We start from the raw sequence: 115,343 nt of genomic DNA, 5'->3' as shown, positions 1-115,343 counted from the left end.
GATCTGTTCCGTCAGCTCAGGGCCGAGCTGACGGATCCATCGGCGCACGAGCCATTCCGGATGGGAATGGCTCAGTGCGATGCGCTTCACGTCGCCGAGCGCAGCCGGCAGCGTGAGCTCGTCCTTGCTGCGGATGATCGCGCGCAGCACGCCGTTGACCATGCCCGAGATGCCTTGATGGCCTCGGCGCTTCGCAATATTGACCGCTTCGCTCACGACCGCATGGTCAGGGATGCGGTCCAAATAGTGCAGCTGATAGAAGCTCAGCCGCAGAAGGCACCTCACCCAAGGCTCAAGCTTCGCAAGACCCTTGCTGACGAAACGCTCCAAGAAGAAGTCAATCGTATTCTGGCGCCCAATCGTACCGTACACAAGCTCCGTCGCCAGTCCAGCATCTGCACGCTCAAGGGCATGCTTCTGCAGCACTTGGTTCAACAGCAGATTGCTATAGGACTGATTCTCTTCAACTCGAATAAGTACATCCAGTGCCGCATCACGGGCAGAACGCTTAACAGCGCTGCTCTTCGCAGCGCCCGAGGATGATTTTGGCGCAGAGGGCTTACCCGATCTCTGCGAATTCGTATGTCCATGTTGCGGACGAGTTGGTTTAGTCGTAGACAAAATCAAATACCTCATTTTTTTCGTGGCATTGTAAATATAGAAAATCAGTCTTACATAAGCACTATTTCGAATTATCCTTACGCGTTCCCCAATACCGTACCCGCCGGAATTTGCACACCGCGAATGAATTCAGATACCGGCATCGCCTTTTTGCCAGCAGGTTGAATCTCCGTTAGCCACAATGTACCTGCTCCCGTCATGACTTCAATCCCTTGCTCGCTGCAGCTAAGCACAGTTCCTGGCACTATGCCAGACCGTTCCTGACCTGCTTGCTGCGGCTTCAAGCTCGCCCAAACCTTCAGTACATCGCCATTCCAGAACGTGTAAGCGCCAGGATATGCGTTTAACCCTCGAATGTGATTCCACAGCTCCGTTGCAGTGAGCGACCAGTCCAAAAGTTCATCTTCCCTGCGAATATTAGGCGAATAGATCGCATCAGCGTCATTCTGAGGAACAGCTTCGATCCGACCCGCCAATAGATCAGGCAGCGTCCGCTTCAGCAAATCAGCCCCAGCAACACTCAGCTTGTCAAACAACATCCCTGTCGTATCCGTATCCTCAATCGGAAGTGCAACACGCGAGATCATATCTCCCGTATCCAATCCAACCGCCATATACATAATGGTTACGCCAGTTTCAGCCTCACCTCGCATGACAGCATGATGAATCGGCGCTCCCCCCCGATATTTCGGAAGCAGCGATGCGTGAATATTAATGCAGCCATACTTAGGCAAATCTAACACCGATTTCGGTAAAATTTGGCCATAAGCCGCTGTTACAATTAAATCTGGTGCAAGCTGGCGAATCTGCTCTACGGAATCTGCTTCACGCAACTTTACTGGTTGAAGCACTGGAATGCCATGCTTCTCGGCCTCTACCTTCACTGGCGTCGGTGTAAGGACGCGTTTGCGTCCCTTCGGCCGATCTGGCTGCGTGACAACCGTTGTCACGTTATAGCCTTCCTCCAAGAGTGCTTGCAAGGAGGGTACTGCAAATTCTGGTGTACCCATGAAAATGATATTCACGCTTCTTCTTCCTCTTCTTCATCGGCTGTATACGTTTTGACCGCAAGATCCGTAAACAATACGCCATTTAAATGATCGATCTCATGGAAAATACAACGAGCAAGCAACTCCGTGCCTGTCACTTCAATCGGATTCCCATTGCGATCTTGCCCTTTCGCCGTTACGTTCAACGCACGAAGTACATCACCGCGAAGCCCAGGAATACTCAAACAGCCTTCAGGACCCATTTGTTCCCCGCTGGAAACAACAATCTCAGGATTCACCATTTCGATTAACCCGCCATGCTCCTCGCCGCAATCCATCACGATTACACGCTTCAGAATACCGATTTGTGGAGCAGCAAGACCTACGCCTTCCGCTTCATACATCGTATCTGCCATATCATCAAGCAATTTATGCAGATTGGAATTAAATTTCGTAACTGTGATCGCTTTCTCGCGCAGCACAGGATCTGGATCTTTAACAATAATACGAATAGCCATGAATGTGCACCTACCTTTAAGTCGTCTCGATTAGGGGTTATTACATCAAATATTGCGGGTCAACATCCACGCTTATTAGCAGCTTTTCTTTGGCTGAGCGTTCCTCAAACCAAGCTACTGTCTTCCCAACGATCTCTGCAGCTCTATCTTCCCCACGATATTTTACCACGCATTGGAATCGATATCTATCTTTGATTCGGGAAATAGGCGATGCAACAGGTCCTAACACGTCAAAATGAAAGGATGAATCCAGCGATACGGCTTCCGAAAACAAATCTACCTGCTGCCTCGTATAAGGGAGAGCGATCTCTTTTAACCGTGTAACAAAGGCTTCCGCCATACGCACCAAGAGCGGTACTTGTTCGTGTGAGAATGTAATTAAAATCAATCTTTGATAAGGCGGATAACCTAAATTAGCACGAATATCCATCTCATGGTTGGCAAACGCAATATAATCATGATGACTCGCATATTGCACGCTGTAATGGTCAGGTGTGTACGTTTGTACAAATACTTCCCCTTGCTTCTCATGCCGTCCCGCTCGGCCTGCCACTTGTGTTAAGAGTTGGAACGTCCGCTCCGCAGAGCGAAAATCAGGTATATTCAGCACGGTATCCGCCGCGATGACCCCAACTAAGGTAACATCAGGGAAATCCAACCCTTTGGCCACCATCTGCGTCCCCAGAAGAACATCCGCCTGTTTCTCGCGAAACATCGTCAACCATTTCTCATGCGAGCCCTTTTCAGTCGTGGTATCCACATCCATACGGATGACCCTAATGCCAGGAAATATCTTACTGAGCTCTTCCTCAACCCGCTGTGTCCCGGTGCCAAAATGACGAATATGCTCTGACTGACAGCTCGGACACTCCTTCACCTCACGCTCCGCATAACCACAATAATGACAGCGCAGCGCATGTGAGCTTTGGTGATACGTCAATGAAATATCGCAATGCGGACACTGTGAAACGAAACCGCAAGTCCGGCACATCACGAACGTCGCATACCCACGTCGATTCAGCAGCAATACTGTCTGTTCTTTCTTGTGTAACCGTTCTTCGATCGCTTTATACAAAGATCTGCTAAACATCGACCGATTGCCGGTTTTCAGCTCCTCACGCATATCCACAATCGTCACAGGCGGCATCGGTCTGCTCGCAACGCGCTCCTTCATCGTCAGCAATGTAAAAGGAGGTTTAGGTCGATCTCTCCTGCGTCTCGTTTTCTCCATACTCTCCAGGGATGGCGTAGCGGAACCCAGCACAACAACGGCATCTTGCTGCTTCGCCCTTTGAACAGCCACATCTCGCGTATGGTATTTCGGACTCTCTTCTTGTTTATACGAGGATTCATGCTCTTCATCTATAATGATCAAGCCAATGTTCGTAAAAGGGGCAAAAATCGCCGAACGTGCGCCGATTACGACCTTTACCTGCTTGCGTGTAATTTTACGCCACTCGTCATATCGCTCACCGTTGGACAATCGGCTATGCAGAACAGCAACAAGGTCGCCGAATCTCCCTTTAAAACGCTCCACCATCTGCGGCGTCAATGAAATTTCCGGCACAAGAACAATGGCTTCTTTATCCATATCCAAGCATTGCTGGATGGATTGTAGGTATACCTCTGTCTTGCCGCTTCCCGTAACGCCATGCAGCAGAAACACCTCATGTCGATCTTCAGCCACCGCATCGCGAATAGGGGCGAACACGCCGCTCTGCTCCTCCGTCAGCGTAAGCGGCTTCGTCCGTTCAAATGCACGGCCCATATACGGGTCGCGCATCACTTCCACCTCACGCAGCTCAATCCAGCCGCGATCCGCCAAGCTTTTGACCGTACTGGCTCCGACTTCAATGGTTTCCATCAGCTCCGTCAATCGAACAGCGTGCGGATGCAAGGTCAAATATCGCAGGACATCCTTCTGCTTGTTCGCTCTGGCCGGGAGCTCGGCAAGCGCCTCTTCCAAGCCACGACCACCCGCAGGTGGAAATACGGTTAGCGCCTTTTTGGTATTCATGCGGTCCTTCACTAGCTGCACTTCCGCCAGTCTACCCGACGACAACAACTCTTTGATCAAAGCGCCTTCCTTAGAAAAACGCTCCAACAATACGTCCATGGAAACCGATTCCTTACTCTTCACAAAGCTAATAATAGCTTCAATATCCGGCATATCGAGAAAGGTTTGATCCTCAGATTCATCCCCTACGATAATGACACGCTCATATTTCGCTTTCAATGCCGCAGGAAGCATCGCTTGTAGAGCCGTTACTTCATGACACATATACATACGACTGATCCAGCGTCCAAGACCGACAAGCTCACTCGTCAAAGGTGGGACCAAATCCAACACAGTTTGAATCGGCTTGATGCGTTTCGCATCTACTTGTGTTTCCTCTTGCAGTTCAACCACAAAGCCTTGCAGAACACGTGGTCCAAAAGGTACACCTACTCGGCTGCCGACTTCGACCCACTTACTCAAAGATGACGGCACTTCATAGTCGAACGCCCGATTGGTTTGCTTGGCTGGGACATCGACAATGACTTTGGCGTACATCAGGATTCCCCCGCCGCGACAGCCATTCGCTCTGCAGCGAGTTCAAGCAGTTTGCGCGCAACGTCCCATTTACTTTGGATAGGCAGCGCTTGTACAAGTCCATTCTGATCATAGAAGCGAACGACATTCGTATCCCCGCCAAAGCCAGCGCCCTCTTGTGACACATCGTTCCCCACGATGAGATCACAGTTTTTGCGCTTCAGCTTGTCCATCGCATGTTCATCCAACGCTTCCGTCTCCGCTGCAAACCCGATGACGAACTGTTCCTTCGTCTTCAACGTTCCGATCTCCTGCAAAATATCGGGATTCTTAATGAGCTCAAGCGTCAGCGAGTCCGCTTTCTTTTTGATTTTCTGCTCGGCAACCACAGCAGGACGATAGTCGGCCACAGCAGCCGCTTTAATGATGAGCTGGCTTTCTCCGAGCCTGCTTAACACCGCTTCGCGCATATCCAGCGCAGACTGCACAGGAACAAGCTGAACGCCTTCAGGTACGGATAGAGCCGATGGTCCTGACACCAACGTTACCTTCGCCCCCATCCGCACAGCTTCTTCCGCGATCGCATAACCCATTTTGCCCGACGAATCATTGGTCAAATAACGAACGGGATCCAGACGTTCTACCGTGCCTCCGGCCGTCACTAACACACGTTTACCTGCCAAGCGCCCAGGCTCCCTTTGAAAATGCCGCTCAACCGCGGCAAAAATTTCCTCCGGCTCAGCGAGACGCCCCTTGCCCACATAGCCGCAGGCCAGTTGCCCTTCGCCTGGTTCAATGAAACGAACGCCGCGACGAAGCAACGTCTCCATGTTGGTTTGTACTGCAGGATTCGCGTACATATGCACATTCATCGCAGGTGCCACCCAGATCGGGGCCATGGTTGCAAGCAGTGTGGTACTCAGCATATCATCGCCAAGCCCTAATGCCAGCTTGCCGATCATATTGGCCGTAGCTGGGGCAATCAGCACGAGATCCGCGCTGTCCGCCAAATTGATATGAGACACAACTGCGGGATCCTTCTCATCGAAGGTATCAACAAAAACATGATGCCGCGACAAGGTTTGAAACGTTAACGGAGCAACAAATTGTACTGCGGAGCGCGTCATAATCACCCGTACAACAGCTCCAGCTTGTGTTAATTTACTCGTTAACGCTGCAGCCTTATAAGCCGCAATGCCTCCACAGACACCGAGCACAATCGTTTTGCCTTGCAATACACCCATGGAAATCCCCTTTCGAAATACCAAATGGAATAAACGGCTACTCCTTCCTTCAAGGACGGGAGCGTTTATCTAAAAATAGAGCCGATTAATTATGTGAAACATAGAATGTCTATATTTTGAGAAAAAAATAACAACCACGAGGGTTGTTGGGGAAGGCAGTTTATTTCTTCGCGTATTTCTCGCTCTCGTTTGTGTTAATTTTCTCATAACCGATGTAATTGCCGTATAATTCTTCTAAGGCAACACCAACATGTTTATGCGCTTTCTGGCCTTTCAAATCCGATTTCGCACCATCACGAAGGGATCTCGCTCTTTTGGAAGCTGCAACAACCAGGGAGTACTTGCTGTCTACGATATCGAGCAGTTTATCAATTGAAGGGTATAGCATTCAATTCACCTCATCCATCCATTGTACGATTTTTGGAAACATACGATCTTTTTTGCAATGCTCAGCGGCTAGTATCGCTTGTATTTTCGCGCATGCGGTATCTACATGATCATTTACGATCGCATAATCATAGTGTTCCATCAAACGAATTTCATCGATGGCCACTGACATGCGACTGCGGATGACCTCATCCGTTTCCGTGCCACGTGTAACAATACGATTCTCAAGCTCATCTAGAGATGGCGGCAACAAGAAAATAAATACACCTTCGTCAAATTTCTGCTTGACCTGCAGTGCACCTTGCACCTCGATTTCCAAGATCACATCGTGGCCTGAACGTAGCGTATCCTCTACGAAACGTCTTGGTGTGCCATAGAAGTTGCCCACATATTCGGCCCATTCCAGCACTTCATCGGTTTCAATCAACTGCTGAAATTGCTCGCGGGTTTTGAAAAAATAATTCACACCGTCTACTTCGCCTTGTCTAGGAGAACGCGTTGTCGCTGATACCGAGTAGACAATATCAGGGGCAACCTTGCGCAGCGCCGCACAAACCGTTCCTTTGCCAACTCCAGACGGTCCGGATAAAACAATCAGAATACCTCTCTCACGCTCAAGAGTGTTCGTATTACTCGTCATGATCATCGTCCTTATTCGAAAGTCTATGCGCTACCGTCTCTGGTTGTACTGCCGACAAAATCACATGATCGCTGTCCGTGATAATAACGGCACGGGTTCTTCTACCATATGTAGCGTCAATCAGCATGTGACGATCACGCGCTTCTTGAATGATTCTCTTGATCGGAGCGGATTCTGGACTCACGATCGAGATAATGCGGTTCGCCGATACGATGTTGCCGAACCCGATATTGATTAATTTGATAGCCATCTAGGACTTCCTCCTCGCGAAGCACATGCAAGCTTCACTCGATATTCTGTATTTGTTCCCGCATTTTCTCAAGCTCTGCTTTCATCGCAATCACTCTAGCCGTAGGCTCCGAATGATTCGACTTCGATCCGATCGTGTTCACTTCCCGATTCATTTCTTGAATTAAGAAGTCCAGCTTCCGGCCAACAGGCTCTTTGTCTAAAAGCAATGCCTCACATTGCCCAAAATGACTCTTCAGACGCGTTAATTCCTCGTCTACATTAGAACGATCTGCGAAGAGAGCAATCTCAGTCGCTAGGCGCTGCTCATCCACAGGTATCCCATCGAGAACGAGGGACTGAATGCGAATCGTCATCTTCGTCGCATACTCCTGAACGACTTGAGGAGCAAGCGCTTCTAACTCGATATGAATTCGCTTCATCTCGGCTAGCCGTTCGCGGATATCCTGCTCTAAGAATTCACCTTCGCGGTGTCTCATCGCGGATAGCTGAGCGACAGCCTCCTGTAAGCAGGCGCATAGCTCCTGTTCAATCTCTTCATCAGGCTCTTGACGTACGTCTTTCATCTGAATCAGCTCAGGAAGTTTCAGTAAATCGTTGAGATCTACCTGACCCGTGATCCCATACCGCTGCTTCAACTGCTCTGCAGCTTCCAGATAAGCATCTGCCAAAGCATAGTTAACCGTTACGTTCTTCGGGGAAGCTGCTTCACGTTCAGCCGTGATGAAGACATCTACTCGTCCTCGCTTCACAGCATGCAATACCGTTTTCTTCAAAGCGTCTTCAAAAGCCGCCCATTCCTTAGGCAACCGAATCGACACTTCACTATACCTATGATTGACCGATTTCACATCGATAAACACGTTGTATCCCGCAAAAGAACGATTCGCTTGTCCGAACCCGGTCATACTGCAAATCATTCTAATCACATCCATTACCCTATTTTAATTCATTTTGAAAGTGGGTACAAGTGGAAATCATGCCTTTTCGACTTTTCCCACACATAGTTCGTCAGATCTACGCACATTTCGTACGCCAGAAATGGCGTCATCAGATAAATACCATTAAAGTATTGCATCGCGGTATCCAGCAATTCTTTGGCAATTTCCACACCCATGGCGCGACCTTCTGGACCTTTCAAGCCATCCATTCGTGCTCTAACTTCATCCGATAAACGAATACCTGGAACCTCATTGTGCAGGTATTCGGCATTGCCTCCACTAGCCAGCGGGGCAATCCCGATGAAAATAGGAATTTGCAAATGCTTGGTCGCTTCATAAATATCTTCAATGAGCTTCGCATCGTACACGGGCTGCGTCATGATATAATCTGCGCCTGCCTCGATCTTGCGCTCCAAGCGTTGAACGGCTTTATCTAAATGCTTCACATTCGGATTGAATGCCGCACCAACAACGAAATTAGCCTTCTGCTTCAAGGGTTTACCGGAGAAGGCGATGCCTTCGTTGAGCTGTTTGATCATCCGAATAATTTCGAATGAGGTAAGGTCATACACAGAGCTGGACCCCGGGAGATCGCCGAACTTGGCGGGATCGCCGGTCACGGCCAGCACGTGGTCTATCCCCAGCGCGTGCAAGCCCATGAGATGGGACTGCGTCCCAATCATGTTGCGGTCACGACACGCGATGTGGATGAGCGGACGCGCGCCCAAACGCTCTTGCACGAGGTAGCCGAGGGCCAGGTTGCTCATGCGCGTCACAGCAAGGGAATTGTCGGCCATCGTAATGGCGTCGACATGCGCCTCTTGCAGGGCTTTCGACCCCTGCATGAACTTCTCGATGTCGAGATCCTTCGGAGGATCCAGCTCGACAATGACGGTTTTGCGCTGCTTCACGATGTCCAGCAGCGAAGGTATGCCCGCCGGCGGCGCAGGCTTCGCCGGTGCCGGCTCAAGCACGATCGCAGCGGCTCCCGCAGGAGCAGTGCCTGGTGCAGCCGGCACGTAGCCCTGCAGCGCCTTCGCCACAGCGGCGATGTGCTCCGGCGTCGTGCCGCAGCAGCCGCCGATGATGCGCGCGCCAAGATCGGCGAAGCGCAGCGCGCTTTCGGCGAAGTACTTCGGCGTCGCCGCATACGTATAGTGCCCGTCTACGTAGTCGGGCAAACCTGCGTTCGGAAACGCCGAGAATGGAATGCCAGGAATCGGCGTGATCTTCTCCATCGAACGCAGAATCCCGTTCGGGCCGACTCGGCAGTTGAAGCCGATCACATCAGCGCCTTCATCACGTAGCCGCAGGAACGCTTCTTGCAGCGGAACACCGTCCTGCGTGCTGCCCGTGCCCTCATTGGCAAACTGGCAGATCACAGGAAGCCCACTCATACTGCGAATAATTCGTAAAGCAAGCTGCAGCTCTTCCAAATCGTAGAAGGTCTCGAGTAGCAGCCCGTCCACTGGTGAGTCAAGCAGAATACCAATCTGTTCCTGTAAAGATTGCTCGACCTCAGAGGTTCTCACATTCTTTCGCTTGCCTGCGCGAATGGATCCGATTGCTCCAACGACATAAGCATCGTCGCCAACAGCATTCCTAGCCAGCTCAACACCCGCACGGTTAATGGCTTCAACGTCGCCTTCCAGCCCGTACTTCGAAAGCTTCTCCCGATTCGCCGAAAACGTATTCGTTTCAATAAGACGCGCACCTGCCTCGAAATAACGGCGGTGCACGTCAGCGACCGTTTCTGGTCTAAGCAAATTCAATTCTTCATATGAAATGCCGACGGGAAATCCCATCTGATATAAGTATGTCCCCATAGCGCCGTCACCGGTCAAAATCTCCTGTTTCAGCGCTGCACGAAGATCCAATTTCATGCATCATTTCCCCTATCTATAGTTTGCCTGTAAACACTTCTTCTGCAGGCCCCGTCATATAGACGTGATTGTCTTCTTCCAGCCACTCGATGAACAAATCTCCACCTTTGAGTGAAACGGTCGCTTCACGATCAGATAAACCATTCAGCACGGAAGATACCAGCGTAGCACAAGCGCCCGTTCCGCAAGCAAGCGTTGGCCCAGCGCCACGTTCCCAAACACGCATATCCGTATAAGCGCGATCTCGAACGGTTGCAAATTCGACATTTATTTTACGCGGAAACATAGGATGTGCCTCAAGCTTAGGCCCCCATGTGGCCAGGTCAAAATTCACAGCATCCTCTACATAAATGACACAATGCGGATTCCCCATGGACACCGCCGTGAAACGAAACGATGTGCCATCTACCTCGATTGGATAATCGATTACTTCATCGGCATCAACTGTCGTTGGTACCTGAAGTCCTTGTAGAATGGGCTCTCCCATGTCCACACGAGCAGTCACAACTCGGCCATCTTGCACATGTACTTGAACCTTCTGTACACCAGCACCAATGGTTTCGATGGTAATTTCAGCAGCATCAATCAACTTATGGTCGTACACATATTTGGAAACACAGCGGATCGCGTTGCCGCATTGCTCGGCCTCAGATCCATCCGAGTTGATAATGCGCATTTGAAAATCAGCTTTCTCTGAAGGAAGAATAAAGACAACACCGTCAGCACCGATGCTAAAAAATCGATTACACAACTGAATGGCCAACTGGTCCGCCCCGGCAGGCAGCTCTTTCTCTCCGGCTACGACAATAAAATCATTGCCAAGACCGTGCATTTTCGTAAAATTCATGTCAAGCACCCCTATGTGCGGTTTAGCCATTATCATAGCGTAAAATCGTCAGTATGCATAGCCCTGCGCCCTCGCAGTACGTCATAGTCGCTAAATCGCCATAGTTGTAAACCTGACAGTGACTTTTGGATTTGGTGCAGTTGGTGGGAGTTTGCTATGGAGATCAGATAGGGTAAGTGAGTAAGCGTGTGTTGGTGGGATGAGTTGCGGTAGGTGAATAATATGATTTGGCAAGTTGCGTTAGGTGAATAGTGTGAGTTGGAGGTGCTGAATAAATTACTGGAAAACCTACATCTATTTCAAGTGAATATGATCTAAATTTGAGTTTAAATGGAAAATATGTAGTTAATCCCTTCCGTTCTATTCAAATCCAAAGAAACCCCCGAAAATAACTGGAGAAAATCCATTTATTCGGAGATTTAAGAGAAATTCCAGTAAATTAACTGTATAAAATCCATCTACTCGTAGGCAGAGCGGGAGTATGGCGGGGCGGGGCAGTGCTGTGTCGAGATGAAGCTGGGGCCCTAAACAGGAAAAAGCTGCCTCACGGCAGCTCTTCCCATCTTTCTATCTTTCCATCTCTCCATGTCCCTTATCGGAAACTTGGTTTAGATGATTTCGTATACACAGAGGCGCTTGAACCTCTCGAACCTCTGGAACCTTTGTTGCGTTTTGGCGACAACACGCTGCCTAGCCCCATAAAGAAAGTTGGAATGCCAGCTGCAATTAAAACGAGAATCCAATCTTTCCAGCCAAGCGGAACGGTTTTGAAGATCGGTTGTAGGGCTTCGATGTACATAACTCCGAGCATAAGAATGAGCGATGATAGCACAGCCAGAACGAGGTACTTATTTTGCAAAGGATTCCGGTGGAAAATGGAACGTGAACTGCGACAATCAAACACGTGGATGAGCTGCGCCATAACCAAGGTCGCAAACGCGACACTTTGCGCTTTCAACAAGGTCTCTGCGTCCGTTGGATTCACGCGTAAGATGAGCCAGAAGGCACCCAATGTGCATACCCCGATGAGGATACCACGGGAAATAATTTTCCAGCCTAAGCGTCTTGCAAAAATACTTTCCTTGGCCGAGCGCGGCTTATGCTGCATGAGATCTTTCTCTGCCTGATCCACACCTAGTGCCATCGCTGGCAGACCATCTGTCACTAAATTCACCCATAGAATTTGAATAGGCACAAGCGGAAGCGGAAGCCCCGCCATCATGGCGATGAACATCGTCATAATCTCGCCAACGTTAGAAGCGAGCAAATAGCGAATGAACTTGCGGATATTTTCATAGATGCTGCGCCCCTCTTCAATCGCTGCAACGATCGTCGAGAAATTATCATCGCTAAGAATTAAGGAGGATGCCTCTTTGGATACATCGGTTCCCGTAATCCCCATGGCAATACCAATATCAGCTGCCTTAATGGCTGGTGCATCGTTAACGCCATCACCCGTCATGGCAACTACGTGTCCATTGCGCTGCAACGATTTCACAATCCGCAGTTTATGCTCAGGGGACACCCTCGCATAGACGTAGGTATCATTGACTTTGGCATCGAGCTCATCATCGGAGAGCTGTCCGATTTGTTGACCGCTCATGCTGACACCATTGGCTGGAATCATCCCGAGCTGCTTCGCAATGGCTTCCGCCGTCGTTTGGTGATCCCCTGTGATCATAACCGTCTTGATGCCAGCTTTGCGGCATTTGGAGATCGCTTCACGCACTTCTTTGCGCGGAGGATCGATCATACCGGTTAACCCTACGAAGACTAAGCCATTCTCAACATCCTCATGATCATCATATCGATCACTCGCTTTAAGTTCCTTATAGGCAATACCCAACACCCGCAGCGCTGATTTAGCCATGCCTTCATTCGCTGAGATGACCTTTTGTTTCAATGTAGATGTAAAGGGAATGACTTTGCCATCCCACAAAATATAACTGCAATGCTGTAGCAGCACATCCGGCGCCCCTTTGGTGCAAGCCATGCGGCCATTCTCGGAGGACACGAGTACGGACATCCGTTTGCGATCCGAATCGAAAGGGAACTCGGCGATCCGTTTATATTTTTCACTCAGCGAAACTTGCGTAATCCCACTCTTGGCACTTAGAACAACTAAGGCTCCTTCTGTTGGATCCCCTTTAATGTTCCAAATCGAAGATGGTCCCCCAGCGCCCTCTTTCCCTTTCTTACGCTTCGTTTCTTGTTTTTCTTCAACTAACGTTGCGTTATTACAAAGGGCTGACACGTGGAGAAGCTTCGAAAGAGTTGGATGCTTGTGCGCGTCCGTATGTTGACCACTCTGCAGAATATGACCGACCGGCGCATAACCATCTCCTGTAACCTCAAGCACATCACCGCCGACCCACAAATGGGTCACTGTCATCTTATTCTGCGTGAGCGTCCCCGTTTTATCTGAACAAATAACGGAGGCACAACCTAACGTCTCCACCGAAGGCAACTTGCGGACGATCGCTTTCCGCTTAATCATTCGCTGAACGCCGAGCGCTAGTGCAATGGTTACAATCGCTGGAAGCCCCTCTGGGATAGCAGCAACAGCTAAGCTGACACCTGCCAAGAACATCGCATACGGTGGTTGTCCATGCATGATACCAGCTACAACAACAAGAATCGTTAACGCGATAGCGACGATAATTAAGATTTTACCTAGCTGCTCCAATCGGTGCTGAAGCGGTGTTTCCATGGATTCCGTATTTTGAATCAGGTCAGCGATTTTGCCCATTTCCGTGCCCATCCCGATTCGAACGACAACTGCTTTCGCCGTACCACGAGAAACCATCGTCCCCATGAAGCCCAAGTTGCGCTGATCACCAAGAGGCACTTCGTCATGTGGAATAGGGGCAATCGATTTACTGACGGCAATGGACTCCCCGGTTAAGGCTGACTCTTCGATATAGACGCCATTCGTCTCCAGAAACCGAACATCCGCTGGGACTCGATCTCCGCTCTCCAGGAACACAATATCACCTGGCACCAGATCACGCGCTGGAATTTGATGAATAGCTCCTTCTCTCCACACATTGGCATTCGGCGCAGATAGCTCTTTCAGTGCACGTAGTGAGCGTTCCGCTCGAAACTCCTGTGTAAAACCCAAAATCCCATTCATCACAATAATGACGACGATGGTGATCGCATCTAAATATTCACCTAGCAAGCCGGATATCAGAGTCGCCCCCAATAGCACCAGCACCATGAAATCTTTAAATTGATTCAACAGCAACGTGATTGGCGATACACGCTGCCCCTCTGAGAGCTCGTTTCGCCCTACCTCAGCCTGCCGTTTCCAAGCTTCCTCCCAGGGCAATCCTTGCTGCATATTCACCTGCTGTAACTGCAAGACATCCTCCGAGTTCAACTGGTACCACTTATTCTGACTCATCCGCCCTTCTCCCTCCCACATCCACTTGATCTTGTCTCACACTTAGAAGTTGTTCAAAAAGCCCGATTTTGATCACGAAGTATACCAGGAAGTGTATTCGACATCGAATCTTGCATTCAGCCGGAACTTCCGGTGCTCACGTAGTTTCCACTACGCTCCGCTCCTCATTTCCTAGCTTCTTGCAACCTTCTCGGTGCTGAAAATCGTACTTTTTGAACTCACGCTTATACGTATTTGTATTCAGACAAGCAGGAAAATATCCCTGAAATCATCTTTCCTGTCCAGAGCCCCTTAAGTTTTTGTGAAAAGTATGGCATCATAGAGATTAGCAAAGTTGTCAACCTCGGAATGAAGAGGTAACCACACTGACAAATGACAACTAGCCTCAAAGAATGGAGTTGTATGCATCATGGCTTTAGACGGACTCGTCCTTCATGCAATTGTTCACGAGCTTCAAATGTATGTAGGAGGCCGCATTAATAAAATTCACCAACCGAGCGAAAATGACGTCGTGCTTCAAATTCGCACCCAAAGGCAGAACGTGAAGCTGCTCCTTTCCGCCAACCCTACGTATCCACGCGTCCAAACGACAGAACAAGTTACCATGAATCCGATGGATGCGCCTATGTTCTGTATGCTGCTTCGCAAATATTGTGAAGGCGGCGTCATTGAGGTCGTGGAACAAATCGGCATGGAACGTGTCATTCGTTTGCAGATTCGTCACCGTGACGAATTAGGAGATATATCCCTTAAGCATATTATTGTGGAAATCATGGGCCGCCACAGCAATATTATCTTGCTCGATCCCGTGACAGGAACAATTCTAGACGGCATCCATCATGTGACGCCAGCCATCAGTTCTTACCGGGTTGTTATGCCAGGGAGTACATATGTAACACCGCCTGAACAGGATAAACAAAACCCGCTTGAGGTTGATAGCGCAGCATTCATTCAAGCCTTAGAGCGGACATCGTCATCTGATGAGGTTTCCGTATCTCCATCGCCAATTAAACCTGAGCAACAGTTGGTTGCTGCATTCAGCGGACTAAGTCCACTGATCGCCAAGGAAATTGTATATCGCAGTATGCAAGGAAAAACGGAAGTCGATACCGCATCGCTTTGGCAGGCGTTCAGCGAAGTCATGACCGCTATGCGCGAGGATCGCTATGAACCGGTCATTGTAGAGCAAGAACCGACAGGCAAGCTGTTCTTCGCGATGACACCACTTACGCATATCAAGGGCACGTCGAAATCATACCCAACGCCAAGCTTGTGTTTGGAGCAATTCTATGGTGACAAAGCGGAAAGAGATACGGTTAAACAGCGTGTATCGGATTTGTTGAAATTTTTACAAAATGAAGTCAATAAAAATGTTAAAAAACTGGAAAAACTTCAGGATACGATCGAAGACTCCAAGGACGCTGATAAGTATCGCATTCTCGGAGAGCTGTTAACCGCCTCGCTCCATACAATCAAGAAAGGCGACAAAGAAGTCCAAGCCATTAATTACTACGATGAAGATCAGGCGATGATCACCATCACATTGGATCCGCTTCTTGGCCCGGCGGAAAATGCACAGCGCTATTTTAAGAAATATAGTAAATTGAAAAATAGTACGGTGATCGTCGAGGAGCAAATTGCCCAAACGCACCAAGAGATTACCTATCTCACAACGCTGCTGCAGCAGTTGAGTGTTGCCTCCTTGCCGGATATTGAAGAGATTCGTGATGAGCTTATGGAGCAAGGTTATGTGCGCGATCGCAACAAAAAGCAGCGTAAGAAAAAGAAAAAAGATAAGCCCGCTCTAGCCTGCTACGAATCCAGCGAGGGGGTTCCTATCTATGTTGGAAAAAATAATACACAAAACGAATATCTGACGAATCGCCTTGCTTCTTCGATGGATACATGGCTGCATACCAAGGATATTCCTGGCTCCCACGTCGTCATTCGCGGTGAGTTCAGCGACACCACTTTGCTTGAAGCCGCGCAGCTAGCTGCTTACTTCAGTCAAGCCAAAAACTCCAGTCAAGTTCCTGTGGATTACACAACGATCAAGCATGTCCATAAGCCAAACGGCTCGAAGCCCGGCTTTGTCATTTACGTGAATCAGAAGACAGTTTATGTGACACCAGAGGAAGAAGAAATCAAGCAATTGAAGGTGACCATTAAATAAACATGCCAAAAAACCTATCAGAGATTAATTCTCGATAGGTTTTTTCCATATAAATAACCATTGCTACAAATCCCATTGCTTAATTAATGAAAGTAAATAAGCCTTTACTTGCACTTGCAAATCCGGACGCTGTAAGGCAAGTTCAATGGTCGCTTCAATATACCCCAGCTTGTCCCCAACGTCGTAGCGCTTAGCTTGCATCAAGTAAGCCGCCATCTGCTGTTCCTTATTCAGCACGCGCAAGGCATCCGTTAATTGAATCTCACCACCGCGGCCAGGCTCTTGACGCTCCAAAATGCGGAAAATTTCCGGCATAATGATGTAACGGCCAATTACCGCTAAATTCGAAGGCGCTTGATCTCGATCAGGCTTCTCGACCAGATCCTCAATCAATCGATAGTTCGCGTAGCTCGTCGCTGGAGAAACGATACCATATTTGCTAACATCAGCCCAAGGCACCTCTTGAACCGCAATGACGGAGGTTTCCGTCTGCTCATAAATATCCATCATCTGTTTAAGCCCAGGTGGAGTAGATTGGAGAATATCATCCCCAAGTAAAACGGCAAATGGCTCATCTCCAATAAATTTGCGCGCGCAGAGAATAGCGTGACCCAGGCCAAGCGGCTGCTTCTGACGAATATAATGAACATCCGCTAGATTAGACACCGATTTCACAATCTCCAGCAGCTGTGTGCTCCCTTTTTCTTCAAGCATCATCTCAAGCTCTACGGATTTATCAAAATGATCCTCAATCGCACGTTTGTTACGTCCTGTAACGATGATAATATCCTCAATGCCGGACTCAATCGCTTCTTCTACTATGTACTGAATAGCTGGTTTGTCAACGATGGGCAGCATTTCCTTGGGCTGCGCTTTGGTTGCGGGCAAGAAACGGGTGCCTAGTCCCGCCGCGGGAATAATGGCTTTTCGAATTTTTTTCATGAGCGATCCTCCTTCGATAACTGTAAAAGTTCCACGACATCCATGCCGATGCGTTTCGAGCCGATAGCCCCGTGGAAAGCAACTCCATCACGTACGCCATGGAAATCAGAGCCTGCCGTGATCAGCAGCCCTTTACGCTCTGCAAGAAGTCTATATCTTTCTTCATCTTCGAGCGAATGATCAGCATGATACACTTCAATCCCATCTAATCCCTGTGAAGTAATGACCTCTACTAGCGCATCATCGTGATAAATACCAGGGTGTGCAAGCACCGCTTTGCCGCCAGCTTCATGAATCCATGTAATCGCCGTTGCCGGCTCAATACGAGGTGGATTGGCGTAAGCAGCAGCTCCCGTAGCCAAATAGCGATCGAAAGCTTCCGTAATCGTACTCACATAGCCTTTATTCATGAGCACAGCAGCAATATGCGGCCGCCCAACTGTATCACCTTTGCGCTTCACATTGGCGACTTCTTTGAGAACTTCCTCCATCGTAATGTCGATGCCAAGCTGCTGCAGTCGTGCAATAATCATCTCATTACGGGTATCCCTTGTATCACGTAAAGACGACAAGCGTTGTAGGAATTGTTCATCGGCAATGTTCATGTAATAACCCAGAATATGAATGTCCTGGCCATTCGCAACCGTTGAAATTTCAACGCCGGGAACAACGACAATGCCCAATTCCGTGCCTGCCGCAAGTGCCTCCGCTACCCCCGAAATGGTATCATGATCCGTAATCGCAATTGCACCTAATCCTGCGTCTAAAGCCATCTGGACATTCGCTCTCGGCGACTGCGTCCCGTCTGAAGCTGTTGTATGTGAATGTAAGTCTGCTTCCATTCAATCCCCCGTCCTTCTTATAGAAAACGACTTAAATCTTCTTGTCTCAAGAACGTCATGAAGCTTACGGCCGATATAGGCAGCAAGGTCGAGTTTAAATAAATCGCATAAAAGCTGCGCTCAAACACGATATTCTCGATTTTTTTCACTTTAAAAAGGCCTAGCGTTACCTCATGCTTCACGGACGATTGCGAAAGAATAGAAATCCCTAATCCCGCTTCAACAGCCGATTTGATGGCTCCTGTGCTTCCTAGCTCCATCACGATCTTCATGGAGGAACAATCCATGTTGCAGCGAGCGAATTCTTCCTCCATGACTCTCCTAGTACCTGAGCCCTGTTCACGTAGAACAAACGGATACTTTAACAACTCTTCCAATGTAACAACCGGGGCATCCGCTAGCGGATGATCCGAAGGAACAATGAGTCGCAGCTCGTCACTAAGGATCGGTTCGGTATGAACGTCTGGATGATGAATAGGCGCTTCAACAAGACCGAAATTGAGTTGATGACTAAGTACCTCATCCAAGATTTGGGCAGTGTTCATTACTTTCATCGATACGGAGATGTTCGGGTAATCCTTGCTGAAAGGACCCAGAAGCCGAGGTAAAATGTACTCCCCCATCGTTAAGCTGGCACCTAGCTGCAGACGCCCTTCGATCATCATAGTAAATTTCGACATCGCGACATCGGTGTCGCGAATAAGCTCAATGCTATTTTTGGCAAATGGCAGCAAAGCTCGTCCTGCTTCGGACAGTTCGATCTTCTTGGTGCTGCGATGAAAGAGCTTCACACCAAAGTAATCCTCAAGTGACTGTACCTGCATCGTCACGGCAGGCTGTGTCATATGTAACGCACCGGCTGCATGTGAGAAACTGCCTTTTTCCGCTACGGTATAGAAAATGTGTAATTGATGAAAATTAAGTGCCATGATATACCGCCTCTCTTTGCTCCATTATATGAAATCGAACCCGTACAGTCCATCAAGACGACAAAAAAGAGTATGTCTGCCCTAGCTCCAGACATACTCTGCTCAATGACATGATTAGCGCCGCTTGCGACTATTCTTGATTAAGGTCATACGACGAGAGTGTCTCAACCAGGAATAGTACGATTTCAAATCGCGCAGCTCCATGGTCTCTGACATTTTGCCAAGAAAGGTAACGATGATCATTTTGTGCAGAGGATTGCCTACAAGATCCGTCTCATGCTCCAAATGGGAGAATTCAGCCACTACCACCAAATCATCATCAATCAGGTAGACGTCTTCTTCGTTCCGATAATAAGGGACCATGCTATCATTTTTAAGCTTCTCCCAGAGAAACGCGCAGATTTCCTCAAGTGAATTGTTATCGCTAGAAATACGATCGCTCCATCTCAGCTTAGCATGATTCGTGATCACGATATCCGCCACTTTCTTATCACCTAGCTGTACGAAGAATGGTTCGTAAGTACTCCATCTCCCCATAACCTTATCTTTCATGATCACATCCCCTTTCCTATTTAAATGGGACCGAATACCTACTCCCTGAAGTTCTGTAAGTTATATTTTACTGTATTATAACTTTTTTTCCCATGGAAGAATATATAAAATTATTAATAAGTATTTATGAAGACAACAAACTATGCCTAATTTTCGGAAAATTGAGAAAACTTCTAACAAAGTCATTCAAACGAGATCGACCAAGGTCCCTATAAGGAGAAAAAAAAGAAAAAAGCTTCTCACGAAGCTTTCATTTTGCACTGTAGCCTCAAAGCGTGTAAAATCTAGTTTTGTCAGGAACGTCACTACTATACTCTGTCTTAATTTCATTACGATATGATTTCTCTACCTTCTTGACGTAAGGCAACTTGAGCAGACTGCGTGTGGTCTCTTCCAATTTGCTGGCATGTATATAAAGAACGGCATAATTCATTTTCTTGGATATGTAATGAAGGGAACCGAACCGCTCCAAATTTCTGGCCGCTTTAATATCGTTTACCCAAATGATTAATCCGCTTCGCTCAATCATCATGATTGCAACCTCTTTTCAATAATCCTAGTATGGAGTGATCTCACAACATGAAGCCATCAGACACTATTGTCCGCGTGTCTCGCGGACATATCACAGAAAGCATACATCGCATCCACCTTGCTGTTGTCGATAACCAAGGAACGCTCCTGCACGGTGCAGGCGATCCGCACCTGCTCACCTTCGCCCGTTCGACGGCGAAGCTGATTCAAGCCTTGCCGGTCATTGAATCCGGCGCGGCTGATCATTTCGGCCTGACTGAGGCCGAAATTGCCTTATGCTGCGCTTCCCACAATGGGGAAGCTGAGCATGTGAGCACGGCCCGCGGCATCCTGGGCAAGCTTGGGTATCATGCGAAGCATCTGCAATGCGGTGCGCATGAGCCGTACCATGCGCCAACTGCACAGGCGATGCGTGAACGGGGAGAGTCCCCGTCAACTTTGCACAACAATTGCTCGGGCAAACATTCGGGTATGCTATCCTTAAGCAGCCATCTTGGCGCTTCACCAGATTCCTACATGAGCCCTGAGCATCCTGTTCAAGTCTTAATGTTAGATGCTGTTAGCGCCATGTCAGATGTGCCTAAGGAGCAGATGGAGCTCGGAATTGACGGCTGTGGTGTCCCAGTGTTTGGGATGCCGATCAACCATCTCGCGCTCGCTTTTGCCCGATTGGGCAGCCCCGAAGGGCTATCTGCAGAGCGTGCAAACGCTTGCCAGAGAATTGTCAATGCTGTGCGAAAATATCCTCAATTCCTCGCAGGAAGCGACCGCTTCGATACGCGATTAATCGAGGTTACAAAAGGCCGAATCATAGGCAAAATGGGTGCTGAAGGCATCTTCGCCCTCTCCATACCCGATCAAGCCATTGGCTTCGTCTTAAAAGTAGAAGATGGAAACATTCGTGCTTTGTATCCCGCAGTCACTGAGGCGTTAAAGCAGCTAGGCTATCTGTCGGAAACCGAGGTTAGTGAGCTCAAGGAATTCCATACACCTGCCGTTCACAACTGGCAAGGAACCGAGGTCGGACGCATCCGCCCCGATTTCTGCCTGTGAGGCCGCTTTTGATCACGAAGTAATCCTTACGTCCCTACATTAACCGCAATTCCCACTGCAGCTTCCACCGGAGCTGCAGCCTTTGCCGGTTGGCAAGGGGTTATTGCTTGGCACTTTAATCGAATCTGATACCGCGTGAGCAATCGTCGTTGAAACGGTGAACAACAAGTCATCCAAGCGATCCTCAGCTTCTTTGTACTTGCGAACAGCCTCAACAGCTAGGAGCTTCTCTTGCACATCATTCACAGCTGCTAAAGCATCGTGATAGCTCGGGTGGTAATGCCCAAAACGCTCGCACTCCTCAAAAGCATCTTTCTTCCTAGCAAAAACAGCTTGTAAATCTTTCACTTCTCTGCTGTTCGCGACCTCGGTCTTCCAATATAAATAATCTGCAACTTCCGCAGAAGAATTAATCATATCACCCATATCGTAAGCTTGCATAAGGATAGCCGACATATCCAGTGTTTCTGTTTCCATTGTTTGTAACATTACGACAACCTCATCCTTCCTCGCGAAAAAGTCTATAACACTTCTATCATATCACAGTTCGCCAAGAGTTTCTTCCTTTTCTCTTACAGACCCATCGTTGATTCCTGGTAATATGAGCTTCATCTCTTTCCAATCCTCACTGGTCCAAGCGACCTCCTCATATTCTTCCCACCCCTCCAGAATCCAACCTGTTCGATCTTCGCGCAGCATGCGCGGGATAATGAAGCAGTCGCGTCCTTCTTTTCTCAACTGAAGCACACTTTTCCATTCGATAGCTTTACGAATCATATCCTTCCGCGTAGAGGCATGATAGTCGCGTAACTCTTTGATCCAACTCATAGGAATTTGCTTCATATCTGGATATAAGTCCTCCCGCCGCGGCAAATATGGATCAATTTCATATAATTGAATTGTATCTTTAGAGTAACAGAGGCCTAATTGAGGCTCATTCCATAATGGAATCTCCGGCTCTTCATCACTCAAAAAATTCGGAATTGCACTTTGATTGGGGTGGAAACCCATCGCTTCCAAGCATTTCGTCAAATGTTTAATATGCGCGCGTGAAATAATAAAATTGGTTTCTCCCATACGCTCCCCGAGCAGATTGCGGCACTTCTCATTCCGAAGCAAAGCTTCCGCAACCTCATTCGTTTGACAGCGAAGCAGTGTTACATCCGTTAGGTAGAGCTTGTCCTTCTGCTCCTCCCACTGCTGCAAGGTGATGATCACTTGTTCGGGAATTTCATAATAAGCATGATCACGCAGAACTTGAATTACGTCTGAGCTTCTCAGACCATGATCTAACGCGCGCTGGAAGCTTTCCTTAGTCAAACGATAGGTACGTACGAGATCGGTGTTCTGCAGGTCAGCAAATGCCGCAACTCCCCACTCTAAGCGCAGAGAAGCATTAGGTGGTAAAAGCACTTCGAAATCAGGCTGAACGTATAGAGATGGATCGGTTCGGACAGCCAGCTCGTTGAGAGAGTCTGAAAGCTCACCTGAACGCAACATAGGAGTGATCAGCCATCTGAACCAAAGTTGCCCCTCTTGATTTTCCGCTAACTCAACAAATCGAAATGTGGACAAAGGCCTAATCCAGGCTGTCATTAGCTCCTGACGAAGAGTCTCCTCGTCCATCGGTTTATGGCCAATCGAATAGCATGAGCGAACGGCTTGCAACAGCTCCGATAAACTATACCACTGCAAGACAGTCGCCCTTTCCATGAATGCGATCCCATGCTCCAGCCAAACCGGAGCGGGGATCAAAGCCTGCCGCCAAATACGATACAATTGCGCTTGTTGGTGTTCATAGGAGCTTTGAATCCAACGCTTAAAATGACGATGATGGAATAGGAACCTGTTGCCTGCTTCATTTTTATAGAGGAATCCCATTCGCATGCCTAATTCAAGCATCAACGCGGCAGGCTCATCATACACGTCCGTGAATGCGTATGTAAGTCCTGACTGTGTTACTATTCTTGCGGGTAAACTCACATGTTCCGTAATCTTCTGCAACTGCTTTTTATGTAAAGTTCCTTTACTCGTAAGGGAAAGTTCGGATTGTCGCGAACAGTTGACCATACAATGAAACAATTGCTGCGCGAGTCCTCGTGGATTCGAAGGGACACCTTCATCCATATCTGCCATGTGATCGCTGAGATCGCTTAACACGTCTACATTGCTTTGCTCGGTAAGCCTTACGGCAGGAAACACTAGGCTCTGCCAACCTGCGAATGCATCCTCAGGCAGCGTGTACAACTGTTCTCCCCATGATTTACGGAAAGCAACAATGACACCATAACGACGAAGTCCCCATAACCCCAAACTGACTTGAGCACCAGACATTTGGAGCACTGCTTCTTTTTCCAACCTCTCGCCAGTAAAAGGCAGACAGCCGAACGTTGACAACACCAGGCGTAACGTTCGCTTCTCATCGGAAGAGAGATGAAGATAGAGTTCAGCTAAATGAGTAGGAAGCGTAAGAATCTCTTCTAATGATTCCCCTGACGTACGGAGTGCAGAGCACCACGGTTGTCTTACAATGGACTCCTTTAACGAAATCGGCATTTTCCTTTCCACATGCTCGTACTTCATTTTCCAAGCCTACCTCCTCATCTTATTGCTTCATTCCAGCTTGTAATCTCGTATTGATATCCTTGTTCTACAAGAAAGAGCTGCCTCTTCATGGCAAAATCCTGTTCTTTCGTGTCCGCGCTAACGAGTGAATAGAAGACGGCCGTGTTCTCACCATTTCGCTTCGGCCGAAGAATACGCCCCAATCGTTGTGCCTCTTCTTGCCTCGAGCCATAACTTCCCGATACCTGAATGGCGATTGCCGCATCTGGGAGATCGACAGCGAAATTCGCTACTTTGGAAACGATGAGCAGTGGGAGCTGCCCCTTTTTGAATTGTTCATATAGCTCTTCTCGACGTTCATGAAGGGTACTGCCGCATATCATGGGAGCACCTGTATGAATTGCAATTTCTTCAAGCTGATCAATATATTGACCGATAATTAACGTCGGTTCATCCGGATGGAGCTTCAACAAATAATCAATGACCGCAAGCTTCGCTGTATTCTCTCCGGCAATCCGGAACTGGTGCCTAGATTCTGAGGCATGATAACGATCTCGGTCCATAATTGACAGGGGTACCCGCACTTCTTGGCAAGTCACCTTAGCCAGCCACCCCATCGTTTCGAGCTGCTTCCACGCCATGTCATACTTCTTGGGCCCGACTAATGAGAACACGTCACCCTCTAAGCCATCTTCTCTAATTAGCGTTGCCGTTAAACCGAGCCTGCGTGTGGCTTGTATCTCCGCAGTCGCACGAAAAACGGGGGCAGGCAGAAGGTGAACCTCATCATAAATGATGAGGCCCCACTCCCTCTCGCTAAATAACCGCAAATGCGAGAATTCAGCCTCCTTGCTCCCGCGGTGCGTTAGTATTTGGTAGGTGGCAATGGTGATGGGTCTTATCTCCTTCGTGGTGCCATTATACTCACCCACCTGATCGCTAGTTAGTCCGGTCTTACTTAAAATTTCACGTTTCCACTGCTTCACTGACGTTACATTCGAGGTAAGGATCAGTGTTGCACAGCTTGCTTTCGCCATTGCGGCGATCCCCACTACCGTCTTACCTGCTCCGCAAGGGAGCACCAGAACACCGCTTCCACCATGGCCAACCTGCTGAAAAGCGTCTACGGCTTGCTTTTGATAATCGCGCAGTTGGAAAGGCTCATCCATCTGATCTTCGTCACGCCAAGGAATCTCCAGAAATTCTCCGCTGCGGTAGGAAGCTAGATCCTCCACGGGATAACCGAGCTTCATTAACTCTTGCTTCAAAATCCCCCGATGGCTCGGTGATATGGCAATAGCCCGTTCACCACGGGCATCCTTGAGATAGTTTTGCAAAGACTCATAGGCACAAATTTCTTTGAAAACGACGGTATCCTCGCTGACCAAGAAGAGTTCCTTCCCCACATGCAGCATGCGTAGAATCCCATAGCGCTTCGTATATTTCCGAATCGTGCTAAGCACAGCAGAGGGTACACCAAATTTGGCATGCTGCTGCAAGCAGGATGTCATCTCTTCCAACCCCATGCCTGCTGCAGCTGCGTTCCACAAAGACAATGGAGTAACACGATAGGTGTGAAGATGTTCTGGACTTTTCACTAGATCTGCAAAGCGAGCCAGCTTACCCTGAAGCTTGTCAAATTCCGGATGATTCGTTTCGAGGAGGATAGATAAATCGCTCTGAACAATCAGAGGCTTTGAAGGATCCATAGTCAATCGCATATTCCCTCCTTTTTCCTTTAGTATGAAGGGAAAGTACTTGATTTAAACATGGTCTCCATGCTAACGTATCTCAAAAGAGTTCATACACGGCGATAATCCCGACAATCATGATGGCAAATAAAGACACCCAACTTGCAACTACGCCAGGGCGCACACCAACTTTCTCCTCTTTCGTGTACCAATGTGCTTTCCTCGCGCGCGCTTCAACATCTTTCACATGAGCCTCAAATTTTTTCTCTATCTCGTATAAGTTCCACATGGTAATTCCCCCCATCCTTTGGTTGGAATTGATTTTAACATGGCAAGAAGTACCAGAGTTATCTATAATAAATGATCGTTTCGATCGAAAATAGTGATGGTTGAGGAGTGCATACAGATGGATCTTACCTTATATAAAACACTGCTCGAAGTAGCGAAATGGCAAAACTTTACGAAGGCTTCCGAAAAATTGGGATACGCTCAGTCTAGTGTGACCTCCCAAATCCAAAAGCTAGAGATCGAATACGGGGTTGAAATCTTCGAGCGGATCGATAAAAAGATGAGACCTACGCCTGCGGGGGACATTTTACTGCGATATGCAGCGAAAATGTTGAAGTTATATGAGGAGTCCAAAATCAATGTAGCTGGTCAAACGACAGGAAGCTTTATGATTGGCACACACGAAACAACGCTCTTCTCTTATATGCTGCCTCCGTTCCTCGGCGCTTTCAAAAAGTGCTTTCCAAACATTACGATCACCATCAATGAATTATTGGAAAATGATACATCCCGTGCGCTGAAGGCAGGCGAATGCGATTTAGGGTTCATCGTCGACAAGGAACTCAGCGATCCTGATTTAATCTATAGGACGATACAAGAAGAGGAGTTTGTCATTGTGGCAGCACCTGACCACCCCTTAGCCGCGAAATCGGCTATTATACCGGAGGATCTCAATGGCGCTGAAATTCTGATGTCCATCTCAGGAGGACGTTGTCGGAAATTATTCGAAACGATGCTGCGTAAACATAATGTGCAGTATACACTCACCTATGAGATTAATAACTATGAAACGATCAAAAAATGCGCTATGCACGGACTCGGCCTTTGCTTACTGCCAAGAACGACCGTAACAACGGAAACACAAAACGGGCAGTTAGCGATATTACCGCTGAACTACCCGAATTTTAAATTAAATGTGCAATTATGCTATCATGCCAAAAGACAATTATCTGTACCCTTGACAAACTTCATCCAGCTAATGTGTGAAACTACTCCACACGAACGGCTTTCTGTTGAGCAATCAAGCACAATTCAGCCGCTTTGAACGTATGTGCTTGGGTCATCGCAGTTTCTGTACGATGAATGCAATCCAGAATCAACTGACCGAAGAAAGGAAAGCCTACTTGTCCATGCAGACTGTAGTGCTTTTCTCCTTGTTGGTTGACTAGATACAACTGATCTCCCTGCGGATCGCGAGCAATATCAATATATTTACGCAGCTCGATATAACCCTCAGTTCCAAGAATCAATGTACGCCCGTCTCCCCATGTTCCTAAGCCATTAGGCGTCAGCCAGTCTACACGGAAATAATTCGTTGCCCCATTGTCCCCAATCAGTGTCGCATCGCCGAAATCCTCTAGCTCCGGATAATCCTTCGCATGATAGTTCGCTACTTTACTGCTAACGACTGTCGCATCTTTACAGCCCGAATAGAAGAGGAACTGCTCGATTTGATGGCTGCCGATATCACATAGAATACCGCCATATTTATCCTTCTCAAAAAACCAATCCGGACGGCTTGAAGCATTCAAACGGTGAGGTCCTAAGCCAATCACTTGAACCACGCGACCAATCGCGCCTTCTTCAATCAACTGACCCGCGAAAACCGCACTTTCCACGTGAAGTCGTTCACTATAGTAAACAGCATATTTACGTCCTGTAGCTTCAACTACGGACTTCGCCGCAGCAAGCTGGTCCAGGGAAGTAAATGGTGTTTTATCTGTGAAATAGTCCTTGCCATGCTCCATCACACGAATCCCGAGAGGACCACGCTCTGAAGGTACAGCTGCGGAAGCGACAAGCTTCACTTCTGGATCATGAAGAATCTCATCTTCAGAAGCAGCAATCTGAGCTTGAGGAAACTTCGCGACAAATGCCGCTACTTTCGCTGGGTCTTGATCGTACACCCATTTGAGTTCAGCGCCAGCTTCTAGAAGTCCGTTACTCATGCCATAAATATGACCATGATCCAACGCAATTACTGCAAAGGTAAACTCCCCTTTTTGAACAACAAGGTTCGGTTTCCCTTTGGGCGCATAATTCATGCCATCATTTTTTTGCATATCGAATTTCCCCCATGATCTTAGACATCAAGTGTTTTAAAGGAGCCTGCTTCTTTACTTGATTTGGAATTTTTGATTTTCTCTTGCAAATGCTGCTCAAAAAGATCTTCGTCGATCGGCAAATCAACCCAGTTGTCTGTGAATGTTGAGAGCATGATCGCATTGGAAATCATTAAACCTTTAATGCCTTCTGCTCCTGGAGCAATCAATGGTGTGCCATGAAGAATGGCATCAACAAAGTTCTGTGTGATCCCCATGTGGCCCGTTTCTTTACCTTCAACTGGGATTTCACATTTCCAACATTCCGGTTGACCAAAGCCGCCTTTGTACGTTTCATTGAATTCTCTTTCGGAAACGCGTAAACGCCAGAACGTCAATTTGCCATCTTCAATGACAATTTTACCACGGTCGCCAGACAACTCGAAACGATTCGTCCCAGGCGCTTCACCTGTTGTCGTCACGAACAATCCTGTTGCGCCATTCTCATACTCAACGAATGCCGTTACATCATCTTCAACTTCGATATTGCGGTGCTTCCCGAAATAACAGAATGCACGAACACGCTTCGGCATCATATCAATCGTCCACTGCCATAGGTCCAGTTGATGCGGATCTTGGTTAATAAGTACACCGCCGCCTTCTCCAGCCCAAGTAGCACGCCAGCCGCCAGAATCGTAATAGCTTTGTGATCTATACCAATTGGTAATAATCCAGTTCGTTCTGCGAATCTCACCTAGTTCACCAGAAGAAACCAGATCCTTTAATTTTTTATATAGAGGATTTGTACGTTGATTGTACATCATGCTGAATACTTTACCTGAAGCTTCTGCTGCTTCATTCATTTGACGCACTTGTTTGGTATACACGCCAGCCGGCTTTTCACAAATAACGTGCATGCCTGCTTGGAAAGCGCGTACAGCTGTTTCAGGGTGATCATAGTGAGGCGTTGCGATCAAAACCCCATCAATCAAGCCAGAAGCCAGAAAATCATCCAGATTGTCAAATAGCTTGACACCTTCACCAAGATTTTCTTTTGCCCACTCTAGACGATCTGCTCTCGGTTCACAAATAGCGGTAAGAACGCCGCCCTTGACTTCATTATTCACTAAATATTTGGCATGTCCAGTTCCCATGTTACCTAGACCAACGATACCAATCCTTACTTTCTCCACTGTACGTCACCTTTTTCTTGTCAGATTCACAATTATTAAGCACGTTTTCACTTTAGCATATTTAAGAGGAGGCATCTTGTCGCAGATTGACTACCTTATTGCGAACTTTGACAGTTACACACGTATGAGACCAAGTTTACTGTGCAGATGACGGTAATTGAATACTGACCGTCGTTCCGACGCCTAGCTTACTTTGATATCGGATCACACCGTGGTGCTCTTCAATGATTGTAAAACTCACCATCATACCAAGCCCTGTCCCTTTTTCCTTTGTCGTATAAAAGGGTTCACCTATCCGCGGCAGTCTATCCTCTGAAATACCTTGGCCTTGATCAACAAACTGCAGGTTGACCCCGTTAGCTTGATTGTATGCAGTAATGGTCAAGATACCGCCAGATGGCATCGCTTCAATCGCATTTTTGATCACGTTGACAAAAACTTGCTTGATTTGATTCCGCTCACAATTGACAAATGAATGAATCGTATTGGCAATCAGTACAATTTCAACATTATTCATGATAGCTTCTGTATTTAAGAGCTGTATCACTTCTTCAAGTATCGTTACAGGATCATGCGGCATGTAAGCGACGGCTTGCGGCTTGGCAAGAATGAGCAGCTCTCCGAGAATCAACTCAATCCGATTAAACTCTTCTTGCATGATATGATAATAGCGCAATTTACTTTCTTCATTGGCGTGGCACATCAGCTTCACGAAGCCCTTTAGCGCCGTCAACGGGTTGCGAATCTCATGTGCAATACCAGCAGCCAATTGGCCAGCAACATGCAATTTCTCCGTTTTACGAAGCAGCTCCTCCGTTTGTTTCTGAACCGTAATATCCTGAACTGTGCCAAATAAACACAGCGCTCTTCCCCATTCATCATACGTAGTTTTGGCTAAGGTATGCAGAATGCGCACCTCGTCTCTAACTACGACTCTAAAAATGAGATCCATTGTCCCTTCATGTAAGGCCTTTTTTATGGCCATCCTCATTCTTACATTATCCTCAGGGTGTATACTTTCATGAAGTACCTCAATAGGCAACGTTTGGACCGCATCTTTGCAGCCAAATAACGCGTTCAATTCATCGGATACATACACCATGTTATTAATTGTATCCCACTCATAATGGCCCAGGCCTGCTATTTCTTGGGCGATTTCCAATTTAGCTTTACTTTGGATCAACTCATGCTCAACCCGTTTGTGAATGGTAATATCATGAACCAATCCACGTACGGCCATTCGCCCCCCATCTAGAACCACTCGTTCAATTTGAGAACGCAAATGGCGAATATCGCCATCTTGTCGTGTAATTTTGTATTCTATATCTGACATTCCAACCAGTATGGCTTGCTTAATCGCGAGCGCTACTTTCTCACGGTCATCTACGACAATGGGCTCAATTGCTTTACACAAATCAATTCTTACAGAAGGTTCAAACCCATGTATTCGGAACATTTCAATCGACCACGAAATCGAATCTTCATCCAAATCTTGTTCAAAACTGCCGAATTGACCTAAACGTTGTGCTTGTAGGAACCGATCTTCAACAATCTTACGTTCTGATATATCGCGCCAAATCCCTAAATTCTGAGTACGTTTACCTTGCTCGTCCGATAACCACTTGAAATTATTTTCTAACCATACATACCAACCCTTTTTATGAAGGAAACGACAGGTCACAATTCCTTGATCATTCGTAGCACACTCTTTTTCGTTGATAAAAATGTTCTTCAGCCCATCGATATCTTCCGAGTGACAAAAAGCTAATACGCTTGCACCGTACATATCCTCCAGTTCATACCCCAGAAGGTTTTTTACCGAAGGCGAAACATAGAGTAGCATGCCATCTTCTGATGTCAATGAAATGAGATCTTGAACATAGTTTGTGTACTTTTGATAAAGATCGTTTTCCATAGCATAATGATTGGCAAGCATTTCTGTTTTACGAATAACAATATGTAAGTTCTCACCAACGGGATAGGCACTAACTTGTATCCATTGATTGGATGGCTTTACATATTCTTTGAATGAAGTTTCTTTACCACTTTTGCGAGCTTGATGAAAATAACTGTAGGAAGCATGCCGAATTGCAGCTGGGAACTCTGCCCACGCCATTTTACCAAGCAGTTCTTCAGGAGATCGATTTAAAATACTTGCACCATAGTCGTTTGCGTATATAAAATGCCAGTTTGAATCTAGAATGATAAATCCCATAGAAGCGTTCTCTTCAAACGTGCTCATCTATTCTATACGGACCCCCTTCACTATTTCGTTATTATTATCACTCACATGGATACACCTCGTAAAGAGAAGATATGAAAAAAAGCAACCCTCCCTCCATTCGGGAAAGCTGCTTTCACATGAAAATCGACTTCTTTAATGACTTCCAACAAGCGTTGGTTCTTTCGAAATTTGACTTAAGGCTTCGCCAGCCTCATCTTCATAATTCCCTCTAATCGCCAAATCGCCAATCGCTACAATACCGACAAGCTTCCCATTATCAATGACGGGTAAGCGCCTAATTTGGTGCTGTGCCATGATCTTAGCGGCTTCATCAACAGTCGTATTAGAAGCCACTGTGATCATCCCCTTCGTCATGACGGTTTCTACAGCCGTTGACCCTGAATGCTTTTCTGCATAACCACGAATAACAAGATCTCGGTCCGTAACGCCGCCTATGAAGGTATCCCCGTCGAGAACCCCAACAAATCCAATGTCGTGCTGTTTCATTTTCAAAGCAATCTCGAACACATTATCCAGTAAGGTAACCGTCACACAGTCTTTACTCATGATGTCCTTCACTAATTTATCCGACAACTCATCATCCTCCTTGGTGTCATGTTAGGCAAAAAATAATTGCTACATTAGCATTCACCAAAGCACCAAGGACATTCATGCCATATAATCCAAGGCCATAGACAGGAGTAAATTTGCTGCGTTCAGCATAGATCTTTCATCTATATCGAACTTCGGGTGATGATGAGGATATACGATGCCCGCATCCACATTACCAGCACCTACGAACATAAAGCAACCTGGCTTCTCTTGCAAATAATAGGAAAAGTCTTCTCCGGCCATAATAAGAGGGGATTCATGTACAGCCTCCTCACCAAACAAAGCGGCGCCTACTTGAAAGAAACGAGCTGCTTCGTTAGCATCATTGATTACAGTCGGATAGCCTAGCTTATATTCCATCTCGTAGGTAGCTTGCGACATGTCACAAGTAGCCTGTACGGTTCTCTCCATGCGTGTTCTCACTTCTTGTCTTAATTCTGGATTGAAGGTACGTACAGTTCCGTTTAGTACACTCGTTTCTGCAATGACATTGAAGCTAGTCCCGCCATGAAACGAGCCTACACTGACCACACAAGGCTCAACAGGGTCAACTTGGCGGCTTACAATCGATTGCAAATTAACGACTAATTGTGAGGCGACGTACACGCTGTCAATCGTTTGGTGAGGCAATCCGCCATGTCCGCCTTTCCCTTGGATGCGAATCGTGAATTCATCTGGCGCGGCCATGAAAGGCCCAGATCGCGTGTAAACATGACCAACAGGGAACGGTGTCCATAAATGAACGCCGAATACAGCATCTACACCATCCAGAGCGCCGTCTTTGATCATCGAGTCAGCTCCACCTGGCGAAATTTCTTCAGCATGCTGGAATAGAAAAACCAGATTCCCTTTGATCTCCGTCCGATGCATGCTTGCCACTTTGGCGATCCCAAGCAAAGTTGATGTATGTGCATCATGTCCACAGGCATGCATAATCCCGTTCTTAGTTGATGTATAGTCACAGTTCTTCTCATCCTGAATGGGGAGAGCATCCATGTCTGCACGCAGAGCAACCGTCGGTCCTTCGCCACTGCCGCGAAGCAAACCAACAACACCATTCCCGCCTACGCCAGTACGCACTTCAATATCCCAGCTTAGCAAATGCTTCGCTACAAATTCTGCGGTCTGATATTCATGGTAGGAAAGCTCAGGATGCTGATGTAAATAACGTCTCCAGCCCACCATTTCTTCATAAATGGCTTGGAGATCTTCATGAAAATAATTCATACGTTCATCCACCTCCTAAGGCGTGATCACCTAACTATATATCTAAAATAATCTCTTGAAACCTATTCTATCAAATATCAATCACGGTTTCATCTCTAAAGTGCCATCAAATATTAGAATTTACAGATGGCAATCGACTTGCAGAACCATTAGAAACATACTATCATGAGAAAAGAATGCAAACGTACAATATGGAGGCGTTAAAATTGATTATTGAAGCAACTGGCTTAAAAGGCCTAAAAAGCGATTTGGCTCACTTAGACGAAGTAACAACTAAACTTGGTTTCGTGCGCTGGCAATGGGAATACACCCGTGCTACTTACGATTTTAAAATGGAAGATAAAGCAAGCAAAGCTGTGTACTTCTTACGTGTAAATGCACGCGTAGAAACAGGCAAGCTAGAATCTCCCTATGCCGTATTATATCTAGAAGAAGCTTACATAGGCAAAGAAACGTTCCCACATGGCTTGGACTACAATTCTCCAATTCCAGAGAACGTACTTAAGATTTCCAAACAAAAATTAGACCAACTGCAACAATTATTAGCAGACTAGGCGAGGAATCAGCATGAATCCCCCTCGAAGAGGAACGCCGGATTTTCTGCTGCTCTTATTAACCTTTGTGTTGGTCTGTTTTGGTCTAGTTATGGTGTTCAGCGCAAGTTCAATGACTAGTGCCTATCGCTGGGACGACCCTTGGTTCTTTACGAGAAAGCAAATTTTTGCTGTCGGGGTCGGCACCATTGGCATGTTATTTTGCATGAATGTCCATTACACGAAGTTAAAGAAGCTCGTTATCCCTGCTTTCTTCTTCATTGTACTTGGCTTAATCTTCGTCGTCTTTACGAGTAAAGCGAATGGGGCGAGCAGCTGGTACTCACTTGGCAGATACGGGATACAACCGACTGAGTTTGCCAAGTTAATCGTCATTCTCTACTTAGCTTCGCTGATCAGTAATAAAGAAGAGAAATTCAGAAGTTTTCGTAAGGGATTACTCCCTGCCATCTTGATCGTAGGTTTCGTGTGCAGTTTGATCCTCTTACAGCCCGATTTTGGTTCCTGTATGATACTTCTAGCGTGCTCAGCTATTGTTATCATGGTCGGCGGGTCTAACCTCAAGCATATTTTTTATCTTGGAACTATTCTTACGATTTTTCTTGGTATTGCAATCCTCTTATACTTGTTATTAGGCGATATTGACTCCAACTTTAGGCTCAATCGAATAACTTCATTTATGGATCCATTCGCTGACCCGCAAGGCTCAGGCTTACAAGTTGTGCAATCCTTATACGCATTCGGACATGGCGGACTAACTGGCGCCGGATTCGGACAAGGTATTCAGAAGCTTCACTATTTACCGGAAGCACATAACGATTTCATCTTTGCTATTATCGGCGAGGAGCTTGGATTTATTGGCAGCTCTCTCTTCCTTCTCATCTATTTAATCTTCATTTGGCGAGGTATTCTCATTGCAGTACGTTGTCCCGACATGTTCGGTATGTTATCCGGTGTAGGAATCATGGTCATGTTCGCTATACAAGCCTTTATTAATATCGGCGGCGTCACCAATACCATTCCACTTACAGGTGTAACGCTCCCCTTCATCTCAGCAGGCGGCTCTTCTATGATGGTCTCTCTCATTAGCATGGGGATTATTCTCGGGATTTCTCGTGAACAATCCTACAAAGAATTACCAGCTACACAAAAAGCACAGAAAACCCATAAAAAGAGACCCTTATCGACATAATATAACGTCGATAGGGTCTTTTTTTATGGGTCTTATTTAACTCGAAGCTGATCTTCAATTTCTTCTTCGGTAAATGCGACACCTTCTACTTTCACATTGACTTCCACAACGTTTAACCCCGTCATATTTTCAACAGCTTCCCGAACGTTCTCTTGGAGATCTCTGCAAACATCTTGGATTCGGGAACCATATTTAACGATCACACGTAAATCAATTGCTGCTTCAACTTGTCCTACCTCAACAGAAACGCCACGCTGCACATTTTTACCACTTAAACGCTTAGCTAAGCCTTCTGAAATACCACCTGACATGCCCGCGATGCCTGCTGTTTCCAAGGCGGCAAGCCCTGCAATGGTCGATACTACGTCATCAGAAATTCGAATTAAGCCAGTTTGATTGTCTTCGGACATACGGATCACTCCCTAAACTTGGTATAAATCTATTGTAATAAGAACAATAGCTTAAAGCAAGAACTGCCTGCTGGTATCCATTTTAATTTACATTGGTACGCAAAGTAGGTATATTAAAAGAAGTGTAAAAATTTCCAATATATTAGAGTCGGAGGGTTCCCATTGAAAGGAAAATTGTTCTACATAGGCTTGTTAGTTTCGTTCATAGCAGCCGGAATCGTGCATTATACGCACCAGAATACAACTCTGCAATTCGTAATCGCTTGTATCGCCATCGTTTTTGTGGCTGGTTTCTTAGGAAAAGCTACAGAAAGCGTTGCACATTATGCAGGAGACCGCATGGGTGGGTTTCTCAATGCTACCTTCGGAAATGCGGCTGAGCTCATTATTGCTTTCTTCTTAGTCAAAGATGGGTTATTCGAAGTCGTCAAAGCCAGTCTAACTGGTGCCATCATCGGGAACTTGTTACTCGTTCTTGGGCTCAGCATATTTGCAGGCGGATTAAAGTTCAAAGAACAATCCTTTAACGTTAAATTGGCTTCTCATAACTCTTCACTGATGATTCTAGGTGTTGTCGCACTCTTCATTCCCGCATTATTTTCCCGCGGTTTGACCACTGACGAAACATCCTCCATGAGTATGATTGTAGCTATTATCCTAATCGTGGCTTATCTGCTCTGGCTCCTCTTCTCTATGGTAACCCACAAAAGTGTGCTGTCTGATGAAGCTATTGAACATGGTGAGGCTCCATGGTCCAAAGGCACCTCGATTCTATTCCTCATCGTTGCGACTGCAATGGTTGCCTTTACAAGTGAATGGTTAGTAGGAACCATTGAGGAAGTTAAAGATAAATTCGGACTGTCCGACCTATTTGTCGGTGCATTCCTAATCGCTATTATCGGGAATGCAGCTGAGCATAGTGCCGCGGTCATGATGGCCATGAAGAATAAAATGGGCGCAGCCGTGGAAATTGCAGTCGGAAGCTCCTTACAAATCGCTCTATTCGTCGCGCCAGTACTAATCCTTCTCAGCTTCTTCATCAGTGGTACGCCAATGAACATTGTCTTTACCACCTATGAGATTGCTGCCATCGGCGTCGCCGTCTTCATAACCAAATCCATCACACAAGATGGATCTACGAACTGGTATGAAGGACTTCTTCTCTTGTTCGTCTATATCATCCTTGGTGTCGTGTTCTTCTTAGTCTAAATACCTATATGCAAACAAAAAAGTAACCCTTCAGGGTTACTTTTTATTGTTCAACGCTTCATACAGCTGCGCAAGATTACGTTCAAGCTTATTGAGAATTTGTTTGCCTGGCAATTCGGAGATCAGTCCCGCTCGAATGGCAAAATCAATTTCTCTCGATAGTCCGTACATTTGCGTATCTAATACCTCTTCGTAAAGTGGACATTGACGTGTCGTCAAATTTTCCATCTGAACTTCGATCAGCTTTTCGATTTTATCTGCATCTTCTTGAAGAAGATTAAGCGCCTTTTGATTCATATCCAGCAATAAATCAGATGAAGACATTCCCAACTTCCCCCTATACGCAAAGTCATCCGTCCCTATATGATCTATATTAAGCGAAATTGCCGTAATATACAAGAGAAGGTACCCTCAGAGATTCTGAGAATACCTTCTCTCTATTCAAAACTACTCTTGAACGACGTTTACGCCTAAATTATGCTTCGCAAATACTTCAGCCATAGCTGTTTTCGCTTCTTCAGCATCCGGTCCATGAACGTGCAAATCATAGTTGCTGGAGCTAAGTAGAGTCGTAAACAAGCCAAGGATACTTTTTACATCGATATACTTATTGTCGTATTGAAGAACGATAGATGATCTGAATTTATTAGCTGTTTGTGAAATCTCAACAATTGCTGCATTATTGGCACTTGGCATATTTCATTCCTCCATTATAGTCGCGTAATGAGTTGGTCGTCTTACTTCCTCTATGATAACTTGGAATAGGAAGGGAAAGCAACTACAAAATTTCCTGCATTCTCCATGTAAGCCCTTTATTTCGCCTTTGGAGCTAGTGCCCTCTTCACACTATTTCCTAGGAATACTAACAAGACCAGTATCCCGAGCAGTAGGAGCAATCTCCCCTTATACCGCTGAAAATGAAATAGATCATGCGCGATCATCGACTCCAGAAATACGATCGGGAATTTCCCCAATAGTGTGCCCCATAAGAAATGCCGAAATCTCATTCGAGTTAAACCTGCGGAGAAGTTAATGGCAGATGATGGCAATATCGGAATTAAACGTCCGATTAGTACATAGAAAAAGCCGTGCCTTTCCATCCGCTTGCTAAATTGCGTAACAATCGGAAAACGCTCTAATTTCTTTTCTACCCAAGCATGTCCATAATAACGTGCAAAATAAAAGGAAGCAACGGCTCCTAAGCACGACATCACATAGTTCACAAGAAATCCCATTTTTATTCCAAATATCGCAACGTTCGTACCCGCTACGAGAACAAACGGAATAAATGGAAAGAAGGTTTGGAAGAAAATCAGACTCATTCCAATTATTTTACCGGGCCAGCCAATGTCCCTTAAATGTCCGGACAATTGCCGCATATTACTATGAGCAAGTTTAATGCCTATAGGATTAAAGAAGAAGAAATATAGCAAGCCAACGAGCACAATAAAAATACAAATAAGCAGTCCTGTACGTTTACTTTTAAATGCCGACAAAATTCGACCATCCTCCCTTAGACCAAATCATTGTAACATGTTACAACAGGTTCAGGAAGAGCAAACAGGTGATCGTCATCTTCACTCCATGCTCACTGGGTAGAGAAATACGTTCAACTGGATACAAACGATTGTATCTCCCCTTCACCTGCCTAATTAACAAAGAAAAAAGTGCTTGTCCGAAGACAAACACCAATATGCGTCAACCGATTTGAATTTGATTACGGCCATTATGTTTGGCCTGATAAAGAGCCATATCTGCTCGGTAGAAGAGTGATTCTACACTTATCTTATCCTCTTCCCAGTTCCAGTCCGAAACACCACAGGACACCGTAACTTGAGGCTGCGTCTCTTCCATGACACGCCTCCGAATGCGCTCTGCAATCCGAATCGCCTGTTCCTTAGACACTTGAGGCAAATAGACAGCAAGCTCTTCTCCGCCCCATCTAGCCGCGATATCCATCTCTCTAATACTGGACTTGATGATCTGGCTGACATGAATAAGAATCTTATCACCAATTTGGTGACCATAAGTGTCATTTACTTTCTTGAAATTATCAATATCAACGACAATTAGAGACCCACAGAAGTCTTTCTTCTGCATTAAATTCGCTTGTTCATCCAAATAATGCCGAGCATAGAGCCCAGTTAAATTATCTGTAATCACCATTCGTTTCACTTCAGCATGCAAGGAGGCGTTCGTCATGGCTAGTCCAATATGGCTTGAGAGCACTTGCAAGAGCTTATAATTATCATAAGAGAAGAAGTTGGGCAAACGATGTACAATGAGGATTACCCCTTCTACGTTACCGTTTACAAGGATAGGCGAACCAATAAGTGAGCGAGAATTCGTTCGCTGCATCAAGCTTGAAGTCACTTTATCATTACTCCAGTAGTCGGAAATAATGATCGGTTCTTTAGATGAGTAAATCAGACCTGAGAAACCTTGATCAAGCGTAAATGTTTCATGAAACATGGCAGGTAAGTTCGTAGCTTGAACAATAAGTTGATCGTTATCTTTGGAGTTTTGAAGGATACAACTATAATCAGCACCAAAAATACTTAAAATTTCACTAGACGCTGAATTGAAAATTTCATTTAGACGTAAACTTTGATTAAGCTGCTTGGTAATTTCATTAATGAGTCGCAATTCGTTAATCATCAGATTCGATTGCTCGTACAGTTTCGCATTTTCAAAAGCTGTACCTGCAGAGTCCGCTAACAGCGAAATAAATTGTAAATCCGACGCATCAATGAGTTCATCCGTAAACTCCATGTACAGAACACCATACACGCCTTGTTTCCCTGATAATGGTGCCGCGATGTTGCCTGAGCTTGAAGCGCTCCCTCTCAGGGTTGGCTCAAAGATAACTTGACCTTCCATAAAAGCTCGCGTTCGAATATCGGACTCTGTCCGTTGGAAGTTCAAAGGCTTAACGGACAAATTCGTTGAATCATTATCTTGTGAAAGAAGTAAATCTACACGCGTGTTGGGATATACACGTCCCAAACAATCAATAACTTCTGTCAAAACAGAATGCACATCAATCTTTGCAAGGAGTTTCTTGGATGCTTCAAAAAGAATGACGTGCTTCTTAGATTCCATTTCCTTCAAATGATGAAGGTTATTTAAACGATCGTACTTTCTACGTTCTTCAACATTTTGGATGGAACTTTGGAAAGAAAGTGCAAGACTATATAGCAACTGTGCTAGATTTTCCATATTTATGCGAGATTGGGTAAAAAGACCTAAATAGAATTGAACTTTACCATGATTATCCAAAATTGGCGTAACAGCAATCAAATACGCTTTCAGTTCTCTCACGTGCCAGTCATCGCCATTCATCAATTGCAAATAACCTGCACTTTCACAGCGAGCAAGCGGATTATCTCCTTGATCAGCAACCTTCCAAGAACTACCTGATCGCAGGTAGTTGCCTATCGAAGGCGTATCGTTCGAACAAGAATCGATTACACACAATTGCTCGTTTGCGCACAACAGCGCAGTTTGAGAAGGCAGCATGTTCGGACCGAATTGCTGATTCCAGTTTTCAAATACTTGGTGTAAGTTTGGGTTTGCCTGCAAACCCTCGTAAGAAAAGTTGCCAGAAAGTATAAAGCCTTGCCGAAGAAACACATCAAAGTGTTCTGTGCGGCTATGCTTTTGTATACTGCGAAGTTCACTCATAGGCTCTCCTTCACTCTCTAACAATAGTCCTGAAGTACCAATTTAAAAACCACTTACTCCTATCATACTATTTTTTCACATCTATTGCACGATATTTTCCTCTCGTTCTTGCGATGAGAGACTTGACACTTGCTCCTGTTTTTAATAAAATTAGAAGTCGAGTAACACCATGATTTCGGTGAATGCCATTTGTGATCACCCTCACTGCTTTTGCTCCTGCCAAGACAGCGGCTGAACTACTCTTGACAGGGAATCACTTTATGATTCGTTAGCAAAATCGGGCACTTGTCTTCACCCTGACATCTAGATGCTATTTACTAAACTAATTGTCATGAGAAGGAGTTTTCCCTAAATGTCACGTTATACAGGACCTAAATTTAAATTAAGCCGCCGTGTTGGTATTTCCCTAAGTGGTAACGGTAAAGACTTGAAACGCCCATTCCCTCCAGGTCAGCATGGCCCAGGACAACGCAAAAAAATGAGCGGTTATGGTGTACAATTGAACGAGAAGCAAAAACTTCGTCACATGTACGGTTTGAACGAGAAACAATTCCGCAACTTGTTCGACAAAGCTTCCAAGCTTAAAGGTATTGCCGGTGAAAACTTCATGGTATTGCTTGAAAGCCGCCTAGACAACTTGGTTTACCGTCTTGGTCTTTCCAACTCCCGTGCAGGTGCACGTCAACTCGTTGCTCATGGTCACGTAACTGTGAACGGCAAAAAAGTTGACATCGCTTCTTACATCGTATCCACTGGTGATGTGATTTCCCTTCGTGAAAGAAGCAAAGGCCTTTCCACTGTGAAAGAAGCTCTTGCTAACCGTAACTACCTTCCAACTTACCTTGAGTTTAACGACGCAAGCGTAGAAGGTAAATACATCCGTTTACCAGAACGTTCCGAGCTTCCACAAGAAATTGACGAAAAACAAATCGTCGAGTTCTACAGCCGTTAATAAAAGCAACCCCCTTAGGGATTTCCCTAAGGGGGTTATTTTGTTGCTTAAGCTTTATTCAAATTTGACGAGGAAGTAATTCTTCTTACCACGGCGAATAATCAGATAGGAATCACCTAGTCGACCCAATTGTTTCGTCGTTGCTTCCAGATCCGTCACCTTAACGCCGTTCACTGTGACCGCTCCGCTTTCAATGTCTTGACGCGATTGGCGTTTGGATGGTGCTGCTCCCACAGAAATAAGAAGATCAATCAGCGCAACGTCATCTTGCTCTAATGTTGTAGAAGGTACATCCTTGAACGCTTCTTCAATTTCAACACGTGATAGTGACTGAATATCCCCACTGAATAAGGCAGAAGTAATATTAAGCGCACTCTCCAGCGCCTCCCCCCCATGAACAAGCTTCGTAACTTCGCGAGCCAGCACTTTCTGAGCTTCTCTCTTCCCTGGCTGTGCGACAACTTCAGCTTCAAGTCGTTCGATTTCTTCTTGGGATTCAAACGTGAAATATTTCAGGAATCGGATAACATCATTGTCCGCAGTTCCTAACCAAAATTGGTAGAACTGATACGGTGATGTTTTGCTTGCATCCAGCCAAATAGCTCCGCCTTCCGTTTTACCAAACTTCTGCCCATCGCTCTTCGTAACAAGCGGTAATGTCACACCAAAAGCGCGGCGATCCGTTGTTGATTTGCCGATAAGCTCAAGTCCAGCCGTAATATTCCCCCATTGGTCACTTCCACCAATTTGAACAGAGCAGTTCTTCGTTTCATTTAACTTCAAGAAATCATAGGATTGAAGAATCATGTAACTGAACTCTGTAAACGAAATTCCTTTCGTAATACGTGAATCTACAGAATCCTTAGCTAACATGTAGTTCACAGTAAAGTTTTTGCCAACATCGCGTAAGAATTCAATCACATTCAGAGAGCCTAACCAATCGTAATTGTTCACTAACTCCGCACTGTTTTCAATTTCAATTGAGAAATCAAGGAATCGTGAGAGCTGATTTTTAATACTTTGAGACCATGCCTCAACAACTTCAGGGCCGTTCAAGGTACGTTCATTCGCTTTACCACTCGGATCACCAATCAGCCCCGTTCCACCGCCAACCAAAGCTAAAGGAACATGTCCAGCAAGCTGGAATCTACGCAATGTTAAAATAGGAAGCAAACTGCCGATATGCAAGCTATCCGCTGTCGGATCAAAGCCGCAGTATAGGACTACGCGCTCTTCACTCAGCTTTTTATCCAAACCTTCTCTATCCGTAATTTGATGCAGCAAACCGCGAAACTCTAAATCCTTCAGAATACTCATGTACAACCATCCTTTATTATGAAATGAAAAAACAAAAAAAGCCTTCTTATCCCAAAGGGACGAGAAGACTTGACTCGCGGTACCACCCTAATTAAAACAGCATTTACGTACATCTATGAGAAAACCTCTATCGAGGCCATCCAAAGATGAGCGACCGCGTTTAGATGATGGTTTTATCGCCAAATAGAAAGACGTTTTCGGAAGCCGAAAACTTATATTTTCTATTGTGGTAACCAAAGTCGTAGGCACGGCGTGCTATTTTCACTCAAGAACCGATAACGAGGTTTAATCGGTAAATACTACTTGTGCAGGCACATTCCTGCAGGTTCCCATTTACTGCTCAAGACCGTAATTCACTAACCTGCAGGTACCGGTTCGCACCCTCCACCGGCTCTCTGAAAGCATCCACAAGCTACCTACTGCTGATCCATCAACGCATTTGTTCTTGTTATAACACAGGAATCTGATGCTTGTCAAACCTAGAACTGAACCTTTCTCCCATCAGCATTACCGCAAAAGGAGCAATTATGATATACTATTAGGGTTCATGTAAGGAGGATATTGGAACTTATGCGCAATTTTTTCGCGAAATGGAATCGCCCCTGGGTAAGAACGACATTTAAAGTAATTGGAATTTCATTAAAATGGGCCATTATTTGTGTGTTTTTGGCTGGCCTGCTAGGTGGATCCGCCGCTTTCGGATATGTAAGTGCACTTGTCAAAAAAGATCCAATCCGCAGCGAAGATTCGATTCGACAACAAATGCAAGAGAATGCCATCACAGGATTCGCCTATTTCAATGATGATGCTGTGATTGGACAATTACGAACCGAAGAAGATCGACGTCTTGCACAACTTGAAGATATCCCACAGAATTTGTTAGACGCAGTCCTCGCAATTGAGGACAAAGATTTCTACAATCACCGCGGTATCGATTTCCGTGGTCTCTACCGTGCAGTCACTCAGAAGCTTCTGAATGAAGATGTACAAACCGGTGGAAGTACAATCACGCAACAGCTAGCTAGACGTGTTTTCCTCACATTAGATCGCGATGACGGCCGTAAAGCAAGAGAGTTGTTGCTTGCACTTCGGATGGAACGCATCATGTCGAAGGATGAAATTTTACTAGCATACCTAAACAAAATCCCATACGGCAATGGGGCGACTGGCTATAATCTCTACGGCATCAAAGCCGCTGCCAAAGGTCTGTTCAATATCGACGATTTAGCCAAATTGAATATTGCACAAGCTGCGTATTTAGCCGGATTACCTCAATCTCCATCGCAATATTCGGCTTTTACAAGCAAGCCGGCTTTCGATGAGGATGGCTTCAAAAAAGCGGTAACGAGACAGCAGTTAGTATTAAAACGGATGATGGAAGAAAACAAAATCACCAATGATCAATATCAAGATGCCTTGAAATTCGATCTCAAAGCTTCCATGCCGGCCGCAGCTCAAAAAGCCTATACGACTTACCCTTATCTAATGATTGAGACCGAGCAGGAAGCATCTGAAATTTTATTGAAGCTTCAACATCCCGAGCTTGATCCGAAGACGAACCAAGCCGCTTATAATGAAGCTCTCAAAAACATACATACACAGCTATTACGCGGCGGTTATCAAATCTACACCACGATTGATAAAACAATTTATGATTCAATGCATGAGATCTCAAGCAATGAGAAGAATTTCGCACCAACGGATGAGAAAAAAGGCGGCATTGAGCAGGTAGGTGCCATTATGATCGATTCCAAAACGGGAGCCATCAAAGGAATGATTGAGGGCCGCGACTTCTTCGATGAGCAATTGAATCACGCTACACAAGCCTATAGACAGCCCGGATCTACAATGAAGCCAATTGCCGCTTATATCCCTGCACTCGAAAAAGGGGTCTTGCAGCCTGCCACCATCGTAGATGATATCCCAATCATTCTCAAAGATGGTGTCAAAGGCTTCCATTTACCTGAGAACTGGGACCATAAATTCCATGGCCTGATGACTGCCAGAAGAGCTTTAAATCAATCCTATAATATTCCAGCTATCGATATATTCCTCAATAAAGTAGGCATTACGCAAGCATGGGATTTCGCTAAGAAACTAGGTATTACGTCTCTTACCAAAGAGGATAATGTCGCACAAACGGGTGTTATAGGTGGTTTAAGTCGCGGAACCTCGGTCAAGGAATTAGCAGGTGCGTATGCATCTATTCCGAATAAAGGCGCATTTAATGCACCATTCTTAATTCGTGAAATTAAAGATTCGAACGGCAAAATCATTTATGCTCATGAACAGAAGCCTCAAACGGTGTACTCGCCGCAAACGGCTTACCTAATAACCGATATGATGAAAACCGTCATTAGCAATGCTAGCCAAGGGACAGCTACTGATCTCATGAAAAAATTCAAATCATACGGCAAAATCGAGATCTCTGGAAAAACAGGCTCCACACAGGATGATGCTGATGCTTGGTTCATGGGCTTCACCCCTGATGTAACAGTCGGTGTCTGGATCGGTTATGATCAGCCGATTAATAAACTGTCTTCCAAAACAGGTCAAACCAACCATGCAAAAGATATTTGGGCGCTCATCTTGAATAAAACGATCGAGCAAAAACCAGATCTTTTCCCGAACAAAACGTTTGCTAAACCGGATGGTATCGTTTCATCAACCGTCTCCAGCTTATCCGGCATGCTTCCAAGTGAACTGACGACAAGCTCCGAGCATCTGGTAACCGATATTTTCAACAAAAAATATTTGCCGACACAAACAGATAATGTCATGGTTAAAATGAAAATCAGCTCTCTTAATGGACTCAATTACGTCGCTCAAGAAACGACACCTGCTGATTTCGTACAAGAGAAAGTCGTTATTAAACGACAAAAATCAATCACGCAATTATTAAAAGAAATCGATGAAGCGATGCAAAAGCTTCCTGAGAAAAGCAGAAAGCCTATCGATTTCTATAAACCAACTGATTACGACGTAGATGCTCCTTCCGAAGCTGATCCAAGGGTTGACGATGGGAAAGTACCTCCACCGCCTCAGAACGTCGTGACAGTCAAATCCGGCGATACGGCGACAATTACCTTCCAACCGAACACGGATGCAGATATCGTAGGCTATCGCATTTACCGTTCAGATAATCAAGGCAAGTTCCAGCTCATGGGTGGAAAAGTCGTGATGGCAGGTGCTGAAGCGAAGTTTGTTGATCAACTTCAAACGGCAGCTATAACAGGCTACTATGTCACTGCTGTTGATGTAGCAGGTAAAGAATCCACACCAAGCCGGTCCTCTTATACGGATGGCAGCTCTCTAGATTCATTCATCATCCCTGGTGTCGATAGCAATGGCAATCCACTGAAAGATCTTATCATACCATCACCATCACCAGGACCAACGAATGGTGGAACGGGAACAGGAACGGGAACAGGAGCTGGTACTCCTACGGGCAAGCCGGTATCCAAGGATGCTCCTGCTGCACCTACGGGTATCAAGGCAAAGGCTGAAGAAGCTTCACTTGTCCTAACCTGGAAAGCGAATGATGCCAAAGACAAAGTTAAACAGTATGTCGTGTATTTTAGCGATAAAGAAAAGGGCACTTACACGAAACTAGGCACTGTTGAGAATGGAACTGAATTCCATTACTACGCGGCAGCTTTCAATGGCTATTATAAAATAACAGCCATTAATGAAGCTGGAGAGTCTAAATTCTCTGCCACCATCGCTTATAATAAATAAGCGTCATTGAAGAAGAACCTGGCTGCTGCCAGGTTCTTCTTTTTTTTGATGCACAAAAAAAAGCTTTCTCTGCACCACTAAGGGTACGGAGAAAGCTTGGGATGAACCTAATTAATCTTCAATTGTCGATAAGTCACCTGTCGGAAGGTTAAGCTCCCATGCTTTAAGCACACGGCGCATGATCTTCCCACTGCGTGTTTTGGGCAACTTGTCCTTGAATTCAATCTCACGCGGTGCCGCATGCGCAGAAAGGCCTTCCTTGACGAACTTAGAAATTTCAGCTTTCAGTTCATCAGAAGCAACAAAACCTTCACGCAACGCGATAAACGCTTTGATGATCTCGCCACGCATAGGGTCTGGCTTGCCGATAACCCCTGCTTCAGCAACAGCTGGATGCTCAACAAGCTTGCTTTCGACTTCAAATGGACCTACGCGCTCACCTGCTGTGTTGATAACATCATCCACACGGCCTTGGAACCAGAAGTAACCATCCTCATCTTGATATGCGGAATCTCCGGAAACGTACCATCCTGACAAACGGAAGTACTCTTCATACTTAGCCGGGTTGTTCCAAATTTTACGCATCATCGATGGCCAAGGCGTTTTGATCGCGAGGTTCCCCATCCGATTCGGAGGCAGAATATTACCTGCATCATCGATAATGGCAGCATCAACACCTGGAATTGGACGACCCATAGAGCCTGGTTTAATCGTCATAGAAGGATAGTTACAAATCAACTGTCCGCCTGTCTCTGTCATCCACCACGTATCATGAATACGTTGATTATAGACCTTCATACCCCATCTAACGACTTCCGGGTTCAATGGTTCTCCAACACTCAATACATGACGAAGTGCGGATAAATCATAGCTTGCAGAAACATCATCGCCTGCCCCCATCAACATACGGAAAGCAGTTGGCGCACTGTACCAAACGGTTACTTTATATTTCTGAAGTGTATTGTACCAATCCTGTGGACTGAAACGTCCTCCGCGGATTACATTCGTCGCACCATTCAACCAAGGAGCGAAGATCCCATAGGAAGTCCCTGTTACCCAACCTGGATCTGCTGTACACCAATAGATGTCATCTTCTTTCAAATCAAGGACAATTTGTCCCGTATAATAGTGCTGCAACATCGCATTTTGAACGTGGAATACGCCTTTCGGTTTGCCAGTTGACCCGGATGTATAATGAATAATTAATCCATCTTCACGTTCCAACCATTCAATCTCAAGCTCTGTAGAAGCGTTTGCCATTTCTTTATGATAATCAACTTGTCCTTCACCAAGCTCAATGTTCTCCCCTACAAGGATCACATGCTTAAGGTGTGGAAGTTCACTATACGGCACACGTGATAATTGGCTAGGCGTCGTGATAATCGCAACCGCTTCACTATCTGCCAAACGATCTCGAACCGCAGTTTCCATGAACGCTTCAAAAAGTGGTCCAACAACCGCACCTACTTTGAGCGATCCCAGTAAAGAATAATACAGTTCAGGTGTCCGCGGCATGAAAATGAAAACTCGCTCACCTTTGCCAATGCCTAGATTTCTAAGCACATTACCAAACTGGTTGGATCTTTCCTTCATTTGTCCAAAAGTAATTGCTTCATCACGTGTGCTGTCGCTGTAATATAAAGCAATTTTGTCTTTCTTTCCGCCTTCCGCATGACGGTCAATGGCCTCATAGGCCATATTCACTTTACCTGTTTCGTACCAGGAGAAGTTTTTCTCGATGTCTGCCCAATCAAATGACGCATGTGTTTGTTCGTAATTAGCCATGTTTGGATTAAGGGATACTGATTTAATGAGTTCATCTTTAATTTGATCCATAAACGTAAAACCCTCCTCACGAAATAAACCGCTTTCACTTTACTGATGAATTCGAGCAAAATGTGATCGATTTTTGACATGTTCTATTATAACATACTCAGAATATTTCGCCTATGTTTAAGTTTTGCTATGATTTCAAACAAAAGTTTGGTATAAAATTACTAGGAATCCAAAATAAATGACTACACCGTCTTTCATGTACTTCTCACAGTGTTTATGGAGAAATATAGCCAACCTAATTCTGTGAAACATATAAACGCTTATATTTTTAGTAAAGGAAACGCCCATCATGCTGTTTTTTAGAAGGAGAGCAAAAGTTATGCAGCATATCAAGATCTACCACTCACAAAGCTTGCGCACTGCTCCCGATCAACCTGAAATTATAATTGAGGGTCCCGTTTCACCAGAAAAATTGCAGGAACTCACCATGCACACGAAGCTCGACGCCTTCCGGAGGCCGAAAGAACAACTCGAAGCACTCATCGAGATCGCTGGGTTGCCTGAAGGACGAATCATCCTTGCGAGAGATGGATCCACCATCGTCGGTTACGTTACCTTCCATTACGCAGATGAAATTGAGCGATGGTCACAAGGCAATATGAAGGATTTAATTGAACTCGGCGCGATTGAGGTCGCTGATGATTACAGATCGATTGGTTTAGGCAAAAAGATGATTCAGCTTGCATTTGAAGATGATCAAATGGAAAATGTCATTTGCTTCACTACCGAATATTATTGGCATTGGGATTTGGAAACGAGTAAATTAACCGTTTGGGAATATCGTCAAATGATGGAAAAGCTCATGAAAAGCATCGATATGATCTGGTTTGCCACCGATGATCCAGAAATTTGCTCACATCCCGCCAATTGTCTGATGGTGAGGATCGGGAAGCAAGTACCTATCTCGTCCGTCGAGCAGTTTGATCGCGTGCGTTTTCAGCAGCGCTTTATGTATTAGCTCCATGAGATGCAGTTAGCAGCAGATCTTCAAACGAAATTGTTAGCCAATTCGGGGGAATTTGGAAATGGACATGAAGTTTACGGAACCTGTGTTTATCTATGATGATCAAGAGATTCAATATAAATTTAATGATACGCATCCCTTCAATCAGGATCGTCTCATCATGACCGTCGATTTACTACGTAAATCTGGCGCTCTTCCAGACAATGCGGTACTTACGTCTCGCTCAGCGACTGATGCAGAACTCTTGCGGGTGCATTCAGCTGCTTATATCGAGGCGGTGAAAGCGTTAAGTGTTCCTGTTCCTGAGGAACGCTGGGTGCGTGAAGCGGCCCGTTTCGGTCTCGACACAGACGATACACCCTACTTCCCAGGGATGCATGACATCACTGCGAAGGTCGTAGGCGGCTCTATCCTTGCCGTAGACCTCGTTATGTCCGGCCAAGCACCTCATGCCTTACATTTAGGCGGCGGCCTCCACCATGCCCTGCAGAGCAAGGGTGCGGGCTTCTGCGTCTATAATGATGCGTCTGCGGCGATCGCCTATGCCAAAGAGAAGTATGGCGCTAAGGTGCTCTACATCGACACAGACGTACACCACGGCGATGGCGTGCAGTGGAGTTTCTACGCCGACCCGCAGGTCGGCACGTTGTCCATTCATGAGACGGGGAAATATTTATTCCCCGGCACTGGGGCTGTGAACGAACGCGGAGAAGGCGACGCGTTCGGAACGAATGTAAACATCCCGGTGGAACCTTACACCGAGGATGATTCTTGGCTGGAATGTTTCAGCGAGGTGCTAACCGAGCTGATCGCCCGCTTCCAGCCGGACGTCATCATCTCGCAGCATGGGTGCGACGCCCATGCTTTCGACCCGCTCGCGCATGTACATTGCTCCATGCGCGTGTACAAGGCCATGCCCGAGCTTATCCATCGACTTGCGCACCAGTGGTGCGAAGGTCGGTGGGTCGCGCTCGGGGGCGGCGGGTACGACATCTGGCGTGTCGTACCGCGGGCTTGGAGCCTGCTCTGGCTCGTGATGAGCGAGCAGGCGATAATGAGTCAGCTGGAGGCGGAGCCTCAGCTGAGGCTGCCCCAGGCGTGGCTAGACGCCTGGCAGGGCAAGAGCCCCGTCCCACTCGTGGAGACGTGGCTCGACCCGGTTGAAGCTTGGGCGCCGATTCCAAGGCGCCAGGTGATCACCGAGAAGAATCGACAGACCAAGGAACTGGCGATGATGTATTTGAAATAATTCATTCCAAAGAAAAGCTCAGATCACCGCCAATTAGGCGATGCTCTGAGCTTTCTTCATGGACAGCAGCTGTTTTACAGGTGCTTCACCATATCTTCAACCATTTTATACGAATTCTCCGATGCTATCACCGTAAACTCCGCGAAATTCACATGTGCAGAACCATCTGCTTTGTCGGACATGGAGCGCAAGACAACATAAGGAATTCCATTCATCGCACATACTTGCGCAACGGAGGATCCTTCCATCTCCACACAAACACCGTTCAACTCTTGATACAGACTTGCTACTACTTCTCGGCTTGCAATGAATTGATCGCCTGACAGCACTCTACCCTGCTTTACTTTACCTGCAAACAATTTCTCTCCCGAAGCTACGGCTAACTCTACGAGTTTGCGATCAGCTGTGTACACTGAGTTCTCAGCGTACGGAATGACGCCGCGTGGAAATCCTAGTGCTGTCACGTCCATATCGTGTTGTACACACTCCGTGGAAATAACTAGATCGCCAATTTGCAACTCAGGATCTAAGGCCCCAGCTACACCTGTGAAGATAATTGCTTTTACACCGAACTGATCAATTAGAATTTGCGTGGTTACTGCAGCATTCACTTTCCCAACGCCTGTACGACAGACAACGACATCTTTACCGAAATAAGTACCTTCTCGAAAGGTAATGCCTGCTTTTACCGTTTCGGTTATATCTGTCATATGAGCAACGAGCAGCTCAATTTCTTCATTCATTGCTCCAATGAGTGCGATTTTGTTCCAAGTCATATTAATTTCCCTCTCTCTCTTCCTACATGAGAAAACCTCTATCGCATCTCTTCCAGGATGGAAGGACACGATTAGAGGTTTATTTTTCACTTAAGCTCGGGCTTTAACCGAATGACGATTAATGATTTCATGCGGTAAAATAACTTGCATATTTTCTGTTGATTCTTTATTCATCAGCTTCGTCAGTAGTCGCATCGATACAGCTCCGATATCATACATCGGTTGAGCGACCGTCGTTAATGTCGGTCTAACCATGGAGGCCATACGGATATTATCCACACTGATTACTGCGATATCTTCAGGAACGCGAAGCCCATTGTCTTGAATCGTATGAATAGCGCCAATCGCCATTTCATCCGTTGCCGAGAAAATGGCGGACGGTCTAGGAGAAAGCTCCAAGAAATAGTTGACTGCATCTACGCTTGACTCATAACGGTAATTTCCAATCCGTACATACTCATCACGTACAGGAATGCCAGCCGTTTCAAGCGCACGTTTGTAACCTTGATATCTAGCGAAGCCATTCGCTGGATCCTGTAGAGTTCCAGAAATCATGGCAATATCGCGATGCCCTGCTTCAATCAATACGTTCACTGCATCAAAGGCAGCTGCCTCATGATCAATATCAACGGATGCCATCGCTTGATTCTCATCCTTCGTGCCACATAGGACAACCGGAACGGAAGAAGTACGGAAAGCTTGAATATGTTCTTCCGTCACAACACCACCCATGAAGAGCAGCCCATCAACTTGTTTCTCAAGCAACGTGTTGATTACACGAATTTCTTTCTCTTTCTTCTTGTCCGCATTACACAAAATAATATTGTAATGGTACATATTCGCAATATCCTCAATTCCACGCGCTACTTCAGCAAAAATAGAATTGGATATATCGGGAATAACAACGCCTACTGTTGTCGTCTTTTTACTTGCTAATCCTCTAGCTACCGCATTTGGACGGTAACCCAATCGTTCAATCGCTTCAAAAACTTTCTTACGTGTTTGCGGCTTCACGTTCGGGTTATTATTAACGACCCGAGATACGGTTGCCATGGAAACGCCTGCTTCTCTCGCTACATCATAAATGGTTACGGTCACGGTTACTCTCTCCATTTTCACAAGTATTCTGCGAACCTAGTATATTATCGTTATGATACGACAAATTAATCCATCTTGCAATGCAAAATGAAAATGCTTTGAAAATAATTTTCATTTTATTTTCAAAAGGGTCACAAATAGAATAAATGCCAACCTCTTGTCGAGATTGGCAGCCCATTTTTAGGTTGAAATTGCGCTTTGAGTGATTTGCGATAACCGTTTACGAATTTCCTCAGCCCATGGCTCATCGCCTAGCGATTGCGCTAGCAACAAGATGTCCAACAGCTCATTGATTCGTTCCTCCACAATTTTCTCCATAGAATCATTCATACGCTCTTTTTCTGTTACTTTTAACAGCAGAAAGGCAACCTCCGAAACTTCATGGAAGAAGAATTGCTGCTTCTCTGGTTTACTACCCAGCTTACCGATCAGACCGGTGAGTTCAGGCTTTACATGAGGTACAACCTCACTTCGTCCACAGCCCTCACAGGAATAGATAGGAACATTCTCAATATCTACTTTACTTTGATAAATAACCGTGCGCAGACGAAGGTTCATCGTGCGTCCGCACTTACAATACTTTTGCATTCTAACACTCCTTCACTGACAGGCGGCATGTACATTAGTTGCTTGTACTATGTTATTCTACGATGTCATCAGATTTCCTTCTGATCAATACATAGTAGTTTTTGCCACCTATGGAAGAGAGATGTTACTTTTGCAGTTGTTTGCTAAAGGAGATAATTTCATCCACAAAACGTTTGGAAAATGCCGGAAGATCAGGTGGTCTACGCCCTGAAATGATATTGCGATCCACCACTACCTCTTCATCAAGCCAAATGGCCCCAGCATTTTCGATATCATCGCGAATGCCTGGCGTGGACGTCATCGTGTAACCTTGAACGATTTTGGCAGAAATCAAAACCCAGCCTGCATGACAAATCTGCGCGATAGGCTTCACATCCGCATGAAACTCCTGCGTAAGTCTAAGCACATCAGCATAACGACGAAGCTTGTCAGGTGCCCAACCACCAGGTACATAAAGACCGACATACTCCGAAGATTTCACTTCATCGAACGCATAATCCGTCGTGATGGGTACGCCATATTTGCCATGATAGACAGTTTTTGCTTTAGGTCCAACGATATCTACAATTGCGCCTGCTTCACGCAACCGGTAGACAGGATACCACATTTCCAAATCTTCAAATTCTTCATCAACGAAGGCTAGCACCTTCAAACCTGCTAACTCCATACTAATTACCTCCTACAATGGATTCCGTTTGTTCCGTTTGAGCAAGAAGCTCCAAAATTTCATCACTTGTTTTGCAAATTAAAATACGATCTACTAATGCCTTGCATGTCGCGGCATCACTGCTAAGCAATCTGTGCTTGACTTGCAAGAGCGTCTGAACCGATATGCTCAGCTCCTCAATGCCCAATCCAAGCCAAATTGGCAGAGCCCGAATATCTCCAGCCATTTCCCCGCATACGCCTACAGGAATGCCAACACGCTTGCCTGCATCGATCACGAGTTTAAGTAATCGGATAACGGCCGGATGATAAGGATTATATAAGTGCGCGATATTCTCGTTCATTCGATCAACTGCTAAAACATATTGAACTAGATCATTTGTGCCGATACTCATAAAATTCACTTCGCTAGCAAGCACATCAGCAATGATGGCAGCAGCAGGTACTTCAATTGTAAGTCCAACCTCAATATTAGCATTAAAAGGCACACCAAGACTACTTAGCTCCAGCTTTGCTCTTTCTAAGTGCGCTTTCGCTTGACGCACCTCCTCGATGGAGGTCACCATCGGATACATGATCTTCACATTCCCATAATGACTTGCTCTTAAGATCGCTCTTAGCTGCGTCATAAAGAGATCCGTTCGATCCAGAGAGATTCGAATGGCCCGGTAGCCTAGGAAGGGATTATCTTCTTTGGCAAGCGGCATGTAGTCAAGTTTCTTGTCGCCGCCAATATCCAGGGTTCGGATCACGATTGGACGTCCTTTGAGCTGCATGGCCGCGTGGCGATAGACCTCAAATTGCTCCTCTTCACTAGGCAATGAATCTCGATCCATATACAAATATTCGGTACGAAAAAGCCCTACACCTGATGCGCCATTCCGCAATACTTGGTCAATTTCCATAACAGAATTAATATTCGCATGCAAATTAACCAAGCTTCTATCTAATGTCAGCGGAGCCACATCGGCAATTTCTTGCAAGCTTTCCTTGAACTCCAGCCAGTTTTTCTTACGTGCTTGATAACGTTCAATTATGATCTTGTCCGGGTTAATATACAAAGTGCCTTCTTGACCATCAATAATCAAGAAATCACCATTTTGAATAGGACGCAGCAGCTTTCCTTCTAATCCAAGCACATAAGGAACAGACATCGCTCTGGCCATAATCGACACGTGCGAGTGCGTGCCACCCAGAATTGTCAACAGTCCTAACACATTCGTTGGATCCAAATGAGCAAGCTGTGAAGGAGTAAGCTCCTTCGCAACTAAAATATAAGGATGATCAATCGGCGGAACCGTCGTGCTCGTATCCCCCAATAAATGCTTCAAGAGACGATTACCGACATCTTTAATATCTAAAGCACGTTCTTTCATGTATTCATCATCAATTAAATTAAACATACCCACAAATTTATCAATGACTTCTTTCACGGCGACTTCTGCGGCTTTATATTGCAGCTCAATAATACCTTGAATCTCATTCATGAAAATGGGGTCTTCCAAAATGGCCAAATGTGCATCAAAAATATAGGCTTGTTCTTGCCCTACAACTTCTTTGATCTCTTGTTTGATTAACTCAAGCTCATCCTTGGAATGCCGAATACCATCATACAATCGCTCGAATTCATAGGCTAAATCTGTCACATCTATCATTTTCTCTGGAAAATCCCATTCCCAAGTGGGAATAACAAACGCTTGACCCATTGCAATTCCTGATGACGCACCTACACCTCTAATCATCCGTTCGTCCCCCCCTCGGATTTAGTCGGCTTAAGGACAACGGACATAACAGAGCCTTGGCCTTTCTTAACTGGCTTAAACGGAGCAAAACTCCATGACTTCACAATATCTGGATTCGTAATTATCATAGGTGTCGCTAAGGAAGAAGCGAATTTCTTAACTTTGTTGTAGTTGAACTTCACTAGCAGCTGACCTGCTTCCACACGATCGCCTTCCTTCACCAGCGCATTAAAGCACTTGCCTGGTAAGCTGGACGTGTCAATTCCGATATGCAGCAGAACTTCAAGACCTTCATCCGTTAAGATCCCCAGTGCATGCATAGTCGGGTAGATGTGCATAATGGTACCTGCAACAGGGGAAACCAACTCACCTTTTTCAGGAATAAAAGCAACACCATTCCCGACGAGTCGAGAGGCAAAGATACGATCAGGCACTTCTTCAATAGGGATCATACGTCCCTGCATTGGAGATGTAAATAAGACGACATGAATATCTTTGCGTAATACCTTCATAATTTCTTCACGTATAAGCTCTGAAAATGTTCCAAACACGACTTGAACATTGCCTCCTCCAAGACGTATGACGCCTGCTGCTCCTAAGTGTCGTAATGCCGTGATGTCCATCAGACGATCATTGACAAGCGTAAGTCGCAATCGGGTAATACAGGCTTCAATCTTCTTAATATTGTCTTTCCCACCAAGTGCCTGCAAAATTAACGGAGAACGATATGGGATGTCCCCAGCCCACTCTTCTAGCGATGAGCCTTCTTCCCTACCCGGTGTAGGAATTCGGAACTTCTGAATCGCCCATCGGAATAAGAAATAATACAGTAAACCATAGACCAGCCCAATCGGAATCAACAATAAGCCATTGTGTGATAAGTGCAGATTAATGATGTAGTCAATAGCCCCAGCTGAATAAGAGAATCCATGGTGGATATTTAACTCATAAGCGATCCACATTGCTACGCCCGAAAGGATGGCATGAATAACGAACAAATAAGGTGCTACAAAAAGGAAAGCAAATTCAATCGGCTCTGTCACACCTGTTAAAAAGGAAGCCAATGCAGCCGTTAAGAATGTAGCTTTGATCTTCGGCTTTAAATCTTCCCTCGCTTCTCCGATAATTGCAAAAGCAATAGCTGGTAATGCAAACATCATGATCGGGTATAAACCGGCCATATACATTCCTGCAGATGGATCGCCTGCAAAAAATCGCGGCAAATCGCCATAGGCGTATTGTCCCGATGGCGTCTCGTACGCCCCCACTTGAAACCAGAAAAAGTTATTCAAAATATGATGTAAGCCCGATGGTACGAGCAAGCGATGAGCAATCCCATATATGAATGCACCGAAGCCGCCTAATCCAAGTAATCCACTTGATATTTTGCCCATAAGCGTCTCCAGATAAGGACCAAGCCAGATCATGATATAAGAGACAATGAGCGTTGCGAGGCCCATGACGAGCGGCACCATCCGAGGTCCACCGAAAAATTGTATGTACTCCGGAAGCTTAATTTCCTTGCAGCGGTGATAGATGATTGCAGCCAGCAGCCCAATCAAAATCCCACCAGATACGCCTAATTGAAATTGCGTGCCCAGCCCATGCTCGATGAGTCGGGTAAACATGAAATACCCAAGCATAGCCGATAAACCAGCTATTCCGGCACTTTCTGTTAATCCCAAAGCCACACCAACAGCGAAGATAATTGGTATATAATCAAAGATTGTATTTCCAGCCAATGACAGCATTTCCCCAAAGCTTGAAGCATGTATAGCATCCCAAGGTAAATCCCCTAGACAAAGCAGCACAGCAGCAATAGGAAGCGCAATGGTAGGCAGCATTAAGGAGCGGCCAAGCTGTTGTAAGTTCCCCATCCAGTTCAAACGAATGCTAACCTCCTAAAAGTTTTCGTCAGAAAACTGACTTCGTAAGCATCATCCCTTAGCAATTTCGAAGAGTATCTTCCATAAGCATAAGATTCTCTTATCAAATCGTAAAGCTTGTTCGTGCTTTTGTCAAAAAAAATAAGCAGATCGCTTATTCCATCAGGGTTATTCTACATAGTAAACGCGAAAGTTGACTAAGTCCCCTGAAAGCTGTCATAATTCATTTGTACCCAAATTTAGAATTCAAGGAGGAAATACGCTTATGTCTTATGATGTTATTATTATTGGTGCAGGTCCTACCGGTGCGAGTGCTGCACTTTTCACTTCAAAAGCAGGCAAGAAAACGCTCGTCATCGACAATGAGCAAAGTGTTACGAAGCGTGCATGGATCGAGAATCACTATGGTGTCGAAGCGATTGGCGGGCCAGATTTGGTTGAGATCGGCAAGAAACAAGCTGCTAAATTTGGCACTGAATTCGTAACTGGCAAAGCGACTCAGCTAGTAAAGAATGAAGATGGTTTTGAGATCACCACTGAAAATGGTACATACACAGGTAAGCATGTTATTCTAGCAACTGGTTTATCCGTTGAACTTGCCGAGGCTGCTGGTATCGCGACAAAAGAAGGTACTGAACCGAGAATTAAATCTATTGTTGACTGTGATGCACAAGGAAATACAAGTGTCAAAGGTGTATGGGCAGCAGGTACGACGGCCGGTGTCAGCATGCACACGATTATCACTGCTGGTGACGGAGCCAAAGTCGCTATCAATGTAATTAGTGAGCTTAACGGTGCTCGTTATGTAGATCACGATGTGTTGAAAGCATAGTTCCTGCGTATGAGAAAACCGCTAATCGTTCCCCTGCAAAGGTGATCGACTAGCGGTTTTATTTGATTGAGGCTTCCTTATGGGACCTGCATTAATTGTTACGCGGATTCAATATCGCATCTTCCACTTTAATGCAGCGATCCATGATGACTTCTAAGCCACCCTCGCTGGCAATTCGTCCTGCTTCTTCATTCACGATATCTAGCTGCAACCAGAACACCTTCGCCCCGATCTTAACTGATTCTTCAGCCACTGGAACTACCTGATCAGCTCGACGAAACACGTTCACGATATCCACAGGCTCAGGAATGTCCGATAACGATGGATAGCATTTCTCACCTAGAATTTCATCTGCATTCGGATTAACGGGAATAATTCGGTATCCTCGGCTTTGCATGGCGGCTGATACCATATAAGATGTGCGATCTGGTTTATCAGACAAGCCTACAACAGCGATATTCCCTGCATGGGCAAGCAATTCTTTGATATGTTCCCTAGACGGATTCTCAAATGTCATGTGGATCGCTCTCCTATTTATTCAAGTAAGTTAGACCTTGTTTTCCCATCGCTTCCCAAGTTTCAACAAACTGAGCTTTACTCACTTTAACTTGCTTCTTGCCACTCAATGGGTCATTTAAGTAAACATTCGTTTCATCAAATCCAACAAGGACAACAGCATGTTCCGAATACGTTGTCTTTAGAGGACCGATTGGCGTATCCCACGTTACCCATTTGTACGGTAGATTGTAGTCTATTGTCGTCCAAACGACTACTGGGATCCCTTGCGCCACTTGCTGCTCATACAATTCAAAAGCTTCCCCTGTTATATTAATTGCTTGAGGGATATAGTCTTTCATAAGCGGAAACAATCCTGCAGAATAGATGCCAAAGCCTCTTTTCTTGCGCGTTACGTCTCCAACGAAGCCGGAGTTCGGATTGCCCCAGTAAGCGATGTTGCCATTGGCATCCAATGTTGCTGGTGTCATGTCTGTTGGCATCTCGGCGACTAATTCCATCTTTGTTTTGTTTACGCCATAGTACTTCAGCAGCATCGTGAGACTTGTGATCTCACAGCCAGCAGGCAGCTCGGGCAGTTGCTGTACGACGGGGACATCCAGCATCGCTGATTTGACTGGTGCATGCGTTGGCGATGGTGTCGGCTTCACGGTGCCCTTCACCGTAGCGGTGGGTTTATCAACTGCTAAGACTACCGGACCAGAAGCGAATAAAGCTGGTTCTTTCCCTGTAGCCTTCGCATAAAGCAATACAGCAAATACGCTGCTCGCAAATGTAAGGCCTGCTACGAGAAACAATCCAAACGTCACTTTCAATCCTTGCCAAATAATCCTCATGCTGACTCACCCATTCAATGTAATTGAGATTCTAGGACTCGCTCACTAGCTCAACCTGTGCGCCGATGGAGCGCAAGTGGTCAAAATATTGTGGATACGACTTCGCCACGTGGTGGGCATCCCGAATCGTTAAACCCTTCTCAGAGCGCAGACCAACTACAGTTAAAGCCATGATGACACGATGATCGAAATGCGCATTAATTTCTACGCCACCTTCAACCCCTTGTGGTTTACCATGAACAATAATTTCACTCTGACGCTCTTCTACATCAGCTCCAGCCTTGCGAAGCTCATTCAAATAATCTGTGATACGATCACATTCTTTATACCGTAGGTTCTCAACATTGTAGAAACGCGAAGTACCTTCTGCAAACACAGCTGCAGCAACCATCGCAAGAACAGCATCGGTGAAATGATCACCATCAAATTCACCAGCAACAAGACGTTGATTCCCACGCACATGAACTACACCGTTGTCATGAGTTAAATTAACTCCCATAGCCTTCAGAACGTCCACACAAGCCTTCTCACCTTGCTTGCTGTTCTCTTCCAGACGAAGTACACGCACATCGGAATTCGTAACCGCAGCGGCAGCTAGAATGGCTGCTGATCCTGGATAGTCGCCTTGGATCACATATTCTTTGGCTTCATAGGATTGTCCACCTGGAATACGGTAGTGCATCAAATCTTCACTTGCATGAACCACGATGCCGGCTTGCGCTAATACTTCAAGCGTTTGCCCTACAATAATTTTGGACTTCAAATCATGCAGCACTTCAATTTCACTGTCTTCTTCCAACAACGGCGTCATAAACAACAATGAACTCAGGAACTGCGAACTCACATTACCAGAAACGGTGATTTTCCCACCGCGAGGTTGTCCCCCTTTAATTGTTATCGGCAAACGACCGTTATTATGTTGTACTTCTACGCCCATTTGTTGCAAAGTATCGATTAAATCATCATGAGGACGTTTGCCCAATGATTCCGGATACGTATTCACAAACGTTACTTCCGGACAGAAAGCAGCCGTAGACATCAAAAAGCGGAGCACCGCACCAGCATTCCCAACATTCAATTCAGACACATGCTTAGGGTTCTTGCCGAAGCCTGTGATTACAATTTTCTCATCATCTTCTTCTATAATAGCGCCAAGATCACGTACACATCGTCTCATAGCATCACTATCTTCACTATGAGCTGGGTAATAGATTGTACTTGTCCCATTCGCTAATGCACCGATTAGCAAGTAGCGTGTAGTGTAGTTTTTGGAGGATAAAGCATTAATTTCCCCTTCAAGATGGGAAGTTGGTTTTACGATGGCTTTCATGTCGTTTGTTAACTCCTTCGCAAGTAGTTTATATGTATATCCAGCAAAATGAATGGCAAGAAACCAATCATCAGCGGGACGATAGAGATCCTAAGATTTATTGACAGTGTACCATACGAAATCTAACTTGGGAACCTTGCGACCTAGCAGATGCATCTAAGAAAAGCTAGATAAAGAAACACTTTGTTTGACATCACGTCGTTATATTTCTATCATACTAAGTAAGAAGTTTTCTTCTAAAAATACAAACATGGAGGCATATCATGGACACGATTCTACCATCCGAGATCAAAGCAAGACTCGCGCAAGGAGAGCAGCTAACACTTATCGACGTTCGCGAAGATGAGGAGGTAGCTGAAGGTATGATTCAAGGCGCCATACATATTCCATTAGGCCAATTGCCAGAGCGGCTTAGCGAGATCCCGCAAGTCGACGAAGTCATTTTAGTATGTCGTAGTGGAAATCGAAGCGGACGCGCACTTGGCTATCTTGAAGCCAACGGGTATAAAGGCCTTAAGAACATGACCGGCGGCATGCTGGAGTGGGAAGATTAAGCTGAAAAGCTTATCTTCTCCCTAATGACGCCGCCTGTTGAATGATGCGATCTGCAATTTCATCTTCGCTTAAGTCCGTCGTGTCAATGGACGTATGAGCGAAATCATAGGCATGCTTTCTTTGTTCCATTAATGTATGAACTCTTTCTTCCAAATTCCCCTGCAGCAAAGGCCGATTCGTATCGCTACTTACTCTTTGGATAATCGTTTCCGCCGTTGCGTTCAACGCGACAACAAAGCCATGCTGCAACATGCAAATTCGATTAGATTCTGCAAGTACCGCACCGCCGCCCGTCGCAACAACTTGGCCCTCACTGTCTAATATATGTGCCAGCGTCTCGGTTTCCAGAGCGCGAAAGCGTGCTTCTCCATAATCCCGAAATATTTCGGGTATACTTGTCTGTTGTACCTCTTCTAACACGGCGTCAGAATCACAAAAACTCCATCCTAAACGCTCTGCAAGCTTCTTGCCTACGGTTGATTTCCCTGTTCCCATGAATCCAACAAGCACAATATTTCTGACTGTCACACAAATCCCCTTTTCCCATATGCTAGTCATACAAACTTTCCCAACATCATACCATAGCCCTTTCAGCATGAATACAATCCATTAAAAAATCATATAGTAGTGTGAATAAATTCTAGCACAAACAGTTAAGATTTTAGAGAGACCACGCCGATAAGGAGAGATGGAGCTTTGAACCCAACTGTGCTGCAGCAAAACCAAACTACCGCCTTGACCAATCGTACACAACGCAAACTGGAGCAAATTTTGCACCCAAGCTATACACTATGCAAAGAGGATGTCGTCTGGATTTTGGAATTTATTAAGAAAAAAGTGGCTGAAGAAGACCCGATGATGCAGGGTCTAACTCAACCACGATTATTAAGAAATTTCCGTTATTTTGCAGAGATATCCCTCATGCTGATTCACAAACGCAACGGCTTCGATCAAGAAGCAGATCGACTGAAGTTGTGGCTGCGAGAAGCGGCATATGGTTTACAAGATGAGAAGTAACTACTCGTTACCCATCCAGTTGTAGTGGAAGGATCCTTCTTTGTCTACACGTTGGAATGTATGGGCACCGAAGTAATCACGTTGTGCTTGTAACAAGTTAGCTGGCAATCTTTCTGTACGGTAGCTGTCGTAGTATGCAAGTGCGGATGCGAAGGAAGGTACTGCAATACCGCGAGTAACCGCTTCTGCAATCACTGTTCTCCATGATCCTTGGTAGTTGTCCACTACGTCTGTGAAGTAGGAATCAAGCAACAGGTTTTTCAACTCAGGATTGCGATCATACGCATCCTTGATATTTTGAAGGAAACGAGCGCGGATGATACAACCGCCACGGAAGATCATTGCGATGCTGCCGTATTTCAAATCCCATTTGTATTCTTCGGAAGCTGCTCTCATTTGAGCGAAACCTTGTGCATACGAACAAATTTTGCTTGCGTAAAGAGCTTGACGAACAGCCTCAATAAACGCTTTGCGATCCCCTGTGAATGCTGGAGCATCAGGTCCTTTGAGTACTTTGCTTGCTGCTACGCGTTCTTCCTTCATCGCAGAGATGAAACGGGAGAATACGGATTCTGTGATGATAGAAAGCGGCACGCCAAGGTCCAGAGCACTTTGACTGGTCCATTTTCCTGTTCCCTTTTGTCCAGCGGAATCCAGAATCACGTCAACCATTGGTTTGCCTGTTTCAGCATCATATTTCGTGAAAATATCACGTGTGATTTCGATCAGGTAGCTGTCCAGCTCCCCGTTGTTCCACTCCGTGAAGATCTCATGAAGCTCTTCTGTGCTAACGTTAAGTACATCTTTCAGCAATTGGTAAGCTTCACAAATCAATTGCATATCTCCGTACTCAATACCGTTGTGCACCATTTTTACATAATGACCCGCGCCGTCTGGCCCGATATACGTACAACAAGCATCTTCGCCAACTTTAGCTGAGATTGCTGTTAGAATAGGCTCTACCAATTTATACGCGTCTTCTTGGCCACCTGGCATGATCGCAGGTCCTTTAAGCGCGCCTTCTTCACCGCCGGAAACACCTGTTCCAACGAAACGAATACCATGAGCTTCTAGCTCTTTGTTGCGACGTTGTGTGTCTGGGAAGAATGCATTTCCGCCATCGATCAAAATATCGCCTTTATCCAAATGCGGAAGCAATTGGTTGATTGTGTCATCTGTCGGTCCGCCTGCTTTGACCATGATCAAAATTTTGCGCGGCACTTCAAGGGATTGAACGAATTCTTCAACCGTATATGTACCTACAAGTTGCTTGCCGGGTGCTTCATTAAGAAGCTCCTTCGTTTTCTCAGCAGAACGGTTGAATACGGATACCGTAAAGCCTCTGCTTTCAATGTTTAATGCTAAGTTTTTCCCCATTACTGCTAAACCTACAACACCTATTTGTTGCTTAGACATGTCTCTCATACACCCTTCCGATATATAAATAGTTAAATCGTCATCGCGCCAAAACCGCCGTCTACTCTCAAAACTGTTCCTGTTACAAAGCTTGAAGCTTTCTCTGAAGCCAGGTACACCGCAGCACCTTGAAGCTCTGCAGCTTCACCAAATCGATTCATCGGCGTATGACGCATAATGGATTCGATACGCTCAGGCGACAAAATCTTACGATTCTGCTCTGCTGGGAAAAAGCCTGGAATAATCGCGTTCACACGTACGCGGCTCGGAGCGAACTCACGGGCTAGGTTCTGTGTGATATTATTCACAGCTGCTTTAGAAGCGGAGTAAGTGAACACACGAGAAAGTGGTGGATCCGAGGAAACGGATGAAATATTAATAATGCTTCCGCCTTCACCTCGTTCAACCATGTATTTCCCGAACACTTGGCAAGCTAGCACGACGCTTTTCAAATTTACCTCCATAATAGAATCCCATTCTTCCATGGAAATGTCAAAGAAAGGCGTCGCACTATTTTTACCTGGACAATTCATAAGAACATCCGCACTGCCTGACCAAGCAATAACATCTTGAAGAACTTGCTCCAAATCTTCACGTTTCGTTGCATCCGCTTGGAAAGTCTTCGCTTCGCCGCCAATCGCAGCAATAGCCTCTTGAACCTGTTCGCTTTTCTCTTGATTCCGCCCGACGATAGCTACTTTGGCACCATGTCCAGCAAGGGCTAAAGCCATTGAGCCACCAAGTGTACTATTACCGCCAATAATTACTGCTGTTTTCCCAGAAAGATCGAATAAGTTCATTGTCGTCATCCTCTCGAATAATAGTGCTTTGTCTAAAATGTATTATGATTGAGGACTCCGTAGGTGCTGACTTTGAAAAGCGGTGATCGCGTCGAATTGATCTTTTAACTGATGATATACGCTCGTATAAATAGATGTCAATTGTTGATATACGCGATAATCGTTTTCATTCACCTCGTGAGCCTTTCCTACCCCGATCCATTTATGCGCATGCGATAAGTCCTCGATCTCCCCCATCGCGAGTAGACCAAGTAAAGCTGCGCCAATTCCTGAGCTCTCAATAGAGTCTGGAACGGTAACGGCCGTGCCGAGCATATCGGTCATCATCTGACGCCAGAACTCTGAGCGAGCGAAGCCGCCTGATGCACGAATGACGGTTGCAGGTCCCATCATGCGTTCCAACGATGTCGCAACGGCCTGAATGGAGAACATGACGCCTTCCAAAGCGGCACGGATCATATGCTTCTTCTGATGACTAAGCGATAAACCGAAGTAAACGCCACGTGCGTTAGCATTCCAATAAGGCGCACGCTCGCCGGATAGCAATGGCAAGAAAAGCAATCCTTCGGAGCCTGCTCCCACTTCAGCAGCAAGTGCCGTCAAGTGATCGTAAGGATCCATGCCCATGCGGCGTGCTTCTTCTGCTTCTGCTGTCGCAATCTGGTCTCTCACCCAACGAAAGACAATACCTCCGTTGTTAATCGGCCCACCAACGACCCAGAAGTTTTCGGTTAACGCGTAACAGAATAACTTACCCTCGGGGTCCGTTTGCGGTTTGTTCACGACGCTGCGAACTGCGCCGCTCGTTCCGATTGTAACCGCGACAACGCCGGGCTCGAAAGCGCCTACGCCAAGGTTGGCAAGTACACCATCGGATGCGCCGACAATAAATGGCGTGTCCGTGGACAAGCCCATCGCAGCAGCATAAGCGGAACTCATACCTTCTACACGATGTGTCGTAGGTACAAGTGCGGATAGCTGCTTAGGTGTTACCCCTGCATAATCAAGCGCACCTGCATCCCAATCCAATTGTTCCAGATTGAATAATCCTGTCGCACTTGCCAGAGAATGGTCGATCAGATACTGACCAAACAACTTGGCAAACACATACTCTTTAATCCCTATAAATTTATGGGTATTTCGAACAAGCGCTGGTTCATGCTCCCCAAACCACTTCAATTTCAAAAGAGGTGACATGGGATGAATCGGTGTGCCTGTTCTCGCATAAATCTGTTGACCAAGTCCATTCTGCTTCAAATCTTCCGCATATTTCGCGGCACGATTGTCTGCCCATGTAATACATTGGGTTAATGGCTTATTGTGCTCATCTACGGCAATTATGCTGTGCATCGCTGAGCTGAAGGATACGCAAAGCACTTGTTCAGGCGAGATGCCTTGCTTGCGAACAACAGCGCCAATCCCCTGTACCACAGCATCAAAGATTTGATCTGGATCCTGCTCGGCACGATCTGCTGCAGGTGTGAAGAGCGGATATTCGATGGAATGTGAAGCAAGTACCTGTCCATCCCGATCAATGACCAGCGTTTTGGTACTCGTTGTTCCAATATCAGCAGCTATGATATAAGGCTTCTGACTTTGCGTCATTTGCAAATATTCCCCTCTGCATCGAATGTTAGCTCAAATGGCTCTGATAAAATTTCAATATCCGAATGCTGACGAGCGGCTTCAAGGAGGTTCACCGAAATTTCAATCTCACCTAAGTGAAGTGTATCTTGAATACGAACAAGCTTACAGGTCGTGTAATCTAAAATATTGCAAGTTTTCACGGCAGCTTTGATCGCATAGAAATCATTTTCTAAAGTAGTCGCGATTTTCGTAGGTGCACAGACCGTAGAAGTTAACCCATTGGCATACGTGAATTCTAGATTTGTCTTATCAACTAGACGTTGAGTAGTGAAATCCGCTGTACCTACGCCATTAGCATTCCCTTTGGTCTCGTGAGTCAAATCAAGAACGACCATCTTCGACACTTCGGGTCCGCCATGTGCATAAGGAGTAGGATAGCGTCCCGTTACGTTAGGATCCATGCCGTCACCGCTAATATTTTTACCGATATAATCAATCACTAGCACATCGATTTCATCGAATAGAATTTTCGGCAAACGTGATTTTGCTTCAACGAGCAGCAGCTCCTCACGCGCTTCAATTTCAGCGGCTGGCAGAACCTCCACCTGACAAGTCTCATCGTAGGCATTCTCTACGAGAGCTACGCCAAAGACGATCGGCAACTTCTCGATCATCAAATTTGCCATCGCAGGAACATTCTCTGCCATGTATTTAAAACCAAGCTGATGGCAAGCTTCTGCGCCTTTTTGCTTACCGAGGCCAATCGCGATCATCTTCATGATGCCGCTCTCAATGCGTCCTCGGAATGCAGTATGCGGCTTCACGCGGTTAATAACGACAATGGCATCTGCCTCTGACGCAATGCGATCTACATAAACCGGCAAACCATTCGGTAGTTGATCGATTTTGACCACGTCCATGGAAGAACGAATCGGCGCACCCATTGTTTCCTCGGTAATGCCAAAGTGCTGAAGCACCTCAGTCTGACCATCCGCAGTCGCCCCGCCATGGCTTCCCATACACGGTACGATAAATGGATGTGCACCTCGTGCCTTGATGGCATCCAAGGTTGTCTTCGTGAAACCCGCAATATTGGCAATCCCTCTGCTCCCTACTGCCACAGCTACTTGTTGGCCAGGAAGGATACTCGGCATAACGCCACTGCTTTCGAGCTTATCGGCAAGTTCCTGCAAAGGATTTTCCAAAATCGAACGATCAAATTTCTGACGAATTTTGACCATTTGCGGAATCGGAATGTCATTTAACAATTCTCTTAGAATACTCATCGACTTTCCCCACTTTCTTATGCTTGTAATAATTGCACAGATTCACGAACAATTAATTCGGTTCGCAATAGCACTTGCTCGGTTGTATGCAATTTATTCTCTATATTACCTAGGAGACGCAGTGCGCCTTCTTTGCTAATTTGTTCGATCGGCCTGCGCACGGTCGTTAAGGCAGGCGTCACATATGCCGCGAATACCGTATCATCAAAACCAACCACGGAGATATCCTTAGGGACATGTAGACCCGCTTCAAACACAGCTTTAATGGCTCCTAGAGCCATCTCATCATTGCAGCAAAAAACCGCTGTCGGTCTCTCTTCGAGGCTCAAAAATTGCTGCATCGCTTGATGACCGCTTTCCAAATCGTAAAGTCCCGGCATCCGGAACGCAGCTGGAATGGAAATCTCATAGTGCTCCATTGCCCGTTCGAAGCCATCCTTGCGATTCTGCGCAGATTTAAAGCCCTTACGCCCTTCAATTAAGGCGATTTTCTTATGACCCTGATTCACAAGGTACGCTCCTGCGTGAAAAGCGCCTTGCTCCTCATCAGAGAGAACATTCAGAACACCAGCGGTGTCCACTGGCCGATTCAAAACGACAAGCGGAATCTCTTTATTCGCAATATGCTCAATGATCGGCCCATCGTCGTCACTTTGGCTGACAATAATTATGCCATCAAAGCTTTTCTTGGTGATGGAATGAAAGCTAGTGTAATCATCGATACCCTTGACAATCAACTGGTAGCGATCTCGAATCACCGAGTTAACCCCTCGAATGGCTTCGTAGAAGAAACCAGCGGAAGTTCCATTGCTTAGTGTGGTAAAGAATAGCCCCAAGTTATACGAACGATCCAGCACTAAACTTTTCGCATTATAATTCGGCGTGTAATCCAGCTGTTCAGCGATGATGCGAATGCGCTCCTTCGTCTCCTCTTGGATGAGCGGACTGTTATTCAACGCTCTGGAAACTGTCGTGTGGGAAACACCCGCGAGTTTCGCAATATCCTTAATAGTTGCGCTCATACATTCACCTCTAACAGAAGCATATCACATCTATGCACACGTTAACAATAGTCTTTTCGCGAGACAAAAAAACTCCCTTCTCAGGGAGTCCACAACTCATTTATGTATGATTTCTCTTTGCTGTCGATTGTCTCACTACTAATTCTGGCAGCAACTTAATCGTGTGATACGTATCTGCGTCTACCACACCATCAATCTTGCGTATTAACTCATCGACGGCGCAACGCCCTAGCTCTCCTGCAGGCTGACGCACCGTTGTTAAGTGCGGACGAAATTCAGACGCGAATATTTGATCGTCGAAGCCGATGATTGAAATATCATTGGGAATTCGGTATCCTACCGTTTTGCATGCATCCATCAAGCCGATTGCAATGAAATCATCTGCTGCAAATATAGCAGTTGGTACCTTCTTATTACGTATCCAACCATCTACAATATCGTAGCCAGAAGAGATGCTAAAATCCCCTTGTTCAATCCACAACTCAGTCAAACCTGCTTCCGACATCGCATGAATATATCCACGCTCACGTTCCGCACTGCTCAGGAAGGGCTCTGGCCCGCGAATATGAGCAATCGTTTGATGCCCGAGATCAATAAGATGCTTGGTTGCTTCATAGCCGCCGATGAAGTTATCTACAATGACAGACGATACTGCATCATGACAATACTGATTATCAATCAGCACAAAAGGGATTTTCTTCTTCTGCAACTCCGTTATATAGGCAAATTCATTCGTGGGAGACACGACGATTAACCCATCTACCCGATCTTCTTGAAATAAAGAGTTCTCAAAGGATTTGAAGACATCGGTCGAGACCGATAATGCAAGGAAATAGCCGCGCTCTGCTAAGCGATCATTCATTTCTTTCACCACGGCATCGAAGAATGAATCGTTGAGGGTCGATATCGCAACGCCAATAATACCTGTCTTCCCTCTGGCTAAACTGCGAGCAGCTGCATTCGGCTGATAGTCCAGCTCCTTCATGGCTTGCAGCACCTTTTGCCGATTCCTCTCGCGCACCGTACCCGCTTGATTGATCACGCGGGAGACCGTGACCACAGAAAGTCCACTTTTCTTCGCTACATCAAAAATATTGACTTTCATGGCTTCAGCTCCTGTATATGTTTCATTCTTCTCCCCCTATAAACACACAAAAGAGAGTCCCGTATACGTTCATACAGGCTCTCTTTCATCCCAGCACACTATTCATTCTCACATCTCCAATAGAAGCATTTCTTGTCTCAATTCGATCAATTTAACTTTACTTTCCATCGCGGCTTTGGTATCCCCGGATGAGAGTGCATCTTGCAGCGTAGCTAATTCATAATCAAGCTCCATGCGCAAAATAGGGATGCGTTCGTCTGTCCGCTTCGATCTTAGTGCTTGCATGACTTCTTCTACGGTCACAGCAGGCTCCTTCTGATACAGCACCTTATGTTCAATTCCGCTAATCTCCACCATGCGGATGATTTCCCCGAACATAATATTCTCAATGAGAATTTGCCGATCCTTGAATCTTTTTACAACGGCATGACCGCGAGTATCTCCGATCAGCTTCTCCATCATTTCAGCAAGCTTCTCATCTTTGAACGAATAATTGCCAACAATCTTATACTTCTCGCCAATTCGTTCGAATTTCAGCTTGATCAACTTGCGCCCTGTGCGTATTGAGATGATAAACTGAAGTTCACTTTCGTTCCAGTAGAGCGAATATCCTTCTTGGATGAGGGCTTTAATGAAGTTCCGGATTAGCCGGCGATCAAATCGTAACTCTAGGTTGCAATACTCCACTTCATGACTCTTACTCACGGCAATCCCCTCCATAATTGGCGCAAACCATTTATTTAAATATTCAGACAACTTGTGTTCTTACAGTTATCTTATTATGAATTCTATGTTTTAGCAACTTGGATTATGGATATTTTTTTAAAAGAAAGCGCACAAAAAAGCCGATGCCTGTTTGCCATCAGCTACAGCCCATGTTCTTGCCATCCTATGATTAATGCCAGCCCCAGAAAAATCCATCGCGTTCCCATGCGGCTCTACCGCCATGCAATTTCTTGAAGATTTTCTTGACCTCTTTGGAAATGGCTTGATTCCCATTGTCATTGACATAAATAAAGGATTCCCCATAAGTCTTAAGAATATAGTCTACGGCATCCTTTTGATACAAAATCCCTGCCGATTTCAACTCATTCAACATCCACTCTGCAATTTCATTCTCTGTCATACTCCAACCATTCTCCTTTCCTTGTCCATTCGATCATTATACCATAAATCCTTGTAATTTCCGCACCTGACTAAGGACACCAGCACAATCATGACCGAATTCTCGCACAGCCCATTCCATCTGCCCTATTGCTCCATATGCTATGTCGAAAGTCAATGAACAAGACTTCAAACAGAGAGGGTGAATGAAATGGGTTATGGCGTAGCAGGTGTTGGTGGAGTTGGCTGTGGCGGCGGTGGATTTGGATCTTCTGCAGCAATTTTGGTTCTTTTCATCTTGTTGGTTATTATCACTAGCGCTTTTGTAATCTAATACTTCACAGTTGATAAAGGGCAGCCCTGTACTTCAGGAGCTGCCCTTTGAGTTTATTTAACCAGCCTCAGATTCCGCTGGATTGAGGATTGCTGAGCCAATGCTCATTAGGATAAGACCGAATAATGCCAATACCCCCATATTCATCCATAGCTGAGACAATGGTTCTCCTGCAGACATACGTTCGATAGCATCGAGTGCCCACTTTTGCGGAACAAAGTTTGCGAGCTTTTGCATCCATTCCGGCATGAGGCTAATCGGCCAGAAACATCCGCCCAACATGCAGGTTGGCGTAACAACAAGAGCGTTTATCACATTCATGTTAGTCGCATTTTTCACCATACTCGCTACAGCACTGGCAATTCCCATGCTCGCTAACAGGAAAAATTCTAAAATGACAAAATGAGATATGAATGGGAGGCCGTACTCATATCCAGCCACGTATCTAGTAATGAAGAGGATAACTAGCACTTGAAGTGTACCCACAACAAAACTGCCCAAGAAATTTCCTGCTACAATTTCAAAAGCTCTAACTGGCGCCGTGTACGTTCTTGCTAATGTACGAAGTCTTCGATCTTCCATAACGAGAGACACTGTATTGTTCATTAAGCCCATCATAAAGATCAGCATGAGTCCAATCACGATATGCATGTTAGGATTCGTATACAAATCCAAATCCGTTATTATAGGACTAACTTGATACTTTTGAATTTGAGAAATGGTTTGCAAGGTTCTCTCTCGCAAATCAGTCTCTGTCAGACCTTGTTTACTGTATAAAGCAATCGTATCTTGATACCTGGATAAAATGCCTTCCAGACTTATTTTGAATGTAATCGTGGATTCATTCGAATTGAGTTGATACATGTCAAGCTGCGGCAAAGTTCCTCCTGCTAATAACTTTTCACTTAAGTCTGCAGGTATGATGAAGGCACCCGTAACCTTCTGTTTAATAACATCGTTTTTCAAATCGGCTTCAGATGCAGCCAATGTCAATCGATAATCAGGTAATGCACTTAACTCTTGTACGACCTGCGTGCCTAATGCACCTTGATCCAAATTAAGATAAGCGATGTCTGCTCGATGCTCACTTTGTTTACCAAGAACAGTAATGATGAGTGACACCGCGGCAGCCGGAATAACCAAATACATGAGAAGTCCTTTTCGTTGAAAAAGGGAACGGCGCAGCATATTTAGAGCGATCGCCAGACTATTCATGATATCCCCCTTTACGGTAAACAAGAAATGCGATTAGTGACAAGCCAATGGCCATGCAAACTAAAATCAATAAGTGATGCGCGACTATAGACGTTTCATTCCCCAGCATGAGTTGAAACATACTTTGCATCCCCCAATAGTTTAATGTGTATGAACCTACTTGCTTAAGGAATCCATCAGGAAGCGGTGTAAAGCCCCCACTTAAGAATGTCATAATCATAATGCCCGTTTGAAAAATCGCCGCAATCATACTATCTGATTGGAAGAGGAGCATGACGACGATGGCCAAACTCATAGAAGCTAGAATCATACATAAACAAATAAGAAAGAGTGGTAGGAATTGAGAACCCCAATCCACACCATAGAATAGCTTGGTTTTGTACGAGTTGTAATCTGAATAGCCTGCATCTGATTCACTTTATCGAAATAGGTGCGAAACACCATTTGAGCTGTTACATTTTTCAAATAATCATGACCCAATATCATCTCCCACTGGGCTGCTTTTCCCGCCTGCACCTGAGCACTGAAATTGTTCGGAATGATAACTGCAAATTCAGATTCTCCATCCTTCAACCGATTTATCGCTTCCTCGCGTGATGATATCACATGGGTTTGCAGGTGCTTTAGGGTCTCTGGAGATGCCAAGAATTTTTGAAAACCTTCCTGCAAAGCTCCTGAATCCGATTGAAGGATATCAACCTTGACTGAATTTAATGCTTTATCCTCGACCTTAAACACGCCTGAGAGAGCTGATCCCAAAATAAAAATGAGCAGTAAGGGCATTAGAAATTGAATCAACAGCACATAGCGGGTCCGCAATTTCCTGAGGATTTCATATTTAGCAATGGTCCAAATTGGCATGTGAATCTCCCCCTAATCTCTCAAGGTTCTTCCGGTCAATGACAGGAACAAAGCTTCTAGATCAGGCTCCACCTGCGTGAGCGATTGTATTTTTACCTGATGTTTAGACAAAATGAAGAGGATATCTTGCAAATAACTTTGTGACGCGCTTACGATCAGTTCAAGAGTTTGTTCATTTGCATTTAACTGTTTTATCAACGGATACTCTCTCAACTCTTTAACTGCTTGGTCCGTGAGGTTCGTAATTTGAAGCACAATTTTATTGTCTTGGGAAACTTGATTACGCAGCTCTTCCTGCGTTCCGCAAGCGATGAGATGACCATGATCCATAATCCCGACTCTCGTCGAAATAGCCGACACTTCTTCCATATAGTGGGAGGTATAAAGGATAGTCGATCCCATTCGGTTCAATTCTCTTACCGAATCTAAAATATGATTACGTGATTGAGGGTCGATCCCCACCGTTGGTTCATCCATAATAATCAGCTTCGGTTGATGCATGATGGCACAAGCGATATTCAGTCTTCGTTTCATGCCACCTGAAAATGAACTAGGCTTATCACTCGCACGATCTAGGAGTCCCACAAAGGCCAACGATTCCTCCACTCGATCCTTAAGCAGCTTTCCTCTCAACCCATATAATTTAGCGAAAAAAGTGACGTTCTCCCGAGCTGTTAAGTTTTCATATATCGCTAAATCTTGGGGCACGAGCCCCAAATTACGCTTGACTTCCATCGGGTATTTAGCAACAGATTTGTCACCTACCAAGATGTCACCTTGATCGATTTTCAGCAATCCGCTTAGCATTTTAATCGTTGTACTTTTGCCCGCTCCATTCGGTCCTAACAGACCAAAAACTTCACCTTCTCGAATCGTCAAATTCAGATGATCTACAGAAATACGATTGTCATATTTCTTAACTACATCCTTCAATTGAACAAAGCTCATACATCTCTCCCTTTCTTCACTGCACTTATTACCGTAATTGTACGCTTTTGCAAGCAACTCGACAGGTAGAAGAAGTCATTTTACAAAGTGACAAAAGTCACTTTATTTTTGATAAGAAAAGTGTTATCCAACAAAAAGTCGTATGCTATACTTTCTTTACTAAGATAAAGGATGCGAATCTCGATTGATAAACCAACTCTTGCTCACACGCTATCTTCTCCTACTCGTACCTGCGATCGCTTCCATGTATTTGGAAACCTACATATCCAATGACTCCTATGCGCTATTCGTACTCCTATTTATTGGACTGATCGAAATGAGACGAACACGCTTCCCAAACACGAACTGGATGCTCCTCCTTGAAATCGCCTGTACTGGCTGGATGAGTTATCACTTCAAAGGAGTTTGGTTTCTTTCGTTCTTCTCAACCCTTCTGACTTACGTACCCAAGTTGAATCGGAAGCAGCAATTCATCGCAATTCTGCTGCAGCTTCTTGTTCTTAATGTTTCCTTGCAAAATCAACCAGCTATGTATTTCATCTTTGCCAACGTGATGTTTGGAACAATCGCTATCCTCTCTTTCCAGCTTCAGCGAATGAAAAAAAATAAAGATGATGTTGAGCTGCTCTATGATCAACTCCGAAAGCAGCATTATGAATTGGATGAAGCCCGTCTTCAATTAATGGATTATGCCCGAAAAGTAGAGAACATTGCCCAAACGGAAGAACGTAACCGCATCTCACATGATTTGCATGACGATTTAGGACATAAGCTTATTCGAATCAAAATGATGATGGAGGCCTCACTTACCATCCTCCCCTCTCAACCAAGCAAAGGTACTGAGATGCTGCGTTCTGTTCGCGATCAACTCGGTGAGAGTATGGAACTCCTTCGTTCAACTGTACGTCGATTGAAACCGAACAAGCATTCGCTGCAAAGTTATTCCTTGACTACGTTAATTGATGAGCTAACGCGAGAGAACGCTATCGACATTGAACTCGATATTCAGGGAATGCCTTATGAATTGTATCCTAGCCTTGAGTACATTCTTTACCGAAATGCGCAGGAAGCGATCTCTAATGCGATTCGGCATGGCACTGCGACATACGTTCTGATCACGTTGCAGTACGCAGCCAATCAAGTGACCATGGGAGTCTCTAATAATGGCACACGTCAGATGGAGCCTACGGTTAAAGGGCTTGGTTTATCTGGTATGGAAGAACGAATTAAAGTGATTGGCGGGCAACTTTATATTTCGAATGACGAACAGTTCACCGTAACTACCGTCCTGCCAGCTTTTCGACACAATGAAGCTAATTAAAAGGGGGATTGTTGATGATTCATGTACTCATAACCGACGACGATCCATTTATTCGTGAAAGCTTACAATTAATTATTGGACTTGATCCTGAAATCACGGTTGTTGGAACTTGTACGAACGGGAACGAAGCTCTTGCCTTTATTCAAAATGGAACACTAGTCGATGTAGTCCTCATGGATATCCGTATGCCACTCTGTGATGGTGTTCAAGGTACGAAACAAATCAAGGAAGCGTACCCGGAAATCGCGATACTGATTCTGACTACCTTTGATGATGATGCGTACATCATACAAGCACTACGAAACGGCGCCAGCGGTTATTTATTAAAGAATATTTCCCCAGATCGTATTATTCAAGGCGTTAAGACGGTGAAGCAAGGGAATTTGCTCATTCATCCTGATATTGCGAAGAAACTAACCAGTTTCATTCAAGATAATCCACCAAAAGCTGATGCACCGGCCCAACCATTAGATGGTTATGGCTTGACAGCTAATGAGCAGGCAATCATTGCTAAAATCTCCGAAGGCCTTTCAAATAAAGAAATCGCCCAGGAGCTATTCCTGAGCGAAGGTACGGTGAAGAACTATGTAACTGAAATTTTAAGTAAATTGAATCTTCGAGATCGTACGCAAATTGCCATATTCTATCTGAAGAAGCAACGAGGATGAGGAACTAATTCACGACTTTACCCGCCTCGATGTCTTCTTTCGAAGAACTTCCAACGAAATAAATAATTTCATTATTCCATCCCGTTGATTGAGTCAAGGTAAGTTTAGTTAGATAAAAATGACCATTATCATTTGTCAAATAGCTATATGTATTTTCTTCCGGTAATTTATCTATGATGATCGGGTTAGAAGCAATGACAACACCATTAATCGGTAAAAATTGAAAATCAGTTACATATTCTCTTAATTTCTTCAGCTTTAACGGATCTTTCTCTTCGGTTATGACGAGAGTCTCGTAATTCGTATACGATATTTGCGGGGGCTGGTTCCCCCACACATTCTTTAATTCCGATTCACTTACATACACTTGACCCGTAAATTTTTCTTTAGCCTTACGTAAAGCATCCGTACGGATCCCCATTCGTTCAATATCACTTAGCCGATAATACGTTTGATCGGTGTTGTTTAATAGGACTGGGTAGGTTGCTCCCTGATAATCCACATATTGCGCATAGGGATATTGCAGAATAATCTCTGTATAATTCGACTCATTCCCTTCAGTCGGCTGATTCGAATTCACACGTGGGACTACATAAATCGTTTTCGTGTTTTCCTGCCAATTCACGACTGCGCCTAAATAACCAGCCAACTCCTTAACCGGCAAATAACTTGAATTATTATAAATTAATGGCGGATTCGCTAATTGAACAGCTTGACCATTTACGACAACTTTATAATCACTCCTGAGATATGCATCGACACGTTGAAGTACATCTTGTGCATATACACCTGCACCAAAGCATGTTCCCATTAGTGTTCCAACGATTGCAACCTTCGACCATTTTGGCATCTTCATCATTCAAATTCCTCCTGTACCATTCCTAGCTTGTTACCTTAACTCATTCGACAACTACCTTAATTTACCTCCTTGTTTCGACAATATCCGTCTATTGACCTATAAAAACTAACCAAACCATGCGCTTGATTCATTGCGAGTTGGTCGAAATTGCTTTAGAATAGTTGAAAAACATGCAAGTGAAATGAGGAACTTCCATTATGAGTTTTACAGGATTTACACAACACGATTTCGATACCTTCGCTATTGAGGGATTAGACGGACGTATGGCCGCCATTCGCGAGCGAATTCAACCTAAATTCAAAGGCCTTGGCGATGTATTGGCAACCGAATTATCTGTCCAATCGGGAACCGAGATGTTCCTCCATATTGCGAAACACTTACGTCGTAAGATCAATCCGCCTGTGGATACCTGGATGGCTATCTGTCCGAACAAACGCGGCTACAAGCAAGTGCCTCACTTCCAGGTCGGTCTTTTCGATGATCGCGTTTTCATCTGGCTTGCACTCATTTATGAGCTACCGAACAAAGGCAATATCGCTACGACTTATATGAACAATTTGAAGAGGATTCAAGCCGAAATTCCAACAGATTTCCTACTTTCTTTTGATCATATGAAAAAAGATACGATTTCCGTGTCTCAACTCGACACTACAGGCTGGAACGAAGCCTTAATTCGCTTCCGTGATGTCAAAAAAGCAGAGCTGCTCATCGGTCGAAACCTCCGTTTCGATGACCCTGTGTTAGCAAAACCTGCTGAGTTGGAACTTTTAATCGAACAAACCTTTGCGAAGCTGATTCCGTTGTACAAACTTGCTGTCGACACACCATCGCTCTAATTTCACGAAAAATTTATATTAAATTAAGGTTGCTTTCAACTAAAACGTGGCTTTCCTGCGCAGACTAAATCCTGTAATTCCCAATAAACAGGAAAGGAGGCCTCGAATCCCATGGAAGTAACAAACATTAGGAAGCTGCTCATCAGCTCCATCGCTCTCACCTGTATCTTGGGTGGCAGCCTCTCTGCTGTCGCACAGAACCCTGATTCCGAAGATCAGCCAACCGTTACATTGCAACAGTCAGATGAGACGGGTCATAGCGGACACCATAAACGGAAATGGCCGATTATTGAAGAATCCGCAACGGTTATCGGTGTTGACAAAGAAGTTCTCTTCAAGTCGCTGAAGAGCGGGAAAAGCATTGTAGAAGTCGCCGCTGAAAAAGGTATCTCAGAAGCCGATCTAACTGCGAAGCTGCAACAACTTCGGACGACGAAGATTGAAACCGCTGTGAAAGATGGCAAGCTGACTGCTGACCAAGGCGAGCACATGAAGCAAAAGCTCGGCGAGCATTTGAAGTTCATTCTCAATGAGAAGAACCTGCTAGCTCACCACCCTGGGCATGGCAAACATAAGTTCGGCTTAAAACCCGACACTGAAAAGCTCGCAAAATCGCTTGGCATGAGTAAAGACGAACTCCGTGCACAACTGCATGCAGGTAAGTCTTTAGCTGAAATTGCGCAAGCGAAAGGTATTTCCAAAGACAAGCTAGTGGTATCGATCAAGGATCAATTAACACCTTCTATTGAGAAGTGGGTTGATCACAAAATGGAACCAAAAGCGAAAAAGTAGCGTTTGGCGTTAACAGGAGGGGCATTCTATGGAATGCCTCTTTTTCATTATTTGCATCTCAACTTTTCAGAAAAAATGAGTGATTACTCACTTCTCAACGGCATAAATTTATCGTATGATTGGTTTAGGATTAAAAATGAGTGATTACTCACTTTATTATTTATCGAAAGAGGTGCAGACCATGACATCCGCCACATCGATTCAAGTGCAAGGAGTCAGCAAGCAATTTGGTGAGAAAACGGTTCTGAAGAACATTACGCTTGCGGTTCCTCGTTCACAGATTTTTGGACTCCTGGGTCCTTCCGGTTCGGGTAAAACAACACTTGTCCGCATGATCGCAGGCATTGATGCCCCTACATCCGGTCAGGTGACCGTACTTGGCCAGAAGATGCCACAGCTAGCTATGCTCTCCCAAATCGGCTATATGGCGCAATCAGATGCCTTATACACCGAATTGACGGCGCAGGAGAACCTGGCTTTTTTCGCAGCCTTATATGGACTCAAAGGCGCCAAATGCAAGCAGCGAATTGAAACGGTCATGGAGCTTGTTAATTTGAGCGATCATCTGAAGAAGCAAGTCAGCAACTATTCGGGAGGCATGAAGCGACGGTTATCGCTTGCCATTTCCTTGCTCCATGAGCCAAGTATACTTATTCTCGATGAACCTACCGTAGGGATTGACCCTGTCTTACGCAAATCGATCTGGCAGGAGCTGACGAATCTGAGTCTGAATGGCACTACTATTCTTTTGACCACACATGTGATGGATGAAGCAGACAAATGCCATCAACTCGGCATGATTCGAGACGGAAGTCTCACCGCCATAGGCACGCCTGAGGAGTTAAAACACGCGACCTCTTCCTCCACGATTGAAGAAGCATTCTTAGTGTATGGAGGTGCTCACGCATGAGAATTCGAGCCATTGTTATACGCATTCTTCGCCAATTTTTCCATGATAAAAGAACGCTCATGATGATGCTAGTAGCTCCTATGCTCATTTTGTTCATGATGTCCTTGGTTTTCAATGGCAACACCTATGTGCCCAAACTTGGCGCCGTAAATGTTCCTGCCCCGCTCATTCAGAAGCTGCAGGATTTGAACGCGGAGGTTACCGTCTACACGGCAGAAGAAGCGCAAACAGAACTGGATAATGTTCACTTAGATGCTGTGCTCGTCATGAATGGAACTACACCGCAATTAACCCTGGAAGGCAGTGATCCAAGCAAGAATAAAGCTGTTCTTTTCCTGTTACAAAAAGCATTGCAAAACTCCGCCCCGACAGGCACCGCAGCCGCACTTGCACCAACGATAACGTATTTACACGGTGCCGCTGATATGGCCGCTTTTGACAATTTCGGACCGGTACTTATTGGATTTTTCGTTTTCTTTTTCGTCTTTCTATTGTCAGGCGTGTCCTTCTTGAGAGAACGTACAGGCGGGACCTTGGAACGATTGCTCGCTACACCATTGCGTCGATGGGAGATCGTTGTGGGGTACATCCTTGGTTTTGGAATCTTCACTACCTTGCAAGCGACACTTATTGCTTGGTTTGCAACGAGCGTCCTCGGCCTGATGATGGTAGGATCCTTCTGGTATGTGCTGCTGATTACCCTGTTATTGGCTCTTGCTGCGCTCTCACTGGGAACGCTAATTTCTGCCTTCGCGAACAATGAGTTCCAAATGATTCAGTTCATCCCGCTCATCATTGTGCCTCAGGTCTTCTTCTCCGGATTGTTCAGCTTGGATACAATGTCTGTCTACCTACGTTGGATTGGTCATTTGATGCCGCTGTACTATGGCGCCGACGCTCTGCGGAATATTATGATTCGCGGCGCAGGCTGGGATCGCATCTGGCTTGATGTGCTTGTACTTGCAGCCTTTACCCTCGTCTTTATGATCTTGAATATTGTGGCATTAAAGAAGCATCGTAAGATATAATGGATGGATGTCTAGAACGGAGAAAGAGGTGAATGCAATGTCCGAGATCGAGCCATGGTTAACTGAACTGCTGCGTCTGAACGACGAAGAAGAGAAAATGACCGATAAACAGATTAAGATTGTTCAAGCGGCTGTGGAGATTTTCTCTGAGAAAGGTTTTGCAGGCTCCTCTACAAGCGAGATTGCCCAGAAAGCTGGCGTCGCGGAAGGCACGATCTTCCGTCATTACAAAACAAAAAAAGAGCTGCTTCTCTCGATCGTAGCACCGATGATGTCCAAGCTCATTGCACCATTTGCTGTTAAAGATTTTACGAAGGTTTTGGAAGCTGATTACCCCGATGTCGAGCAATTCCTACGTGCGATTATTGTGAATCGCTTAGAATTTGCGCGAAGGCACTTTCCAGTCATCAAAATCTTCATGCATGAAATCCCGTTCCACAACGAGCTTCGCGAACAATTCAAAGAAACAGTGGCAGTTCTAGTGCTGGAGAAAGCTTATAAAGCCATTCGGCATTTCCAGAAGCAGGGGCAAATCATTGAACTCCCTGCGCCAACTACAATGCGTCTGATCGTCTCCACGATAGTCGGCTTTCTCATTACTCGTTTTCTTCTCGTCCCTGATGCGGACTGGGATGAAGAGAAAGAAATCGACTATACGATTAAGTTTATTTTGTATGGTCTGTCGCCACGATAGCAGTTGAGTGGAGTTAGTCGATTTTTTCTACTTGCAGGAGACCAAACGCCACAGGAGGCCGCTATTTGTAAGTCGATTTTATCGACAAACACCTAACCTTATGGAGAAAAATAACCAAACAAAAAGCTGCACATCCCTCTCCTTCCGGAGATATGGATGTGCAGCTTTTTACGTTAAGCTAAACCGCTCGTTGCGCGGTAGTTTGGCGATCAACCATAATGAAGCGCTGCAGCAGCAAGATCGCAGCTAGGCAAAGCACGCCGCCGATGATGAACGGCAGCGAGTGGGCGATCGCGAACACCGCTCCGCCAAGGAGCGGGCCTGCTATGCGGCCGAGGCTATCCATGGAGGAGCTGAGGCCTGTCGCGACGCCTTGTCCAACCTTCGTACGCTGCGTAATCAGCGACGTCACACACGGTCTGATCAGCGCGTTGCCTGCGCCGAAGACTGATAAGTAAATTGCAGCGGTTACGACGCTGCTGGAGTACAGCAGCAGGAAAAAGCCAGCTGCTGAGAGCAATAACCCGATGCCGATGACGAACTGTTCGGCACCTTGCTTCACGAGGCGGCGTACAACGCCGCCCTGGATCAAGGCGCCGACGATGCCGCTCGCGAGGAACATCATGCCAATGTCAAACGGCGTAGCGCCGATTTTGTCCATTTGATAATACTGAAGCGTTGCTTCAAGTCCTGCCAACGTGAACGACACGAAGAATGACAATACGTACAAGTACTTAGAAGCACCATCGAAAGCAGTCCAGCGCGAAGGTGCTTTTTCTTTCGAAGATCTGCGCTTGTCCGATGTCAAGAATTCTTTAAGTATCGCAGCTGCTAAAAGGAACGAAGCAAATGAAAGCGCAGCAGCTACAAAGAATGGCGTGTACGTTCCCCATTTGCTAACAATCCCGCCAACTGCTGGTCCGAAGATAAAACCTAGCCCAATCGACATCCCAACCATGCCCATACCTTTGGTCCGATTCTCTGCGGTTGTAATATCTGCTACATAAGCTACAGCACAAGCCGTCGCCGCGCCTGAGAATAAGCCGCCTAGAATACGGGATACATACATGATCCATAAATGATCATTGGCGAAGCCGAAAATTAAGAAACTCACACTAAAGCCTAGCAGTCCGATGAGAATTATCGGTCTACGCCCAATACGATCCGATAAGCCTCCCCAGATGGGAGACATTAAGAAGGAAGCTGCTGAGTACACCGACAAGAGTACGGCGTTATGAAACTTCGCTCCCGCTCCAGTCACGACTTCTGGCAACACTGGAATGATAATTCCGAAACCAATAAAGATCGTCATCAGCAACAACATGATGATTCCAATCTGTTTATTCATGATGCATTAAGCCTCCAAACCAATTCTTTTTCCTTATCGTACCATACCTTTTTTGGGGATGGAAATGAACATTTGAAGAACAAGTAACAAGATAAGTACAAATCCACTTGTAAGGAAAGGCGCATGATATCCGTATACGTCCCAAAGCTTACCCGACACAATAGGGCCTACGATCATCCCACATCCTTCAATCGTGAGGAAAAAACCCCAGACTGCCCCTCTTTTCTCAGGTGGAATGGCAGAAGCAATCAACGCATTCCAAGAAGGAATAATGAAAGCATAACCTACACCAAGCAGCGCCACTAAGATGTACAGCATGCTCATGGATTTCACGTAAGTGAAAAGAAGTAAGGCTGCTGCACTAAGTGTAAACCCGATAAGTAAAAACGGGCGAATCCCTAAGCGGTCTACCATTTTGCCCATTGGAATCAGAAATATGACGGTAACCGCACCTCCAGCGACCAAAAATAGGCTGTATTGAAAAGAAGATAGCATCAATACTTCTTTGGCATATAGCGTTAGAATCGGTGTTAATATCCCAAGAGCAAATGTCTGAGCAAACATAGCCGGAAACATCAGTGGACTGATCGACATCGATTTCCGAACCTCGCTTAAATAGGTAGATACACGATGTAACCAAGTAGGCTTTTGTACGTGATGCAACTTGAGGGCAACCTGTTCCTCTTCTAAATCACGAGCGGTGTTAGCTACCTTCTGTTTGCGTGGAAGCATGAGCGCGACCAGCACGACTACTGTCATACAGCCGATAAGCAGCTTGAATGCAAAGGCATAGTTATTCTCACCAACGAAGAAGTTAATCGCCACAGGACCAAGCCCTACCCCAGACAACCATGCCATATAAACGACACTCATGATCGTCGCTTTCCCCTCATCGCCTGCTACTTCAGTCGTTCCTGTAATAACACATGGCCACAATGGGGCTGTCCCAAATCCGAGTAGTGCACAACCAACGATCATCCACAAATATTGGGTTGTGATTGCCATGATAATAACGGAAAGGAAAGTCAACAACACACCTGTTAGCATAGTCACACGATAACCTAGCCGATCAATAATCCAACCCACAGGTGTACGTAATACATTATCGCCAATATATTGCGCAGCCAACGTCCATCCGATAACAAATGCAGAAGCACCGAGCGCTGTTGTCATGTAAACCGGCAAAACGGTTAAAAGTAAGGCTCCCTTTACAAATTCTACGACGAACATAATAATTAACAATTCCATCACAAATGGTGAGAAAAGCCGATTATCCCGCCATTTTCGCATCCAAATCATCCGATTTCTCCTTTTTTTTGCCTATTTATACTTCTTCGTGTTAGTTTGACCCCATTTTGTGCAAACTATTTTGAAAAAATTAACTTGCATCATATCTCTAGTTTGATATACTCATTTTGTTTGTTGCAACTTTTGGACAAGCAATCCACGATAGAAGGGAAGCGATAATCAGGTGGATCATACCCGTACACCCCTGTTCTCTGCATTGCTTGCGCATGCGGAAAGAAATCCAATTCAGTTTCACATTCCTGGCCATAAAAAAGGAGTCGGCATGGACCCGGAGTTTCGTGCTTTCATAGGCGATAATGCCCTTTCCATCGACCTCATCAATATAGCACCGCTAGATGATCTTCATCAGCCGATGGGCGTTATTGAAGAAGCTCAGAAGCTGGCTGCACATGCGTTTGGCGCGGATCACACGTTCTTCTCTGTGCAAGGCACGAGCGGAGCGATTATGACAATGATTATGACCGTTTGTTCCGAAGGCGATAAAATTATCGTGCCGCGGAATGTCCATAAATCCGTACTAGCCGCAATTATTTTCGTTGGAGCTAAGCCTGTTTTCATTCAACCTGCACGTGATAAAAATCTAGGAATTGATCACGGCATTCCGACTCGTTCTGTTCGCCGTGCACTCGAAAAGCATCCGGACGCGAAAGCCGTACTTGTCATTAATCCTACCTATTATGGCGTATGTACGAACCTTAAGGAAATCGTAGATCTCGTGCACAGCTACAATATGCCCGTTCTTGTAGATGAAGCGCATGGTGTGCTTATTCATTTCCACGAGAAACTGCCGATGTCTGCTATGGATGCTGGTGCTGATATGGCGGCTACAAGTGTACATAAGCTTGGTGGTTCCATGACGCAAAGCTCTGTCCTCAATGTCAAAGGAAATCGCGTGAATCCGAAACGTATTCAGACGATCATTTCGATGCTGACTACGACGTCAACTTCGTATATTTTACTAGGTTCGTTAGATACATCTCGCCGTCACCTTGCTCTGAACGGACGTGAAATGGCAGAACGCACGATTCAGCTTGCTCACTACGCGCGTAAGCAAATCAACGAGATTCCGAACCTCTATTGCTTCGGGGAAGAAATCCTCGGGGATGAAGCCACTTACGCTTATGATCCTACCAAAATCTGCGTACACGTTCGTAAGCTAGGTGTCACGGGCTTTGAAGTAGAGAATTGGCTGCGAGATCACTACAATATCGAAGTCGAGATGAGTGACATGTACAACATCCTCTGTCTTTTCACACCAGGAGACACACCAGAGAATGTAGACATTCTATTAACGGCTTTGCGAGAGTTATCTCACATCAATGATGATGTTGCCGAAGTTAAAGAAGTTGTCATCAAGGTTCCTGCAATCCCACAATTGACATTGACACCACGTGATGCTTTCTATGGAGAAACGGAAATCCTTCCTTTTAAAGACTCTGCGGATCGAATCATTGCTGAATTTATCTATGTGTACCCGCCCGGCATTCCGATCTTGCTCCCTGGTGAAGTAATTACCCAAGAGCTAATTGATTATATTGTTGAGCATGTAGAGGTCGGATTACCTGTTAAAGGGCCTGAAGACCGTAGTGTCCAACAGGTGAAAGTGATCGTAGAAACACAAGCCATCTTCTAAGCTCTCTACTCTGAGGGATATATTGTAAAACCGTTTACATGATGCTATGATATGGGTGATGTTTTGCGAATGAGGTGATCAAGGAATGGCTCAAAGCGCTTATATTAAATTCGTAACAGGATCCGCTGTCGCGGCACTTACCTTGGATGAAATCAAGGACAAGCTGCTGCATTATCGGGATCAACTTAGCCTGACAGCCAAACAGCTTGGTTGGGAATATGACGAAGCCGGATTCCCTTATACGATTGAGACGAAGCCCGAAGGCGAAGGCAAATGGTTTTATTTGAAAGGCACCAACGCTTTATATCATACAATCGTTGTTGGGGTCGGTTCTGAACAAAACCAGGAGCAAGAGCGCCAGTTCGTGCAATTCGTATTACCAGACAATGCTACACATGGTGACAAGAGCAAAGGCAATGAATTCTGCAAATATTTGGGCAAACTTCTGAAAGCTGAACTTCATCTATTTAACGGTAGAATCATGTATTTCAATCCTAGAAAATGAATAAACACAAACAGAAACCCCCTAACAGATCACTCTGCTAGGGGGTTCTTATGTATAGCTCTTATTCTTCGCCTTCTTGAGCCACGATTTCATTGTAAATCGTTACTACACGTTCCCACTCTTCTTCATCTTCAATGTTAACGAGGAATGCATCTTCGTCCTCTTCTTCAACACGGAAAATCACGCCGTCTGCTTCAGGATCATTACGATCGAGTAAAACAGCATACGCTTGCTCCTGAGATTGGAAGGTATATACCATGACCATTTCATGTTCTACACCGTTCTCGTCCGTTACGATAAAAACGTCTTCCCCTTGCTCGTCGTGATCGTGGTCACAGTCCGGGCCGTGCACATGCTTCTCATCGCTCACAGGCAGAACCTCATTTCATTAAGTAATAAGTTACTTAAATATCCTAACATTTTCATATTAAGAGGTCAAACCAGATAATCCCTGCTTGCGTTACTCCGATTGAATTTGCTTTTCCGAAACGACAGAGTACTCATTGCTTCCATTTTGCTGCATAGCAAATTTAACAACATAGGTACCCGCTTCATCGAATGAAACACCATATACAGGTACCTTCAACCAGAACGATTCTTTGGAATCGGAGATTGATTTATCGACAGGTGTAATCACACTTTTTCCACTTGGAGAAACAATGGAAACGCGAACGGAATTAATGCCTGTTTTCAAGTTGTCTACCTGTGCGAACACGATAAAATCCGCTTGTTTGCCTCGTTCAACAACGCCGAAAGGGACGATCGCCGAATCTTTACGAACTTCCGTAGTAAAGAACATATGTACATTGGGCTTAAACAAATAAGCTGTTTTACTCGCATCATCCCATCTGAGAAGGGACTGTAGAGCATCGCTCATTGCACGTAATGGAAGTACCGTCTTGCCATCCACAATAAGCGGCGGAACATCGGAATCTGCGAATTCCTTCGTTTGATTGTTTACGACTAATCTAGCGATACTATACCCTTTATAATCCCCCCATATCGATGAGGCTACTACCGCAGCCGTACTTAAAACAAAGAACACAACCATCAACGTAAAAATGCGCTGAACTTTCATCTCTCTTTAACCTCCAACCTCGTTAGTCATCTGTCTGTCTGCATCTTTATACGCCGATGTTTAGGAAGAGTTGCGATGAATTTAACATTTTGCAATAAAATTAAGTACACGCTTAATATATGCTTCTGATTCAAGCTGAAAGGAACCGACATGCCCTGCTTTCTCTGTAATCCATAGCTCAAAATCCTCTGGATGACGCTTGTACATCTGGGAACTATTGGTATAAGGAATGGCTTGATCGTCTTTACTGTGAATGAACAAAATCGGCCTTGGCACAATTCGGTCAACGGCAGCTAATGCATCAACAGCATGGGGATTCACGCCTATCAATTTTGGCAAAATAAATAGAATCAACGGGGTAAAAGGGTAGCGTGGAAGCTTCGACCACACCGGTAAATTTTCTTTGAGATAAGGGAGCAATTGGCTGAATGCGCTGTCCGTAATGACACCTGCCACATCTTTCGCCTCAGCAGCAGCTAAGATCGACGACGTGCCTCCCATCGAAAATCCAAGTAATATAATTTCCGTTGGTTTGCAAGCATAGCTCTGGACCCAATCGATAGCACCAAGGATGTCTTCCTTCTCTAGGAAGCCAATTGTCGTTGTTTTCCCTTCTGAACGTCCTGAGTTCCGAAAATCAAACATCAGAACATGATAGCCAGCATTCACAAGTGCTTGAGCCAATGACAAGGCTGGAAGACCTTTTTCTAGTCGTGTACCCGCATAACCATGTGACATGATGACTGTCTTGGTTTCAGGTAAAGACTGCGCTTGGGGCGATTCCAAGTACCAGCCATCTAACAGTACCCCCTCTGTTCGGCTTGGGAATGAGACATCCTTTCGGTGCAAGTTATAATTCTCTGGGGTATCATCCACAATCTTCCGTTTAGGATGCGTTAGTTGCCACCCCACATAGGTTGAAAGTCCAACAACACCAAGCACAATCAGCAAAAGAATACCACTAACTAGTAACCCAATCATTTTGAAATCAACACCTTCTATTTGTTTACTTTCACTATACTGTTTCTTTATTTCTATATATAGTGGTTGAAAGTCAGCAACCTCCCATGTTACATTAGAAAAAGATGGATTTTGTCGAAAATTGGAGGACACTGAATGAGTTTGCAAATTCAAATGTTGGGAACCGGCAGTGCCTTTTCCAAATTGTATTACAATACAAGTGCATTAATTCGAACTACCGATGCCACTATTCTTATTGATTGTGGACCCACAGTGCCTAAATCACTTAGCGAGATTGCGATAGAGCTAGATCAAATTGATGGAATTTTCATTTCACATATTCATGCTGATCATATAGGTGGCCTTGAAGAAGTAGCCTTTCGTTTATTCTATCAATATAACCGCAAACGCTTGACGCTTTATGTTACAGAGGCATTAGCTGGAGTTCTTTGGGAAAATAGTTTGAAAGGCGGACTTTATAATCCGGAGGATGGTTTCCATCAGCTTCAGGACTATTTCGAACTCGTTTTTCTACAGGAAAGAGTTCCTTATCAACTATCACCTGAGCTTACAATTGAAATCGTCCCTACCTTGCACGTTGCTCAGAAACTTAACTATTCGATTTTTATTAATCACCGGACATTCTATAGTGCTGATTTGCAATTTAATAAAGACTTTCTCCTCAACGAAGTTGCCCATACAAGAAATTGTCACACCATTTTTCACGATTGTCAATTAAGCGGACCAGGCTATGTTCATACAACATTGGAAGAACTACTTACCCTCCCAGAGGATATTCAGAAACTCATATATTTGATGCATTATGACGATCACATGACAGAATTCATTGGTCAAACAGGTCCCATGACCTTTATCCACAAACATGAAATCATCAAGATCTCCGATTGATCTTGCTGCAAGCTGAAGCCTTGAGAATTAATTTTCTCAGGGCTTCTTTCGATAATTCCCCCCATCATTTCTCATTTTTTTTTCGTGAACAGCAGGGATTTTATGACAAGCATAGAACATGTCACAAGAGTGTATGAACGGAGGAAATTTCCAATCGGGAGCTGATACGGTGAATATCAATGGGTTTTATTATGTGTATGTAATCTTGTATGGCCTATATACGATTTATCTGCACGCGGACTTGAATATCCCTTTGTTTCTTCTAGCTGTTTGTCTATTTGTCTTATCCGTTCGATTCCACTCTTCACATCCGGCTATACCTTGGCTTCAACTACTCCTTCTTGGTTCACTTCACGTACTTGGACAATCTGCCTTATGCTATCCTTTATTTTTATTAGCGCTTTCACATTATTCCTACAAGGAAGAAAATAAGTGGAGAGCATGGGGACTATCCGTAAGCGCCATGATCATTTATTTATCTACGGTTAATTCCATCACACATTCGGCATCTAGAGAAAACATGTTTGGATTTATGAGTATCCTCGACTTTGCTGCCGTCACTTGGCTAACACGAACCATCCATCTCCGCAGTGGCAAATTGGAACGTATCCGCAATGAGCGTCATTTATTAACGCAAAAAGACTCCCTTACTGGTCTCTATAATTATGAAGAATGTCATCGAAGACTCGAGCAGCAAATCAAACTTCATCAGCCCCTTGTGCTGTTTCTTATCGACTGCACGGATCTGAAGGCAATGAATACCTCTGGTGGATTTCAAGCTGGTAATTTCGTGCTAAAGCAAATGGCTGATCTCCTTCAAATCCTATTCAAAGAAGCACTATTTATCTCGCGATATGGCGGCGATGAATTCGCTGTCGTTATGCCGCTTAACAAAGATTTTCTGACAACAGCCTCCTATCAACAGAAGCTGGATTCTGAACTCCCTAAGCTTACTGGGATTCAAAATACATATGGTATTGCCATCTTTCCACAAGACGCGCTGACGAAAGATGATCTTATTTTGCACGCAGAGCATAATCTATTTATGAAGAAACGTGAATCTTGGTTAAAACGCGAAGAGCAAATGCAGCGCTCAGAGAAACTGCGTGTCGTTGGCGAACTAGCTTCTGGTATGGCTCATGAGATTCGAAATCCCTTAACAACGGTGAAAGGTTTTCTGCAATTATCAAAAGCAAGCGATTACAATATTGAAAATTGGTACGGACTCATCATGGATGAGATTGATCGGATGAGTGATTTAACGGGTGAGTTCCTTCAATTCTCTAAGCCACACCAAACTGTCTTTCAAACCCATTCGTTGAATGAATGCGTGCTCAAAGTTATTTCGCTCATTGAGTCAGAAGCGACCAGCTCGGGACATGAGATCCATTTTTATGAGTCAACCTATGCCGTTCACATGCTTATGGATCAAGATAAAATGATACAACTCTTGTTAAACATGATGAAGAATGCTTGCGAAGCCATGGAATCAAACGGTTCCATCCACATGAAATTAAGCCGCGATCAGAAGAACGCGACTTTAGTCATTGCGGATAATGGTCCTGGCATACCGAGTGATCAACTCGACAAGATTTTCCATCCCTTCTTTACAACCAAAGAAACGGGTACAGGTTTGGGATTATCGATTTGCTATAAAATCGTACAGGATCATCAAGGTACATTAGAAGTAGAGAGTGAGCTCGGTATAGGGACGCGATTTATTCTTACTTTCCCACTTGCCGTTAATATGACCAATGGGAATGACAATTCAGCTGTAAGTTAAAGAGTTTTCTTCATTCTGACATGCAGAATTCCGGCATCATAGAATGGCTCATCGGAGATCACCGTATAGCCTAACTGACTGTAAAAGCCCTCTGCTTGACATTGCGCATCTAGAATCGCATATTTGCAACCTAGCTCGAGAGCCTGTTGTTCCATAGCATGTATGAGTTGTTTCCCAAGCGATCTTCCTCTATACGCTTTCAAGACAGCGACACGTTGCAATTTGGCTGTTGCTTCTTGGTATTCATACCATCTGGAAGCCGCAATCGGAACTTCACCATCCATGATGAGCAAATGATGGCAGGCTTCAGGAGACTCGTCCTTTTCATCCATCTCAAGATCTGCGGGTACTTGCTGTTCATCCACAAATACGTTAAATCGCACAGCAAAACAAGCTTTCAGTTGATCCATTGTTGTAACACGAATCGTTTCCATGTGGGCATCTTCCTCTCTAAGATCGTTTCTTGATCTTATCCCATTCCGGAAAAGTTGTCCACAGGAGTGATTATACCTTTTACTTTCGTTCCAACAAGTAGCTGCAAGCACCAATCGCAAATCCTAACAGAGCACCAGCTGCAACTTCCCGTGGTAAATGGCCTAATCGTTCCTTTAGCGCTTTCCTTCTTCTGGCGTGATAAATCCCCGGGTGCTGCAGTGCAATTCGCTCAACCTGTTCGTCTAAATCATTCACTTCTACCGCGATTTCGCCAGCGGATCTACGAATGCCCATCGCATCATACATGACGACAGCACCGAATATGGAGCTAACCGCGAAATCTATGGCTGAAAAGCCTCTTTTCATCCCAATGTAGGTAGCGAGGGCCGTAACGCCAGAAGAATGCGAACTCGGCATTCCACCAGTTTGAACCAATTGTGACCAATCCCATTTTTTACTGAACATATACGTTAATGGTAATTTGATGGCTTGAGCGGCACCTATACCGATCACAGCTGTAGTCAATGCTCGATTCATTTCCATTCACCTCACTACTAGCATCCATCACAGGTTTAGATTCTATGCGCAAAGTTTGCTATACTAGACACATTGATTCTTTTGTAAGGAGTGTGACTGATGAATATCGCTTTTTTCCTGTTACCTAAATCCGAGGTCATTACCGCGACTCCACAAGCAACCCTTCGTCAAACGTTGGAGCGCATGGAGTACCATCGATATACCGCTGTTCCGATCCTTTCTGATGATGGTCATTATGTAGGAACCGTTACGGAAGGAGATTTACTTTGGTTTCTCAAAAATGCAGCGCATATCGGCTTTGAGAACGCTCACCGCCATGTACTTGAAGAGGTTCCTTTACGTGTTAAAAATAAACCCGTTCATATTCATGCTGACATGGTTGACCTGATTGATTTGGCAAAAGCACAAAACTTCGTACCTGTCGTCGATGATTCCGACAAATTCATTGGAATTGTCAGACGTAGCGAAATTATCGAGTATTGCGCCAAACAAATGAATTTACAAGCCAACGCTGTACAGTCCTAATTTTATTACTTTATAGGCATAGTAAAAAGGCTGAGAGAACTCAGCCTTTTTTGTTTTTTTACATGGGATAAAGTTACTGCACTTGTCCATTGGAAGAAGCCTTGGACGAGACAAATTCGCTCGCCCAATCAACCATCCCATTCATTAATGTCAAAATGAGATTCACCGCATCCTTTTCCGTTAGCGAGCCATTCGATTGACTGCTGACGTACTGGGACGTCTTTTGTTCCAGTTTCACGACTAAATCTTTAATTTTCAAAAGTTCATTCGCCAAATCAGTGACTTGCTGATTATTTGAATTCCCTTGGTCTGATTTCATATTTTGACCTTGATTTTGACCTTGATTCTGATTCTGATTCTGATTCTGATTCTGACCCTGTGGTTGGCCTTGAGCTTGTGATTGACCTTGACCTTGACCTTGACCTTGACTTTGGCCTTGGCCTTGACCTTGGGACGTATCTTGTGTCGAGTCGTTTGACGAAGCAGTTCCATTGCTAGAGGAAGCTTGCTGCTGCCCCTGGCTGTCTTGTGAGCCTTGCGCACTTGATATCAACATTTTTTTGACTTGCTCTAATTCAATGAGTACCATATCATTTTGTTTGGTTAATTCATCCATTTGCAGCTTGAGATCCTGTGTTTTGATCATGTTGTCGAAACCCTTCCTTCCCTTATTTCACAGCACCGCATGCAATCCGCTTACCCGAATTGCCAGATGGATCTGTTTTCAAATCATCTGCCTTCTCATGAATAACTAAACTAGTTCCGCCCGGTTTAAATAGCGAGTTAGGCTTATCCTTTTCTAAGACGACGGCTTTCGTAACACTGCTAAATCGCCCATTACCTTGTGCATCTACAATGAGATTTGGCAAATCACCGGCATGTGCACCCTTCGGATTAAGGAAGCCATGCTCCTTCATATGTGGATTGAAATGCGCTCCTGCCGAATCAAACGTTGGTGCTTCACATATAGCCTTCTCATGAATGTGCAGACCATGAAGGCCAGGAGAAAGTCCGCTGACTTCTACATCCATCTGTACACCGTCTCTAACAGCGGTTAATTGCGCAGAACCTACTGATTGGTTATTAGATCCTATGAGCGCTACACGAATCGTTTCCGGCGATGTGGTGGCCTCTGATACTGAGGTACTTCGAACTGACTGGCACCCTGTCACTATCATGAGACCCAAGCTAGCCGTCATCATCATTTGAACTGTTTTCATATTGTACAATCCTCCTGTAAAACCACACTTTGGTATATTCTACCCTTAGGATGCACAACTGCCCTTCACGATAACCACATACCAACTAACAAATTTTCTAATTCATCCTTTGAAAAGACAAAAAACCTGCAATCTTTCGATTACAGGCGTCCTCTTCCATGTTCGTTTTAAATGAGATTATAAAATAGTCATAAGCTTAGCGATGATTTGTAGGTTTTCTAATTTTCGTTTGTAAAAGTGAAATTCCACCTTCGTATGCTCAACCGCGTCTTCCATCTGTAAAACCTGTTTCTGCAACTCTTTCGTGTATGGCCATAATTCCGCCTGCCGCTGCAGCTCATTCTTTCCTGTTACTAGCCCTTCACCAATCACTTCATACTCCTTCGTTAGAAGCATATGCTTTGCCCAATTCAATTCAGATACGGCATCGACATAAATGGCTTCCGCTTGTTTCAATAACTCCGGTACAAGTTGTAGCTCTAAAATAACATCCGACCGATTCATTCGGATTCCTCCTATGAGTTTTCATAGAAACTCAGCATAGTAAAACAATAAATATTGTTGCCTAGCCTCATTTATATTCATAGTAAAACAAAACATGCACACCAGCTGAAACCCGCGAAAATAGCGGATTTTCTCCTTGTATTCGACTTGTTTTGCAAGACAATTCCGCTATAGAATGACAAAACTATTAAGTCTACATTAAATCTGATAGATTCGCTCTCAACCTACTTGTATAACCTATTAGAAGTGCTACAATGTTACTATACGTATCAGAGGAGGTGACAAAAATGAGCCAAGAAGAAGAAGTAGTACAACAAAATGAGCAAGAAGAAAACTCTGCTGAATCCACTGAAGAAGTGGTAAGTCAAGAGGCTGAAGAAGTAATCGCTGAAGCGATTGAAGAAGCAGCTGCTGCAGAGGAAGAAGCAGAACAATCCGAAGAATAATGTAACCGTTATCATACATGATCAAATATCCCCCTCAACTTCACAGTTGGGGGTTTATTGATTTTACATACTAAAAAATTTATTTTTTTTGATTTCAACGAATAAATAATCTGAACATTCAAATAATACAGGTGTACCAATAAAAAGGAGATGATTTTGAATGGCTAACAGATCAAACACTTTAGTCGTACAAGAAGCAAAGGCAGCACTTGATCAAATGAAGTATGAAGTCGCTCAGGAAATTGGTGTCCCTCTCTCCCCTTCTGGTTACAACGGTAATTTGGCAACACGTGATGCTGGCTCAATCGGTGGCAACATCACAAAAAGATTAGTGCAAATGGCTGAACAATCTTTAGGCGGCTACAAACGCTAATCCTTTGATGTAGGAGCAAGCTCAAAAAAGACTGAATCACTCTATCCTCCTTAGAGTGACTTTCAGTCTTTTTTCTCTTTCCTTCAAATTCCTCCGATTTTCCTTGAATTTCCTCACCAGTTTACACTAACATCTATAATTAATCCTCTGGTTTTAGTATGATAACCTTGCTCGGATACCCGAAAAAGGAGTGTTGAAACCATGACCACGCAATACGAAATTTTCCGCGATCCTTTCCGCATGTTAATTCTTCTGGCCACATTAGTGAGCGAAAAGCAAAACGAATCAGCCCTGCAATTTGACAAAGTACCTTTTTTTGAAAATGATACCTTTCTTATTCAGCATGACAAGTTTGTGTACAAGAAAAATCTTACAGAAATCACTTGGTTTCAATTTTTGGGAAGAGACATCGCTTGCAGTAAAGACCTCACACGTGAAGAGTATAACAAAATGTTCGTTGATTGCCTTGCGTCCTTATACCACATCACATAAAAAAGAAGGAGTAGATCACTTGGATCTGCTCCTTCGCCTATTTCCATTACTTCTTCTTCACTTCTTCTACAAAAACGTCACTTGCGTCGCGCGTGCTTCCGAGCTCAAGAATCGTATATTTCTTCTCGCCGATCATGATCACATCTTCCACTTCAGGCAGTGGATCGCCAAGGTATACCGTACCTAAATACACATTACTACTCTTCAAACGTAAATTCCAACGATGTTGTTGTTTCGTCATAGCCAATCCTCCCAAACTCTAATGTTCTCAAGTTACCATAAATTCACGCAAGATGAAAGCTATACTAGGAAACATCGCTGAATTATGGTACATTAATTTCACTTCCATGACCAGAGAGGCTGACATCTTGCAATGACATCACGAGGAATTACACCGGATGAGCTATCCCTTCTACTCGCTAAAGAAACAGATTCTCCACTCGAACAATCGGAGCCATTCTCCTTCATTCCGCGGTCCAAAAAGAGACGAAAACCTTATTCCATCCTGCATAAGCTGATCTTTTTCTGGCGGAAGTAACGCAGCCCAACAATTGACAATCTCTCGTTTTTTTGGTATATTGATACCTGTATCTATAAACGACTTGTTAGCTCAGCTGGGAGAGCACTATCTTGACAGGGTAGGGGTCAGTGGTTCGAGCCCACTACAGGTCATACCGCGAAAGACGATTAAACCCTTGATTCATAAGGGTTTTTTTGTTTCCTAAAATTATTAGTATTGGGAAACATAATTTCAGGGGGCATTTTAGGGGGCATAAAAATGATTGAAACATTTTTGCCACAAGGAAAGAAGTGTCTCAATCAGTTTGCGAAAAAAAAGGGAGCATGATAAGTGCCCCACGATAAATCTTCTATGCTTTCTTCCGTCTCCTCTCGTCAATCAATACTTTCAGTAACAATAAATCCTTGTATACTAGAGTCTTATCTCTCACCGATTGAACCCATTGCCATTCCTCTAATGTGCCTTCGTTATAAGCATCACCCAGATTAGCATCCAATTCTGTCCATGCCCAATCTTCGTATTCAAGTACTTTATTCATAACGTCATCCTCTTCTAATTCTGGTAACTTCGCACCTTTAATCAAGTCGTTAATGCTTAAACCAAAGCACATTTCAAAGTGTGGAAAATCAACGATACCTTCCTTCTGATATGTCCAATCTCCACTACAAACAAATCCTAATAACTTACCAATCTCTCCAACTCTTCTCCACTTGTCATTAACTGTCCACAAGACGTTGTAACCGTCATCAGCAATCAAGGCGAAGTCAATGCTAGACCGTAGTTATGATAGCTATATCCAGCCCTAGCATTCGTTACAATTGATCCTACTGTTGTCCTCCCTTGAGCATATAAGGCTGCTTGCTCATCCATTGTGCGCAATCCTTGAACTATTACAATGTTAATACCTTCGCCATACGTGGCTATAATCAATTGTCTTGCCCTCTGAGCAACAGTAGAATGTAGTTTGCTAACTCGTGCTTCACTCTTGGCCAATATTTGGGCGAGATTTAGCATCAAACTCCACTCTTTCCTTTAAACACCCCGAGATCATCTTAGATTCAACAGTTACACCTAATACAATCGACGCAGCATAACTAATTACATTAGCATAAAAATCAATTTCGGTATCTGAAATTCCATGTCCGTAATGACCAGCAATCATGTTACCGATACCACAGATCGCTAGTACGAGAGATAAATAACGAAGTACTTTAACTTTATCAATAACCATTTTTTATTTCTCCTTTTAATAATTCTAGACACAGCAAAAAAGCCACTCCGTGGTTGGAGTGACTTGTAAAATTAGCAAAGTTGATGATTTGGATCAAACCAAACTACGTTAAATACATTACCGATGAAGAAGCCGTGAATTCTGCCATGTTCATTGACTGAAATTGCAAACTGCCAAGGTTTATCGACTATCTCATCCTCTTTGGGTATGCCAAATGACTTCTCGGTCGATCTGTCCCAGTCAATATCATGGAATCTCAAAGTATCTCTTTTATCATAAGATGAACAGAGTCTTTGTACCGTATGCGAAGATATACCCTTCATTCTTTCGATAAACTTTAAAAAATATGTAACCTGCCTATCACTAATTTGAAACTTTTCATGATTGACATCAAGATATTTGAATGAGAACTTGACTAATGAATCATAGCTTTGAATATCTTCTTTATTACTACCCACTCCAGAAGCCTTCCTATCTTCATGGACAGGTTTTTTGAATTTTTTAGCCAATAGGAGTCACATACTCTCTGTAATAATTTATCATCCATTGGTTCTCGATGGCATTATCACAGGGCATATCGTCAGGCAATCCTTTTCTAGCAATTCTCCAAGGATCTTCTTTATGTGTTTGAGACTCAAGTTCATACGCAGTCATTCCAAAATATTCGTCAACAATATCATCCATAAAGCCTGCTGTGCTAGATCCAACTTCTTTATTGAATTTATCTATAAAGTCTTGATTCAAATCTTCACGAATGATCGGTTTCCAACTATGCTTTTTATAAATATTGTACAAGTCTCTTATGACAGGGCCGTGAACCCATGCTTCGAATTTTGCATCAAATAACTCTTCGCCATAAATAGCTAAATGCCATGCTTGTGCATAATAGCAAAGTTTTTGTAGTTTTAAGTTTGAAATTAAGTTTCCTGTTTCATTTGACAAACTAATAAAATAATCAGCCACATCATTAAAAGTGACCTTCGACATATAGATAACCTCCAAACATTACTTTTAAGATGAATAAAAACACGAACAAAATACGAACAACAACTCACATATATTATGCCACATTTACGTACTTTTGTATACATGATATTGTCAAGTAGTGGAAATAATACAAACAACCACTCACACCTTAGCCAATATTAGGTAACTCAATTGTCTGTCCAGCAAGTGAGTGAGTGCAATCGGGTAGGTATTGGATGGTACCGTTAGTAACAAAGGAGTGACAGGTGTAATTACTTCCATAAAGCAGCGATTGCAACCACAACAGCAACAACAGCCACTTGTCCCCAAGCAGGAGCAAGTTGTTTGTTTGCTTTACTATTGTCGCGGATCTCACTTAGTCCACGTTCTAGACCATCGATTTTTTCGTCTCTGAGTTAAACTCGCTCTGTAGAAGATCCTTGGTTACATGAATATCATGACAGTAATTGGGATCCAAAGAGTTAGAGCCTCGGGAAAGAGATGGCGTGCGAGTTACCAGGAGAACGGTGTTTTAGGCCTGAAGGATACGAGAAGCCAAGAATCATTGCTTTATCCGTTTCTTGAAAGTGTCACTAAGTTCGAACTCAATCTGCTCCTTGAAGTGCTCCGCTATTAATCGGATTGAGTATGTTTTGCTTTTGGATCCTAGTTTGTAGCAACCTTCACGTAGTGGAGAAAGCTTTGCACTTCTCAAAGTTGAAATAAAAAACTAGTGATCGACTTTCTCCGCTCTGTTTACTGCCTTGTACAGCTTTTCGAATGCTATGTTCACCCGAAGGACAAATAACAAAGTTAGCGTCTTTGTTGTATTCGAAGCCTTCTTGTTTTAAACCTCCACTATGAACAATTGAGTTAAGAGGAACAACTAGTTGAATCTGTTCTTCCTTCATTTCGACCAAGTTATCTTTACCAGAGTAGGCCGTGTCTGCAATAACTTCCGTAATCTTCATACCATTTTCTTGTGATTGTGCTAACAGTTTTGGGAATTGTTTACCGTCATCCGCACTACCAGCTGTTAAGACTACGGCAGTAATTATCTATTCTTCCGTCATAGCCAAGTGTTCTTTGTAACCAAAGAATGATTTATATTGCTTTTCCATCCAAACCTTGCATCTGGATCTATCGCTGAAAGAATCCCTTTTTGAGAAAGTAAACGCTCATCCTCCACAATTTGCTACTCAATTCGTAGTTTCTCCAATAAGGCACCTTCATGGTCAGGAACCATTTCTTCAACCTTTTCTCCCAATGCAGGTAGTTTCTTCTGCAACTTCGGGTGTCGTTTGATTACCGTTCGAAACAGTCGCTTGGCAGCATCTCGAAGTACATCTAGTGGACGTTGTTTTTGACTCGCGGCTAGCGTATGAGTTGCATCCATAATGATAGTTATGGATTTAATTAGACCTTGTTCGATACATTGCTGAACAACTCGCTTTAACACAACGTCTACTTGACTTGCACCTAAGCGGTGATTACGAAAACGAGATAACTGTGATGAATCTGGAAGTGCATCTTCTGGATTAAGCCCCGCAAACCATTTGCATGCAAGATTAACCTGTGTTTCCTGAATGATTCGCTCGTCAGAGAGATTGTAAAGGATCTGAAGAAATACTAGCCGAAAAAGCAGCTCCGGCTCATTAGCTGGTCTGCCATAGTACACACAATATGAGTCTTTAACTAGTTCGCGAATAAAGCCGAAATTGACAGTTTCATTAATTTTTCAAAGCAAGTGATCTTTAGGAATGAGTTTATATAATTCCGCATGAAATGATTCGGTTAATTGTTTGCCAGAGGATAACATGAAATTTCAGCTCCGCTTTTCCTTTTCTTCCATTATACAACAAACCCAGTACCTATGCGGCACTGGAGCTGTTTTTACAGATTCTGTATTCGTTTTGCAGTGGTCTCCACTATTGGCTGCTTTTTTCGTTATCTGTATTATCTAAAGCCTGTATAATATTTTTTAATCCTTCATCTGTAAATTCCAGATCATTATTAATCCAACCAAATTCCTCACAAAGTGCGATTAATTCATCATCTTTAACTTCTTTAAGTCTAGTATTTATGTAATCATTAAATTCCCCTATTGTTAAATATTCCAAAAAATTTTCATTTATGTTTAATATAGGAATAATTGTTCGTCTTATATATTCATGTAAACTAACTGGAGGCTTATGTTTTGTCGCAAGGTTAATTGCACTATTGTTATTAATATAATCATCAAAAAGTAATTCCGAAATAGTACCATCCTTCTTTGTTCGAAAATGTGATCTAATGAACTTTCCGCTGCTTATATTTTCATTCACCCACATCAATGTTTCACGAACACTTTTAATTTCATTAATTTGTTCATCAATAACTTTTTGTGAAGTATTGATTTGGAAAAATTTGTTAGCAAAATCAAGAAACTGGTCAGTTTGATACATGTAAAATCCAACATTTGCTTTTCTTTTCATTTCTTGAATTAATGATGGCTGTGGCCCAATTATTTTTCCACTTTCTTTCTTCCACCAATCTTCTTTAACATCATCAGTTACAAGAATTATCGATTTATTTTCTTGAATTGCTTTCTCAAGAATTTGAAACCATAAAATTAGATCTCCAAATTTACTTTCCAGTACTAAATCATCAAAATATTTTTTCTCTGTTTTTGAAATATCTTTATACCCTGGTGGAATTTTATTTATATATCTTTTTTCGCCTATTTCATTGATTTCGGTAAGTTTTTCCTGTGTATAAGGATCTCCAATTCTATTTGACAATAAACTAGTAAGCTTATCACCAATTTCATCATTATTAAGCAAATTCGGATGTGTTTCCTTCTTTGTTTTTATTTCAAAGCAGAGAACATCAACAGTTTCTTTAATTTTTATATATATGTCACTGACATCGATAGTTAAATGACGAGAAAATTTATCAATTTCAGATTTGATTTCGTTTAATTTTGAAAGCAAGATTTTGTTGATATTGTCGTATGCATTTTCTTGCTTAATAATTTCAGTAAGCCTATTTTCTTGATATTCCAATGCAGCTTGATGTGGGACCCAGAGTCGATCATTAATTACTTCGAATATTGTAAATAGTGAATCTCTAAGATGACTAGAATACCTATAACAATTAAGAAGTACATTAGCATCAAAAACAAAAATAGCTTCGTTCCACAATTGATCAAATTCTTGTACAGTTGGTCTATAATAACTTATGAATTTTTCTCTCAACTAAATCACCATCACATAATGAATTCAATCAGGAAAATTATAACAGAAGTTGAATTGGTTATCTATAAAATTATGACTTGAAATAATAAAGAATTGGTCACATTTTTGGTCACATAAAGTAAATAATTACAGGATACATGAGGTTACTCATTACTTAATAACTGCTTCTACTTTAAATAATTGCTTACTATAAGTACTCCTCAATTAATCTTGACAGGGTAAGGGTCAGTGGTTCGAGCTCACTACAGGTCATATATAACAGAAACCCGTCAAGCCTAGTGCTTCGCGGTTTTTTTTTTCCCATCACAATCGTTTAACTACTGCTGCATCAACCTCCCTACACTTCTCCCCAAATGCAAAAAGAACCCCTTCCAGGGGTTCTTAAACTAAGATCTCTACACCTTAAATCTATCAACCACATCTTGCAAACTTGTCATCTGATCATGAAGCTCGATCGATTCTTTATGTACACGCTCAAACATTTGACCGAGCGTCTCCACGTTCGCCAAAACTTCCTCGGAACTTGCTGCCGTTTCTTCGGAACTCGCGGAGGAGAGCTCAATAAAGCCAACGATTAAGTTTTTACGGTTATCAACATGTGCCATATCTGCCGAGATACTTTCAATGGATTCATGGATTTGTTGCAAAGAGGAATGAATGAAATCAAATGTATCTGATGTCTGCCCTGCGTTCTCTTCTTGTGAGCCTACGATGTGAAGTGACTGCTCCATCGCTGCGGATGTTTGCTGTGCAGAATGTATGACATTCTCAATCAGCGTCTGAATATGCTCAGATGCCTCACCTGCTTGAACGGAAAGTGTTCTCACCTCAGCAGCAACTACGGCGAATCCTCGGCCGTTTTCCCCAGCCCGTGCTGCTTCAATCGAAGCGTTAAGCGCGAGCAAATTCGTTTGTCTCGAGATACCGTGAATCGTGCTGACCATCTCTTTAATGGCGTCAATATCCTGCATAAGTATGCTTACGCTGGACGCTACTGCTTTGGTCACAATAACATTATTGCGGATTAACTCGATCATCGCGCGCATCGCTTCCGCCCCATGCTCTTCCTTCTCACGAATAATGGCACTATTATTCTGTAGAATGTGAACATGTCCCTTCGTGTCGTCAATCAATTCAGCCAACTCGTGAACGCCCTTCAACCCATCCTCCACGACTTCCGCCTGGCTTGAAGCGGCTGTTGCCAATTCGTGAATGGTTGTATTAATTTCATGCGAAATCGTATTGGTTTGCTTCATCGAATCTTTAATATGATCGGCATTGCCTTTACTCAGGCTCGCAGATTGTTTAACATCTTTGACAATCACATGAATTTTCTCAATAAATTGATTGGTCGCTGTCGACAATCTGCCGATTTCGTCCATTGAGGTATCGGGAAGCCTTCTTGTTAAATCTCCATCCCCCTGAGCGATCGCAACCATCGCGGATTGCAGTCTCTCCAGCCTTTTGAACTCACGGCTAACAATATAAAATAATACTGCGCCTGCGATCAGTAAACCTACCAAAGTGGTAATACACGTCGTGTAAAAGAAGTTTGTTAACACTTGCTCCGACAATGTCAGTACCAGCACTTGACCTGTCGACAAAGCTCTAAAATAATACTTGGCTTTCGTACCATTGTACGACATCGACTTATACGCTTTGTGGTCCCCAGCTAAACTTACGCTAAGGGAGTCAAGCAGCTTCGGATCTAACTGCGAGATAGCATCATCGGATGAGGCAACGAGTTTGCCCGTGGAATCAACGACGCCCGCGAATAGCACATCTCCGCCTAGCTCCGACTTTAATTGCGTCAGCACTGGCTTCGCTCCTATTTTACTATCGAGTTCAGTTAGCGTAGCCCCATCTCTTCCCGTTTGTACAATACGTGGCGATGTCCAACCGGACACTCCCACATATTTATACACTTTTGGATCGACACTTCGCTGTTGAGCCGGTTGTGTAACAACTTTTTGCTTACCAGAAATTAAATCCATGAACTCATAGGCTTGATTTTTAGGATCAGCACCGAAATTGAAATCAATCTTTTCGCCCGCATTCGTCAGTACCAACTGACCCTGTGCATTAGTAATCCAAAATTCATCTATACCGGAGCGCTCGGCTATTTCAACAGCTTGCTTATAGGTCATCGGGATTTTATCGTATATATACGAAAGAAGGGCAGCTTGTCCGACCATCTCCTTCTCCATCACACTTTCCGTTGTCTTTCTCGCAATTATCGCGTTTTCAATGCCAATTCGAGCTGTTTCTAGTGTCCTGAAGCCTTTTTCATGAAGACTTTCAGCCGTCTGCTGATACGTTATTGCCGCTGTTCCTACGGACACTGCAAACAACACGAGCATTAAGGGCCAAATGATTTTGTACTTGATTGATTTGATAGCCATCTTGTTCTCCCTTTTCTGAAATTTCTATGATTCCACCTGTTCTCCTTCGCTATTTTCCAACATATTCCTGCAATAATATCTATCATTCGACGGAAGGTTGTAATTTTGTAGGTCAATAGTACTAAAAAAAGCTCTCCAGAAGTAGAAATGATCTACTCCCAGAAAGCCCTTTAACACCTTTTTTACAGATTTAGCATGCTACGTATTGCACCTTTTGTCTCCTCGATCGCCATTCTCAGTGGCTCCGTCTCTCCTTGATAAGGGTGAACACTCCCAAATGTATGGTTACCCCCTGGAATTTTCACCCATTGAATGTCTGGGTTGTTCGCGACTAGCTTCTCAGAACCTTTGAGCAACCGCTCCCCATCTTCCATGCCTTGAACAAGTGTAATTGGGAAGCTCGCTTCACGAATTCTGCCAACAATATCAAATCTCTCTTCGTTGCGTTCCATATCTTCTAGGATTTCAAGATGGAGCGGCATCATCTGCTTCGTCCGTCCATTCAAGGTATAGGAGTGGCCCGTGGCCCTCATCTCCGCTTTATTCTCAGGTGTGAGCAAATCGACATGAGCAATCCCATTCCAGCTGATGACGCCAGTAATTTCCGTAGGATGATCCAACGCATAGATCAAGCTCACACCCGCTCCTCTGCTATGACCCAGTAAGAGAATTGGCTTATCCGTGCCTACATGTTTATGAATATCCGCAATAATAACTTGTATATCCTCTAGATCTTTGGTATATGTATCACCTGCGAATTTCTCAAGCTCGGTAAAATCCATCAAATTGTCCCCCACTCCATTATGGGAAAAATTCAAAGCAACGACATCAACAGCTTCCGCTAATTCGCTTGCGACATGGGGGAACATCCCCCAGTTTTTGAAGCCTTTATAACCATGCAAAAGCAATAATGTACCCTTACTCGGTTCTTGCCTTGCTTTATAAATATCGCCTCGTACGATACGCTGTTCTGACATATGTAGTTCAAAAGGTATTCCTTTATAGTCCTCCATCTGTTTCTCCTGCCTTTCGTTACCAAATCAATAATCAATCGTATACTTTTGTCATTTTATCACAATCTAACTCAGACAAGACAACTTTAGCCAACCGAGCCTGTAAATTTCTTGTAAAACAACCAACTCGCATCTTTGACAAAAATGCCCTACGATAAGGAGGAAGTTTCCCTGTTATCAAGCCGAAAACGCAGTAAACTGCGACTACTATTTCTCACCTTCCTTCTAACTCCGCTTTTGAGTCAAGGAATTAACAGTCGTTCGCAAGCACAGCATATGGAGCCGTTACACCAAGCGACGGCTGTGGAGACTGGAACCATTCAACTTCAAGTGAAAGCATCGCCCGGAGCTCTTTATCAAACTGAACTTTCCTTCGTCAATAAAGCATTACAACGCGCATTGGAAGAGGGTACAGCTGCCGATGCTTCTTTAGAAGCGATTCCCCCAGACACCACACTTACGTATGACAAAAAGGGGCAAACCATCCTTCTTGGGGTCACCCCAAACGGAGAGGTCGTTGATTGGACTTCAAAGCAACATATCCCTCTCCCCAAATCAGCTCAGGAATCGCTTCACATGCAAGTACAAACCCTTCGCGCGAAGCATTATGGCGAGATGCTGCCTTGGGAAGAAGCAAGTCTCGTTCTCCCCAAATTCAGTTCATTTACCGTCGTTGATGTGATGAGCGGACTTAGCTTTGAAGGGCAGCGTCGCGCGGGCTCCCACCATGCGGATGTACAACCGCTAACGAAAACCGACTCCGCGACGCTCAAAAGCATTTATGGCGGCCAATGGAGCTGGGACCGCCGCGCGGTCCTCGTGAAGCTGAATGGCCGCACGCTTGCCGCCTCCATGCATGGCATGCCGCATGGCGGTGATGGTATACCGGGAAATGACTTCAACGGTCATTTCTGTATTCACTTCCTCGGGAGCGTGACCCATGGCTCCCGCTCCGTTGACCCGGCGCACCAGGTCATGGTGCACCGAGCCGCAGGCTTGCTGACGGACTACGTCAGCAAGCTCTCGCCCTGGGCGCTGATCGACGTATGGATCAGCGCCGCACACCAAGGTGACCTGCAGCTGCTGCAGGTCACCACAGGGCAAGAACAGGCGATGCACGTGCGAAGCATGCGCCGCCTGTCCAAGTTCAAGGAGCTGGATACATCCCAGCTCCTGCAGTTCGACACAGCTGTCGATGTAACGATGACAGCTGCTAAAGCCTCCGCGGTGTCGAGTCGCCGCGTGCTCTTCCATCTTGAACGTGCCTCCGTACAAGATCGGTGGTACATACGCAGCGCAGAGATCCAATGAATAAGCCCGGCACTATGGAAATATCCATAATAGCCGGGCTTTCTTTTATGTTATTGCAAAGATTGACCCGAAACCCTACGTAATTCATTGGCCAGTCGATGGAACTCATTCTGTGCAGCTGCGGATGAGGTTGCCCCATATCCCGCAGAAAGGAAGGGAATGATCGCATTGGCATCTTTCACAGTAAGTGGATAGGTAGGTGGTTCTGGTGTAGTCCTTTTATTCCACCAACCTTCATTCCCATACGATTCATCATAGTCAACAGCAATACCATTCGCCAAGACATCGTTGAGGTATTGATAAATGTTAATAAACGTCGATTTCTTACCTCCACTCCACGCATAGGTTTGCCAGAACCGAGAGCAGGCCCCTGCGGCGTAAACGGCCTCCATAACAGCGTATGAACCATACACCCCTGTCGTGTAAGCAGGCGTAGCTTCACTCGCTGCTTTTATATACGCGATAACCGCCTCCATTTGGGCAGATGATACGTCAAAATCAACAGCAAAATAGATACAGCTCCCCTCCGGCTGCCCTACTTGCGCGGCAACCTGTAAAGCTGTAGCACCATCCGCCAAACCAGCACTTCTACCACCAAGAGCACGACTCGCCGTTGTCTCATAAACAGAAACCAACTGTAAGCCTGCTGCACTAATTGCGTCAGACTCTGATTTCGTTAATGCCTTTGCACCACTTGGCACCAAATATCTGGCAACAAATGTATAACCCTGTCCGACAAAAGTAGCCGCTTTTTGTGCCGTAAGCGGTGTTGAACAATCAAACCCTTTCGTCACTTGCCATCACCTACTTTCGAATTGGTATTCACAGCATATGCCAAAAGAACGAGACCCGACACCATCAGGCGTCTAAAGTCCCGTTCTTGGGCATGAAAAAAGGCATATCTCCATGGAGATATGCCCATTCCTACAATCCATTAAACTTCCTTCGTGCCGAAGCGAATGGCATTTCGTTCTTTGGCTCGCTGCGCTTCTACTTCTCGATTCCGAGGCTCCGCATTCGTAACCAATGAATCCATGAGCTTCTGTGCTGCCAAAGCTACTTCTTGCACAGCCAACTGAAACGCAGCTTCATTCACCTTTGAAGGCTCCGTAAACCCAGAGATCTTGCGCACAAATTGCAGCGACGCCGCCCGAACTTCATCCTCTGTCACGACCGGTTCATAGTTGAAAAGTGGTTTAATATTTCGGCACATATCGTACTCCTTCGGGCCAAGTATCCTATTTACTATACCATAAATCTATACCCAGATCCCCAAACAGTTCCTATGTATTGAGGTTTAGAAGGAGTTTCCTCGATTTTCTCCCTAATTCTAGCAATATGGACCGTTACCGTAGAGGCGTCACTCATCGCATCCATTCCCCAGATCCGCTCGAATAACTCTTCCTTGCCAAATACCCGATTAGGATATTGGACAAGAAACAGCAGCAGGTCAAATTCCTTTTGAGCCAGAACCACTTCATTTCCGTTCACAAATACACGTCTGGCATCCTTCTGAAGCTCAAGACCCCTGATCTGGATCGAGCTCCCTTCCATGCCTTTACCGAACCGCTCCTTCATCCGCTCGAACTTCTTCAGATGAGCACTTACTCGTGCCACAAGCTCACCTGAGCTGAATGGCTTCGTAATATAATCGTCCGCACCGAGGCCAAGTCCATTCACTTTGTAAATTTCCTCTGCTCTTGCGGATACTAGAAGCACGGGAATATCATCATGCTCACGAATGCTTCTCAATACTTCAAATCCATCTATATCGGGCAGCATGATATCTAAGATAACAAGCTCAAATTCTTCCTCCTTGAGTGCTCTCAGACCATCCGTACCGTTGTTTACCATCTTAACGGTATAACCGCTTAACTCCAGATAATCTCTTTGCAAATTGGCAATGCTCTGGTCATCCTCGACAATCAAAATTCTTTTCATCATAACCTCCGAACATGTTTAGAACTTTTTAAGTGAAATCATAATTCCAGTTCCCTCACCTACAGCGCTCTTTGCCCATATTTTCCCGTCGTGCCCTTCAATAATTTGCTTTGCTATAGCTAGACCCAGTCCACTTCCATTCTTTCTTGAAGGATCTACCTGATAAAATCGTTCAAATATAAAAGGAAGCTTGTCCTCGGGTATGCCATTACCGTTATCTTTAATTTCAATAATCGCAGATGTTCTAGTTTCTCTTAGTATGATGTCTATCTTGCCATTTGCTTTTCCGGCATATGTCATGGCATTGTCAATGATGTTTTGCACGACCCTCTTTAATCTTTCGCCATCAATTAATACTTTGACAGGCTCTTTTAATTCATTTATTAAGGCAATGGCTACATTCGCCTTCTCACATTCATATTTATGATCAGCAACACAATCCTCGAAATAACTGGTCAAATCGCTCTTTTCAAAATGGTAAGGAAGCTGATTCAAATCGAGTTTAGAATATAAGAGAAGATCATCAATCATCGCATTGACCAAAATAGCCTTGGAACGGGCGGTTTCCAGATATTCCTCCATCTTCTCAGGCGTCTTAGCTACGCCATCAATAATGCCTTCGATATAGCCTTTAATGGAAGTCACAGGCGTCTTTAAGTCATGTGAAATACTTGAAACTAGAAACTTTCGATTATCATCATATTTTTGCTGCAAATACACAGATTCCTTCAATTTGATTCGCATTAACTCCAAAGTTATCCCTAATTCCCGAATTTCGCCCTCGCCATCCTCGGAAATCTCGCCACTAAGATCGCCTTCCCTAATTTTAACCGCGGCATCTTTTAATCTGGAGATCGGAATGATGATACTTCGTGAGAATTTATAGGAAATCCAAGCATTCATCAGCAAAAATACAACGGTGAAAAAACCAATCGTAAAGATGCCAAGCATCCAATATACCTTTGTATTCACCTTGATTGGCGCAAGCAGGAGCAGAATACCCGAATCACCAGATGACAGTTTGAAATCCGCTCGGTTAAACAAATACGTTTGGCCATCAAGCTCGATTTCATTGCGATTAGACTCACTGGACAGCATTAAGCTTTTCTCTATATCTATCTTATTAAAATGCTGTGTGGCGAACATTACCTCTCTACCCACAATAAGGATCGCACTGGCATTCAAAACGTTCACACGATCAGTGAGGTCTTGTTGATAGGTCTTATCAAGGAGTCCCTCGAACCCTAGGGTCAGCGCTTCTTTTTTGATCTCACTAATGGCTGCACGAACCTCAAACGCTCGTTGGAACTGCTCTATACCGGCTTCACGGCCCAAAACTTTCGTATACGTAGCAACAAAAATAATGACAGCCAAGATCGTCAAACCAATGGAAAACAGCACAGCCAGCGTATTCATCGTGAAAAAACGTTTTGTTAAGTGCATGTAGATTCCTTTCTATATGTCCTTTCTGTCAAACAAGTAATACCCCGTAGTAAATAACATGATACCACAACCGAGCATAATTAGAATCTGGCGGCTTATTTTGAAGATATTGATGGATTCAGATATCCAAAGGGTATACCAGTCAAACATCGACGTAATAAAAAAACTCGAATAAGATGAGAATACAATGCCTAGGAAGTTAAAGCCAATAAACACAAGTATGGATAGGAAAAATACGGCTAGTCCTCCTTGAATTACATTCGCTAACAGCACGACAATAAGTGCAAACACAAATACAGGGAAAAACGTTAAACCATATGACACAAGTACCTTTACGATTCCAACCAAACTGGCGGACGAAGGGTTGAATACAAACCCAGCTATTAGCGAAAGGACCATAATAAACAACAAGTTGCCAGCAATAAACAGCGCTAAATTCAAAACTTTTGCGCTAAATACGCCGAATCTGGACACTGGTCTTAGAAGCGTTATTTTCATCGTGTTCGACGAGGATTCACCATTAAACATATCAATCGCTACAAATATCGCAAATAACGGTAATAGCGTATAGGCAATAAACGTCAGTACGGCTATAGGAAATTCAACACTCCCTACAACTCTCAATCCAAGGCCATGCTTAATCGTTGTTACCGCAATTTGACCGATCACTACGGCAAGAATGGATAGTATCGCCGCTGCCATAATTTTTTTCTTTTTAAGCAGCTTCACAGATTCATTCATAAATGCAGCTTTAAAGCCTACCATTCCTGTCCACCTCACTAACAAAATAATTCTCAAGCGATGAATAAAATGACAGAATATTTTGGGTATAATCGACGTTAACCAACTTGCCGCCATAAATAATCCCGATTCTCGAACACGTTAATTCCACATCATGAATCAAGTGGCTGGATATAAAGAAAGTCGTGCCTTCCTGGGACAGCTGTTTGATCAACTTTCTCATCTCCAGCATCCCTTCCACGTCCAATCCGTTTAAAGGCTCGTCCAAAATTAACAGTTTCGGTCTCGAAAGAATCGCAGCCGCTATCCCCAATCGTTGTTTCATCCCGAGCGAAAATTTCTGTGATTTCTCGTTTTTATATTTCAGCATCCCTGTGATTTCAAGACATTCGTCAATTCTTCGCTGATCGATGTCAGGATAAAATCTTGCAAACAGTCTCAAGTTTTCATTTGCCGTCAAATAGGGATACGATTCCGCTGTTTCAATGATACAGCCTACATGCTTCATTGCATTGACATAGTCATCTGCCACGCTCGCTCCGAAAATCTTCACATCGCCTTGATCGGGCTTCATAAGTCCTGTAATCATCTTCATCGCTGTCGTCTTCCCAGCACCATTCGGTCCAAGAAAACCGAATATATCCCCTTGATCTACCTCTAGATTTAAATCGCTGATTCCTCGGCCATTTGTAAATGACTTCGTTAAGCCCGTTATTTCAATCGCCTTGACTGACAATTCATCATCTCCCTAAAAAATCTCAGGAAGCCGCTATACGCCGCCTCCTGAGAATCATTTCTATTCAAATACGCGGCTAAATTCGCCATCATAAAAAGGCTTCATGCTATTGCTTTGTTTGTAAGCATTTTTATCGCTAATCTCTAGATTCATATCAAAATAAATTTTACCTGTTTGGTTGGGATGAACCATACCTTGCTTTTGTTCACCCTTCGAATCCGTGTAAGTAAACATTGGAGATGTTGCCATGTTGAATTCGAAATTGAATACATCCTTGTTTGGATACTCGCTCTCAAAACCAGGATTTACGGTTTCGGAATAAGTTCCTGCTACTTTGTCTCCATCTACACTTGTGATTTTAACTGTTCTCTCGCCAATTTTTGTGAACTTACCGTCTTTGTCCATAATAATATCATTTTGATAGGTTCCCACATATTTAGAGCTGAATCCGCCATTATGACTAACCTTCTCAACCTTAGCCGTGGTTAGATCAGGCTTGGTAATCTTCGTACTGCCAATATTAGAAATCTTTAACATGACATTGAGGTTTAAGTCATGCTGAACCCCATTTTTATCTTTTCCCGACAGCGTGATCTCACCCGTCAGATTTTCTAGATAGCCACCTTTGTTCTCATTCGCCGAACCTACAACCTTTTTCACGAAAATATCGCTCTCTATGTCTGGTAAATCTCTTTCATTACCCAGCATTTGCTTGATACCGAAGGAGGAGACTGCATTCACGATGGCCGGTACTTGTGCCTCGGACAAACTTCCGGAGAACACTTTACCGCCGTCTGCTCCTTCTTCAACTTGTACATAATCTTTCAATGAGCCAACTACCGCATCAACGATTTTCTCAACCTCAGTTGCTCCCTTTTCTTTAAAAGGATTACGGAAATCGGCTGGCCCCTTACGGTTCCGGTTCATCTCATCCGAATAGTCAAATACATAATATGTATTGTCAAATTCGTTTTTGTCAATGGATTGTTTCTTGTCAGCATAGTTATATCTGGAGGTCGTTTCACCTTTGGCGTTTTTCGTTACCTCGTTATTCTCTTTTACTTGGTTCACCGTATCCATCTTCTGGAAATTAGACGATTGAAGCAAAATTTGATCATTATCTTTCAATGTATACAGCGTCTCAACCGTATAATTGTTTAAACCATTTTCCATCATAGAAGCTGTATTTTTGACTGAACCCTTCAGCCGGTCGTACCCGGATCCAAGCATCGCATCAGCGAAAGCGGTAGATACAAATAAACAGGCTCCAACTGTGAAAGAAAGTACTGTAATTGATTTTTTGCTAAGTTTCATTTCTCTTCTCCTTTTTAAAACAATTTGCGGGAAACGTTTCCTTACTAGTTATTATATTATACGCTTATTGAATCCATCTAAATGGATTATTAACAAAGTATTAACTCTTTACATGACTGCGTAGAAACTAAATTTAAATGATTGGAGTATGATGAATGATGAGTGAATTTGTAAAACCGTCTAAATCAGCTGTCCTAGGAGCTGCCAATGGTGTCATGTTCATGACTTTCTTTGGCGCGCTCTGGGCATCTATTGGTATTGTTGGGTCACATCAACTTGGAGCTCCATGGCCACTTGTACTTTCAGCTATTGTAACAATTATCTTACTGAGCGGAGCCATTTCACTTTTTGTTAAATCTCGTAGCATGAATCATGCTGTTACACCGAAAGAAAAAGAAGACACGAAACGAATAAATCGAAAATTCGGTTTGATATTTGGATTGGAAGGTGTTGCGATCTTTCTTGCCAGTGTCATTTGCAATACGCTCAATCATTTTGAAGTCTTTTTCCCTGTCATGGCGATGATTGTTGGCATTCATTTCTTTCCTCTAGCTACATTATTTCGAGAAAAATTTTATTATGGTACGGGTATTGTCATGTGTATGCTAGGCATCATTTCATTGTTTTTACCCATCAACGCTACGTTTGGCAATGTGTCTATCATTATGATGTCTACGATTATTGGTTTCGGCTCAGCCGTGACGCTATGGGTGACGGGGTTGAGAATCTGGGGGACCCTGCTGAAACAGTTAAAACAATACGAATAAAAAGCACTGTGCATTAGCGTGCACAAACAAGAGCAAGCCCCTCATTCCCATCAAAACATGATGAGAACGAGAGGCTTGTTTTGTCTTTAAAATAAATAAAAACCCTTATATACCAAGGGTTTCCGTGCTATGGGCCCAGAGGGACTCGAACCCCCGACCAATCGGTTATGAGCCGACCGCTCTAACCAACTGAGCTATAGGCCCTAATGAAATTTGGTTGCGGGGGCAGGATTTGAACCTGCGGCCTTCGGGTTATGAGCCCGACGAGCTACCGAGCTGCTCCACCCCGCGTCATGTATGCCGCTCAACAGCGACAAAAATAAATATACACCAACGGAGATGGCTTAGTCAAGCGTTAATTTTATGCATAATCATTTCATTTATGTATTGTATCTGACGCCAAAGCGTCCTTTCTTCGACTTATAAACCTCAACTTCCTGCGGGCACTCATACCCATAGATCCACCAATCCTCTTCCATACGTTTCGCTAAACAGCCCGCTTGGAACTTCGAATCGTATAATTTCGCCCAATATATCCAATTCATGCATGTCCCTCCATTGTAGTCAGATCGTTACTTTTAGCTTATCCATATAAAGGATCTCTTATTAGCCGCATTGTCCAAAGATGATCTTAAATATGGAAAAATCCATTTTATTTGACCATATGACAAATAAAATGTGACGGTTTACAAGCATAGCAGGATTTTCCCTGTTTTTGGGGAAGTTAAGTGAGTAGACTATTTTGGCAGTACAAAAAGGAGAAAACACCCATGATCGAAACAATCAAAAGCTACCTACTCACGCATAGGGATGAACATATAAACGAACTCATGGCATTCTTACGAATTCCTAGCATAAGTGCAGTTGCCCAGCATCAACCGGATATGCTGAAATGCGCGGAGTGGACGGCTCAATCTTTACAAAAGGCTGGACTTGAAAACATTGAAATTATGCCTACGAAAGGCCACCCTGTCGTTTATGCCGATTGGTTACATGCCCCCGGCAAACCGACGGTACTGATTTATGGTCATTATGATGTGCAACCTGCTGAGCCATTAGAATTGTGGGAAACGCCTCCTTTTGAACCCGTAATCCGTGATAAGAAGCTGTTTGGTCGTGGTAGTACGGATGACAAAGGCCAACTGCTGCTTTATGTGAAGGTTGTTGAAGCCTTTCTACAAACACAGGGCTCACTTCCGGTTAACGTTAAATTCTGCATCGAGGGTGAAGAGGAAATTGCTAGTAAGAATCTCCCTGCCTTTGTTGAGGAACATGCAGCTAAACTGCAAGCTGATTCCATCGTACTTTCTGATACACAAATGCACGGTCCTGGTAAACCAGCACTCATGTATGGACTTCGTGGCTTAGCAGGGTTCGAAATCACGATCGATGGCGCGAATAGTGATCTGCATTCTGGTCTTTTCGGCGGTGCCGTACAGAATCCGATTCATGCAATGACCAAACTGTTAAGCTCCTTTCACGACGAGAATGGCCGTGTAGCCGTGCAAGGGTTCTATGACCGTGTAATCGAACTTTCGGACAAAGAGCGCGAAGCTTTCAAGAAAGTCGAGCCTGATGAAAACAAGGTTCGCACGAATTTGAACGTCACAGAGCTTTATGGGGAGAAAGGTTTCTCCTTTTATGAGCAAACGACGTCCCGTCCTACGCTTGAAATCACATCTGTTAGTGGCGGCTTCCAGGGTGAAGGGATTAAACCTATCATTCCCAATCGAGCTACTGCCAAAATTGCATGTCGCCTCGTCGCTGCGCAGGTCCCTGAGGAAATCATGAATCTGGTCGAAGCCCATATTCATGCACAATCTCTTCCTGGCGTGTCGGTTACGTTAGATCGCCAACTACGGGGGAATCCATTCATTACACCGATTGATGAGCCCGTTATGGTAGCGGCGGCAGAAGCCTATGAAGAAACTTTCAGTGAGTGGCCTGTCTATACACGTAGCGGAGGGTCGATTCCGATTGTCGAAGTGTTAGGTCGCGTCTTAGACGCACCTGTTGTACTTATGGGCTTTGGGCTACCTGGGGAGAATCTTCATGCTCCGAATGAGCATTTCCATTTGATGAACTGGGACAATGGGACAGAGACGATTAGTCGTTACTGGTTGAAGCTAGCTGCATTAGCTGCAACTACTACAGAATCTAACTAAGCTAGGGTAAAAGGAGTAACTTTATGGGGAATCACTTACACATGCGTGATGCACAATTAGCAGATTTAGCAGAAATCGTACGTATCTACAATTCGACGATTGCAGGTCGCATGGTTACTGCCGATACAGAACCCGTCACAACAGCTTCACGGGAGCGTTGGTTTCACGAACACTCTGCTGATTTCCGTCCACTTTGGGTGCTTGAAAATGAGAAGGGCATTTGTGGCTGGCTGAGTTTTCAGTCCTTCTATGGGCGTCCCGCCTATAACGCAACAGCGGAAGTTAGTATTTACGTCGATGAAGCCTGCCGAGGCCAAGGCATCGGTCGATATTTGATGGAACAAGCACTTGAAGCTAGTCCCAAGTTGGGGCTCAAGTCTTTGTTAGGTTTTATATTTGGGCACAATGAGCCGAGCCTACAGCTTTTCCGCAAATTCGGCTTCACGAATTGGGCGCATTTGCCGGGTGTCGCTGAGTTAGATGGGGTTGAGCGGGATCTGATCATTTTGGGCAAACGTGTTGGTTAGTCGACACACGTATTATAAAAAGCGCTACTCCTCCCTACTCGCGAAATCAATTTCGCGATGCTAATGAGTTGTGGCGCTTTTTTGTTAATCTTTTGGGTACTAAATGGTTATCTGAGGTT

The 115,343-nt window shown here is 44.6% G+C and carries 116 protein-coding genes, 3 tRNA genes, 1 pseudogene and 1 other annotated feature (1 of these 121 running past the window's edge); of the genes and pseudogenes, 34 read left to right on the top strand and 86 right to left on the bottom strand.

Going from position 1 to position 115,343, the window contains the following annotated elements; translation table 11 throughout:
* The 12 genes from rsmB to GC096_RS30315 form a co-directional block, all read right to left on the bottom strand.
* Positions 1 to 636, bottom strand: partial view of a 16S rRNA (cytosine(967)-C(5))-methyltransferase RsmB gene (gene rsmB, locus GC096_RS30370; protein ID WP_171635545.1) — the beginning only. It extends 840 nt beyond the left edge of the window; the window shows 636 of its 1,476 coding nt (coding positions 1-636); its start codon is at positions 634 to 636; its stop codon lies beyond the left edge, outside the window.
* Between the two features lie 62 nt (positions 637 to 698).
* A complete protein-coding gene (gene fmt / locus GC096_RS30365) occupies positions 699 to 1,646 on the bottom strand; it encodes a methionyl-tRNA formyltransferase (RefSeq protein WP_312886372.1) in 948 nt (315 codons plus the stop codon).
* The gene (def, locus tag GC096_RS30360) at positions 1,643 to 2,128 is read right to left on the bottom strand and encodes a peptide deformylase (RefSeq protein ID WP_171635543.1); all 486 of its coding nucleotides are present in this window, start codon (positions 2,126 to 2,128) and stop codon (positions 1,643 to 1,645) included. The genes fmt and def overlap by 4 nt, the downstream gene beginning before the upstream one ends.
* 40 nt (positions 2,129 to 2,168) lie before the next feature.
* Positions 2,169 to 4,682 (bottom strand): primosomal protein N', encoded by a 2,514-nt coding sequence (gene priA / locus GC096_RS30355; protein ID WP_171635541.1) that lies wholly within the window; start codon positions 4,680 to 4,682, stop codon positions 2,169 to 2,171.
* Positions 4,682 to 5,905 carry a bifunctional phosphopantothenoylcysteine decarboxylase/phosphopantothenate--cysteine ligase CoaBC gene (coaBC, locus tag GC096_RS30350; RefSeq protein ID WP_171635539.1) on the bottom strand — a complete coding sequence of 408 codons (1,224 nt, stop codon included), beginning with the start codon at positions 5,903 to 5,905 and terminating at the stop codon, positions 4,682 to 4,684. The genes priA and coaBC overlap by 1 nt, the downstream gene beginning before the upstream one ends.
* A gap of 160 nt (positions 5,906 to 6,065) precedes the next feature.
* A complete protein-coding gene (rpoZ, locus tag GC096_RS30345) occupies positions 6,066 to 6,293 on the bottom strand; it encodes a DNA-directed RNA polymerase subunit omega (RefSeq protein ID WP_056612362.1) in 228 nt (75 codons plus the stop codon).
* Positions 6,294 to 6,932, bottom strand: a complete 639-nt coding sequence (gmk, locus tag GC096_RS30340) for a guanylate kinase (RefSeq protein ID WP_171635537.1) — start codon at positions 6,930 to 6,932, stop codon at positions 6,294 to 6,296.
* Positions 6,922 to 7,182: an extracellular matrix/biofilm regulator RemA gene (gene remA, locus GC096_RS30335; RefSeq protein WP_009672664.1), complete on the bottom strand. Its 261-nt coding sequence runs from the start codon at positions 7,180 to 7,182 to the stop codon at positions 6,922 to 6,924. Before remA ends, gmk begins: the two co-directional genes overlap by 11 nt.
* A 34-nt stretch (positions 7,183 to 7,216) precedes the next feature.
* Complete coding sequence (locus GC096_RS30330) at positions 7,217 to 8,101, bottom strand: YicC/YloC family endoribonuclease (protein ID WP_171635535.1); 885 nt, start codon at positions 8,099 to 8,101, stop codon at positions 7,217 to 7,219.
* A 29-nt stretch (positions 8,102 to 8,130) separates the two neighbouring features.
* Positions 8,131 to 10,005 carry a bifunctional homocysteine S-methyltransferase/methylenetetrahydrofolate reductase gene (locus GC096_RS30325; RefSeq protein WP_171635533.1) on the bottom strand — a complete coding sequence of 625 codons (1,875 nt, stop codon included), beginning with the start codon at positions 10,003 to 10,005 and terminating at the stop codon, positions 8,131 to 8,133.
* A gap of 16 nt (positions 10,006 to 10,021) precedes the next feature.
* A complete protein-coding gene (dapF, locus tag GC096_RS30320) occupies positions 10,022 to 10,852 on the bottom strand; it encodes a diaminopimelate epimerase (RefSeq protein ID WP_171635531.1) in 831 nt (276 codons plus the stop codon).
* Positions 10,853 to 11,444: 592 nt separating this feature from the next.
* Complete coding sequence (locus GC096_RS30315; protein ID WP_171635529.1) at positions 11,445 to 14,258, bottom strand: calcium-translocating P-type ATPase, SERCA-type; 2,814 nt, start codon at positions 14,256 to 14,258, stop codon at positions 11,445 to 11,447.
* 409 nt (positions 14,259 to 14,667) lie between these two features.
* On the opposite strand from GC096_RS30315, the gene GC096_RS30310 reads away from it, so the two are divergent.
* Positions 14,668 to 16,431 (top strand): Rqc2 family fibronectin-binding protein, encoded by a 1,764-nt coding sequence (locus GC096_RS30310; RefSeq protein ID WP_171635527.1) that lies wholly within the window; start codon positions 14,668 to 14,670, stop codon positions 16,429 to 16,431.
* Positions 16,432 to 16,494: 63 nt separating this feature from the next.
* Here the strand turns inward: GC096_RS30310 and galU are convergent, their stop codons facing one another.
* From galU to GC096_RS30285, 5 genes are all read right to left on the bottom strand, one after another.
* Entirely contained in the window at positions 16,495 to 17,373 is an 879-nt protein-coding gene (gene galU, locus GC096_RS30305) for a UTP--glucose-1-phosphate uridylyltransferase GalU (RefSeq protein WP_171635525.1), read from the bottom strand.
* Positions 17,370 to 18,215 (bottom strand): PHP domain-containing protein, encoded by an 846-nt coding sequence (locus GC096_RS30300; protein WP_171635523.1) that lies wholly within the window; start codon positions 18,213 to 18,215, stop codon positions 17,370 to 17,372. The genes galU and GC096_RS30300 overlap by 4 nt, the downstream gene beginning before the upstream one ends.
* Before the next feature lie 17 nt (positions 18,216 to 18,232).
* Positions 18,233 to 19,144: a selenium metabolism-associated LysR family transcriptional regulator gene (locus tag GC096_RS30295; protein WP_171635521.1), complete on the bottom strand. Its 912-nt coding sequence runs from the start codon at positions 19,142 to 19,144 to the stop codon at positions 18,233 to 18,235.
* A 114-nt stretch (positions 19,145 to 19,258) separates the two neighbouring features.
* Positions 19,259 to 19,696 carry a hypothetical protein gene (locus tag GC096_RS30290; protein WP_056612399.1) on the bottom strand — a complete coding sequence of 146 codons (438 nt, stop codon included), beginning with the start codon at positions 19,694 to 19,696 and terminating at the stop codon, positions 19,259 to 19,261.
* A gap of 268 nt (positions 19,697 to 19,964) precedes the next feature.
* Complete coding sequence (locus GC096_RS30285) at positions 19,965 to 20,228, bottom strand: YlbG family protein (protein WP_056612401.1); 264 nt, start codon at positions 20,226 to 20,228, stop codon at positions 19,965 to 19,967.
* Positions 20,229 to 20,275: 47 nt separating this feature from the next.
* Between GC096_RS30285 and GC096_RS30280 the strand changes: the two genes are divergently transcribed.
* Positions 20,276 to 21,280 (top strand): asparaginase, encoded by a 1,005-nt coding sequence (locus GC096_RS30280; protein WP_171635519.1) that lies wholly within the window; start codon positions 20,276 to 20,278, stop codon positions 21,278 to 21,280.
* Positions 21,281 to 21,319: 39 nt separating this feature from the next.
* Here GC096_RS30280 and GC096_RS30275 read toward each other — a convergent pair whose 3' ends face one another.
* The 4 genes from GC096_RS30275 to GC096_RS30260 all read right to left on the bottom strand — a co-directional run bounded on the left by GC096_RS30275 (position 21,320) and on the right by GC096_RS30260 (position 25,825).
* Positions 21,320 to 21,769, bottom strand: coding sequence for a YlbF/YmcA family competence regulator (locus tag GC096_RS30275; protein WP_157256856.1), 450 nt, complete (start codon positions 21,767 to 21,769; stop codon positions 21,320 to 21,322).
* Positions 21,770 to 21,820: 51 nt separating this feature from the next.
* On the bottom strand, positions 21,821 to 23,863 hold the full coding sequence (locus tag GC096_RS30270) for a helicase-associated domain-containing protein (protein ID WP_171635517.1): 2,043 nt from the start codon (positions 23,861 to 23,863) through the stop codon (positions 21,821 to 21,823).
* A 17-nt stretch (positions 23,864 to 23,880) separates the two neighbouring features.
* Positions 23,881 to 25,566: a DNA repair helicase XPB gene (locus GC096_RS30265; protein ID WP_246303056.1), complete on the bottom strand. Its 1,686-nt coding sequence runs from the start codon at positions 25,564 to 25,566 to the stop codon at positions 23,881 to 23,883.
* Positions 25,567 to 25,636: 70 nt separating this feature from the next.
* The gene (locus GC096_RS30260; RefSeq protein ID WP_171635515.1) at positions 25,637 to 25,825 is read right to left on the bottom strand and encodes a hypothetical protein; all 189 of its coding nucleotides are present in this window, start codon (positions 25,823 to 25,825) and stop codon (positions 25,637 to 25,639) included.
* 117 nt (positions 25,826 to 25,942) lie between these two features.
* Between GC096_RS30260 and GC096_RS30255 the strand changes: the two genes are divergently transcribed.
* Positions 25,943 to 26,869, top strand: coding sequence for a LysR family transcriptional regulator (locus GC096_RS30255; RefSeq protein ID WP_171635513.1), 927 nt, complete (start codon positions 25,943 to 25,945; stop codon positions 26,867 to 26,869).
* Here GC096_RS30255 and GC096_RS30250 read toward each other — a convergent pair.
* From GC096_RS30250 to GC096_RS30230, 5 genes are all read right to left on the bottom strand, one after another.
* On the bottom strand, positions 26,814 to 27,887 hold the full coding sequence (locus GC096_RS30250; protein WP_171635511.1) for a Gfo/Idh/MocA family protein: 1,074 nt from the start codon (positions 27,885 to 27,887) through the stop codon (positions 26,814 to 26,816). The genes GC096_RS30255 and GC096_RS30250 overlap by 56 nt on opposite strands.
* Before the next feature lie 20 nt (positions 27,888 to 27,907).
* Positions 27,908 to 29,059, bottom strand: a complete 1,152-nt coding sequence (locus tag GC096_RS30245) for a Gfo/Idh/MocA family protein (protein WP_171635509.1) — start codon at positions 29,057 to 29,059, stop codon at positions 27,908 to 27,910.
* 136 nt (positions 29,060 to 29,195) lie between these two features.
* Positions 29,196 to 31,301, bottom strand: a complete 2,106-nt coding sequence (locus GC096_RS30240) for a PAS domain-containing sensor histidine kinase (protein ID WP_171635507.1) — start codon at positions 31,299 to 31,301, stop codon at positions 29,196 to 29,198.
* Positions 31,302 to 31,436: 135 nt separating this feature from the next.
* Positions 31,437 to 31,850 carry a CBS domain-containing protein gene (locus GC096_RS30235; protein WP_171636201.1) on the bottom strand — a complete coding sequence of 138 codons (414 nt, stop codon included), beginning with the start codon at positions 31,848 to 31,850 and terminating at the stop codon, positions 31,437 to 31,439.
* Positions 31,851 to 31,952: 102 nt separating this feature from the next.
* Positions 31,953 to 33,122, bottom strand: coding sequence for a M20 family metallopeptidase (locus tag GC096_RS30230; protein ID WP_171635505.1), 1,170 nt, complete (start codon positions 33,120 to 33,122; stop codon positions 31,953 to 31,955).
* Between the two features lie 206 nt (positions 33,123 to 33,328).
* On the opposite strand from GC096_RS30230, the gene GC096_RS30225 reads away from it, so the two are divergent.
* Both GC096_RS30225 and ftsW read left to right on the top strand, forming a co-directional pair.
* Positions 33,329 to 33,676 carry a YugN family protein gene (locus GC096_RS30225; RefSeq protein ID WP_056612435.1) on the top strand — a complete coding sequence of 116 codons (348 nt, stop codon included), beginning with the start codon at positions 33,329 to 33,331 and terminating at the stop codon, positions 33,674 to 33,676.
* A gap of 13 nt (positions 33,677 to 33,689) precedes the next feature.
* Positions 33,690 to 34,868: a putative lipid II flippase FtsW gene (gene ftsW / locus GC096_RS30220; protein WP_171635503.1), complete on the top strand. Its 1,179-nt coding sequence runs from the start codon at positions 33,690 to 33,692 to the stop codon at positions 34,866 to 34,868.
* 32 nt (positions 34,869 to 34,900) lie between these two features.
* Here the strand turns inward: ftsW and GC096_RS30215 are convergent, their stop codons facing one another.
* Complete coding sequence (locus GC096_RS30215; RefSeq protein ID WP_056612440.1) at positions 34,901 to 35,278, bottom strand: Asp23/Gls24 family envelope stress response protein; 378 nt, start codon at positions 35,276 to 35,278, stop codon at positions 34,901 to 34,903.
* Positions 35,279 to 35,440: 162 nt separating this feature from the next.
* Here GC096_RS30215 and cax point away from each other — a divergent pair, with 162 nt between their 5' ends.
* Positions 35,441 to 36,487: a calcium/proton exchanger gene (gene cax, locus GC096_RS30210; RefSeq protein WP_171635502.1), complete on the top strand. Its 1,047-nt coding sequence runs from the start codon at positions 35,441 to 35,443 to the stop codon at positions 36,485 to 36,487.
* 36 nt (positions 36,488 to 36,523) lie between these two features.
* On the opposite strand, the gene GC096_RS30205 is transcribed toward cax, so the two are convergent.
* The 4 genes from GC096_RS30205 to GC096_RS30190 all read right to left on the bottom strand — a co-directional run bounded on the left by GC096_RS30205 (position 36,524) and on the right by GC096_RS30190 (position 40,171).
* Positions 36,524 to 36,811: an Fpa/YlaN family protein gene (locus GC096_RS30205; RefSeq protein WP_056612445.1), complete on the bottom strand. Its 288-nt coding sequence runs from the start codon at positions 36,809 to 36,811 to the stop codon at positions 36,524 to 36,526.
* A gap of 123 nt (positions 36,812 to 36,934) precedes the next feature.
* Positions 36,935 to 37,183: an HPr family phosphocarrier protein gene (locus tag GC096_RS30200; RefSeq protein ID WP_056612449.1), complete on the bottom strand. Its 249-nt coding sequence runs from the start codon at positions 37,181 to 37,183 to the stop codon at positions 36,935 to 36,937.
* Between the two features lie 116 nt (positions 37,184 to 37,299).
* Complete coding sequence (locus GC096_RS30195; RefSeq protein ID WP_246303055.1) at positions 37,300 to 37,983, bottom strand: TVP38/TMEM64 family protein; 684 nt, start codon at positions 37,981 to 37,983, stop codon at positions 37,300 to 37,302.
* Positions 37,984 to 38,185: 202 nt separating this feature from the next.
* A complete protein-coding gene (locus GC096_RS30190) occupies positions 38,186 to 40,171 on the bottom strand; it encodes a diguanylate cyclase (protein ID WP_246303053.1) in 1,986 nt (661 codons plus the stop codon).
* A 352-nt stretch (positions 40,172 to 40,523) separates the two neighbouring features.
* Between GC096_RS30190 and rpsD the strand changes: the two genes are divergently transcribed.
* Positions 40,524 to 41,123: a 30S ribosomal protein S4 gene (gene rpsD / locus GC096_RS30185; protein ID WP_056612460.1), complete on the top strand. Its 600-nt coding sequence runs from the start codon at positions 40,524 to 40,526 to the stop codon at positions 41,121 to 41,123.
* A gap of 54 nt (positions 41,124 to 41,177) precedes the next feature.
* Here rpsD and tyrS read toward each other — a convergent pair whose 3' ends face one another.
* Positions 41,178 to 42,440, bottom strand: a complete 1,263-nt coding sequence (gene tyrS, locus GC096_RS30180; RefSeq protein WP_171635501.1) for a tyrosine--tRNA ligase — start codon at positions 42,438 to 42,440, stop codon at positions 41,178 to 41,180.
* A gap of 52 nt (positions 42,441 to 42,492) precedes the next feature.
* Positions 42,493 to 42,883: a binding site (T-box leader), on the bottom strand.
* Positions 42,884 to 43,010: 127 nt separating this feature from the next.
* Here tyrS and GC096_RS30175 point away from each other — a divergent pair.
* Positions 43,011 to 46,178, top strand: a complete 3,168-nt coding sequence (locus GC096_RS30175; RefSeq protein ID WP_171635500.1) for a transglycosylase domain-containing protein — start codon at positions 43,011 to 43,013, stop codon at positions 46,176 to 46,178.
* 111 nt (positions 46,179 to 46,289) lie between these two features.
* Here GC096_RS30175 and acsA read toward each other — a convergent pair whose 3' ends face one another.
* Positions 46,290 to 48,014: an acetate--CoA ligase gene (gene acsA, locus GC096_RS30170; RefSeq protein WP_171635492.1), complete on the bottom strand. Its 1,725-nt coding sequence runs from the start codon at positions 48,012 to 48,014 to the stop codon at positions 46,290 to 46,292.
* 319 nt (positions 48,015 to 48,333) lie between these two features.
* Between acsA and GC096_RS30165 the strand changes: the two genes are divergently transcribed.
* Together GC096_RS30165 and GC096_RS30160 are read left to right on the top strand one after the other, a co-directional pair.
* Positions 48,334 to 48,972: a GNAT family N-acetyltransferase gene (locus GC096_RS30165; RefSeq protein ID WP_171635490.1), complete on the top strand. Its 639-nt coding sequence runs from the start codon at positions 48,334 to 48,336 to the stop codon at positions 48,970 to 48,972.
* 73 nt (positions 48,973 to 49,045) lie between these two features.
* A complete protein-coding gene (locus tag GC096_RS30160) occupies positions 49,046 to 50,227 on the top strand; it encodes an acetoin utilization protein AcuC (protein WP_171636188.1) in 1,182 nt (393 codons plus the stop codon).
* A gap of 74 nt (positions 50,228 to 50,301) precedes the next feature.
* Here the strand turns inward: GC096_RS30160 and GC096_RS30155 are convergent, their stop codons facing one another.
* The 6 genes from GC096_RS30155 to GC096_RS30130 form a co-directional block, all read right to left on the bottom strand.
* Positions 50,302 to 51,003 carry a 5'-methylthioadenosine/adenosylhomocysteine nucleosidase gene (locus GC096_RS30155; protein WP_171635488.1) on the bottom strand — a complete coding sequence of 234 codons (702 nt, stop codon included), beginning with the start codon at positions 51,001 to 51,003 and terminating at the stop codon, positions 50,302 to 50,304.
* Positions 51,004 to 51,093: 90 nt separating this feature from the next.
* The gene (gene ccpA, locus GC096_RS30150) at positions 51,094 to 52,101 is read right to left on the bottom strand and encodes a catabolite control protein A (RefSeq protein ID WP_056612480.1); all 1,008 of its coding nucleotides are present in this window, start codon (positions 52,099 to 52,101) and stop codon (positions 51,094 to 51,096) included.
* A 180-nt stretch (positions 52,102 to 52,281) separates the two neighbouring features.
* The gene (locus GC096_RS30145; RefSeq protein ID WP_171635487.1) at positions 52,282 to 52,689 is read right to left on the bottom strand and encodes a hypothetical protein; all 408 of its coding nucleotides are present in this window, start codon (positions 52,687 to 52,689) and stop codon (positions 52,282 to 52,284) included.
* A gap of 124 nt (positions 52,690 to 52,813) precedes the next feature.
* A complete protein-coding gene (locus GC096_RS30140; RefSeq protein ID WP_171635485.1) occupies positions 52,814 to 53,356 on the bottom strand; it encodes a type 1 glutamine amidotransferase domain-containing protein in 543 nt (180 codons plus the stop codon).
* A 1-nt stretch (position 53,357) separates the two neighbouring features.
* Positions 53,358 to 55,097 carry a phosphoenolpyruvate--protein phosphotransferase gene (gene ptsP, locus GC096_RS30135; RefSeq protein ID WP_171635483.1) on the bottom strand — a complete coding sequence of 580 codons (1,740 nt, stop codon included), beginning with the start codon at positions 55,095 to 55,097 and terminating at the stop codon, positions 53,358 to 53,360.
* Positions 55,094 to 56,983: a glucose PTS transporter subunit IIA gene (locus GC096_RS30130; protein ID WP_171635482.1), complete on the bottom strand. Its 1,890-nt coding sequence runs from the start codon at positions 56,981 to 56,983 to the stop codon at positions 55,094 to 55,096. Before GC096_RS30130 ends, ptsP begins: the two co-directional genes overlap by 4 nt.
* A gap of 265 nt (positions 56,984 to 57,248) precedes the next feature.
* On the opposite strand from GC096_RS30130, the gene GC096_RS30125 reads away from it, so the two are divergent.
* Positions 57,249 to 57,815, top strand: coding sequence for an NAD(P)/FAD-dependent oxidoreductase (locus tag GC096_RS30125; RefSeq protein ID WP_171635480.1), 567 nt, complete (start codon positions 57,249 to 57,251; stop codon positions 57,813 to 57,815).
* A 91-nt stretch (positions 57,816 to 57,906) separates the two neighbouring features.
* On the opposite strand, the gene GC096_RS30120 is transcribed toward GC096_RS30125, so the two are convergent.
* The 3 genes from GC096_RS30120 to aroA are packed head-to-tail and all read right to left on the bottom strand — an operon-like array spanning position 57,907 to position 60,497.
* Positions 57,907 to 58,332, bottom strand: coding sequence for a CoA-binding protein (locus GC096_RS30120; RefSeq protein ID WP_171635478.1), 426 nt, complete (start codon positions 58,330 to 58,332; stop codon positions 57,907 to 57,909).
* A gap of 13 nt (positions 58,333 to 58,345) precedes the next feature.
* Positions 58,346 to 59,167, bottom strand: a complete 822-nt coding sequence (locus tag GC096_RS30115) for a C39 family peptidase (protein WP_171635476.1) — start codon at positions 59,165 to 59,167, stop codon at positions 58,346 to 58,348.
* Positions 59,168 to 59,198: 31 nt separating this feature from the next.
* Entirely contained in the window at positions 59,199 to 60,497 is a 1,299-nt protein-coding gene (gene aroA, locus GC096_RS30110; protein WP_171635474.1) for a 3-phosphoshikimate 1-carboxyvinyltransferase, read from the bottom strand.
* Positions 60,498 to 60,760: 263 nt separating this feature from the next.
* Here aroA and GC096_RS30105 point away from each other — a divergent pair, with 263 nt between their 5' ends.
* Positions 60,761 to 61,051 carry a rhodanese-like domain-containing protein gene (locus GC096_RS30105; RefSeq protein ID WP_056612497.1) on the top strand — a complete coding sequence of 97 codons (291 nt, stop codon included), beginning with the start codon at positions 60,761 to 60,763 and terminating at the stop codon, positions 61,049 to 61,051.
* 10 nt (positions 61,052 to 61,061) lie between these two features.
* Here the strand turns inward: GC096_RS30105 and GC096_RS30100 are convergent, their stop codons facing one another.
* Positions 61,062 to 61,580 carry a shikimate kinase gene (locus GC096_RS30100; protein WP_312886371.1) on the bottom strand — a complete coding sequence of 173 codons (519 nt, stop codon included), beginning with the start codon at positions 61,578 to 61,580 and terminating at the stop codon, positions 61,062 to 61,064.
* Positions 61,581 to 61,748: 168 nt separating this feature from the next.
* Here GC096_RS30100 and GC096_RS30095 point away from each other — a divergent pair, with 168 nt between their 5' ends.
* Positions 61,749 to 62,069: a hypothetical protein gene (locus GC096_RS30095; protein ID WP_246303051.1), complete on the top strand. Its 321-nt coding sequence runs from the start codon at positions 61,749 to 61,751 to the stop codon at positions 62,067 to 62,069.
* Here the strand turns inward: GC096_RS30095 and gnd are convergent, their stop codons facing one another.
* The 8 genes from gnd to GC096_RS30055 form a co-directional block, all read right to left on the bottom strand.
* Positions 62,070 to 63,485, bottom strand: coding sequence for an NADP-dependent phosphogluconate dehydrogenase (gene gnd, locus GC096_RS30090; RefSeq protein ID WP_171635470.1), 1,416 nt, complete (start codon positions 63,483 to 63,485; stop codon positions 62,070 to 62,072). It abuts the gene before it with no gap.
* Positions 63,486 to 63,517: 32 nt separating this feature from the next.
* Complete coding sequence (locus tag GC096_RS30085; protein ID WP_171635468.1) at positions 63,518 to 64,285, bottom strand: SDR family oxidoreductase; 768 nt, start codon at positions 64,283 to 64,285, stop codon at positions 63,518 to 63,520.
* A gap of 42 nt (positions 64,286 to 64,327) precedes the next feature.
* Positions 64,328 to 65,890, bottom strand: a complete 1,563-nt coding sequence (gene gntK / locus GC096_RS30080) for a gluconokinase (protein WP_171635466.1) — start codon at positions 65,888 to 65,890, stop codon at positions 64,328 to 64,330.
* Entirely contained in the window at positions 65,887 to 67,158 is a 1,272-nt protein-coding gene (locus GC096_RS30075) for a nickel pincer cofactor-dependent isomerase, group 22 (protein WP_171635464.1), read from the bottom strand. Before GC096_RS30075 ends, gntK begins: the two co-directional genes overlap by 4 nt.
* Before the next feature lie 17 nt (positions 67,159 to 67,175).
* The gene (locus tag GC096_RS30070; protein ID WP_171635462.1) at positions 67,176 to 68,180 is read right to left on the bottom strand and encodes a LacI family DNA-binding transcriptional regulator; all 1,005 of its coding nucleotides are present in this window, start codon (positions 68,178 to 68,180) and stop codon (positions 67,176 to 67,178) included.
* A gap of 100 nt (positions 68,181 to 68,280) precedes the next feature.
* Positions 68,281 to 69,285, bottom strand: coding sequence for a LacI family DNA-binding transcriptional regulator (locus GC096_RS30065; RefSeq protein ID WP_171635460.1), 1,005 nt, complete (start codon positions 69,283 to 69,285; stop codon positions 68,281 to 68,283).
* A 108-nt stretch (positions 69,286 to 69,393) separates the two neighbouring features.
* Positions 69,394 to 69,990 (bottom strand): YkzI domain-containing protein, encoded by a 597-nt coding sequence (locus GC096_RS30060; protein ID WP_056612513.1) that lies wholly within the window; start codon positions 69,988 to 69,990, stop codon positions 69,394 to 69,396.
* Between the two features lie 190 nt (positions 69,991 to 70,180).
* A complete protein-coding gene (locus GC096_RS30055; protein WP_171635459.1) occupies positions 70,181 to 70,411 on the bottom strand; it encodes a DUF6953 family protein in 231 nt (76 codons plus the stop codon).
* Positions 70,412 to 70,600: 189 nt separating this feature from the next.
* Between GC096_RS30055 and GC096_RS30050 the strand changes: the two genes are divergently transcribed.
* Positions 70,601 to 70,723: a YjcZ family sporulation protein gene (locus GC096_RS30050; RefSeq protein WP_171635457.1), complete on the top strand. Its 123-nt coding sequence runs from the start codon at positions 70,601 to 70,603 to the stop codon at positions 70,721 to 70,723.
* A 57-nt stretch (positions 70,724 to 70,780) separates the two neighbouring features.
* Here the strand turns inward: GC096_RS30050 and GC096_RS30045 are convergent, their stop codons facing one another.
* The 4 genes from GC096_RS30045 to GC096_RS30030 are packed head-to-tail and all read right to left on the bottom strand — an operon-like array spanning position 70,781 to position 73,747.
* Entirely contained in the window at positions 70,781 to 71,938 is a 1,158-nt protein-coding gene (locus tag GC096_RS30045) for an ABC transporter permease (protein ID WP_171635452.1), read from the bottom strand.
* A complete protein-coding gene (locus GC096_RS30040; RefSeq protein WP_312886370.1) occupies positions 71,931 to 72,248 on the bottom strand; it encodes a hypothetical protein in 318 nt (105 codons plus the stop codon). Before GC096_RS30040 ends, GC096_RS30045 begins: the two co-directional genes overlap by 8 nt.
* Positions 72,245 to 72,799, bottom strand: a complete 555-nt coding sequence (locus tag GC096_RS30035) for an ABC transporter permease (RefSeq protein ID WP_171635449.1) — start codon at positions 72,797 to 72,799, stop codon at positions 72,245 to 72,247. The genes GC096_RS30040 and GC096_RS30035 overlap by 4 nt, the downstream gene beginning before the upstream one ends.
* Before the next feature lie 12 nt (positions 72,800 to 72,811).
* Positions 72,812 to 73,747, bottom strand: coding sequence for an ABC transporter ATP-binding protein (locus GC096_RS30030; RefSeq protein WP_171635447.1), 936 nt, complete (start codon positions 73,745 to 73,747; stop codon positions 72,812 to 72,814).
* 184 nt (positions 73,748 to 73,931) lie between these two features.
* Here GC096_RS30030 and GC096_RS30025 point away from each other — a divergent pair, with 184 nt between their 5' ends.
* Both GC096_RS30025 and GC096_RS30020 read left to right on the top strand, forming a co-directional pair.
* On the top strand, positions 73,932 to 75,068 hold the full coding sequence (locus GC096_RS30025; RefSeq protein ID WP_171635445.1) for a sensor histidine kinase: 1,137 nt from the start codon (positions 73,932 to 73,934) through the stop codon (positions 75,066 to 75,068).
* 14 nt (positions 75,069 to 75,082) lie between these two features.
* Positions 75,083 to 75,736 (top strand): response regulator transcription factor, encoded by a 654-nt coding sequence (locus tag GC096_RS30020; protein ID WP_171635443.1) that lies wholly within the window; start codon positions 75,083 to 75,085, stop codon positions 75,734 to 75,736.
* Between the two features lie 4 nt (positions 75,737 to 75,740).
* On the opposite strand, the gene GC096_RS30015 is transcribed toward GC096_RS30020, so the two are convergent.
* Positions 75,741 to 76,595 carry a stalk domain-containing protein gene (locus GC096_RS30015; RefSeq protein ID WP_171635441.1) on the bottom strand — a complete coding sequence of 285 codons (855 nt, stop codon included), beginning with the start codon at positions 76,593 to 76,595 and terminating at the stop codon, positions 75,741 to 75,743.
* 197 nt (positions 76,596 to 76,792) lie between these two features.
* Between GC096_RS30015 and GC096_RS30010 the strand changes: the two genes are divergently transcribed.
* The 5 genes from GC096_RS30010 (at position 76,793) to GC096_RS29990 (ending at position 80,855) form a co-directional block, all read left to right on the top strand.
* Positions 76,793 to 77,431 carry a DUF1054 domain-containing protein gene (locus tag GC096_RS30010; RefSeq protein ID WP_171635440.1) on the top strand — a complete coding sequence of 213 codons (639 nt, stop codon included), beginning with the start codon at positions 76,793 to 76,795 and terminating at the stop codon, positions 77,429 to 77,431.
* Between the two features lie 111 nt (positions 77,432 to 77,542).
* Positions 77,543 to 78,223 (top strand): hypothetical protein, encoded by a 681-nt coding sequence (locus GC096_RS30005; RefSeq protein WP_171635438.1) that lies wholly within the window; start codon positions 77,543 to 77,545, stop codon positions 78,221 to 78,223.
* 181 nt (positions 78,224 to 78,404) lie between these two features.
* Complete coding sequence (locus tag GC096_RS30000; protein ID WP_246303050.1) at positions 78,405 to 79,133, top strand: ABC transporter ATP-binding protein; 729 nt, start codon at positions 78,405 to 78,407, stop codon at positions 79,131 to 79,133.
* Positions 79,130 to 80,161 (top strand): ABC transporter permease, encoded by a 1,032-nt coding sequence (locus GC096_RS29995; protein WP_171635435.1) that lies wholly within the window; start codon positions 79,130 to 79,132, stop codon positions 80,159 to 80,161. The genes GC096_RS30000 and GC096_RS29995 overlap by 4 nt, the downstream gene beginning before the upstream one ends.
* Positions 80,162 to 80,198: 37 nt before the next feature.
* Positions 80,199 to 80,855, top strand: a complete 657-nt coding sequence (locus GC096_RS29990) for a TetR/AcrR family transcriptional regulator (protein ID WP_171635433.1) — start codon at positions 80,199 to 80,201, stop codon at positions 80,853 to 80,855.
* Between the two features lie 178 nt (positions 80,856 to 81,033).
* Here GC096_RS29990 and GC096_RS29985 read toward each other — a convergent pair whose 3' ends face one another.
* Together GC096_RS29985 and GC096_RS29980 are read right to left on the bottom strand one after the other, a co-directional pair.
* Entirely contained in the window at positions 81,034 to 82,203 is a 1,170-nt protein-coding gene (locus tag GC096_RS29985) for an MFS transporter (RefSeq protein ID WP_171635431.1), read from the bottom strand.
* A gap of 33 nt (positions 82,204 to 82,236) precedes the next feature.
* A complete protein-coding gene (locus tag GC096_RS29980; RefSeq protein ID WP_171635429.1) occupies positions 82,237 to 83,502 on the bottom strand; it encodes an MFS transporter in 1,266 nt (421 codons plus the stop codon).
* A 172-nt stretch (positions 83,503 to 83,674) separates the two neighbouring features.
* Here GC096_RS29980 and GC096_RS29975 point away from each other — a divergent pair, with 172 nt between their 5' ends.
* Positions 83,675 to 85,144 (top strand): aminotransferase class I/II-fold pyridoxal phosphate-dependent enzyme, encoded by a 1,470-nt coding sequence (locus GC096_RS29975; RefSeq protein WP_171635427.1) that lies wholly within the window; start codon positions 83,675 to 83,677, stop codon positions 85,142 to 85,144.
* Positions 85,145 to 85,229: 85 nt separating this feature from the next.
* Complete coding sequence (locus GC096_RS29970) at positions 85,230 to 85,649, top strand: DUF1885 family protein (protein ID WP_171635426.1); 420 nt, start codon at positions 85,230 to 85,232, stop codon at positions 85,647 to 85,649.
* Positions 85,650 to 85,710: 61 nt separating this feature from the next.
* On the opposite strand, the gene GC096_RS29965 is transcribed toward GC096_RS29970, so the two are convergent.
* The 3 genes from GC096_RS29965 to GC096_RS29955 all read right to left on the bottom strand — a co-directional run bounded on the left by GC096_RS29965 (position 85,711) and on the right by GC096_RS29955 (position 87,708).
* Positions 85,711 to 86,019 (bottom strand): DUF1292 domain-containing protein, encoded by a 309-nt coding sequence (locus tag GC096_RS29965; RefSeq protein ID WP_171635424.1) that lies wholly within the window; start codon positions 86,017 to 86,019, stop codon positions 85,711 to 85,713.
* Between the two features lie 90 nt (positions 86,020 to 86,109).
* Entirely contained in the window at positions 86,110 to 86,727 is a 618-nt protein-coding gene (locus tag GC096_RS29960; RefSeq protein WP_171635423.1) for a stalk domain-containing protein, read from the bottom strand.
* Positions 86,728 to 86,808: 81 nt separating this feature from the next.
* Entirely contained in the window at positions 86,809 to 87,708 is a 900-nt protein-coding gene (locus GC096_RS29955) for an alpha/beta hydrolase (RefSeq protein WP_171635421.1), read from the bottom strand.
* A 135-nt stretch (positions 87,709 to 87,843) separates the two neighbouring features.
* On the opposite strand from GC096_RS29955, the gene GC096_RS29950 reads away from it, so the two are divergent.
* On the top strand, positions 87,844 to 88,596 hold the full coding sequence (locus GC096_RS29950; RefSeq protein WP_171635420.1) for an MBL fold metallo-hydrolase: 753 nt from the start codon (positions 87,844 to 87,846) through the stop codon (positions 88,594 to 88,596).
* A 169-nt stretch (positions 88,597 to 88,765) separates the two neighbouring features.
* Positions 88,766 to 90,379, top strand: coding sequence for a sensor histidine kinase (locus tag GC096_RS29945; RefSeq protein ID WP_171635417.1), 1,614 nt, complete (start codon positions 88,766 to 88,768; stop codon positions 90,377 to 90,379).
* Here GC096_RS29945 and GC096_RS29940 read toward each other — a convergent pair.
* Positions 90,376 to 90,813 (bottom strand): GNAT family N-acetyltransferase, encoded by a 438-nt coding sequence (locus GC096_RS29940; protein WP_171635412.1) that lies wholly within the window; start codon positions 90,811 to 90,813, stop codon positions 90,376 to 90,378. The two genes, GC096_RS29945 and GC096_RS29940, sit on opposite strands and share 4 nt — an antisense overlap.
* Before the next feature lie 79 nt (positions 90,814 to 90,892).
* On the bottom strand, positions 90,893 to 91,351 hold the full coding sequence (locus tag GC096_RS29935) for a divergent PAP2 family protein (RefSeq protein ID WP_171635410.1): 459 nt from the start codon (positions 91,349 to 91,351) through the stop codon (positions 90,893 to 90,895).
* Between the two features lie 99 nt (positions 91,352 to 91,450).
* On the opposite strand from GC096_RS29935, the gene GC096_RS29930 reads away from it, so the two are divergent.
* Complete coding sequence (locus tag GC096_RS29930) at positions 91,451 to 91,876, top strand: CBS domain-containing protein (protein WP_171635409.1); 426 nt, start codon at positions 91,451 to 91,453, stop codon at positions 91,874 to 91,876.
* Positions 91,877 to 91,949: 73 nt separating this feature from the next.
* Here GC096_RS29930 and GC096_RS29925 read toward each other — a convergent pair whose 3' ends face one another.
* From GC096_RS29925 to GC096_RS29915, 3 genes are all read right to left on the bottom strand, one after another.
* Positions 91,950 to 92,522 (bottom strand): hypothetical protein, encoded by a 573-nt coding sequence (locus GC096_RS29925; RefSeq protein ID WP_171635407.1) that lies wholly within the window; start codon positions 92,520 to 92,522, stop codon positions 91,950 to 91,952.
* A 22-nt stretch (positions 92,523 to 92,544) separates the two neighbouring features.
* Entirely contained in the window at positions 92,545 to 93,096 is a 552-nt protein-coding gene (locus tag GC096_RS29920) for a superoxide dismutase family protein (RefSeq protein ID WP_171635406.1), read from the bottom strand.
* A gap of 177 nt (positions 93,097 to 93,273) precedes the next feature.
* A complete protein-coding gene (locus tag GC096_RS29915) occupies positions 93,274 to 93,600 on the bottom strand; it encodes a hypothetical protein (RefSeq protein ID WP_056612566.1) in 327 nt (108 codons plus the stop codon).
* A 287-nt stretch (positions 93,601 to 93,887) separates the two neighbouring features.
* Here GC096_RS29915 and GC096_RS29910 point away from each other — a divergent pair, with 287 nt between their 5' ends.
* From GC096_RS29910 to GC096_RS29900, 3 genes are all read left to right on the top strand, one after another.
* Positions 93,888 to 94,046, top strand: coding sequence for a hypothetical protein (locus GC096_RS29910; protein WP_171635404.1), 159 nt, complete (start codon positions 93,888 to 93,890; stop codon positions 94,044 to 94,046).
* 160 nt (positions 94,047 to 94,206) lie between these two features.
* On the top strand, positions 94,207 to 94,419 hold the full coding sequence (locus GC096_RS29905; RefSeq protein WP_056612568.1) for an alpha/beta-type small acid-soluble spore protein: 213 nt from the start codon (positions 94,207 to 94,209) through the stop codon (positions 94,417 to 94,419).
* Positions 94,420 to 94,620: 201 nt separating this feature from the next.
* Positions 94,621 to 94,911, top strand: a complete 291-nt coding sequence (locus tag GC096_RS29900; protein ID WP_171635403.1) for a hypothetical protein — start codon at positions 94,621 to 94,623, stop codon at positions 94,909 to 94,911.
* Between the two features lie 46 nt (positions 94,912 to 94,957).
* Here the strand turns inward: GC096_RS29900 and GC096_RS29895 are convergent, their stop codons facing one another.
* Positions 94,958 to 95,152, bottom strand: a complete 195-nt coding sequence (locus GC096_RS29895; protein ID WP_028558119.1) for a hypothetical protein — start codon at positions 95,150 to 95,152, stop codon at positions 94,958 to 94,960.
* A 358-nt stretch (positions 95,153 to 95,510) separates the two neighbouring features.
* Here GC096_RS29895 and GC096_RS29890 point away from each other — a divergent pair.
* Positions 95,511 to 95,583, top strand: a tRNA-Val gene (locus tag GC096_RS29890).
* A gap of 197 nt (positions 95,584 to 95,780) precedes the next feature.
* On the opposite strand, the gene GC096_RS38920 is transcribed toward GC096_RS29890, so the two are convergent.
* The 9 genes and pseudogenes from GC096_RS38920 to GC096_RS29850 all read right to left on the bottom strand — a co-directional run bounded on the left by GC096_RS38920 (position 95,781) and on the right by GC096_RS29850 (position 104,279).
* Positions 95,781 to 96,188 (bottom strand): M15 family metallopeptidase domain-containing protein, encoded by a 408-nt coding sequence (locus GC096_RS38920; RefSeq protein WP_246303049.1) that lies wholly within the window; start codon positions 96,186 to 96,188, stop codon positions 95,781 to 95,783.
* Positions 96,185 to 96,445, bottom strand: coding sequence for a M15 family metallopeptidase (locus tag GC096_RS38915; RefSeq protein WP_246303048.1), 261 nt, complete (start codon positions 96,443 to 96,445; stop codon positions 96,185 to 96,187). The genes GC096_RS38920 and GC096_RS38915 overlap by 4 nt, the downstream gene beginning before the upstream one ends.
* On the bottom strand, positions 96,411 to 96,662 hold the full coding sequence (locus tag GC096_RS29880; RefSeq protein ID WP_171635401.1) for a hypothetical protein: 252 nt from the start codon (positions 96,660 to 96,662) through the stop codon (positions 96,411 to 96,413). The genes GC096_RS38915 and GC096_RS29880 overlap by 35 nt, the downstream gene beginning before the upstream one ends.
* A 71-nt stretch (positions 96,663 to 96,733) precedes the next feature.
* A complete protein-coding gene (locus tag GC096_RS38910) occupies positions 96,734 to 97,171 on the bottom strand; it encodes a hypothetical protein (protein ID WP_246303047.1) in 438 nt (145 codons plus the stop codon).
* Complete coding sequence (locus GC096_RS29870) at positions 97,164 to 97,649, bottom strand: Panacea domain-containing protein (protein WP_171635400.1); 486 nt, start codon at positions 97,647 to 97,649, stop codon at positions 97,164 to 97,166. Before GC096_RS29870 ends, GC096_RS38910 begins: the two co-directional genes overlap by 8 nt.
* Positions 97,650 to 98,193: 544 nt before the next feature.
* Positions 98,194 to 99,447, bottom strand: a pseudogene (locus tag GC096_RS29865) (IS1182 family transposase); the annotation flags it as partial.
* A 109-nt stretch (positions 99,448 to 99,556) separates the two neighbouring features.
* Complete coding sequence (locus GC096_RS29860; protein WP_171635399.1) at positions 99,557 to 100,864, bottom strand: PIN-like domain-containing protein; 1,308 nt, start codon at positions 100,862 to 100,864, stop codon at positions 99,557 to 99,559.
* Positions 100,865 to 101,259: 395 nt separating this feature from the next.
* The gene (locus GC096_RS29855) at positions 101,260 to 103,266 is read right to left on the bottom strand and encodes a methyl-accepting chemotaxis protein (RefSeq protein ID WP_171635398.1); all 2,007 of its coding nucleotides are present in this window, start codon (positions 103,264 to 103,266) and stop codon (positions 101,260 to 101,262) included.
* Positions 103,267 to 103,448: 182 nt separating this feature from the next.
* Complete coding sequence (locus GC096_RS29850) at positions 103,449 to 104,279, bottom strand: alpha/beta hydrolase family protein (RefSeq protein ID WP_171635397.1); 831 nt, start codon at positions 104,277 to 104,279, stop codon at positions 103,449 to 103,451.
* A gap of 144 nt (positions 104,280 to 104,423) precedes the next feature.
* On the opposite strand from GC096_RS29850, the gene GC096_RS29845 reads away from it, so the two are divergent.
* Positions 104,424 to 105,590, top strand: a complete 1,167-nt coding sequence (locus GC096_RS29845) for a hypothetical protein (RefSeq protein WP_171635396.1) — start codon at positions 104,424 to 104,426, stop codon at positions 105,588 to 105,590.
* Positions 105,591 to 105,640: 50 nt separating this feature from the next.
* Here GC096_RS29845 and GC096_RS29840 read toward each other — a convergent pair whose 3' ends face one another.
* From GC096_RS29840 to GC096_RS29810, 7 genes are all read right to left on the bottom strand, one after another.
* Positions 105,641 to 106,384, bottom strand: a complete 744-nt coding sequence (locus GC096_RS29840) for a DUF1906 domain-containing protein (protein WP_171635395.1) — start codon at positions 106,382 to 106,384, stop codon at positions 105,641 to 105,643.
* Between the two features lie 140 nt (positions 106,385 to 106,524).
* A complete protein-coding gene (locus tag GC096_RS29835) occupies positions 106,525 to 106,803 on the bottom strand; it encodes a DUF2277 domain-containing protein (protein WP_056612580.1) in 279 nt (92 codons plus the stop codon).
* Between the two features lie 32 nt (positions 106,804 to 106,835).
* A complete protein-coding gene (locus GC096_RS29830; protein WP_171636183.1) occupies positions 106,836 to 107,531 on the bottom strand; it encodes a response regulator transcription factor in 696 nt (231 codons plus the stop codon).
* An 18-nt stretch (positions 107,532 to 107,549) separates the two neighbouring features.
* Positions 107,550 to 108,974, bottom strand: a complete 1,425-nt coding sequence (locus GC096_RS29825; protein ID WP_171635394.1) for a sensor histidine kinase — start codon at positions 108,972 to 108,974, stop codon at positions 107,550 to 107,552.
* 12 nt (positions 108,975 to 108,986) lie between these two features.
* Positions 108,987 to 109,739, bottom strand: coding sequence for an ABC transporter permease (locus GC096_RS29820; RefSeq protein WP_171635392.1), 753 nt, complete (start codon positions 109,737 to 109,739; stop codon positions 108,987 to 108,989).
* A complete protein-coding gene (locus GC096_RS29815) occupies positions 109,726 to 110,451 on the bottom strand; it encodes an ABC transporter ATP-binding protein (protein ID WP_171635390.1) in 726 nt (241 codons plus the stop codon). Before GC096_RS29815 ends, GC096_RS29820 begins: the two co-directional genes overlap by 14 nt.
* A 60-nt stretch (positions 110,452 to 110,511) precedes the next feature.
* Positions 110,512 to 111,765: a hypothetical protein gene (locus GC096_RS29810; RefSeq protein WP_171635383.1), complete on the bottom strand. Its 1,254-nt coding sequence runs from the start codon at positions 111,763 to 111,765 to the stop codon at positions 110,512 to 110,514.
* Between the two features lie 155 nt (positions 111,766 to 111,920).
* On the opposite strand from GC096_RS29810, the gene GC096_RS29805 reads away from it, so the two are divergent.
* Positions 111,921 to 112,532, top strand: a complete 612-nt coding sequence (locus GC096_RS29805) for a DUF7010 family protein (RefSeq protein ID WP_171635381.1) — start codon at positions 111,921 to 111,923, stop codon at positions 112,530 to 112,532.
* Between the two features lie 130 nt (positions 112,533 to 112,662).
* Here the strand turns inward: GC096_RS29805 and GC096_RS29800 are convergent.
* The 3 genes from GC096_RS29800 to GC096_RS29790 all read right to left on the bottom strand — a co-directional run bounded on the left by GC096_RS29800 (position 112,663) and on the right by GC096_RS29790 (position 113,077).
* Positions 112,663 to 112,736, bottom strand: a tRNA-Ile gene (locus tag GC096_RS29800).
* 10 nt (positions 112,737 to 112,746) lie between these two features.
* Positions 112,747 to 112,823, bottom strand: a tRNA-Met gene (locus GC096_RS29795).
* A gap of 89 nt (positions 112,824 to 112,912) precedes the next feature.
* The gene (locus tag GC096_RS29790; RefSeq protein ID WP_167356966.1) at positions 112,913 to 113,077 is read right to left on the bottom strand and encodes a hypothetical protein; all 165 of its coding nucleotides are present in this window, start codon (positions 113,075 to 113,077) and stop codon (positions 112,913 to 112,915) included.
* Between the two features lie 225 nt (positions 113,078 to 113,302).
* On the opposite strand from GC096_RS29790, the gene GC096_RS29785 reads away from it, so the two are divergent.
* Positions 113,303 to 114,697 (top strand): dipeptidase, encoded by a 1,395-nt coding sequence (locus GC096_RS29785; RefSeq protein ID WP_171635379.1) that lies wholly within the window; start codon positions 113,303 to 113,305, stop codon positions 114,695 to 114,697.
* Between the two features lie 23 nt (positions 114,698 to 114,720).
* Positions 114,721 to 115,224: a GNAT family N-acetyltransferase gene (locus GC096_RS29780; RefSeq protein WP_171635378.1), complete on the top strand. Its 504-nt coding sequence runs from the start codon at positions 114,721 to 114,723 to the stop codon at positions 115,222 to 115,224.
* Positions 115,225 to 115,343: the final 119 nt, after the last annotated feature.

This window comes from Paenibacillus plantarum, assembly GCF_013141695.1.
GTDB classification, from domain to species: Bacteria; Bacillota; Bacilli; order Paenibacillales; family NBRC-103111; genus Paenibacillus_E; species Paenibacillus_E plantarum.
This window is presented reverse-complemented; position numbering and strand designations above follow the sequence as displayed.

Bases quoted from the DNA above. Each gene is read 5' to 3' on its own strand.
- def (WP_171635543.1), bottom strand. From the start codon at position 2,128: ATGGCTATTCGTATTATTGTTAAAGATCCAGATCCTGTGCTGCGCGAG.
- priA (WP_171635541.1), bottom strand. From the start codon at position 4,682: ATGTACGCCAAAGTCATTGTCGATGTCCCAGCCAAGCAAACCAATCGG.
- coaBC (WP_171635539.1), bottom strand. From the start codon at position 5,905: ATGGGTGTATTGCAAGGCAAAACGATTGTGCTCGGTGTCTGTGGAGGC.
- rpoZ (WP_056612362.1), bottom strand. From the start codon at position 6,293: ATGCTATACCCTTCAATTGATAAACTGCTCGATATCGTAGACAGCAAG.
- gmk (WP_171635537.1), bottom strand. From the start codon at position 6,932: ATGACGAGTAATACGAACACTCTTGAGCGTGAGAGAGGTATTCTGATT.
- remA (WP_009672664.1), bottom strand. From the start codon at position 7,182: ATGGCTATCAAATTAATCAATATCGGGTTCGGCAACATCGTATCGGCG.
- GC096_RS30330 (WP_171635535.1), bottom strand. From the start codon at position 8,101: ATGATTTGCAGTATGACCGGGTTCGGACAAGCGAATCGTTCTTTTGCG.
- GC096_RS30325 (WP_171635533.1), bottom strand. From the start codon at position 10,005: ATGAAATTGGATCTTCGTGCAGCGCTGAAACAGGAGATTTTGACCGGT.
- dapF (WP_171635531.1), bottom strand. From the start codon at position 10,852: ATGAATTTTACGAAAATGCACGGTCTTGGCAATGATTTTATTGTCGTA.
- GC096_RS30315 (WP_171635529.1), bottom strand. From the start codon at position 14,258: ATGAGTCAGAATAAGTGGTACCAGTTGAACTCGGAGGATGTCTTGCAG.
- GC096_RS30310 (WP_171635527.1), top strand. From the start codon at position 14,668: ATGGCTTTAGACGGACTCGTCCTTCATGCAATTGTTCACGAGCTTCAA.
- galU (WP_171635525.1), bottom strand. From the start codon at position 17,373: ATGAAAAAAATTCGAAAAGCCATTATTCCCGCGGCGGGACTAGGCACC.
- GC096_RS30300 (WP_171635523.1), bottom strand. From the start codon at position 18,215: ATGGAAGCAGACTTACATTCACATACAACAGCTTCAGACGGGACGCAG.
- GC096_RS30295 (WP_171635521.1), bottom strand. From the start codon at position 19,144: ATGGCACTTAATTTTCATCAATTACACATTTTCTATACCGTAGCGGAA.
- GC096_RS30290 (WP_056612399.1), bottom strand. From the start codon at position 19,696: ATGAAAGATAAGGTTATGGGGAGATGGAGTACTTACGAACCATTCTTC.
- GC096_RS30285 (WP_056612401.1), bottom strand. From the start codon at position 20,228: ATGATGATTGAGCGAAGCGGATTAATCATTTGGGTAAACGATATTAAA.
- GC096_RS30280 (WP_171635519.1), top strand. From the start codon at position 20,276: ATGAAGCCATCAGACACTATTGTCCGCGTGTCTCGCGGACATATCACA.
- GC096_RS30275 (WP_157256856.1), bottom strand. From the start codon at position 21,769: ATGTTACAAACAATGGAAACAGAAACACTGGATATGTCGGCTATCCTT.
- GC096_RS30270 (WP_171635517.1), bottom strand. From the start codon at position 23,863: ATGAAGTACGAGCATGTGGAAAGGAAAATGCCGATTTCGTTAAAGGAG.
- GC096_RS30265 (WP_246303056.1), bottom strand. From the start codon at position 25,566: ATGCGATTGACTATGGATCCTTCAAAGCCTCTGATTGTTCAGAGCGAT.
- GC096_RS30260 (WP_171635515.1), bottom strand. From the start codon at position 25,825: ATGTGGAACTTATACGAGATAGAGAAAAAATTTGAGGCTCATGTGAAA.
- GC096_RS30255 (WP_171635513.1), top strand. From the start codon at position 25,943: ATGGATCTTACCTTATATAAAACACTGCTCGAAGTAGCGAAATGGCAA.
- GC096_RS30250 (WP_171635511.1), bottom strand. From the start codon at position 27,887: ATGCAAAAAAATGATGGCATGAATTATGCGCCCAAAGGGAAACCGAAC.
- GC096_RS30240 (WP_171635507.1), bottom strand. From the start codon at position 31,301: ATGAGCACGTTTGAAGAGAACGCTTCTATGGGATTTATCATTCTAGAT.
- GC096_RS30235 (WP_171636201.1), bottom strand. From the start codon at position 31,850: ATGAGTAAAGACTGTGTGACGGTTACCTTACTGGATAATGTGTTCGAG.
- GC096_RS30230 (WP_171635505.1), bottom strand. From the start codon at position 33,122: ATGAATTATTTTCATGAAGATCTCCAAGCCATTTATGAAGAAATGGTG.
- ftsW (WP_171635503.1), top strand. From the start codon at position 33,690: ATGAATCCCCCTCGAAGAGGAACGCCGGATTTTCTGCTGCTCTTATTA.
- GC096_RS30215 (WP_056612440.1), bottom strand. From the start codon at position 35,278: ATGTCCGAAGACAATCAAACTGGCTTAATTCGAATTTCTGATGACGTA.
- GC096_RS30205 (WP_056612445.1), bottom strand. From the start codon at position 36,811: ATGTCTTCATCTGATTTATTGCTGGATATGAATCAAAAGGCGCTTAAT.
- GC096_RS30200 (WP_056612449.1), bottom strand. From the start codon at position 37,183: ATGCCAAGTGCCAATAATGCAGCAATTGTTGAGATTTCACAAACAGCT.
- GC096_RS30190 (WP_246303053.1), bottom strand. From the start codon at position 40,171: ATGAGTGAACTTCGCAGTATACAAAAGCATAGCCGCACAGAACACTTT.
- rpsD (WP_056612460.1), top strand. From the start codon at position 40,524: ATGTCACGTTATACAGGACCTAAATTTAAATTAAGCCGCCGTGTTGGT.
- tyrS (WP_171635501.1), bottom strand. From the start codon at position 42,440: ATGAGTATTCTGAAGGATTTAGAGTTTCGCGGTTTGCTGCATCAAATT.
- GC096_RS30175 (WP_171635500.1), top strand. From the start codon at position 43,011: ATGCGCAATTTTTTCGCGAAATGGAATCGCCCCTGGGTAAGAACGACA.
- acsA (WP_171635492.1), bottom strand. From the start codon at position 48,014: ATGGATCAAATTAAAGATGAACTCATTAAATCAGTATCCCTTAATCCA.
- GC096_RS30165 (WP_171635490.1), top strand. From the start codon at position 48,334: ATGCAGCATATCAAGATCTACCACTCACAAAGCTTGCGCACTGCTCCC.
- GC096_RS30160 (WP_171636188.1), top strand. From the start codon at position 49,046: ATGAAGTTTACGGAACCTGTGTTTATCTATGATGATCAAGAGATTCAA.
- GC096_RS30155 (WP_171635488.1), bottom strand. From the start codon at position 51,003: ATGACTTGGAACAAAATCGCACTCATTGGAGCAATGAATGAAGAAATT.
- GC096_RS30145 (WP_171635487.1), bottom strand. From the start codon at position 52,689: ATGCAAAAGTATTGTAAGTGCGGACGCACGATGAACCTTCGTCTGCGC.
- GC096_RS30140 (WP_171635485.1), bottom strand. From the start codon at position 53,356: ATGGAGTTAGCAGGTTTGAAGGTGCTAGCCTTCGTTGATGAAGAATTT.
- ptsP (WP_171635483.1), bottom strand. From the start codon at position 55,097: ATGATTAGAGGTGTAGGTGCGTCATCAGGAATTGCAATGGGTCAAGCG.
- GC096_RS30125 (WP_171635480.1), top strand. From the start codon at position 57,249: ATGTCTTATGATGTTATTATTATTGGTGCAGGTCCTACCGGTGCGAGT.
- GC096_RS30120 (WP_171635478.1), bottom strand. From the start codon at position 58,332: ATGACATTTGAGAATCCGTCTAGGGAACATATCAAAGAATTGCTTGCC.
- GC096_RS30115 (WP_171635476.1), bottom strand. From the start codon at position 59,167: ATGAGGATTATTTGGCAAGGATTGAAAGTGACGTTTGGATTGTTTCTC.
- aroA (WP_171635474.1), bottom strand. From the start codon at position 60,497: ATGAAAGCCATCGTAAAACCAACTTCCCATCTTGAAGGGGAAATTAAT.
- GC096_RS30105 (WP_056612497.1), top strand. From the start codon at position 60,761: ATGGACACGATTCTACCATCCGAGATCAAAGCAAGACTCGCGCAAGGA.
- gnd (WP_171635470.1), bottom strand. From the start codon at position 63,485: ATGTCTAAGCAACAAATAGGTGTTGTAGGTTTAGCAGTAATGGGGAAA.
- GC096_RS30085 (WP_171635468.1), bottom strand. From the start codon at position 64,285: ATGAACTTATTCGATCTTTCTGGGAAAACAGCAGTAATTATTGGCGGT.
- gntK (WP_171635466.1), bottom strand. From the start codon at position 65,890: ATGACGCAAAGTCAGAAGCCTTATATCATAGCTGCTGATATTGGAACA.
- GC096_RS30075 (WP_171635464.1), bottom strand. From the start codon at position 67,158: ATGAGTATTCTAAGAGAATTGTTAAATGACATTCCGATTCCGCAAATG.
- GC096_RS30070 (WP_171635462.1), bottom strand. From the start codon at position 68,180: ATGAGCGCAACTATTAAGGATATTGCGAAACTCGCGGGTGTTTCCCAC.
- GC096_RS30065 (WP_171635460.1), bottom strand. From the start codon at position 69,285: ATGAAAGTCAATATTTTTGATGTAGCGAAGAAAAGTGGACTTTCTGTG.
- GC096_RS30055 (WP_171635459.1), bottom strand. From the start codon at position 70,411: ATGACAGAGAATGAAATTGCAGAGTGGATGTTGAATGAGTTGAAATCG.
- GC096_RS30050 (WP_171635457.1), top strand. From the start codon at position 70,601: ATGGGTTATGGCGTAGCAGGTGTTGGTGGAGTTGGCTGTGGCGGCGGT.
- GC096_RS30045 (WP_171635452.1), bottom strand. From the start codon at position 71,938: ATGAATAGTCTGGCGATCGCTCTAAATATGCTGCGCCGTTCCCTTTTT.
- GC096_RS30040 (WP_312886370.1), bottom strand. From the start codon at position 72,248: ATGATTCTAGCTTCTATGAGTTTGGCCATCGTCGTCATGCTCCTCTTC.
- GC096_RS30035 (WP_171635449.1), bottom strand. From the start codon at position 72,799: ATGCCAATTTGGACCATTGCTAAATATGAAATCCTCAGGAAATTGCGG.
- GC096_RS30030 (WP_171635447.1), bottom strand. From the start codon at position 73,747: ATGAGCTTTGTTCAATTGAAGGATGTAGTTAAGAAATATGACAATCGT.
- GC096_RS30020 (WP_171635443.1), top strand. From the start codon at position 75,083: ATGATTCATGTACTCATAACCGACGACGATCCATTTATTCGTGAAAGC.
- GC096_RS30015 (WP_171635441.1), bottom strand. From the start codon at position 76,595: ATGATGAAGATGCCAAAATGGTCGAAGGTTGCAATCGTTGGAACACTA.
- GC096_RS30010 (WP_171635440.1), top strand. From the start codon at position 76,793: ATGAGTTTTACAGGATTTACACAACACGATTTCGATACCTTCGCTATT.
- GC096_RS30005 (WP_171635438.1), top strand. From the start codon at position 77,543: ATGGAAGTAACAAACATTAGGAAGCTGCTCATCAGCTCCATCGCTCTC.
- GC096_RS30000 (WP_246303050.1), top strand. From the start codon at position 78,405: ATGACATCCGCCACATCGATTCAAGTGCAAGGAGTCAGCAAGCAATTT.
- GC096_RS29995 (WP_171635435.1), top strand. From the start codon at position 79,130: ATGAGAATTCGAGCCATTGTTATACGCATTCTTCGCCAATTTTTCCAT.
- GC096_RS29990 (WP_171635433.1), top strand. From the start codon at position 80,199: ATGTCCGAGATCGAGCCATGGTTAACTGAACTGCTGCGTCTGAACGAC.
- GC096_RS29985 (WP_171635431.1), bottom strand. From the start codon at position 82,203: ATGAATAAACAGATTGGAATCATCATGTTGTTGCTGATGACGATCTTT.
- GC096_RS29980 (WP_171635429.1), bottom strand. From the start codon at position 83,502: ATGATTTGGATGCGAAAATGGCGGGATAATCGGCTTTTCTCACCATTT.
- GC096_RS29970 (WP_171635426.1), top strand. From the start codon at position 85,230: ATGGCTCAAAGCGCTTATATTAAATTCGTAACAGGATCCGCTGTCGCG.
- GC096_RS29960 (WP_171635423.1), bottom strand. From the start codon at position 86,727: ATGAAAGTTCAGCGCATTTTTACGTTGATGGTTGTGTTCTTTGTTTTA.
- GC096_RS29955 (WP_171635421.1), bottom strand. From the start codon at position 87,708: ATGATTGGGTTACTAGTTAGTGGTATTCTTTTGCTGATTGTGCTTGGT.
- GC096_RS29950 (WP_171635420.1), top strand. From the start codon at position 87,844: ATGAGTTTGCAAATTCAAATGTTGGGAACCGGCAGTGCCTTTTCCAAA.
- GC096_RS29940 (WP_171635412.1), bottom strand. From the start codon at position 90,813: ATGGAAACGATTCGTGTTACAACAATGGATCAACTGAAAGCTTGTTTT.
- GC096_RS29935 (WP_171635410.1), bottom strand. From the start codon at position 91,351: ATGAATCGAGCATTGACTACAGCTGTGATCGGTATAGGTGCCGCTCAA.
- GC096_RS29930 (WP_171635409.1), top strand. From the start codon at position 91,451: ATGAATATCGCTTTTTTCCTGTTACCTAAATCCGAGGTCATTACCGCG.
- GC096_RS29925 (WP_171635407.1), bottom strand. From the start codon at position 92,522: ATGATCAAAACACAGGATCTCAAGCTGCAAATGGATGAATTAACCAAA.
- GC096_RS29920 (WP_171635406.1), bottom strand. From the start codon at position 93,096: ATGAAAACAGTTCAAATGATGATGACGGCTAGCTTGGGTCTCATGATA.
- GC096_RS29915 (WP_056612566.1), bottom strand. From the start codon at position 93,600: ATGAATCGGTCGGATGTTATTTTAGAGCTACAACTTGTACCGGAGTTA.
- GC096_RS29910 (WP_171635404.1), top strand. From the start codon at position 93,888: ATGAGCCAAGAAGAAGAAGTAGTACAACAAAATGAGCAAGAAGAAAAC.
- GC096_RS29905 (WP_056612568.1), top strand. From the start codon at position 94,207: ATGGCTAACAGATCAAACACTTTAGTCGTACAAGAAGCAAAGGCAGCA.
- GC096_RS29900 (WP_171635403.1), top strand. From the start codon at position 94,621: ATGACCACGCAATACGAAATTTTCCGCGATCCTTTCCGCATGTTAATT.
- GC096_RS29895 (WP_028558119.1), bottom strand. From the start codon at position 95,152: ATGACGAAACAACAACATCGTTGGAATTTACGTTTGAAGAGTAGTAAT.
- GC096_RS38915 (WP_246303048.1), bottom strand. From the start codon at position 96,445: ATGCTAAATCTCGCCCAAATATTGGCCAAGAGTGAAGCACGAGTTAGC.
- GC096_RS29880 (WP_171635401.1), bottom strand. From the start codon at position 96,662: ATGGTTATTGATAAAGTTAAAGTACTTCGTTATTTATCTCTCGTACTA.
- GC096_RS29870 (WP_171635400.1), bottom strand. From the start codon at position 97,649: ATGTCGAAGGTCACTTTTAATGATGTGGCTGATTATTTTATTAGTTTG.
- GC096_RS29855 (WP_171635398.1), bottom strand. From the start codon at position 103,266: ATGGCTATCAAATCAATCAAGTACAAAATCATTTGGCCCTTAATGCTC.
- GC096_RS29850 (WP_171635397.1), bottom strand. From the start codon at position 104,279: ATGGAGGACTATAAAGGAATACCTTTTGAACTACATATGTCAGAACAG.
- GC096_RS29845 (WP_171635396.1), top strand. From the start codon at position 104,424: ATGCCCTACGATAAGGAGGAAGTTTCCCTGTTATCAAGCCGAAAACGC.
- GC096_RS29835 (WP_056612580.1), bottom strand. From the start codon at position 106,803: ATGTGCCGAAATATTAAACCACTTTTCAACTATGAACCGGTCGTGACA.
- GC096_RS29830 (WP_171636183.1), bottom strand. From the start codon at position 107,531: ATGAAAAGAATTTTGATTGTCGAGGATGACCAGAGCATTGCCAATTTG.
- GC096_RS29825 (WP_171635394.1), bottom strand. From the start codon at position 108,974: ATGCACTTAACAAAACGTTTTTTCACGATGAATACGCTGGCTGTGCTG.
- GC096_RS29820 (WP_171635392.1), bottom strand. From the start codon at position 109,739: ATGGTAGGCTTTAAAGCTGCATTTATGAATGAATCTGTGAAGCTGCTT.
- GC096_RS29810 (WP_171635383.1), bottom strand. From the start codon at position 111,765: ATGAAACTTAGCAAAAAATCAATTACAGTACTTTCTTTCACAGTTGGA.
- GC096_RS29805 (WP_171635381.1), top strand. From the start codon at position 111,921: ATGATGAGTGAATTTGTAAAACCGTCTAAATCAGCTGTCCTAGGAGCT.
- GC096_RS29790 (WP_167356966.1), bottom strand. From the start codon at position 113,077: ATGAATTGGATATATTGGGCGAAATTATACGATTCGAAGTTCCAAGCG.
- GC096_RS29785 (WP_171635379.1), top strand. From the start codon at position 113,303: ATGATCGAAACAATCAAAAGCTACCTACTCACGCATAGGGATGAACAT.
- GC096_RS29780 (WP_171635378.1), top strand. From the start codon at position 114,721: ATGGGGAATCACTTACACATGCGTGATGCACAATTAGCAGATTTAGCA.